Genomic DNA, 115,343 nt, shown 5'->3' on the forward strand with positions numbered 1-115,343 from the left:
AGATTCCGGCGTGGGCGCCAAGCTACATGGCGATCGTCGAGATCCAGGCTTACACGGCGGCCCACGCCGGCTCTCGACACCTACGCTGCCAGATTCCGATCAGATAAGGCTTGGCAGCCGCATCCATGCGGCTGACACCCCCGCCCAGCCCACCCACCCGGCCTCTGACAGTTTTCTGCGGCCGCCACCGCAGGAAGAAAAAAGAAGATCAAAAGCAACAGCAACAGCAACAGCCGCGTGCTGATGGTTGGGGTCGGATCCGTTTTCCGCAGGAAAACGGATCCGACCCCTTCTTGTTTTCCGATACACCTCATCCACGCATGGCGTGAAGAACCAACCGTCACCGGAAATCTGTCGGGGGTGGGGCGGTGTGGGTGGGCAGGACCGTTGGCGCCATGGATGGCGCCATCGAGCCCCCATGGATGGGTTCACGGCGTGTCCTGCCCACCCACACCGCCTCGCCCAGCCAGCAGTAACCCAGAGCCGCTTTGGCTTCTGCACTTGCACTTGCACTTGCTTGAAAAAAGCGGTGCAGCCGCAGGCTGCAAAACACCCTCAATCCTGATCGTGCGCGCGCGCGGCCTCGGCCTGCGTCTCCTCCTGTGCCGCCATCTCGCGTGCGATCCACGCATCGATCATGTGCCGCTGGCGCTGCGCCTGCCGCCGCTCACGCGTGTACTCCTGGTCGAGCACGCGGTACAGCGACACCATCACCAGCACCATCAGCAGCGCGAATGGCAACGCCGCAATCGTGATCATGCCCTGCAGTGCATCCAGGCCACCGGCCAGCAGCAAGGCCGCTGCGATCAACGCCACCGCAATGCCCCAGGCCAGCTTGCGCTTCAACGGAGGATCGCCTGCTTCGTCAGTGGACATGCTGGCCAGCACCAGTACCGCCGAGTCGGCCGAGGTCACGAAGAAGATCATCAGCAGTACCAGTGCGATGCACGACAGCAGCAGCGGCAGCGGCATGCTGTCGAACAGCGTGAACAGCACGGTCTCGTAGCCATTGCCCAGCGCCTGCACCAGGTCGGCATGGCCGAAGATCTGTGCCCACAGCGCGGTGCCGCCGAATACGGCGAACCAGAAGAAGCCCAGCAGCGTCGGCGCGAGCACTACGCCGATCACGAACTCGCGCACGCTGCGGCCGCGCGAGATGCGTGCGATGAACGACCCCACGAACGGTGCCCACGAGATCCACCAGGCCCAGTAGAAGATTGTCCAGTCCGCCACCCAGGTGCTGCCGGAGAACGGTGACATGCGCAGGCTCATCGTCACCAGCTGGTTGAGGTAGGAGCCCAGCGTGGTGGTGAAGGTATCGAAGATGAAGCCGGTCGGCCCCAGCACCAGCAGGATGGCGGCCAGCAGGGCAGCCAACGCCAGGTTGAAATTGGACAGCCACTTCACACCTCGCTCCACGCCACTGGCGGTGGACGCCATATACAGCACGAAGGCGACGGCAATGATGGTCATCTGCACTGCGACGGTAGCCTGCACGCCGAACACGCGCTCGATGCCGGCGGCGATCTGGATGGTGCCGAAGCCCAGCGTAGTCGCGACACCGATCGCGGTGGCGACCACTGCAGCGATGTTGACCACCCTACCGATCCAGCCGCGATGGTGGCGGCCGATGATCGGCTGCAGCATGTCGCTGACCAGGCCGCGGCCGTTGCGGTTGAACTGGAACCAGGCCATTGCCAGCCCGATCAGCGCATAGATGGCCCACGGGTGCAGGCCCCAGTGGAAGAATGCATAGCGCATCGAGGCGCGTGCCGCATCCAGGCTCTGCGGAGCAAGCCCTTCCGGTGGCTTGCTGAAGTGCGAAATGGGCTCGGCGGCGCCCCAGAACACCAGGCCGATGCCCATGCCGGCGGCGAACAGCATCGACATCCAGCTGGCTCGCGAGAACTCGGGCTCGGCGTCTTCGCCACCGATGCGCAGGTTGCCGAAGCGACCGAAAGCCAGGTACATCAGGAACACCAGGGCCAGGAATACCACCAGCAGGTACAGCCAGCCGACGCTGCGGATGACTTCTGCCAGCATCGACTGCACCACGGCATTGAAGGGGCCTGGTGCAATACCGGCAAGCAGCACCAGCAGCAGAACCAGTGCGATGGAAACGCGAAACACCATGAAGGAGCTTCTCCGATCAAGGGATTGAGGGGAGCGAGCAGAGCTTGCAGCGAAGGACCGGCGGCATGCAGCGCGAACCGGGCAGGGGCCGCGTCGGCGGCGAAGGACGCATCGGTCGCTGGAGGGCGACGGACGTGCACGTTACTGAACGCGACGTCATGGTTCTGTTAACGAACAGCGATCCGGATCAGATCCGCTTTCCACAGGAAAGCGGAACTGACCGCGGGGGCAACTCCCGGAGCGGGCGCTCTATGCTCTAATGCACGCCAAGAAGCGGGGGTACCGCGGCCATGTGGCCACGGTTGAGACAGTCCCTTGGAACCTGATCCGGCTCATACCGGCGTAGGGAAGCTTTGCAGTGCAGCCGTGCCCGGACACCGCCCAAGGACCGTCCGTGCGCGGTCGCAGTGCGCCGCCGCTTCGTCCCTGACCTTCCTGGACGATGCCCGATGAACGCACAGCTCTCCGCCCTGCAGCAACAGGCCCAGCAACTCTCCGAATCCGTGACCCGGCCCATTCCCGGCTCGCGCAAGATCCACGTACCCGGTTCGCGTCCGGATCTGCAGGTGCCGATGCGCGAGATCGCGTTGACCCGCACGCCGACGCTGTTCGGCGGCGAGGAGAATGCACCGGTCACGGTCTACGATACGTCGGGCCCGTACACCGATCCGGACGCGCGTATCGATCTGTCCGCGGGCCTGCCGGCGCTGCGTCGTGGCTGGGTGGAGGAGCGCGGCGATACCGAACAGCTCGACGGCCTGAGTTCGTCGTTTGGCCGCGATCGCGAGCACGACCCGAAGCTCGATGCTGTGCGCTTCCCCACACGCAGCCTGCCGCGCCGTGCACGTGCAGGCGCGAACGTCACCCAGATGCACTATGCGCGCCGCGGCATCATCACGCCGGAAATGGAATTCGTCGCCATCCGCGAAAACCAGCGGCTGGACGCGATCCGCGACGCCGGCCTGCTGCAGCAGCACCCGGGCGAGGCGTTCGGCGCCTCGATCCAGAAGATCATCACGCCGGAGTTCGTGCGCGATGAAATCGCCCGTGGCCGTGCGGTGCTGCCCAACAACATCAACCACCCGGAAAGCGAGCCGATGATCATCGGCCGCAACTTCCTGACCAAGATCAACGCCAACATCGGCAACAGCGCGGTGTCCTCGGGCATTGCCGAAGAGGTGGAGAAACTGGTGTGGGCGATCCGCTGGGGTGGTGACACCGTGATGGACCTGTCCACCGGCAAGCACATCCACGAAACCCGCGAGTGGATCATCCGCAATTCGCCGGTGGCGATCGGTACCGTGCCGATCTACCAGGCGCTGGAGAAGGTCGACGGCCGCGCCGAAGCGCTCACCTGGGAGATCTTCCGCGACACGCTGATCGAGCAGGCCGAGCAGGGCGTGGACTACTTCACCATCCACGCCGGCGTGCTGCTGCGCTACGTGCCGCTCACCGCCAAGCGCGTGACCGGGATCGTCAGCCGTGGTGGTTCGATCATGGCCAAGTGGTGCCTGGCGCACCACAGGGAGAATTTCCTCTACACGCACTTCGAAGACATCTGCGAGATCATGAAGGCCTATGACGTGACCTTCTCGCTGGGTGACGGCCTGCGCCCGGGCTGCATCGCCGATGCCAACGACGCGGCCCAGTTCGGTGAGCTGGAGACGCTGGGTGAGCTGACCAAGATCGCCTGGAAGCATGATGTGCAGACCATGATCGAAGGCCCCGGCCACGTGCCGATGCAGCTGATCAAGGAGAACATGGACAAGCAGCTGCGTGAATGCGGCGAAGCGCCGTTCTACACGCTGGGGCCGCTGACCACCGACATCGCGCCGGGCTACGACCACATCACCAGCGCGATCGGTGCGGCGATGATCGGTTGGTTCGGCACGGCGATGCTCTGCTACGTGACGCCGAAGGAACACCTCGGCCTGCCCAATCGCCAGGACGTGCGTGACGGCATCATGGCCTACCGCATCGCCGCGCATGCGGCCGACCTGGCCAAGGGCCATCCGGGCGCGCAGGTACGCGACAACGCACTGAGCAAGGCGCGCTTCGAGTTCCGCTGGGAAGACCAGTTCCACCTTGGCCTGGATCCGGAGAAGGCCAGGGAGTTCCATGACGAAACGCTGCCGAAGGATGCGCACAAGCTGTCGCACTTCTGCTCGATGTGCGGCCCGCACTTCTGTTCGATGAAGATCACCCAGGATGTGCGTGACTACGCCGAGGCCGGCATGAAGGAGAAGTCGGAGGAGTTCCGCGCCGCGGGTGCCGAGGTCTACCACCAGGGGTGATGCGCAGACGGTGGTGCCGGCCCGCGGCCGGCACTACCGCTCATCACGCCGCTCCCGGCTATCCTCCGCCCATCATCCCGGGGAAAGGACACCATGCCTGTTGCCATGACCACCCGTTGGCTGGCCATTGCCCGCCGGCATCCTTCGGCCTGGTTGCTGGGCGCGCAGCTGCTGGCGGTGCTGCTGTATCCCGCGCTGGATGACACCGCCGCCGGCCGCGCGGCACTGGGCATGTTCGGCATGGCGGTACTCGGCCTGGCGCTGTGGGTGGTCCAGCGCAGCCCGCTGGGCACCTGGCTGGCGCTGTTGCTGGCCATTCCCTCGGTGGTGTTCTCGTTGGCAGGTGCATTGCTCGAGCGCACCGCATTGCTGACCACCGCGCAGGTGCTGGAGAGCCTGCTGTACTTCTACACGGCTGGCGCCCTGATTGCCTACATGCTCCAGGACCACAAGGTCACCCGCGACGAACTGTTCGCAGCTGGCGCAACCTTCACCCTGCTGGCGTGGGCGTTCGCCTTCGCGTTCGCGGTGTGCCAGCAGTGGTATCCGGGCAGTTTCCAAGGCACCGGCGGGCAGGCGCAGCGCAGTTGGATGGAGCTGCTTTATCTCAGCTTCAGCTTGCTGTCTGGAGTCGGCTTGAGTGATGTCGTGCCGCTTCATCCACAGGCACGAGCACTGGTCATGCTGGAGCAGTTTTCCGGCGTGATGTACGTGGCTTTGGTGGTTTCGCGGCTGGTCGGATTGACCATGCTGCGGCGCATGTGAAAATGAACGCCAGATAAAAATTTCGCGCCCAAGAGGGCGCGAATGATGTCGCGAATTATGTGAATGCGTCGGCGAGAGAGAGCCTGATGTCGACCACGCGATAGGCGAGGTAACTTGCATAGGCTAGTATTCGCGCGCTCGATTGTTTTTGCGGTATGCGCCGATGCTTTGTGCGGAGTCTGGCTTTTCGCTGTTCCCAGGACGGGACCGTAACGAAGGCAAACACTGCCCGGGACCTGTCTCTACTGTGTAGCAGAAAATGAACAGCAGCGAAATACAGCCACCCGTGTCCGATCGGATACGGATAGGAGAGTGCATCGTCACTCTGTCCTCGCGCGAAGTCGAGGTCGTCGGTGCGCGTCGTCCGCGCCGGCTGACGCCGAAGGCGCTGGGCGTGCTGCGCGTGCTGCTGCGGCAGCCGGGCCGTGTGGTCACCCGCGACGAGTTGTTCGCCGAGGTGTGGCCGGACACGCTGCCGACCAACGATGTGCTGACCCAGGCCGTTACCCAGCTGCGCAAGGCGTTCAGCAACGACGACGACAGCGGCCAGGCCTACATCGAGACCATTGCCAAGACCGGCTATCGGCTTCTGGTACCGGTACAGGCGCTGGACGATGCGGAGCCGTCGGCTGCGGGCTTGCCTGACGACGAAGGTGTGGACGTGCAGCCCGCACTCGCCGCCGCTGCGGTGCTGCCCGCGCGCGCGCAGGAATCGCGCCGCCGCTGGCGCCATGTCCGCCGCCGCGTGCTGCTGGCGCTGGGCGTGTTGATGCTGGCCACGCTGCTGGTGATGACCACGCTGCTGCTGCGCCGCGCACCGGCCAGCAGTTCGCCGGTGGAGGCCGCCGTGGAGAACGGCACGCGGGTGATCGGCAGCCCCCAGCGTCCCTATCGGTTGATCACCGCAACCAGCGGCTTTGAAACCTATCCCACGCTGTCACCGGATGGTTCGCTGGTGGCCTATGAAGGCGCCAACGAAGATGGCAACGGCGGTGGTGCGATCAAGGTACAGACCTCCGGCAACGCGCCGGCGCGCCAGTTGCTGGCGCCGCCGGCCGGTGCCGTCGATCGATTCCCGAACTGGTCGCCGGATGGTCGCGAAATTGCCTTCGCACGGTTCTCCGCCGACGGTGGCTGCCAGGTGCTGATCGCCAGCGCAACCGGTGGCGCCCTGCGCCAGGCCACGCGCTGCGATGGCACCGAGCTGCTCAGCTTCGACTGGACGCCCGATGGTCGCGGCCTGGTGTTCGGCAGCATGGTCGGGCGCTACGCGCACCGTGGCATCCGCGTGCTGGACCTGGCCAGTGGTCAGTGGCGCGCGCTGGCGTACAGCGTCGACCAGGACGACTTCGACTACGCACCGCGCTACTCGCCCGATGGGCAATGGCTGGTGTTCGTGCGCAATCCGCAGCTGGGCGATCTGTGGCGGGTGCCGGCCGCGGGCGGTAAGCCCGAGCAGCTGACCAACGAGGCGGCAGAGCTGCGCGGATGGGCCTGGCTGGACGATGGCCGCACCATCGTGTTCGGTCGCCGCGTCGACAGCGAGGCGCGGCTCTATTATCTGGACGTCGAGCGGCACACGCTGCGCGATGCCGGCCTGGATGATGCGCAGTGGCCCGCCGTGTCGCGACGTGGCGGGATGCTGGCCTTCGTCCACCGGCGCGCGCAGTTCGGCGTGTTCAAGGTGCCGGTGCAGGGCAGCGGCGCGCCCGAACGCCTGTTTGCATCCAGTGGCCGCGATGGGCAGCCGATGGCAGCGCCGGATGGCCGCCAGCTGGTCTTCACCTCGGATCGCTCCGGCAGCTTCGCCCTGTGGTGGGCGGACATGCAGCGGCCGGATTCGCTGCGCCCCATTGAAGGGCTGCGGCCGGAAGCGCGGCAGGCACCGGACTGGTCGGCCGACAGCCGCCAGCTGCTCGTGGTCGGCCGCGACGCGCATGGGCGCACGGTGGTCTACGAGATCGCGCCACGCGATGAACGCCTGCAACCTTTGCCGGTCCCGGCCGAACAGCCGCTGCAGGCCCTGTATGGCGCGTCGCCGGAGCAGTTGTTTGTGGTCGAGCGCGATGCCGACCAGCGCACCCGGTTGAGTCTGTTCGACCGCAGCACCCAGCCCTGGCGCCGGTTGGCCAGCATCGAAGGGGTGTCGCAGGCGCGCTTCGACCGCAGCAGTGGCCGCGTGTTGTTCACCCGCCTGGCCGCAGGTGGCCTGTGGTCGGCCGACGCCGCGTTGTCGTCGGGCAGCGTGCAGCAGATCAGCGATGACCGGCCCAGCCGCTGGCGATACCGGGCCTGGACCGTGGCCGGCAACACTGGCGTCGGTTACCTCGGCACTTCGAGCACGTGTGGCACCACCTTCGTGCGCATCCTGCCCGGCCGCGCGGAGCCGGAACGCTGCCTGGATGCGGAACGGCTCAGCGCCGGCAACGGACTCAGCGCCAGCGCTGACGGGCGTGACCTGTTCGTGGCGATGGCGGTCAGCGATGGTGCCGACATCGGTGTGATGCGGTTGCCCGAACGCCCCCCCGCGCTGTTTCCGGCGTTCTCCAAGTTATTGTTTTTCAGTGGAAATGGGCCTTCGTAATTTCTTCGTCTGGATCTCGTCGCGAATTCGTGGCGATCTCGTCGGACTTTCCTGACGCGGTGCCGCCTGATTAGGCAAAACGGAGTCCTGTACTAGGCAAATCCGTGGTGCCCCCATGCGTCAACTCTCGCTGGCCGATCGCGGCCAAACCGTCTCCCTGGACCGGTCGCTCGACGATGTCACGCCGACCTGCCTGGGCGTGGCCCGGCTGGGCAGCCTGCAGACCGCCGGCTCCAGCTTCACTGTCTGGATGCAGGTGCGTGGCAGTTCGTGGGTGGAGGCCAAGGAAGGACGATTCCGCCTGCGCCAGGGCGAGTGGATCGCCTTCGAGAAGGAATCGCGGCCGTTGGTGCAGGCCGGTCGCAACGGGTTGTGCGTTGGCCTGAACCTGAACGTTGAAGCGCTTCGCGTGCTGACCGAGATGGCCGACTGTGGCCTGTATGCCGGTCGTGGCCGCATGAACCGCAGTGACGCCCGCGTTGCGCTGCGCTTGTGGCGCGATGCGCTGGCCAGCGGCCAGCCGGCCCAGGCCTTGCGTCCGCTGCTGCTGCACCTTGCTGGCCTGCAGCGTGGCCTGGCCGACAACGTGCAGCGCTGCCCAGGCCGCTCGCGCAGCCGCAAGCGCCAGGTGTTCGGCCGCATGCAGCGTGCGCGCCTCTATCTGGAAGGCAACAGCCACCGGGTGGTGCGCATCGGCGAACTGGCCGAACTGACCAACTTCTCCAGCTGGTACCTCTCCAAGACCTTCCAGAGCCTGTACGAGGAAAGCCCGCAGTCGCTTTCGGCACGACTGCGCCTCGAACGCGCCGCTGATCTGCTGCGCGACACCGACATGATGGTGGGCGAGGTCGCCGCCGCCAGCGGCTTCGACAACTGCTGCAGCTTCGCGCGTGCGTTCCGCGCCCGCTACGGCCAGTCCGCATCGCGCTTCAGGGAGAACGGCGGCTTGCTCCCGCCACAATCCGCAAAGTCTCCGGTTGGTTCGCGCAAATACAGCGCTGCAACGCAATCGTAACGTGCTGGGGTGTTTTAACACGCTGCTAACACGTACCTTGGAGAGATAGATGAACGTTCGTAATCCCGCAGTGCGGTTCGGCTTGCTGCCGGCCGGCATTGCGCTGGCGCTGGCGCCGGCCTTTGCTTCGGCTCAGGAAGCAAAGGGCACCACCGACCTGGACCGCATTTCGGTCACCGGCTCGCGCATCCGCGGCGCCTCGGTGGAGACCCAGCAGCCGATCCTGACGATGACCCGCGAATCCCTGGAAAAGCAGGGCTTCTCGAGCGTCGCCGACGTGCTGAACAACCTGACCTCGGCCGGTTCCCCGGCCATTTCGCGTTCGGAGTCGCTGGCTTCGGGCGAGAACGTGGGCGGCTACTACGTCGACATCCGCAACCTGGGCGCCGAGCGCACCCTGGTGCTGATGAACGGCAAGCGCCTGGGCGCTTCGACCTCGGGTCTGCAGGACCTGAGCCAGATCCCGATGTCGGCCGTTGAGCGCATCGAGATCCTGAAGGACGGCGCCTCGTCGATCTACGGTTCCGACGCCATTGCCGGCGTGGTCAACGTGATCACCCGCAAGAACTTCGACGGCGGCGAAGCCAATGTCTACGTCGGCCAGTACGGCAAGGGCGACGGCGACAGCGAAACCTATTCGATGACCCTCGGTGCCCGCGGTGAGCGCGGCAGCCTGACCCTGTCGGCCGAGTACTCGAAGCAGGATCCGGTGTGGGCCAAGGACCGCTGGTACAGCCGTGACGGCTCGCTGGGTCCGAACTCCACCTCGGCTGATTGGAGCCCGATCAGCCAGAACGGCAGCTGGTGCAACCCGAAGCTGTACGACTGCAGCAAGTCGAGCGCGGTGTGGCAGACCCTGAACCCGGGTGGCAATCCGAAGAACCCGAACGACTACCACGCGATCACCGAAGACGAGTTCGCCAACTCGAACGAGCAGATGACCCTGCTGACCGGTGTGAAGCGCAAGTCGGTCTACATCAACGGCACCTACGACTTCACCGATTCGATCAGCCTGAACACCGACGTGCTCTACAACGAGCGCCAGACGTTCCAGCAGATCGCCGGCTATCCGTACCAGTCCGCTTCCAAGTCGATCAACACCCCGCTGTCGGCAGACAGCGCCTTCAACCCGGTTGGCCAGGACGTCAGCTTCCGCCGCCGCCTGTGGGAAGTGCCGCGTACCACTGACAGCCAGCTGAAGACCCTGCGCTTCGCTCCGACCCTGACCGGCTTCTTCGAGCTGGGTGGCAAGACCTTCGACTGGGATGTCGGCGCGCTGTGGAACCGCAACGAGTCGATCAAGAGCAACCGCGGTGACATGAGCCTGATCGGCGCGCGTCAGGCGCTGGGCCCGTCGTTCATCGATGCCGGCGGCGTTGCCCGCTGCGGCACCGCCGCCAACCCGATCCTGGGCGATTGCCGTCCGTGGAACCCGCTGCTGCCGTACGGCGTTGAGGGTCAGGGCTCGCTGGCGAACCAGGAGCTGCAGGACTTCCTGTTCCCGACCTTCACCACCCGTGGCGTCACCAAGACCACCAGCTTCACCGCCAACCTGTCGGGCGCCATCGTGACCCTGCCGGCCGGCGACCTGGGCTTCGCCCTGGGTGTCGAGCACCGCAAGGAAGAAGGCAGCTACGTGCCGGACGCCTTCGCACAGTCGGGCCAGTCCACCGGCCTGGGCCAGAAGCCGACCCGCGGCCAGTACGATCTGAACGAGGTCTACCTCGAACTGAACGTGCCGCTGCTGGCCGACATGGCCTTCGCCAAGGAACTGACCCTGAACGTTGCCAGCCGTTATTCGGACTACAGCAACTTCGGTGGCACCACCAACAGCAAGTTCGGCCTGACCTGGCGTCCGCTGGATGAACTGCTGGTCCGCGGCACCTACGCCGAGGGCTTCCGCGCTCCGACCATCAGCGACCTGTACGGTGGCCTGAGCTCGAGCTTCGAGTCCTACATCGATCCGTGCGGCGTGAAGGCTCCGGGCAGCGTTGCAGGCAATGCCGCGTGCTCCGGCGCAGGCGTGCCGGCCAACTACGTGCAGCTGGGCCAGGCAGGCAAGGAATGTTCGACCCTGCCGTGCCAGTCGGGTGACCAGTTCATCTCGGGTGCCAATCCGAACCTGAAGCCGGAAACCTCCAAGAGCACCACCTTCGGCCTGGTGTGGAGCCCGCGTTGGGTGCAGGGCCTGGACGTGTCGCTGGATTGGTACAAGTACGAAATCAGCGACATGATCATCGCTGACAGCGTCGACCGCATCCTGCGTGACTGCTACGTGCTGGGTAACGCTTCGCGCTGCTCGAGCGTGACCCGTGCGGCTGACGGCCACGTCAGTGCGATCACCTACGGCACCGCCAACCTCGGCAAGATGGAAACCCAGGGCTACGATCTGGGCATCAAGTACCGCCTGCCGGAACTGGCCATTGGTCAGTTCAGCATCGACTGGCAGACCAGCTACACCGCCAAGTACGACGAGCAGCGCCAGAACAGCGCGGGCGACAACATCATGGTCGGCCGCGTCAGCGAGCCGGGCCTGTTCCGCGTGCGTTCGAACCTGGGCGTCAACTGGCAGTACGGCGATTTCGGTGTGAACTACACCGCGCGCTACTACTCGGGCATGAAGGAAAGCTGCATCTCGCTGGCTGACGGCTGGTGCGATGCTCCGAACCACATGGCCAACGGTGAGACCGATCCGCTGCGTCACACCGGTTCCAACACCTTCCACGACCTGCAGGTCAGCTGGAAGGCGCCGTGGGATGCGACCATCGCCCTGGGCGCGAACAATGTGTTCGACCACAAGGGTGCCCTGCAGTACTCGGCTCCGAACTCGGCGTTCGCCTACTACGGCGGCTTCGACGTGGGTCGCTTCCTGTACATGAAGTACACCCAGCGCTTCTGATTCATCGAAGTGCGGTAGCAACAGAAGGAGGGCGGACCGCAAGGTCCGCCCTTTTTCTTGTAGGGGAATTCCGGAAATTGTTGGAAGGTGAGCGCAGTCACGGTCCCGTCGTGTCGTAATCAACACAGTCAGGAGGTCCACTACCGGACGCTTGCATGTGGAGAGGGATATGAAGAACACGTTGCTGCGGCAGGCATCCGCCGCTGCATTGATCTACGCAACGCTGGTGGGCGCAGTGTTCGCGCAGGGCCTCGGGGTCTGCGGCGGTGGGCTCTACTGTGAGGAGTTCCGCCAGCAGTGCCTGGCCAGTGGCAAGTCACCGGTCATCTGCGAGTCGCAGTACCGTCGCTGCGTGCAGGACGCCTGCGGTACCGGCTGACATGGAAAGGGCGCACCTTGTGGGTGCGCCCTCTGTCATCCGGACATCATGCAACGCGCTCAGGCGTCGCTGGGCACCAGTCCCATCAGCGCATTGGCGTGTTCGCGCCATTGCGGCAGTTTGTTCAGCACGCCTGCGCGCTGCAGGTAGTCCTCGTCCACCGGATCGCCATTGACCAGCGCTAGGGCCACGTGCACCGCACCGGTCACCCAGAAGCTGCGGGTGTTGGCGCGCTGCGGCTGCAGGTGGAAGGCCACCGCTTCGATGATCGGCATCGGCAGGCCCCACAGGCCCAGCAGGTAGGCGCCGGCCTCGGCATGGCCAGGGCGGGTGTCGCCGGCCAGCGAGGGCTCGCTGCGCTCGTTGCGCACACCCGGCAGCAGCAGGCCGATGTCGGCCAGCAGCGCGGCAGTCGCTCCCAGTTCGGCACTGGATTCGGGCAGCAGGCGTGCGGCGAGCCGCGAGGCCAGCAGTGCGCGCTGTTGCAGCGAGTTGCGCTCGGCGGCCGACAGCGTCGGTGCGGAGAACACTTCGCTGGCCAGCACCAGGTCACGCAGCGTGGCCAGGCCCAGCCGGGTCACGGCGGTGCGCAGGTCGGCAATGGTGCGGCCCTGGCTGAAGAAGGCGGAGTTCGACAGTTGCAGCACCTTGGCGGCGATCGCCGGATCGGCGGCGACCAGCTTGGCGACATCGGCACTGTCGGCGTCGTCGTCATGTTCCAGGGCCTGGGTCAGGCTCAGGTACAGGTGCGGCGGCGAGGGCAGTTTCTCGATACGGCCGATGGCATCGCGCAGGCGCGGGCTGTCCAGCACTTCGCGCAGTTCTTCCAGGCTGGTCAGTGCCTCCAGCAGCACTTCCGGCGCCAGCGGCAGCGGCAGGAAGCGGTGGGCGACACCAATGAGGCGCGCCGGCGGCGGCCGGTTGCCATGCTGCGCATCGACCAGCGCGATGCGGATGGTCTCCGGGCGCAAGGTCCGGATCTGCCCCAGCAGCGTGGTGGCATTGAGATCCGGCAATTGCGGGCAGACGATCACCGCGTCCACGCCCTGCGTGGCCACCGCGGTCATCGCGGCCTGGCCATCGGTGGCGGTCAACGGCTGCCAGTCTTCCCCAAGATCGGCAATGAATTCGGTCAGCTCGGCCGGCAGGCTGGCTGCATCCCCAACAAGCAGAATACGCACGACACATTCCCCTGGCTGTCTCGACGATGGATGTCGATGACGTGTGAAGTGACGCAATTTACCTAATACGGCAGCAAGAGTGATGTGCCGTCGTCATGAAACGTGACCCGCATCGCTCCGGCAGGGTACCGCCGGAGCGATCCGGTTCAGGCTCAGGCCTTGCTGTCGAGATGGCGCTGGTGCGCCTCGATCAGGATCTGCTTGGCCTCAGCGGCGCCGCCCCAACCGTCCAGCTTGACCCACTTGCCCTTCTCCAGGTCCTTGTAGTGCTCGAAGAAGTGGCCGATGCGCTCCAGCCAGTGGCTCGAGACCTGGGCGATGTCTTCGACGTGGGCGTAGCCGCTGAAGATCTTCGAGACCGGCACGGCCAGGATCTTCTCGTCGCTGCCCGCCTCATCGCTCATCTTCAGCACGCCGACCGGACGGCAGCGCACGACCGAGCCCGGCACCAGCGGCAGCGGCAGCACCACCAGCACGTCGGCCGGATCGCCGTCGCCACACAGCGTGCTCGGCACGTAGCCGTAGTTGCACGGGTAGCGCATCGGGGTGGAGAGGATGCGGTCGACGAAGATCGCGCCGGTTTCCTTGTCCACTTCGTACTTCACCGGCTCCGAGTCCTTCGGGATCTCGATGATGACGTTGATTTCTTCCGGCGGGTTCTTGCCGGGCGAGACGAGTTCCAGACCCATGGTGTGCTCCAGGTGGGGGGGATATAGACGGATAGCTCACCATTTTATGCCTTTGCCGGGCGCTGTGCAGCGGGCGGGTGGCCGACCTGCCGACGCGGCAAGGCCTGACGGGGGGCGCCGCCCTTGGCCGATGGGCCAGGAGGGTCTGCCGGCGCAGGCTGGACGCTCATTCCCGAGGAGTTCCGCCGATGTCCTGGTATGCCCGATGCATGGGGGTCGTGCTGTTGCTGGCGTCCCTGCCTGTCTCCGCCCGCGGTCTGCACGTGGACCTGATCGATTACCCCCGGCCCGAGGCCAACTGGGAGCGCGCCTACGGGCTGCAGGCCGCCCTGGCAAGGGAGTTCGAACGGCTCTGTGCCGATACCTGGTGCGAAGGTGAGTACAGCAACTACCGGGTGATGGAGGTCCGCTGCGCGGTGCTGGCCCATCGCGGAACGGTGCAGCGCTGTGCCTGGGTGGTGGTGGCCAGCGAGCTGGCCGTGCAGGCCGATACCGGGGAGGTGCAGGTCGACAATGGCCGCTGGGTCTGTCCGTTGGAGTTGGGGCCAGGGGTACCTGTTGACGCCTTCCATGCTTCACTGGAAGCACCAGATGGCCTGGCGGCGAACCTGCCTGGACTTGACCATGGCCTGTTCGATGCGCTGCCGGACTGCCTCCGGAAGACCGGGAGGGCGGGGTGATGCGCGTCTTCCCGGCACGATGGCTGGTCTGCGCGCTGCTTATGGCAGCCAACGCCCAGGCGACCCCTCAATTTGTTGATGCCCGTGACTACCCGAATCCGGCAACCGGGCGCGAGCGCTTCCTGGCGGCCGAACGTCTGTTGGTGCGCGGCTTTGACGATATCTGTGGGGATACCTTCTGCGAAGGGCAGTATTACAACCTGCGGGCGATGCGCTTGCGTTGCTCAGTGCAGCGGGCCACCGGTGTTGTGACCCGTTGTGTCTGGACGTTCGCCGGGAGCTACACCTGGGTCCAGAAGACCGGGCAGATCGATGTTGACCAGGGACGCTATGCCTGCATGCTGCCACTGGCGGCGGGAACCCGCCTGGACGAGCTGCTGGCAGCGTGGGAGCGCGCCGGCCATGAAGCCCTGCATGCCACCCTGCCCGGAACCAGCACCCACGTTTACGAGGGGCTGACTGATTGCCTGTGACCATTTCGACAATGCAAACGTGACTGATTCGCATTTGAGGAGTAGCATGCGCGGCGCCTCCCGTCTGTCGTCCCGGCTCCGCGCATGTCCTCCAATGCTGCCTCCCTCACCGAACTGCTGATCCGCGAGCGGCCAGCGCTGCTGCGCCGGGTGCAACGGATACTGGGGGGCGACAACGGCGCCGAGGACGTGATCCAGGCGGTGTGGTTCAAGGCGCGTGGGGTCGATGACAGCCAGGCCATCGACAATCCGCGCGCCTATCTGTACCGGCTGGCCGCCAACCTGGCCACCGACCACGGCCGCGAGTCGACCCGGCGCAACCGCCTGTTGGCCGATCACTACCTTTGGGGGCCGGACGAGGTGATCTCCACCGAAGAGCAGGCCATGGCGCAGGACGAGCTGCAGCGGGTACTCGACGCGGCCGGCCATCTGCCGGAGCCGACCCGCACCATCTTCCGGCTCAACCGCCTTCAGGGCCTGACCCAGGCCGAGATCGCACGCCGCCTTGGGGTATCGGTGACCACGGTGGAGAATCACGTACGCACCGCGCTGCAGCGCCTGGCCTGGGCCCGCAGCGGCCGATGATCGCGCCGCCTTGGGGCTGGCCTTCGCGCAAACGTCTTGATCATTGGACCGTGGATGCGGTCCAGTTTCTCCGCCCCGCGCTTGAATGCGCCTGTCCGCCAGCCGATGAGCCCGCCGAACATGCTGCCTGCCGCCAATGACGATGCCCTGGCCGAGCAGGCCCGGGACTGGATCGCGTGGCTGGCCTCGGGCGATATCAGCGACGCGCGCATGCAGGCGTTCGAACACTGGCTGCAACAGCCGGGGCACCGCAGGGCCTTCGAACACGAGCGCGCGCTGTGGCGCAGCGTCGGGCCGCGAGCGCAGCCGGCCCGCGTGGCTGGTCGACGCCCGCGCCGACGGCGTTGGGCCATGGCTGCGGCGGCAATGCTGGCGATGCTGGTGGCATGGCCGGAGGCGTGGCTGCGCCTGCAGTCCGATCACCGCAGCACGCACCAGGTGCAGAACGTACTGCTGCCTGATGGCAGCCGTGCGGTGCTGGACGCCGACAGTGCGATTGCCGTGCACTTTGATGCGAACGCCCGCCAGGTCGAGCTGTTGCGCGGGCGTGCCTGGTTCGAGGTCAGTCCGGATGCGCAGCGACGTTTCAGCGTGCGCGCCGGCAATGGCGTGGTCGAGGACATCTCGACCGCCTTCACCGTGGCGCGGGGCCACGACCAGGTGGAAACCCAGGTCGGGCAGGGCAGGGTACGGATGGCCAGCCCGGTTGACGGTGGCTGGACCTACCTGCAGCAGGGCCAGCGCGCGGCCTACGGTGAACACAGTGGTGTGAGGCGATTGGGGGACGTTGCGGCCGACAGCGTCGGCGCCTGGCGTCAGGGCGAGCTGCTGTTGGAACAGGCCCGCGTCGCTGACGCGGTGCAATGGGTGGGGCGCTATCGCGCTGGCCCGACCTTCGTGCGTGGTGATCTATCGCAGCTGCCGGCGGTAAGCGCGGCGTTGCGCATCGACCGCCCGGAACAGGCGCTGGATGCGCTGGCCGCGACGGCTGGATTGCAGGTGACCCGGCTGCCGCTCGGCGTCGCCATCGTCCATCGGTAGATCCACGCCATTGCCCCGGTGCCGACCAACGGTCGGCACCCACCACTGCAACCAGCCACGCAACCGTCGGCACCCACCACTGCAACCGGGCGCGCAACCGTCGGCACCTGCTTCGACTGCAAATCCCCTTGGGGTTGCCACGCTTTCATCCGTCTTACTCCGCGAACGTACCCGCCGCCGCCACGTACGTCGCCGTGTCCGCCCGTGTTGCGGATGACGCCGCGTTCGCGGCACCGATTACCTGACAGGTTCCCCCATGTTCGACTTCCATCGCCCGGGCCGCGTGCTGCGCCGGTCCCGCCTGTGCATCGCGTTGCTCGCCGCCGGCCTGGCCAGTGCCGCGCCGTCCGTACTGGCGCAGAGCGCCAGCAGCGACCACGCGGCCGTGCTGCGCTTCGATATTCCGGCGCAACCGCTGGATGACGCGCTGCGCAGCTACATGCGCCAGTCCGGTGTGCAGGTGGTCTATCCCGCATCGCTGGCACGTGGCGTAACTTCTCGCGCGGTCGGCGGCAGCCTGTCGGCCAACGAGGCGCTGCAGCAGCTGCTGCAGGGCAGTGGCCTGGCAGTGCGCCGGGTCAGCGCCGATGCGGTCACCCTGGAAGCGGCAACGCCGTTGAAGGCCGACAGTGGTGTGATCGTCACCGACACGCTGAGTGTGGCCGGCGACCGCGTCGGGAGCGGCGCGACCAGTGATGAAGCACGCCTGCTCGACAGCTATCGCAGCGTGGGTTCGACCACCACGCTCAATCGCACGCATCTGGAGCGTTTCCGCGGCACCTCCAACGGCGACATCGTCAAGGGTGTGGCCGGTGTCACCGCCGGTGATCCGCGCGTGGGCAACGGCTTCGACGTCAACATCCGCGGTATCCAGGGCCAGGGCCGCGTGCCGGTGATCATCGACGGTGGCCAGTCCAGCATGGATACCTACCGTGGCTACGCCGGCCAGTCGCAGCGCACCTACCTCGACCCGGACCTGATCTCCAGCCTGACCATCACCAAGGGGCCGAGCCTGCAGGCCAACGCGTCCGGTGGCATCGGCGGCGTGGTCGAGATGGAGACTTTGAAGATCGGTGACGTGCTGCGCGAGGGCCGCGACGTCGGCGTGCGCGTGCGCGGCGGCCTGGCCAATGGCAGTGCCAACAGCCTGCCGTCCTACAGTGCGGCACCGCGCACCGATCGCAGCGCCACCGGCAGCCAGTTCTTCAACGTGGCCGCCGCAGGGCACTGGGACCGCTTCGATCTGGTCGCCGCTTACGCCTACCGTGACAACGGCAACTACTTCTCCGGCCGCCACGGCTACGACGACTTCCCGCAGGATCGGCGCACGCTGGCGCCGCTGAATCCGCCGCGCACCGAGGTTTTCAATACCTCTTCGCGCTCGAAGTCGGCGCTGCTCAAGGGTACCTGGCGCATCGACGACACGCAGACGCTGGAAGCCGGCTATCGCCGCTATGAAGGCACTGCCGGCGAGATCATGGCCTCGCAGATCATCCGCGTGGATCGTGACCGCATTCCACAGTGGGATCCGGGCCACGTCGACATGGACAGCTACAGCCTGCGCTACCGCTTCAATCCGGACAGCGAGCTGATCGACCTGCGCGTCAACGCCGCGTACACCGACACCGACAGCGTGATGTACAACAGCCTGACCGGCATCACCCCGTGGTACTTCGACCGCCGCACCGAGTGGTACGACGCGCCCAGCTTCAGTGGCGACCACGGCTACAAGGATGCCTACCGCAATCCGCTGCGACAGAAGCGCTTCGGCCTGGATGTCAGCAATACCTCGAAGTTCGACACCCGGGCCGGCGCGTTCACGCTGGACTACGGCCTGTCCTACAGCGACGAAGACATCGCGCCGGGCAGTTCGGGGCCGGTCATGCACGACGATCTGGTCAACAACCGTTTCCTGCGCAACGCCGAGCGCAAGGAATACAGCGCGGTGGCCTCGCTGAAGTGGCAGCCCGATGAGCACTGGGAGCTGCTGGCCGGTGGCCGCTGGAACCGCGTGGATGTGCATGACCGCAACCGCCTGGCCACGCCTGATGCCTATGAGGTGCAGGGCCAGTACCGCTACACCGAGCTGCTCAATGGCAATCCGGCGCTGCCGTCGTGGCGGGCCAAGCGCATCGCGCTGCTGAACTGGTACCCGGATGCCAACGGCAACTTCACCCGGGAATCGCTGCTGGCCTCGCCGTACAAGAAGGGCACGGTGGCCGACATCGGTGGCTGGAACTTCTACGACGCTGGCAAGGCGCAGGATCTGGAAGTGCCGGTCAGCTGGAACTGGTCGCAGCCGATCCGCCGCCGCGACAGCGCGTTCTCGCCGACCGCCAGCGTGGCCTATCGCTTCAGCGAAGACACCATGGTCTACGTGAAGTACGCCGAAGGCACCAAGCTGCCGAGCCTGTTCGAGACCACGCTGGGCCTGTTCACCGCCGCCAAACCGGTGGGCGAGCTTAAGCCGGAGCGCGCGCGCAGCTGGGAAATCGGCGCCAGCACCCTCCGCTACGACCTGTTCACTGCCGGCGACCGCGTGGCGCTGAAGCTGGCGTATTTCGATACCCGCATCGACGACCTGATCACCCGTGACTACCGCACGCTGTCGGCGGGCCTGATCCGCAACGTCGACCAGTTCAAGGTTTCGGGCATGGAGTTCCAGTCCAGCTATGACAGCGGCAAGGTATTTGCCGATCTGTCCGCGCACTACTACTTCAAGGCCAAGACCTGCGCGTCGGACATTGCCGCCGAACGCCGTGCCTATGGTGCTCAGCGGAAGAATGACGAGCTGGCCAACACGCCCGACTGCGTGGACGGCGGCTTCGAAGGCTCCTACACCAACACGCAGAACCCGCCGCGCTACATGGTCAACCTGACCCTGGGCTCGCGCCTGTTCGACGAGCGCCTGGCCTTCGGCACCCGCGTGGTCCACAACGCCGGCCCGATCAGCAAGCTGGACAAGGACTGGAACGTGGGCCTGTCGGCGATCCAGCAGTTGTACCGGCCGACCACGCTGGTCGACCTGTTCGCCAGCTGGAGCTTCAACGACCAGCTCTCGGTGGAAGCCGGCGTGGACAACCTGACCGATCGTTACTACCTGGACCCGCTGGCCCTGGGCGTGATGCCGGCACCGGGCCGCACCGCGCGACTGGCGTTGACCTGGAAGTACTGATCGGTCGCGCATGAGCGCTGGGGTCAGATCCCTTTCCTCCGGAAAGGGCTCTGACCCCACCAGCGGGGGATACCCCGCTTACAGCCCCGTCGCCGCCTTCACCGCGTCCTCGTGCAGCGACTCGTTCAGCTCATCCACCACGGTGGTCCATGCCGCATCGGCCTGCAGCGACTCGGACAGGAACTGGCGCTGCGCATCGTTCCAGTACGGTGCCTCGACCACTTCCACATCGGTGGCCAGCTGGTGCTCGCGGATGAAGCGGGCGATGCCCTCGGCGCTGGCGTCCAGGCCCAGCTGCAGGAACAGGTTGGTCATGCGCGGTTCGGTGGTGATCATCGTCGGTTCCTGCGGTAAGAAGGGATGCGCCATTATCGGCGCACATAGCCTTGGGGAAAGCCCCGTGGCGAACGTCTACAGCAGGACGACCCCCTTGGCATCCCCCATGAACGCACACATCGCCCCTGAAGACAGCCGCAGCCTGCGGCTCAAGGCCGCCACCCGCGACAGCCATGGCGCCCTGGACAAGCGCATCATGGCCGGTGACATCTTCGCTGACCGCAGCAACTTCGCCCGGTTCCTGCGCGTGCAGTATCGCTTCCATCGCAGCATCGATGCGCTGTATGCCAACCCTGCGCTGGACGCACTGCTGCCGGACCTGGGCGAGCGCCGCCGCCTGGCCCAGGTGGCGCGCGACCTGCAGGATCTGGAGCAGACGCTGCCCGGGGCCGACATCGCGGCGTTGCCGTCCGATCTGGAACTGCCCGCCGCGTTGGGGTGGCTGTATGTGGCCGAAGGGTCCAACCTGGGCGGCACCGTGCTGTACAAGATGGCCGCCAGGCTCGGCCTGGATCGTGATTTCGGCGCCCGCCACCTGGCCGCGCATCCGGATGGCGCGGCGCGCCACTGGCGCGAGTTCACCGCTGCGCTGGACGCGGTACCGCTGAGTGCCAGGCAGGAGCAGCAGGTGATCGATGCGGCCGACGCCGCGTTCCGCAGCGTGCACGGCCACGTCGAAGTGGAATTCGCCTGATGCCTGGTGCCCGCCTGCGGATGCAGCGCTGATGCGTTGGCTCTGGTTCGCGCTGGGATGGTTGATGGTCGGCCTCGGGGTGATCGGCGCGTTGCTGCCGGTGATGCCGACCACCATCTTCCTGATCGTCGCCGTGGGCTGCTTCGCACGCAGCTCGCCGAAGTTCGAGCGGCGCCTGCTGGCGCATCCGCGCTACGGCCCGTCACTGCGGCTGTGGCGTGAGCAGGGTGCGGTGTCGCGCAAGGGCAAGGCATTCGCCAGTGCCGGCATGGCCGTCGGTTTTGCGCTGTTCTGCTGGGGAGCGCACCCGTCGTGGCGCCTGCTGCTGGGCGTGGGCCTGTTCTTCGCGGTCAGCGCCGGCTACGTGCTCAGCCGACCCGCGCCGCGGCTGCAGCCCCATCCGGTCGTGGAAGTGGACGACGCCAATGATCCGCGTGCGACCCGCCGTCGCGCAGCGACCCCTGATGCTGATGGAAACCGAGACGATGCTGCCTGCTGACCTGGCCCCTGTGGCCGCCCCCGCATTGACCCCGTGGGGCATGTACCTGGCCGCCGACGTGGTGGTGAAGGCCGTGATGATCGCGCTGGCACTGGCGTCGCTGGCCACCTGGACCGTGCTGCTGGCCAAGGGCTGGGAGCTGGCGCGGCAGGCCCGGCAGCTGCGTGCGGCACGCGCGCTGTTGCTGCAGTCCGCACAGCTGCCGACGCAGAGCGAAGAAGCGACCCTGCAACAGGGCGCCGCACTGACGATGCTGGACGCTGCACGCACCGAACTGCGCCTGTCGCAGGAGCTGGACAGCCACGACGGCATCAAGGAGCGCGTCGCCTCGCGCCTGGAACGCATCGAGCTGGAAACCGCGCGCGTGCAGCGGCGCGGTATCGGCGCGCTCGCCAGCATCGGCGCGGTGGCGCCGTTCGTCGGCCTGTTCGGTACGGTGTGGGGGATCATGAACAGTTTCATCGGCATCGCCCACAGCAACACCACCAGCCTGGCGGTGGTTGCGCCCGGCATCGCCGAGGCCCTGTTGGCGACAGCGCTCGGCCTGGTCGCGGCGATTCCCGCGGTGCTGGTCTACAACCATTTCAGCCGCGTGCTGGCCGGCCTGCGGGGGCTGCTCGGCGATCTGTCGGCCGCCGTGCAGCAGCTGGTGTCGCGCGATCTTGATCGTGCCGTCCCGCGTGCCGCTGCGGCGCCGCTGCGCGCGGTGCACTGAGGCGCGACGATGGCGATCAGGACCGCGTCCGACCGCGACGATGCCCCCGAAGAAGCGCACGAGATCAATGTCACGCCCTTCATCGACGTGATGCTGGTGCTGTTGATCATCTTCATGGTGGCCGCACCGCTGGCGACCGTGTCGGTGCCGGTGCAGCTGCCGGCCAGCAGCGCCAGTGCCACGCCGCCCGAACAGGCGCCGGTGTATGTGACTGTGCAGGCCGATCTGTCGCTTCGCGTTGGCGAACAGGCCGTAGCGCGCGACGGGCTGGCGGCTGCATTGCAGGCGGCCACCCACAGTGACACCGCGCAGCGTATCTTCCTGCGCGCCGATACCCACGTGCCCTACGGCGAACTGATGGCCACGCTGGATGCATTGCGTGCGGCCGGTTACCTGAAGGTGGCACTGGTCGGCCTGGAGCAGCGCACGCAATGAGCGGACTGCGGCGCTGGGCGACCAGCCTGGCGATCGTACTGCTGGTGCACGCGCTGTTGATCGGCGCGGCCTGCTGGTGGGTGGCGCGCGCACCGGTGCAGGCTGCAACGGCTCCCCCGGCAGCGCTGACGCTGGAGCTGGCGCCGATGGCGCAGGCACCGCCGGCGCCGCCGCGCGAGGTCGCCACCGGGCCGCTGCAGCAGCAACAGCAGCGGCAGCAGGCGCCAGCGCCAGCCGTGCGTGAGCAACCCAAGGCACCCGTGCAGCCGCAGGGTGAGCTGCCTCCGCCAGAAGCGCCGGAACCAGCGCCCGCGCCGGACAGCGCCGATGCCAACGTCGCGCAGACCAGCGCACCGCCGCAGGTGGCCGCCGACGCTGCCGCACGCTACACCGCGCCGCAGACCACGGCGGGTGAGCGCAGTCGTGCCGAGGCGACCTGGGAAGGACGCCTGCTCGGGCACCTGCAGAAGCACCGGCGCTATCCACGCCAGGCCGAGCGGCTGCGCCAGCAGGGCGTGGTCTACGTGCGCTTTGCCGTGGCCCGGGATGGCGCGGTCTCGGGGTTGAAACTGGGCCGCAGCAGTGGCTTCGCGCTGCTCGACCAGGAGACGCTGGACACCGTGCAGCGGGCCAGCCCGCTGCCGGCGCCGCCGGCCGAAATGGCCGGCGACCCGGTGGAAGTGATGGTGCCGGTGTCGTTCTTCCTGCGTGGGCGGTGATTGACGGTGGGGTCGGATCCCTTTCCGCAGGAAAGGGCTCTGACCCCATCGAAGCCGTCATCCACGCATGGCGCGGATCTACAGCAGCGGCACCAGCAGCAGCGCCACGATGTTGATGATCTTGATCAGCGGATTGATCGCCGGGCCGGCGGTGTCCTTGTACGGGTCACCGACGGTATCGCCGGTCACCGCGGCCTTGTGCGCCTCGCTGCCCTTGCCGCCGAAGTGGCCGTCCTCGATGTACTTCTTGGCGTTGTCCCAGGCACCGCCGCCGGTGGTCATCGAAATGGCCACGAACAGGCCGGTCACGATGGTGCCGATCAGCAGGCCGCCCAGCGCGCGTGGCCCCAGCAGCAAGCCGACCACCACCGGCACCGCCACCGGCAGCAATGACGGCACGATCATTTCGCGGATCGCCGAGCGGGTCAGCATGTCCACCGCCTTGTCGTACTGGGGCTTGCCGGTGCCCTGCATGATGCCGGGGATCTCGCGGAACTGGCGGCGCACTTCCTCCACCACCGCACCGGCGGCGCGGCCGACCGCTTCCATCGCCATCGCACCGAACAGGTAGGGAATCAGGCCGCCGATCAGCAGGCCGATGATCACCGTGTGGTCGCTGAGATCGAAGCGGAACTCCTGGCCGGGATTGGCCGCCTGCAGGTTGTGGGTGTAGTCGGCGAACAGCACCAGTGCGGCCAGCGCCGCCGATCCGATCGCATAGCCCTTGGTCACTGCCTTGGTGGTGTTGCCCACTGCATCCAGCGGATCGGTGATGTCGCGGATCTCCGAGGGCAGCTCGGCCATTTCGGCGATGCCACCGGCGTTGTCGGTGATCGGGCCGTAGGCATCGAGGGCGACGATCATGCCGGCCATCGACAGCATCGCAGTAGCGGCGATGGCGATGCCGTACAGGCCGCCCAGCGCGAAGGCTCCCCAGATCGCCGCACACACCGCCACCACCGGCAGCGCGGTGGACTTCATCGAAATGCCTAGGCCGGCGATGATGTTGGTGCCATGGCCGGTGGTCGAGGCCTGCGCCACGTGCTGCACCGGCTTGTACTGGGTGCCGGTGTAGTACTCGGTGATCCACACGATCAGCCCGGTCAGCACCAACCCGATCAACGCGCAGCCATACAGCGCCATCGGCCCATGCACGTTGTCGGACATCAGCCCGGTGGTGATCGGATAGAACGCAATCGCCGCCAGCACGCCGGAGACGATCACGCCCTTGTACAGCGCACCCATGATCGAGCCGCCCGGCTTCACCTTGACGAACAGCGCACCGATGATCGAGGCGATGATCGATACGCCGCCCAGCACCAGCGGGTAGAGCACCGCGTTGGCGCCGGCCTCGGCCAGCATCAGGCTGCCCAGCAGCATGGTGGCGATCACGGTCACCGCGTAGGTCTCGAACAGGTCGGCGGCCATGCCGGCGCAGTCACCGACGTTGTCACCGACGTTGTCGGCGATCACCGCCGGGTTGCGCGGATCATCTTCGGGAATACCGGCTTCGACCTTGCCGACCAGGTCGGCGCCGACGTCGGCTCCTTTGGTGAAGATGCCGCCGCCCAACCGCGCGAAGATCGAGATCAGCGACGAACCGAACGCCAGCCCGACCAGCGCGTGCAGCGCCTGCTCCATCGGCAGGCCCATGCGCAGCAGCAGTGCGTAGTAGCCTGCCACGCCCAGCAGGCCCAGCCCGACCACCAGCATGCCGGTGATCGCGCCGCCGCGGAAGGCGACGTCCATCGCCGCGCTGATGCCCTGGCGCGCCGCCTCCGCGGTGCGCACGTTGGCGCGCACCGACACGTTCATGCCGATGTAGCCGGCGGCGCCGGACAGCACCGCACCGACCGCGAAACCAATCGCGGTGTACCAGCTGAGGAACACCCCGACCAGCACGAACAGCACCGCGCCGGCGATGCCGATGGTCAGGTACTGACGGTTGAGGTAGGCACGCGCACCTTCCTGGATCGCGGTGGCGATCGCAACCATGCGCTCATTGCCGGTGGGTTGGCGCAGGATCCAGCGCGCCGAGACGATTCCGAACAGGATCGCGAGAATGGCGCAGCCCAGCGCCAGTGACAGCCCGTGACGTTCCAGCATTAGACCCCTCCGCAGAATGGATGTAGGCATCCAGTGGCGATGAACGGCACCACGAGGGGGACGACGGGCTGCAGCCTGGAACCAACCCGTACCGACCTTGGTGGTCGTCCGACGTATGGCGGTGTTCAGCATTCCCTGGTGCCCGCAGTATGCGTGCCGCTCTTTGTAGAGTCGAGCCATGCTCGACTGGCCCGTGGGAGCCGCGCCGCATGACCCGTGGGCGCCCTGCCAATGAACGCGTCGACATGCGCGCGGACCCGCCGCCAGGCAAGGGCATGATTTGCGAGCCACCGGCCTTTGCACCCCGTTAAGCCAGCCTCTGCAAGCCTGCGCGGAGTCCCGATGGAGATCCCTCATGCGCCTGTCCCTGTTGATGCTCGCCGCCCTGGCCCCGGCCGTGCCGGCACTCGCTGCGGAAACCCCGGAGCTGCAGCGTGCCGTGGGCGCACCCCAGGCGGTGGGCGCGGTGCATACGCTGCGGCAGATTCCCGAGGCCTGCGCACGCCTGGAAGGTGCGTTCACCGGCGATGCCGCCGCCCCGTACCGCTTCTCCGCCGTGCGTACCAGCGAGCAGTGCCAGCCACGTGCGCGCTTCGTCGACTACACCAAGGCACAGCCGAGTGCCGACAAGGGCTGGAAGCTCAACGATGTGATCCGCGTGCCCAACGCGGCATGCCCGGCGCAGCAGGCGGTGGTGCGGGTGTGGCGCCTGCCGTCGAGCAACAAGGTCGAGCTGGATGGGCAGGGCCAGTCGCGCATCTATCTGGAAGAGGCCAAGAAGCAGGCGGCAGCCGGCCAGATTCCGCAGGTGACGATGTTCGCCGCGCAGCTGCAGATGGAAGGCAAGGCCTGCAATTGAGATGATGCGTGCGCTGCGCCCACGCAGTCGTCCACGGGTGGTAGTGCCGGCCGCTGGCCGGCATCCGGCTGATCTCACTCCGCCAGCGTCGCCCCGCGCGCCACCAGCAGCTCGCGCAACGCCCTGCGATGGCAATGCGCTTCGTCCTCGCAGTAGCAGCCCACGCTGAGGTCGCTGTGCTGCGACATCGCGGCCAGCAGGTCCAGCGCGTGCGCGGCATCGGGCGCTTTCATCTCGGCCTTGTAGTGGCGGAAGAACGCAGTCCAGTCGGCGGCGGTCTTCGCCTCATGGGCCTGTTTCACCAGCTCCGCGCTGGGTGACAGAGTCGGGAACCAGACGTCGTACCAGTCCCGTTTCGCGAATTCGCTGCGGGGCACGCCGCGCGGTGGTCGCCGCACGGTGCCGATGCGCAGGCCCTCACCGGGTTGGCGCGGGCTGCCGAGACGAACAACACGCAGTGCCATGATGACCTCCAGGCGGGGCGTCCATCATCCTGCGATGCACGTGCGCCAGGCGTGAACCGCTGGGGAAACGAAAAGGCCCGGGCGCCTGCGCACCCGGGCCTTTTCCCATGCCGGCAGCGGTCAGTTGCCGCGGCAGTCCTTCAGCCACAACACCCGACCGATCTGGTCGTAGCTGTCGACCACGCCGGTCAGCGTTACTTTCTCGCGCGGGCGCAGGGCCAGCGCATACGCGGCCTGGTTGGCTGCGAACGAGCAGGAAATGGCCACACGCTCAAAATCGATGCTGCCATCGCTGGGCAGGTCGAAGCTGGTGTTGTAGGTGCCGCCACTGCGCAGCACGGTGGTGATGCGACCGGTGATGGCGTAGGTCTTGCCCTTGTAGCGCGGCTCGACCGCGGCCGGGTTGTCCTTGTTCTGGTTGCGCAGCTGGAAGCCGAAGCGGTCGGCGGCAATGGTCACCACCGAGGCCTGCGGAGTGGCCTTGGCCGCCTGTTCGCCCGCCTTGCCTGGCTTGATCTGGTTGAGCAGCTTGCACATTTCTTCGCGCACGCCGTCGGCCGGGGCGATGGCGCCCTTGTTGACCTTCACCACCATGCCGACGGTGCCCTGGCCGCCTTCGGAGGTGGCACTGATGATCATCGGAATCGGCTTGTGGGCCATGGATTCCGGCTCTTCGATCAGCATCGAGCCGCCTTCCACGTCCTCGCTGAGGACGTCCATGTTGGCGTTCTTGGCGATCACCCGCATCTGGCCAATGGCGCTGGCCACGGTCAGGTCCGGATGGGTGACCGATGAAGTGAAGGTAGTGCCGACGAAGGGATTGCCCTTCTTCTGGAAGTTGCTTTCGCAGGTCGCAGCGAAGGCCGGCGCGGCAGCACCGCACAGCAGCGCGGCGATCAGGATCGGGTGCTTCATGGTTACAGTCCTTGTGGAATGGCAGCACGGGCCCGGGCCTTGAGGGCCGGGCAGCGTCGAATCTGGCTTGCAGCGGCCCCTTTGCCCCGGGCCGGAGCCCGATTGTGGGGCGCTTCGGCGGCCGCCGCAATGCGCCCTGTGCGCCGCACAGGACGCAGGCACACTTCAGCCCTCGAAGGCCGGCAGCTTCTGCTTCACCGCCACGTTCTTCAGTGTCACGTACTTCGGCAGGCCGTCGGTGCCATAGGGAAGCGGCGCTTCGCCCTTGATCAGCGGCGACAGGTAGGCGCGCGCCTTGGCGGTGATGCCGAAGCCATCGCGGCGGATGAAGCCGGCTGGCATCTTCTTCTCGTGGTTGGCGATCTTCGACAGCGGGGCCGCTTCGATCTTCCAGCGATAGGGCGCATCGCTGCTGCGCACGATCACCGGCATCACGCCGTTCTGGCCCTTCAGTGCCAGCTGCACGGCGGCCTTGCCGACCGCCTGTGCCTGCTCCCAGTCGGTCCTGCTGGCCAGGTGGCGGGCCGAGCGCTGCAGGTAGTCGGGCAGCGCCCAGTGCACCTTCAGGCCCAGCTGGTCCTTGACCCGTGCAGCAAGGTGCGCGGCCACGCCGCCCAGCTGCGAGTGACCGAACGAGTCCTTGCCGCCGCCTGCGTCGGCGACGAAGCGGCCATCTGCGGTCGCGATACCTTCCGACGCCACCACCACGCAGTAGCCGACGCGCTCGACCACGGCCTTCACCTTGGCCAGGAATGCGGCCTCGTCGTAGGCGCGCTCGGGCAGCAGGATGATGTGCGGTGCTTCGTCATCACCGTTGCCAGCCAGGCCGGCGGCCGCGGCCAGCCAGCCGGCGTGGCGGCCCATCGCCTCGTAAATGAAGACGCGGGTGGAGGTCTCGGCCATCGCCGCCACGTCCAGCGCCGCCTCGCGCACCGAGACGGCGGTGTACTTGGCCGCCGAGCCGAAGCCGGGGCAGGTGTCGGTCACCGCCAGATCGTTGTCGATGGTCTTGGGCACGCCAATGCAGGTCAGGTCGTAGCCGGAGGCCTTGGCCAGCTGCGAGACCTTCAGCGCGGTATCGGCCGAGTCGTTGCCGCCGTTGTAGAGGAACCAGCGCACGTCGTGCGCGCGCAGCACCTCCAGCAGGCGGTCGTAGCGGGCGCGGTCGGCGTCCAGCGATTTCAGCTTGACCCGGCACGAGCCGAAGGCACCGCCCGGGGTATGGGCCAGCGCGCGGATGGCCGCGGCACTCTCCTTGCTGGTGTCGATCAGCTCCTCGCGCAGGGCGCCGAGGATGCCGTTGCGGGCGGCCAGGACCTTGATGCCCTTGGCCCGCGCCTGCTCGATCACCGCCGCCGCCGTGGCGTTGATGACGGCGGTGACACCGCCGGACTGGGCATAAAGGAGAGTACCGTTGCGCACGCTTCTACCTGCTCGGGGGAGGGGACATTGCAGGGACATTACCCGGATGCGGTAAAGTGGCGCTATTGCGGTGCAGCGATACCGGACCGTCCGGGACGCGAACCTTCTTTGTTTTCAACACGTTGGAGTCAGGTCAAATGCGATTGGTTCTGTTGGGACCGCCCGGTTCGGGCAAGGGGACACAGGCGACGCGCCTGAAGGAAAAGCTGGGCATCGCCCACATTTCGACCGGTGACATGCTGCGCGCGGAAATCGCCGCCGGCACCGAGCTGGGCAAGCAGGCCAAGACGGTGATGGATGCCGGCAACCTGGTGTCGGACGACATCCTGCTGGGCATGCTGGAGTCGCGCCTGACCCAGGCTGATGTCGCCAAGGGCTTCATCCTCGATGGCTACCCGCGCAACGTGGCCCAGGCCAATGCGATGGACGGCCTGCTGGCCAAGATCGGCCAGCCGCTGGACGCCGTGGTGCAGCTGGACGTGGCCACCGAGCTGCTGGTGGATCGCATCGCCGGTCGTGCCAAGGAGCAGGGCCGCGCCGACGACAATCCGGAAGCGGTGCGCCAGCGCCTGCAGGTCTACAACGAGCAGACCGCCCCGGTGGTCGATTTCTACGCCGGCCGTGGCACCCTGGCCCGCGTCGATGGCGTCGGTGAGCTGGACGAGATCGAAGCCCGCATCCTGGCGGCAATCAAGGCCTGATCCGGCCGGGCCGGCGCGAATTGCCGGCTCCCCGGGCGCAAAAAAACACAGGCCTGGTCCGCGAGGATCAGGCCTGTGTCGTTTGACAGGCGCCAGCGAAGGGCTTGCTCAGGGCCCCGCAGCATGAGCTCCCTTGGGGATGGCCTCTTGGGGAGTAGGACCGGTTCGGGTACTGCGGCTGGCAGTTCGAATTGTGTCCGGGTTCACAGAACATCGCTATCGGGAATTCCCTGACAGCTGATTGGAGTTTTCTCACATCCCGTGTAGGGGTTGTCTTACCCGATAGCGGACATTGGCCCTATACAGCCGTCATCGGTCACAATCCTCGGTCATGAGCAGCGTACATATCCTTGCAATTGCCGGCACCTTCATGGGCGGCGTGGCCGCCCTGGCGCGGGAACTCGGGCATTCCGTCAGCGGCAGCGACCAGGCCATCTACCCGCCGATGTCGACCCAGCTCGAACAGCTGGGCATCACCCTGGACCAGGGCTACCGTGCCGACAGCGTGCCGGCCGGCACCGACGAGGTGGTGATCGGCAACGCGCTGTCGCGCGGCAATGCCGCCGTGGAAGCCGTGCTCGATGCCGGCCAGCGCTATATATCCGGTGCGCAGTGGCTGTCCGAGCAGGTGCTGCCGGGCCGCGACACGCTGGCCGTGGCCGGTACCCATGGCAAGACCACCACCACCACCACCATCCTCACCTGGCTGCTGGAAAGTGCAGGGCGCTCGCCCGGCTTCCTGATCGGCGGCGTCGCCGAGGATTTCGGAGTCTCCGCGCGCCTGGGCCAGGGCCGCGAGTTCGTGGTCGAAGCCGATGAGTACGACACGGCCTTCTTCGACAAGCGCAGCAAGTTCGTGCACTACCGGCCGCTGGTGGCCATCCTCAACAATCTTGAATACGACCACGCCGACATCTTCCCGGACGTGGCGGCGATCCAGCGCCAGTTCCACCACCTGGTGCGTACCGTGCCCGCACGTGGGCGGCTGATCGTCAACGGCGAGGATCAGCGCCTGGCCGAAGTGCTGGCGATGGGCTGCTGGACTCCGGTCGAGCGGTTTGGTTTCGATCCGTCGCTGGAGTGGCATGCCGAGCTGCTGGCCGCCGATGGCAGCGCGTTCCGCGTGCACCATCGTGGGCAGGCGCTGGGCGACGTGCAGTGGTCGCTGCTGGGCCGCCACAACGTGCTCAACGGGCTGGCCGCGCTGGCCGCTGCGCATGCAGTGGGCGTGGCGCCGGCCACGGTGATCCCGGCGCTGGCGCGCTTCCGCAGCGTCAAGCGCCGCATGGAAGTGATCGGCAGCCATGGCGGCATCACCGTCTACGACGATTTCGCCCATCACCCCACCGCGATCGCCACCACGCTGGAGGGCCTGCGTGCCAGGGTCGGCGATGCGCGCATCGTGGTTGCGATGGAACCGCGCAGCAACTCGATGCGGTTGGGCGCACATGCGCAGGCACTGGCACCGTCGCTGGCGCTGGCTGATGAAGTGGTGTTCCTGCATCGCCCGGAACTGGCCTGGGATGCCGCTGCGGTGATCGCTGCGGTACGTGGTGACGCCCACGCGGTGCCGGATACCGACGCATTGCTGGCGCAGCTGCAGTCCAGCGTGCGCAGTGGCGACCACGTGGTGTTCATGTCCAACGGTGGCTTCGACGGCGCCCCGCGCCGCTTCCTCGCCGCGTTGCAGGCCCGATGAGCGTCGACAGCCCGCTGCCGCTGTTTCCGCTGCACACCACGCTGGTGCCGGGTGCGGCGGTGGGCCTGCGTGTTTTCGAGCGCCGCTATCTGGACCTGGTCCGCGACAGCGGCCGCAGTGGTGAGGGGTTCGGTGTCTGCCTGATCCTCGATGGCGAGGAAGTCGGCGCACCGGCGACGCCGGCGGCCTACGGTGTGCAGGTGCGCATCGAAGACTTCGATGTCGGTGCCGATGGCGTGCTGCAGCTTCGCCTGCGCGGCACCCGCCGTTTCCATGTGGAGCGTACCCGCGTGCGCGACAACGGCCTGGTGGTGGCCGACGTGCGCTGGTGCGAGGAAGACCCGGACGACGAACTGCGACCACAGCACGCGCTGCTGGCCACGGTGCTGGGGCACATCATCGAACAGGCCGGCGAGGCTTATGCGCCGTCCAACCCGGCGTTGCTGGACCAGGCCAGCTGGGTCGGCTGGCGGCTGGCCGAGCTGTTGCCGCTGAGCGAGCAGCAGCGCCTGCAGCTGCTGCAGATGGACGACCCGCACCAGCGATTGCAGCAGTTGCTGGGCTGGATGCCGTAGCAGCCTGCCTTGGGTGGGTGTGCACCTTGGTGCACACGCTGGGGCATGCGTGGAATGCCATCCACGCACGGCGTGGATCTACTGTAGAGCCGAGCCTATGCTCGGCTTGATGGTTCCCGCGAAGAGCAGCCGAGCATGGGCTCGGCTCTACAGTGGGTGATCGCGCACCGGTGCCGGTCAGGGCGCCGTGGTCTTCAACCGCAGCACCGGCAACCCGGTTTCGCTTTGCACATCCTCGCGCTGCGGCAGGTCCTGCACGGCGTCCTTCACTGCGTTGAGCGCCGGGTCGACGCCACGCAGCGGGTGCCACATGCCGATCCACTCGAAATGACGCTCGTAGCGCAGGGTCTGCGCACTGCCCAGCCATAGCGGCGTATTGCCCGGTTGCAACTGCGCAGGGGCTGGCCACAGGCGCAGTACGTAGCGCTCATCGCGGTGTGTACCCGGGCGCACCATCAACAGCGCTTCCACGCGCGTGTCCAGCGTGGCTGGCAGCACCGGCAGTTCGTCGGCACCCGTGTTCTTGTCCAGCATCAGCAGCGCCTCCTGCCAGCCGGCCTGTTCCTGCCGCTTCCAGCCGCGTGCTTCCAGCTGCGCCTGCAGCGGGGCCAGCGGGCCCGCCACCTGCACGTCCAGCGGCCAGCGCTGGTCGTCGTCGAACTCGTTGCGGCGCGCCGGCAGTGTCGCCCAGTCGTGCTGCCACCAGGCCTGCATGTCCATCGCCTGCGCCGCCGGCAGGGTCGGCTCGAAGCGTTCCAGCTTCACCGGAATGTGGCGCGGCGCGTACCACATCGCCGCCACGGCGAAGACACCGTAGAACAGCCACGCCACCGGCTTCACCCAGAACGAGCGGTTGAAGCGGCGGCGGTAGGCGATGCCCAGCACCAGCAGCCAGAACGTACCGAACAGCATGCCGCCGATCACATCGCTCAGCCAGTGCGCGCCCAGGTACAGGCGCGAGAAGCCGATCAGGCTGACCACGATGCCCGACACCAGGTACGGCCAGACACGGGTGCGGCCAGGCATCTCGCGGGCGATCAGCACCGCGAAGAAGCCGAAGGTGATGGTGGCCATGGTCACCGACACCGACGGGAAGCCAAAGCCACTGCTGGCATCGACCGGTCGCACCACATCCACCGTTGCGCCGAGCAGCATGGTCAACGCCAGGCCGAAGGCAAGCGCGGCCAGCCAGTGCGCGGCTGCCATCCAGCGGCGGCGCCAGATCAGGTAGCCCATCGCTGCAGCGGTGGCCGGCAACAACACCTGCCAGGCGCCCAGCGATGCCAGCGCGGCCATCGGGTAATCGGCCAGCGGATTGCGCAGCGCCAGCATGGCCTGGTGCACCAGCAGGTCGATCGCCAGCGGCTCGCCATGGGCGACCACCACGGTCAGCAGCGCGAACCAGCCCCAGCCCAGCACCAGCAGCATCAGCGCCAGCATCGCCAGCGGCACCGACTCGCGGCGCTTCGGGTCCAGCACACCGACGGTGTAGCGGCCCAGCGTCGGGTGCCGGTTGGACCAGTCCAGCAGCCGCGCCAGCCAGTTGTCCATGCGCGCGGCCGACCAGCGGTAGCCGTACAGCACGATGGCCCAGACCAGGCCGAGGATCACTGCCAGCAGGCCGACCACCACCACCAGGCGCCCTGCGACGGCGGCCACCGCGTCGTAGGCCTCGCCGAGCACCCAGCCCGGTGCCAGGAACAGCACCGCCCACGAAATGCTGGCGATGCCACTGGCCTGCATGTAGCGGCTGGCCGGCATTTTCATCATGCCGGCGATGGCCGGCACGAACGGCCGGATCGCGCCCACGTAGCGTGCTACCAGGATGCTCTTGAAAGCATTGCGGCGGAACAGGTTTTCGCCGCGGTCGAGCAGCTGCGGGTAACGGCTGAAGGGCCACACGCCACGCAGGCGGTCACCCCAGCGGCGCCCGATCCAGTAACTGATGCCATCACCGGCGAATGCGCCCAGTGCGGCTGCCGCCACCGCATACGGCCCGGAGATCTGGCCCAGCCCGATGAACACGCCCACCGCGAACAGCAGCGGCAGGGCCGGCACGATGGCGCCGAGAATGATCACCGCATCGCAGAAGGCGATGAGGAAGATAACGGCACCCGCCAGCACGGGGTGAGCGGCAATCCACGCGAGGGTGGCGTCGATCCATGAAGAGTCCATTGCCCGATTATAGGGGCGTGAAGGTGACTGGTTCCCAGCCGCTTGGTGACCGTTTGCAACGGGCGCCATCGCCTAGAATGGGCACATGCCGCATTCGTCAGACACGCCCTCGCACGCCCTGAAGGCCGACAGCTTCGGTCGCATCCTCCTTGTGGAAGGGCCGGCCGGCTCCTTTGTACGCCGTGATCTGGGCGCCACACCACTGTGGTTGCGGCTGCCGGCCTGGTGGCTGGCCCGCCGTGAAGCACGCGCACTGCGCCACATCCACGGCATGGCCGATGTGCCGCAGCTGCTGGCGTGGGATGGACGTCATCTCGACCGCAGCTTCATGGCCGGCGACGCCATGTACCAGCGTCCGCCTCGCGGTGACCTGGCCTGGTTCCGCGCCGCGCGTCGCCTGCTGCAGCAGCTGCATCGCAATGGCGTGGCCCACAACGATCTGGCCAAGGAAGCCAACTGGCTGGTCACCGACGATGGCCGCCCGGCGCTGATCGACTTCCAGCTGGCGGTGATCGGCAACCCGCGCTCGCGCTGGATGCGCCTGCTGGCCCGTGAGGACCTGCGCCACCTGCTCAAGCACAAGCGCATGTACTGCCGCGAGTCGCTCACCCCGGTGGAAAAGCGGGTGCTCAAGCGCACCTCCTGGGTGCGCGAGCTGTGGTTCGCCACCGGCAAGCCGGTCTACCGCTTCGTCACCCGCCGCATCCTGCATTGGGAAGACAACGAGGGGCAGGGGCCGAAGCCGTGAGCCGTACGCAGGTGGTGACCGGCCCGCCGAGTGCAGGCAGCATCCTGCGCCCACAGCTGGCTGGCGCCGACTTCGTGCACGCCTGCCAGGCGACGACCCGTCGTGATGGGCGCTCGGCCTTGCAGGCCTATCGCGACATGGCGGCGACCATTCCCGGCTGGTTCGATGGGCTGATGGCACTGCGCAATCGCGGCATGCGCCTGCTCGGCATGAAGCACCTGGGCTCGTTGCGTGCGGTACAGGACATCGCGCAGCCGCGTCCGGGGCAACGGCTGGGCATCTTCACCCTGCAGTCGCTGGATGACGATGCCATCGTGCTGGAAGACGACGACCGCCACCTGCGTGTGCAGCTGGCCCTGCAGTGGCAGGGCGATGTGCTGGAAGTGGCGACGGTGGTCCATACGCACAACGCGTTCGGGCGCGTGTACATGCTGCCGGTTGCACCCGTGCATCGGCTGATCGTGCCGCATCTGCTGAGGAAGCAGGTGCAGGCGTACCGGTAGATCCACGCCATGCGTGGGTGCATTAAGCAATTCAATGGTCGCGTGCAAGTGCCAGATGATTGCCGTTGACGACCCCTTCCATCTGTTCGCAGCGCTCGCCTAGAATCAGGAACGAGAGAGTCGCATGGAAGCAACGTCGCGCCGTCCTGGCGCGGCTACGCATGCGGACGCGAGGGGAAAATTGTGAAGCGAGTTGCTGCTTGGCAGTGCCGTGTTGCTACGGCACTGACGCTGTGCGTGGTCGCAGGTTCGGTCTCGGCAGTCGAGCCCTACCAGGAATACCGCAAGCTCATTGAGTCCGCCCAGAACCTGACGGCGCTGAAGGATGATCTTTTCGGCGGGAGCGTCAGCCTCTACAACGGCAAGACTGAGTTTGCCGTCACCGACGTCAGCCTGCCAGGCAACAACGCCCTGCCGGTGCAGATGCGGCGCCGGTTCAGTGTCGAGATGGACCTGGTCGGGAGTGGCAGCTTCAACGCCAGTCTCGATGGTGTGGGCGGCTGGGAGGTCGACACGCCGTACATCACCGGCATGTTCCCCGGCGCGAGCGCCTGGCTGAACAATCGTTGCAGTGGCGACATGGTGCCTCAGTGGCCCATTTCCTTCCGGCTCAACGAAGTCTGGCAGGGCAACATGATCCATGTCCCGGGTGGTGGTGATCGCACCATGTTGGGGGCCTGGAACAACACGCCGATGCCGACAGACGGCGTTGCACGCAAGTGGAGCACCTCGCATCGCGATGCCATCGACTGTATTCCAATGAAGTCGGGTCTGGCTGGCGAGGGCTATCGGGTCAGGACCACCTCGGGCGAGTCGTACTTCTTCGATACCGCGTTCACGCGCTTTGGCGGCACGCTGGAGCGCTCGGGCGGCGAAGGAGACAGGACCAAGATCGCTCGCACGCGCATCTACCTCATGGCCAGCCGTGTAGAGGACCGGTCGGGCAACTGGGTACAGTACGAGTACAACGGCAACGGTCACCCGACCCGGATCTGGTCCAGCGATGGCCGCGAGATCACGCTGGCCTACAGCGGCACGCTTCTGGTGTCGGTGACTGCCGCGGGCCGTACCTGGAACTATGGCTACGGTCAGGTCGAAGGCCAGAACCGCCTCACCGCAGTTACCCAGCCCGATGGAAGCACTTGGTCCTACGCCTACTCCAGCGCGCTGCGCGCCTGGGAGAAGGTGAACTGGGACGGCAACAGCAACGAGACCTGTCAGGAGCAGCCGCCGGAGCGTGACGGTACGCTGGTCATGACCATCAAGCATCCGTCCGGTGCGATGGGTGAGTTCCAGTTTTCGAATGGTCGCCAGTACCGCAGTGGCGTCCATGCCAGCGAGTGCATCCGCCGGATCGCACAGTCGGCGTACTACTACGAAATCGTCACCCCGTTTTTCTACGACGTAGTCTCGCTGAGAGCCAAGAAGATCTGGGGACCGGGCCTGCCGAAGGTGCTGCAGTGGAGCTATGACTATGGCAGCGGCTACGAGCCGCTCTGGGGCGGCGTGGGCGGTGCAGCCATCTACCCCTGCACGACCTGCAAGAAGGAAAAGCAGGTCACGATCTCAAATCCCGACGGAACCCGCACGGCCTACCGCTATGGCTCGCAGTACGCGCTGAATGAAGGGCGGCTGCTGGGTAGCAGCGTCATTGACGCGGCCGGGAATGTGGTCAAGAGCAGCACCTCGGTCTACATGACCGAAGACGAAGTGAAATCACAGCCATTCGCCCCGCTTCACGGGATGATCTACAGTGGCGACGAGCCGAGCACAGCTCAGGTGCGCCCGGTCGTGGCCGAGGCCATCCAGCAGGATGGCGTGACCTACCAGACCAGCATATTGTTGTTCGATGATCTGGCTCGCCCGTTGCGTGTCAATAGCGCCAGTCCTTTGGGCAGCCGCACCGATGCCACTCAGTATGCGGACGACCGAAGCAGATGGATTCTGGGCGCGATCGCGAAGGTCACCAACGAGAATACCGGCGTGGTGGTCGAGCAGACGACGTTCGATGGCCTGATGCGGCCCACGGAAGTGCGTTCGTATGGGTTGTTGAAGCAGGTACTGGGCTACAACCCTGACGGAACCGTGGCCATGGTGGATGACGGTCGTGGCAATCGCACTACGCTTTCCGGCTGGAAGCGCGGCACGCCACAGCAGATCCAGTTTGCCGACGGCGCTGTGCAGTCGGCGGTGGTGGACGACAATGGCTGGGTCAGCAGCGTTACCGATGAGAACGGTGCAACCACCCAGTACGGCTATGACGCAATGGGACGCATGGCCACCATCGACTGGCCGGCGGGCGACAGTGTGGCTTGGGCACGTACGACACAGAGTTTCACCGCCATCAACGGCGACGAGTACGGTATCGGAGCGGGTCATTGGCGGCAGACCGTCGCAACCGGAAACGCGCGGCGCAACGTCTATTTCGATGCCTTCTGGCGTCCGCTGCTGACTGAGGAATATGACGAGTCCTCGCGTGGCGTGACCCAGCGCTACCAGAGGTTTGCCTACGACGAAGCGGGTCGGCAGGTGTTCGCCTCGCACCCTGGCGAGTCTGCTGTGCTGAGTACAGGTACATGGACCGGCTACGACGCGCTGGGGCGACAGACCTCGGTGTCCGTCGACAGCGAGGCCGGTCTGCTGACATCGCTGACCAGTTATCTGGCGGGTGGCGGCTTGAAAGTGGTCGACCCCAAGGGCAATACGACGCTGACCACTTTCCAGGCGTTCGGTGCGCCGTCGACGGAATCCCCGGTGTCGATCATTCACCCGGCGGGCGCGTTCACCGATATCGATCGCGACATCTTCGGCAAGCCGCGCTCGATCGTGCGCCGCAACCAGGACGGCAGCGCCCGGATTGCCCGCAATTATGTGTATGACGGTCATCAGCAGCTCTGCAAGAGTGTGGAGCCGGAGACCGGCGCAACGCTGATGGGTTACGACGCAGCGGGCAATCTTGCCTGGAGCGCAGCTGGCCTGGACCTTTCCAGCACCACGGCATGCGACGCTGATGCTGGACCGGTTGCGGCCCGCAGGATCGTTCGTGGCTACGATGCGCGCAATCGGCTGTCGACACTTGCGTTCCCGGATGGGAATGGCAACCAGGGCTGGACGTATACAAGGGACGGCAAGCCGGCCACGGTGACCACGGCAAACGATGCGGGGACGACGCAGGCGATCAACACCTATACCTACAACAAGCGTGGGTTGTTGACGGCCGAAACCTCCAGTGACAGTACCCTCGGCATCCAGTCGCTGGGATATGCCTACAACGCCAATGGCGCACTTTCAGGCCTGACCTATCCGAGTGGGCGCTTCGTTGACTATGCGCCCAACGCGCTGGGCCAGCCGACCAAGGCGGGAGGCTACGCCTCAGGGGTGACTTACTACGCCAATGGGGGCATGAAGCAATTCACCTATGGCAATGGCATCGTGCACACGATGGCGCAGAACCAGCGCCAGTTGCCTACCCGGGTGGTCGACAGTGCCGGAGCGCTGGACACGACCTATGAGTACGACGCCAATGGCAACGTCGCGCGTATCGTCGACAATCTGGACGGGCAGCGCACGCGCACCATGGCCTACGACGGACTGGATCGTCTGATTCAGGCCACCTCGCCTTCGTTTGGCGGAGATGGCGTGTACCGCTACACCTACGATGCTGTGGACAACCTGCGTTCGGCCGCGCTGACCGGTGTCAAGGATCACGTCTATTGGTACGACACCCATAACCGGCTTACCAACGTACAGAACAGTGGAGGCGCCACCACTCTGGGCTTGAGCTACGACGCACAGGGCAACCTCTCCAGCCGCAACGGCGTCGGCTACAGCTTCGACTTCGGCAATCGCCTGCGCAGTGTGGCCAGCGCGGAGCGATACCGATACGACGCACATGGCCGGCGCATCCTGTCGGCGGGCGCCAATGACGGTGCCACCATTCGATCGCTGTACGGCAACGACGGTGTGCTGCGCCGGCAGGAAAATGCCCGGGAGGGCCGCAATACCGAGTACATCCACCTCAATGGCAGCCTGGTGGCGCAGGCCATCCAGGTCGTCGCGCCGGTTGCGCCGGTCCTGACCGCGCCCGCGTTCAGCAACAACGGTGCCTATGCACTGCAGTGGACGGCGGTGTCTTACGCCAGCCGTTATGAACTGCGAGAGCAGGCAGCTGGCGGAGCTTGGGCCACGATCTACAACGGCGCCGAACGTAGCTGGAACACGTCCGCGAAGGCGGAAGGAACGTTTGGCTATGCTGTCCGCGCTTGCCAACAGGACAGCTGCAGTGGCTGGTCGGCGACGGCCAGTGTCGTGGTGCAGCGTCCTCCTGCGGCAAAGGCTGCTGTAAGCGCGCCCGCAACGGCATTCAATGGCAGCTACAGCATTACTTGGACGGAAGCGGCGGGCGCGGCAACCTATCGCCTGCAGGAGCAGGTGGGAGCGGGCGCCTGGCAGACGGTGCAGGAGAGCGCGGCGCGCAGTCTCGCGGTCTCCGGCAAGCCGGCCGGGACGTATGGGTACCGGGTCTTTGGCTGTAACCCAGCGGGCTGTGGTCCTGAATCAGATGTTGCCCGGACCCAGGTGATCTATCCGCCTGCAGCGGCACCTTCGCTCAACGTGCCGGGGCAGAGTCTCGATGGCAACTATACGATTGCGTGGAGCAGCGTCGACGGCGCATTGCGCTATGCACTGGAGGAGAGCTTCAACAATGGTGCATGGGCACAGGTTGCCTCACTGGCCAGCACCAGTCAGGCATTCGGTGGCAAGGGGACCGGCAACTATGCCTACCGCGTCCGGGCCGGCAACGATGCGGGGTGGGGCGTGTACTCGGCGACGAGTGTTGTTTCAGTGATCCGGCCACCGGCACCGCCCAGCCTGAGTGCGCCCGCAGGAACCTCGTCGGGCAGTGTCACGTTGAATTGGACGGGCGTTGCCATGGCGGCCAGCTACCTGCTGGATGAGAGTGTCAATGGCGGAACCTGGACGGCGGTCCAGAACGACGGTTCGACCCAGTCGCAGCGCAATGGTCTGGTGTTCGGCAACTACGCCTATCGCGTAAGGGCATGCAACATCTCTGGCTGCAGTGACTTCTCCAACACGGTGGTCGTCGCTTCCAATCCGCCCCCGGGTACGCCGCAGTTCATTCATTCCATCAAGTCGCAATGGAAGGAAGGGCGCGCCACCAAAATCTCCTGCGAGGTGAAGTGGACCAGCATGCCGGGTGCAACCAACTACGAGATGATGGCCTACGGCGGAAGGCTCGAGTATTCCGGTCCGGAGAGCTCAATCGAAGCTCAGGGCGCGGTCTACTGCGCGGAAGTACAGATTGTGCGCGCCTGCAATGCCAGCGGTTGTTCAGCCTGGTCCAACCCGTATCCGCAGAGCGTTGTGGATTACGGCGACCTGACCAACCCTCGGTGACCTGAAAATGAAGATCAAGAAAATTCTGGTTGGTGTCGCTGCTCTGTTGGGACTGTTGCTGGGCACAGTGAGTGTTTCGGCGCAGGAGATCGTCCAGTATGTGCATACCGACGCGCTGGGTTCCCCGGTTGCCATCTCTGATGCCAACGGCGCGATCGTCGAGCGCACCGTTTATGAGCCCTATGGTGCGACCGTAGGTGATGCGAAGGGGGATCGCCCGGGATTCACCGGGCATGTGTCGGACTCGGCGACGGGTCTGACGTACATGCAGCAGCGGTACTACGATCCGTTGGTCGGGATATTCCTATCGACAGATCCGGTCGACGTGGGCTTGGACAACGGAGCCCTATTTAATCGATACATGTATTCGGCACTGAACCCCTATACTTTCGTTGATCCAGATGGCCGCTGCACTGGCTCTAGAATCACGAATAGTGACGGTACTTGTAAGAGTACCGGTGGGAACACGACGGCCACTGGGCCGACATCATCTGACTCCGCGATTCCGAGGGCGCCATCCTCTGGCTCATCTCCGAGCGTGGCATCTGGCGGAGAATCAAACTCCAACTGGCAAGAGATAAAGTCGCGTCTTGGCTTGTCGGGAGATTTGACAAAGAATGGAAACATCTTTGACGTCGGTGCCCTTTTTCATGATATCGCGATACCCGCAATGTACTCGCGGGGCGGCGGAGGGCTGGCTTCTGTTCCTGCTGCAATTCCAATGCTTGCTCGATTCAATTTTGCGGCACGAGCAGAGCATGTATTTAGAAGCGCCGCAGGGCATGTGAATCCCACTACGGTTGCTTCACAAATGAGATTTGTTGGTCTTTTCCAGCGTGTCAGCTCAAACCCGGCGAACCTAAGGGTGGATGCGGTTGCCGCGCGGCTAATGACGCAAGATGCAGCCTCTGCCGGTGTCAGTACGTACACTCAGACGATGAGGGGAGGGGCGCAGGTTTGGGTTCATGTGCGGAATGGTGAGATAGTCAACGCAGGCGTTAATGCCGCCGGAAAGGTAAGATGATGATTGATTCTGATGAATTGACTGATGTGGCGAAAACTCTTGCCTGGTACAAGAGTAATTTCTTCGAGGGCTGTGAAGAGAGCTTTGTTGCGGATTTTATGGTTTTTTGTTGGCAGGCGGTTGATCCCGGTCGCGTTGCTTCGCTGGATTTAGATGATGAAACTGTAGATGCATGCGCCGACATGCTCTCTGAGTTGAAGCTCTTTGTTGATGAGAGATGCGGGGAATGGGGGGCGCCTGCTTTCTGGAGGCGCTATATCGATTGGGCGGACTACGCCGCAGATTTTCCGCTTGATGAGTGCAAGCGGTTTATGCGAGAGACTGTTGGTTATCTTGAGCCTTCATTTTTCGTATTTACGACCACCGGCGGCACTGAGATGAGGTCCGAGGCAATGACGATTTTTGCCGAATACTCGCAGTCCCGCAAGGCGCGGGCTGCCTATGTTCGATCGGTAATTGAAAGTCGGCTGACGACTGACTCCTTCTATCAGCGATCCCGTTGATTCTCTCTGTCGCGAGATGCGAGAAACTGCTGCTGCGGTCGTCGTTCGGCTTTGTGGTCAGGGCAAAGCCGATATGTATGCTTCGCGCGGTTGATGTCGCCGGGCATGGCCCGGTCCACAGAGCATCTCGGCGCTTAACGCTAACGCTTAATGCCTTACGGCGTCGCCGGCACCACCTGCTGGCCAATGAAGTTGCGCTTGGCGTCGAAGTCGTACGCGATCTGCAGCTGGCCCACATCCGGGCAGGCGTGGCAGTCGCGCAGCGGCGTGCGGTACAGCAGGCGGACGCCACCGTTCTCCAGCGGCGTGGCCCCGGCCGACTGCGCCGGTGCGAACGGCGTGGCCTGTGGGTGGTCCTTCAGCAGGGCCTGCACGGCGGGGTCGGCACGCAGGGTGTCGTCCAGCTGCACGGCATCCACATCGATGCGCTTGCCGGTGGCGTCGACCAGGCGGGTGCCCTCGTTGGTGTTGGCGCGGAACGGATACTCGACCGTCGCAATGCCCAGGCCTTCGTTCTCGTGCCAGGCCGTCACGTAGGCCAGCTCGCCCCCGGTGGACAGCTGTTCGGCGGCGGTGATCGCATCGGCGCTGGCGCCGCCGGCGCGCATCGCATCGCGCAGGCAATCACGCGTGGCGGCGTTCTCGCCCTGGCGGCAGGCGTTGAGGTCGCCATCCCACACCACGGCCTCGCTCCAGCGCAGCTTGCCGTCGGCGGCGGCCTTCTCCGCGCTGGGCGTGTCACCGGCAGGTGGCTCCTTGCCCGGTTCCGGCGAACGGCCCTGGCAGGCGGTCAGCAGGGCAAGCCCCAGGGCAGGCAGCAACAGGCGGGAACGGCGCATGGCGTGGACCTCGTGCGTTGTCTGGAGGCCCAAGTATCGTCAAGGCCGGGTGAACTCCACGTCGGCGCGGCATACTAGCGGCTCATTGCATACGCTGGAGTGTGGGACGTGGGCAGCCTGCAGGGCAAAACGCTTTTCATCACCGGTGCCTCGCGTGGCATCGGCCTGGCCATCGCACTGCGCGCTGCGCGCGACGGCGCCAACGTGGCCATCGCGGCCAAGTCGTCGGTGCCGAATCCGAAGCTGCCGGGCACCATCCATACCGCGGCCGAAGCGGTGACGGCGGCAGGCGGGCAGGGCCTGGCCCTGAAGTGCGACATCCGCGAGGAGGAGCAGGTACACGCCGCAGTTGCGGCCACGGTCGATACCTTCGGTGGCATCGACATCCTGGTCAACAATGCCAGCGCGATCTGGCTGCGTGGCACGCTGGATACGCCGATGAAGCGCTTCGACCTGATGCAGCAGGTCAATTCGCGCGGCAGCTTCCTGTGCGCGCAGGCCTGCCTGCCGTACCTGCTGCAGGCGCCGAACCCGCACATCCTCACTCTCGCGCCGCCGCCGAGCCTGGAACCGAAGTGGTGGGGCGCGCATACCGGCTACACGCTGGCGAAGATGGGCATGAGCTTCGTCACGCTCGGCCTGGCCGCGGAATTCGGCCCGCAGGGTGTGGCGGTGAACGCACTGTGGCCGCGCACGGTGATCGCCACCGATGCGATCAACATGATTCCGGGCGTCGATGCGGCCGGCTGCCGCACGCCGCAGATCATGGCCGATGCTGCGCACGCGGTGCTGGTGCGCGAGGCGGCGGGTTTCCACGGCCAGTTCCTGATCGACGATGACGTGCTGGCACAGGCGGGTATCACCGATCTGTCCGGCTATGCGGTGGATCCAGCGCGTCCGTTGTTGCCGGATCTGTTCCTGGAGTGATCGCGCGTCGCCGGCAGAGGCCGAGGGCTGCGACCTTCGGCCTGCTGCGCTAGAATGCGCGGCTGTAATCGTTTTCAACAAGGACGTGAACCCATGTCACGCACTCTTTCCGTCGCGGCGCTGGCCGCTTCGCTGTCGATTGTCCTGGCTGCCTGCGGCGGCAAGGCACCCGCAACCACTGGCGACGCCGGCCCTTCCAGCACGCCCGACGCCAGCGCGGCGCCGTCCGACGCACAGCAGCAGTTGACCGCCAAGCTCAACGCCTACATCGGCTGCTTCAACACGCTTGATTCGAAGACCCACGGCAGCATCGAGTCCTATACGCGCTGGATCAAGGACGTCGAGGCCGGCCCGAGCGGGCGCGAGACCCAGGTGTACGGTCCGTTCGAGATCAGCGATTACGACATGAAGCAGTGCGCTGGCCCCGTGACCGAGGCGATGGCTGCCAAGCCGGCGCTGGCTGAGCTCGATGCCGCTGCTGGCCATTACCAGCAGGCGCTGAAGGCACTGGTGCCGCTCAGCAAGGACGCGCACGACTATTACGATCGCCAGGACTACGAAGACGACCAGTTCGCCAAGGGAAAGCAGCTGCACGCGCCCTTGATGGCCGCCTTCAAGGAGTTCGTGACTGCCAGCGAAACGTTCAACGCCGAGCTGGAGCGCCAGAACGACGCCGCCCAGCGCGAGCAGCTCAAGGTATTGGAACAGGCCGAGGGACGCACGCGCGAGTACTACCGTCTGGCAATGATGCTGGAAGCCAAGGCCATCATGGATCTGATGAGTGAGGATGACTTCGATCAGGCCAAGGCGCGCGAGCGCCTGGATGCGTTCAACCGCATTTCCGACGAAGCGCATGCGAAGGTGGCTGATCAGGAGCCGGGCAAGCTGGACTGGAACAGCTTCGAGCGTGAAGCCGAGAACTTCCGTCGCGAAGGCAAGGAGCGGCTGCAGCGCGTCAGCGAGAAAAAGCCTTACAGCGATTTCGAACGACGCATGCTGGATTCGCCCTCGATGGCGCCGCGTGGCTCCGCCAACAAGCTGATGCAGGAATACAACTCGCTGGTTTTCCAGAGCAACCGCCAGTAGCGAAGCTCAACGTTATTTTTGTCGCGATCGAGCAGGATGATTGCGACATGACGCGCCCCACAGCCCCGAATGCCAGCACCTTCCCGAGGTGCTGGAGCGCGCGCCCGCGCCATGCATGAAGATGCCTGCAGTTTTCACTGGTGCAAGGAACTGATTTGAACGCATCCACACGCCTGATTCCCGTTCTCCTGCTTGGCGCGCTGGCCGGCTGCAACAACCCGGCGGGGCTGGCGGTCGCCGACCCCGGGCTGGGGAAGGTGAACGCCTACATCGAGTGTTACAACGGCGTCGAACAGCCCATCCGCGAGGGTTTCCAGACCTATACGGGCTGGATGAAGGATCCCGAGGCCGGCCCGACCGGCAAGGAAGCGCAGCCGCGTTCACCCGGCAAGCTGTTGTCGCACCGGGTCGACTATTGCGGCCAGCCGCTGACCGATGCGCTGGCAAAGACCCCTGCCACGCCGCTGGATGCACCAGCGCGACAGTACCAGCGGGCATTCCAGGCACTGAACACCCTGATCGAGCGTGCCGATGGGTACTTCACCCGCGAGGACTATCGTCGCGATGGTGGCGAAGGGATGCGCAGCCAGCATACCCCGCTGATGCAGGCCTATGCTGATTTCTTCAAGGCCAGCGAAGCGATGGATGCTGCGCTGGAAAAGAACGAGAACGATCGCCGCGCCGCCCAGCTGAAGCAGATCGAGGAAAGCGAAGGCCGCTCGCTGGCCTATTACCACCTGCGCCTTGTCGGCGATGGCAAGCAGCTGGCGATGGCGTTCCAGAGCGACGCACCGGACGTTGCGGTATTGCGCGGCCAGCTGGCCGACTATCAGGCGCTGGTGACGGAAATCCAGAACAGTGGTGTCGGCAAGGACGACCCGATGTGGGGTCATGTGCAGCGTTCGGCCGACAAGCTGGTGCGTACCGCCGGTCGCGGTGTCGAGCGTCTGGAGCAGGGCAAGCCGATCACCGCCGATGCGTTGGCCGCCGAGCGCAAGGCGTCGGGCAGCTGGCTCACCACCGATCCTGAGGGCGCGCAGTCGACGATCCTGGATGCCTACAACGACCTGGTGACCACCAGCAACCGCATGCGTTGAGGAGGATCCACGCATGGCGTGGAGCTACCGGGGGTAGTGCCGGGTCACGCCCGGCACGCACCCTGCGGGTTTGGTAGTGCCGGCCGCTGGCCGGCATGTGCCTCAATGGCTGAAAGCATCCGGTAGTTCACCCCCGCACTTGCGGCAATGCCGTGCATCCGGCTCGTGGCCTTCCAGCCCGCAGTGCGGGCAGCCACGCGCATCGCGGCGCGCGGCCAGCTCGGCTTCACGCATTGTGCTGGCCAGCTCCGCGGTGTAGATGCCGGTGGGCACGGCGATGATGCTGTAGCCGATCAGGATCAGCACCGACGTGACGAAGCGGCCAAGCACGGTCTGCGGCACGATGTCGCCGAAGCCGACCGTGGCCATGGTCACCACCGCCCAGTACATGCTGGCCGGGATGTTGGTGAAGCCGTGTTCGGGGCCCTCGATCACGTACATCAGCGCGCCGGCGATGATGGTGATGGTGATCACCGTGAACAGGAACACCAGCACCTTGCGCCTGCTGCGCCACAGCGACGTCATCAGCACGCCGCTTTCCTCGATGTAGCGGGTCAGCTTGAGGATGCGGAACACGCGCAGGATGCGCAACGCGCGTACCACCAGCAGGCTCTGCGCGCCAGGAATGAACATCGACAGGTAGGCGGGCAGGATCGACAGCAGGTCGATGATGCCCCAGATGCTCACCGCGTAACGCAGCGGACGCTTGACCACGGCCAGCCGCAGCAGGTACTCGGCGGTGAAGATGATCGTGAAGGCCCATTCCAGGATGTACAGGCCGGTGGACCATTCGGCATGCAGGTGCTGCACGCTGTCGATCATCACCACCAGGATGCTGGCGACGATCGCCACTACCAGGATCAGGTCGAAATTGCGCGAGGGCCGCGAGTCGTGGCGGTAGATGATGTCGAACCACCGGCGGCGCCAGCCGGTCTCGGTGGCGGGGTTCAGCTGGGGGGCAGAAAACGGTCGCATGGGCGCATTGTGCCGCAGGGGTTCCGGCGCGAGAATGGGGATTCCTGAACCCTGCCGACTGCCATGACCGCCGCTACCGATCCGCTGATCTCCCTTTCGCACTATTACCTGCCGGTCTACAAGCCCCGTCAGGTGGTACTGGAGCGAGGCCAGGGCGCCCGCGTGTGGGACAGCCAGGGCCGTGAGTTCATCGACCTGGCCGCCGGCATCGCCGTGTGCGGGCTGGGCCACAACGATCCGGACCTGGTGGCCGCACTGGTCGAGCAGGCCGGCAAGCTCTGGCACACCAGCAACGTGTTCTACAGCGCACCGCCGCTGCACCTGGCCGAGGAGCTGGTGAAGGCCAGCCGCTTCGCCGAGCGCGTGTTCCTGTGCAACTCCGGCGCCGAAGCCAACGAAGTGGCGATCAAGATGGTCCGCAAGTGGGCCTCCAGCCAGGGCCGCCCGGCCGACAAGCGGGTGATCATCACCTTCCGTGGCAGTTTCCACGGCCGCACCCTGGGCGCGGTGACCGCCACTGCCCAGCCGAAGTACCAGGAAGGCTACGAGCCGCTGCCCGGCGGCTTCCGCTACATCGATTTCAACGATGAAGTACAGCTGGAAACCGCGATGGCCGCCGGCGACGTGGCGGCGGTGATGCTGGAGCCGATCCAGGGCGAGGGCGGCGTGATGCCGGCCAAGTCCGGTTTCCTCAAGCGCGTGCGCGAACTGTGCGACCAGCACAACGCACTGCTGGTGCTGGACGAGATCCAGGCCGGCATGGGCCGCACCGGCACGCTGTTCGCGCACTGGCAGGACGACGTGGTGCCGGACATGGTTACCCTGGCCAAGGCACTCGGTGGCGGCTTCCCGATCGGCGCGATGCTGGCCGGCCCGAAGGTGGCCGAGACCATGCAGTTCGGCGCGCACGGCACCACCTTTGGTGGCAACCCGCTGGCTGCTGCGGTGGCCCGCGTGGCGCTGCGCAAGCTGGCCTCGGCGGAGATCGCCGCCAACGTCAGTCGCCAGTCCAAGGCGCTGCGCGATGGCTTCGCCCGCATCAACGACGAGTTCGGTGTGTTCAGCGACGTGCGTGGTCGTGGCCTGATGCTGGGCGCGGTGCTGAGCAATGACTTCGCCGGCCAGGCCGGTGCGATCCTCGACCACGCCGCCGAGCAGGGCCTACTGACCCTGCAGGCCGGCCCGGACGTGCTGCGCTTCGTGCCGTCGCTGAACATCACCGACGAAGAAGTGGCCGAAGGCCTGAAGCGCCTGCGCGCGGCGATTGCCGCGTTCATCGCCGCGCGCTGAGGCCATCATGCCGGGGTCGGACCCCTCTCCTGCGGAGAGGGCTCTGACCCCGTTGCTGAGGAATGCCCGTAGAGCCGAGCCCATGCTCGGTTCATCGCGATGCCAGGCCACAGCAGCCGAGCATGGGCTCGGCTCTACAGTAGTTCACGCAATCCGGTAGCGCTTCAACACCTTGCCCAATCCCCGGCCATCGCGCACGGTTTCCGCGTGCAGGCCGGCAGCGCGCGCGCCACGCACATTGGCGAACAGGTCATCGACGAACAGCGTGCGCGAAGGTGCCACGCCCAGCGCTTCCAGCGTGCGCAGAAACACCGCCGGCGCCGGTTTGCGCAGGCCGTAATCCGCACTGCAGAACACGCGCGCCTGCAGGGCAGGAAACAGTTCCGGCAGCAGGGTGGGCAATGCCTGCTGCATCAGCGCGCCGTTGTTGGTCAGCACCGCGATTGGCACTTGCAGGGCCTGCAATCGTTGCAACACGGCCGCCTGAGGATGGCTGGCGGCCCGTCGCGCCGCGGTCCATGCAGCCACATCGACAGTCGTGCCCAGAAGCTCTCCCAGCTGCGCCAGATAGGCCGGGCCATCCAGCGTGCCATTGTCATGCGCTGCTTCCAGACCGCTGTCGTACAGCGCGGCCTGTACGGCGTGCGTCGGAACCTGCAGTGTCCGGGCCAGATGCAGCACGCGTTGCCCGCGCTGGTACTGCACCAGCACGCCATCCACATCCAGCAGCAACAGGTCGATCCGCATCGGCTGAGCATGCCATTGCGAGGAGTGCGCGGGAAACCCTGGAGCTGGCATGCGACAGACGGTCGCAGACGGCGCCGCAGGGGGCTGCCTAGAATGGCGCTTGAATCCGCAGGAGATGCAATGATGAAGGCTTGGAGGGTGGCAGTGGGACTGGGTGCGCTGATGCTGGCGCCGTCGGCGATGGCGCGGGTGTGTGCGGTGAGCATCGACAGCACCGACCAGATGAGCTTCAGCAGCCGCGAGATCAAGGTTGCCGCTGATTGCACCGCCGTGGACCTGACCCTGCGCCATACCGGCAAGCTGGCGGTCACCGCGATGGGCCACAACTGGGTGCTGACCCGCAGCGCTGATTACCAGCCGGTGGCGATGGCGGGCATGCGCATGACCCTGGCTGACAGCTACCTGCCGAAGGCCGACAAGCGCGTGCTGGCGCACACCAAGGTGATCGGCGGCGGCGAGACCACGCGCGTGCGTTTCTCTACCCAGGGCCTGCAGAAAGGTGGCGACTACACCTTCTTCTGTTCGTTCCCCGGCCACTTCGCGATGATGAAGGGCAAGTTCCTCTTCGGTTAGAAAAAAAAGGGGACGGAGGGGATTAAGTCGTTTGTGCACAAACGACTTAATCCCCTCCGTCCCCTTTTTGCGATCAGCCCTTGGTGGCCTTGAACGCCACGCGTGCAGCGGCGAGGGTGGCCTCGATCACCGCATCGTCGTGCGCGCTGGACAGGAAACCGGCTTCGTACGCCGACGGCGCCAGGAACACGCCCTGGTCCAGCATCGCATGGAAGAAGCGGTTGAACGCCGGGATGTCACAGGCAGTGGCCTGCGCATAGGTCTCCACCTTCTCGCTGGTGAAGAACAGCCCGAACATCGCGCCCACGCGGGTGGTGGTCACGGCCACGCCAGCTTCGGCGGCGGCCGCTTCCAGGCCGGCACACAGGCGCGCGGTGCGCTCGGCCAGGTCGACGTGGAAGCCCGGCTGCTGGATCAGTTCCAGCATCGCCAGGCCGGCGGCCATCGCCACCGGGTTGCCGCTCAGCGTACCTGCCTGGTAGATCGGGCCGGCCGGGGCGATCTGCTGCATCAGCTCGCGGCGGCCACCGTAGGCCCCGACCGGCATGCCGCCGCCAATGATCTTGCCGAAGGTGGTCAGGTCCGGGGTGATGCCGTAGTGCGCCTGCGCACCGCCGAGGGCGACGCGGAAGCCGGTCATCACCTCGTCGAAGATCAGCAGTGCGCCATGCTTCGTGCACAGTTCGCGCAGGTGCTGCAGGTAGCCCTCGCGCGGCGGGATGCAGTTGGCGTTGCCGACCACCGGCTCGATGATCAGGCCGGCAATGTCGTCACCCTGCTGCGCGAACAGCGCAGTGGCCGCTTCGAAATCGTTGTAGGGCAGGGTCAGGGTCAGTTCGCTCAGCCCGGCCGGGACGCCCGGCGAGGTCGGCACGCCCAGGGTCAGCATGCCGCTGCCGGCCTTGACCAGGAACGAGTCGCCATGGCCGTGATAGCAGCCTTCGAACTTCACGATGCGGTTGCGGCCGGTCGCACCACGCGCCAGGCGGATCGCCGACAGCGTGGCCTCGGTGCCGGAGTTGACCATGCGCACCATCTCGCACGACGGCACCAGGCGGGTGATGGTCTCGGCCATGGTCACTTCGGCTGCGCACGGCGCGCCGAAGGACAGGCCGTTGTCGATCGCCTTCTTCACCGCCTGGCGCACGGCCGGGTGGTTGTGGCCGACGATCATCGGGCCCCAGGAACCGACGTAGTCGATGTAGCGGTTGCCGTCGACGTCGTACAGGTAGGCGCCGTCGGCGCGCTCGACGAAGAACGGTTCGCCACCGACCGATTTGAACGCGCGTACCGGCGAATTGACGCCGCCCGGCAGCAGTTGCTGGGCGCGGGAGAACAGGGCGTGGGACTGGTCGTGGTTCATGGGGCTTTCCTGGGCGTTACGCGAACTGGGCGAGGTAGGCGCGCTGGGTCGCGACCGGGTCTTCGGCGGCGAACACGCTGCTGACCACGGCGACCAGATCGGCGCCGGCGTCGATGATGGGACCGACATTGTCCGGCGTCAGGCCGCCGATCGCCACCCGCGGCACGCCCAGTGCGGCGCTTTGCCGCAGCAGGTCGGTATGCGCGCGGCTGCTGGTGACCTTGGTCGTGGTCGGGAAGAACGCGCCGAAGGCCACGTAGCTGGCGCCGGCGGCCACGGCCTTCTCTGCATTGGCCAGCTGGTCGTAGCAGGAGGCGCCGATGATGGCCTCGGCACCGAGCAGGGCGCGTGCGCTGGGGATGTCACCGTCGGTGCCGCCCAGGTGCACCCCCGCCGCGCCAACGGCTTTGGCCAGCGCCGGGTCGTCGTTGACGATCAGCGGCACGCCGTGTTCCGCGCACAGCGCCTGCAGGGCGGTGGCCTGCTCCCGCCGCAGCGCGTCACTGGCGGTCTTGTTGCGGTACTGCAGCCAGGTGGTGCCAGCGGCCAGCAGCGGCGCGGTACGGGCCAGCAGGCGTGCGGTATCGGGCTCGTCCGGGGTGATCAGGTAGACGCCGCGGGGCGCCGGGGAAGCAGAAGTCATCGATGGCTACCGGTGAGTGGACCGCAATGGGACAATGGCGGCCCGTGAATCCAGCCCTGATTATCCGATGAGCGATGCCACCCCCACCACCTTGCGCACCTGGATGTGCGTGGTCTGCGGCTTCCTGTACAACGAAGCGGACGGCCTGCCGGAGGAGGGCATCGCGCCGGGGACGCGCTGGGAGGACATTCCGGAGACCTGGACCTGCCCGGACTGCGGGGTCACCAAGGCCGATTTCGAGATGGTCGAGGTCGATTGATGAGGGTAGGTGTGGACTGTTGGTCCACACCCCGGCACCCTCAATGCAGCCGCGGCATCGGTCCGCCGAGGTCGATCAGCTTCTCGCGCAGCCACTGCGCATCACTGGCTTCCGGGTTGCGCTTCAGGTACTGCCCCAGATCGTGGCGGGCACCGGCCAGGTACTCCAGTTGCAGGTAGGCCAGGCCGCGGTCACGCAGCGCATCGTCCTGCTCCGGGGCGAGCTTCAGCAGGCGGTCGGCACTGCGCGCGGCGCGGTCCCATTCGCCGGCCTCGGCATACACGCCGTGCAGGTTGCGCAGCATGCGCATCAGGATCGCGCGCGCCGGCGCCGGGTCCAGAATCTGCGCCAGCACCTGGTCGTCGGGCATCTGCCCGCCCAGGTGTGACTTGGCGCGTTCGCGCAGTTCGTCCACGTCCAGCGGGCGACCACCATTGAACGGGTCCATCACCAGCACGCCGTCGTCCACCGGCAGGCGCACCAGGAAGTGGCCGGGGAAGGACACGCCGTCGAGCGGAATGCCCAGCCGCCGCGCGACTTCCATCTGCACCAGCGCCAGCGAGATCGGGTTGCCCAGCCGGCGCTCGAATACCTGGTTGAGGTAGCTGTTGCGCGGGTCGTAATACTCGTCGTGGTCGCCGCTGTAGCCCAGCTCGTCGAACAGGTGGCGGTTGATCGCCGCCATCTTCAATGGACTGTTGTCGATGCTCTCCACTTCCGAGCGGAGGTGGTCGACATGGCTCTGGATCAGCGCATCGTAGGTCGACGGCTGCAGATCGGGGTATTCATCGCGCGCGATCAGCAGCGCGGTCGGCAACAGTGGCAGCGCCTCGTCTTCGAGGTCGGCCAGTGCATCCCAGTCGGGGAGTGTGATCCGGTCCTGCATGGCCACAGACTGGCGTCATTCGCAGGCCGTTTCAAGCGGTGCCGCGTGAAAAATGCAGGGGTCAGATCCCTTTCGCGTGCGAAAGGGATCTGACCCCTGCAGGGTTGCCGGCCAGCGGCCGGCACTACTGCGGGTGCCGGGCGCAGCCCGGCCGTACCTTACTTTTCGATGCCCGGGCCGAATTTCAGCTCCGTGCCGTCCTTCAACTGCAGCTTCTCGGCCTGGCCGGCGTTGAGTTCCAGCACGTAGCGCGCCGGGCCACCGCTGGGGTAGGGCGGGCACATGTCGCCGGCCGAGCACGGCGGTACGTCGCGCTGCTGGCTGACCAGCCTGCGCTGGCTGTCGAAGTACAGGATGTCCAGCGCGATCCTGGTGTTCTTCATCCAGTACGCCTGCATTTCTTCGCGGTCGTGGATGAACAGCATGCCGTGGTCGGCCGCCATCTGGTCGCGGAACATTAGCCCGCGCGCGCGGGTTTCATCGTTGGTGGCCAGCTCCACCTGGTAGCGGGCGCCATCCAGCTCGACCCAATGGCGGGCCGCGTCGGTGGCACAGCCGGCCAGGGCCAGCAGCGGAAGCATCAGCAGCGAACGCAACAGCGACATGGTCAGGATCCTTCGGAAGGGTCAGAGCACGACCGGCGGCTCGCCGCCGACGATCACCACGTCGGCGCGGCGGCGCGCGAACAGGCCCACGCAGACCACGCCCGGCAGTTGGTTGAGCTCGCGCTCCAGCTTTTCCGGATCGGTGATCTGCAGGTTGTGGATGTCCAGGATCTGGTTGCCATTGTCGGTGACCACGCCTTCGCGCCAGGTCGGCTGGCCGCCGGTCATGTCGCGGATCTGCCGGGCGACCAGGCTGCGCGCCATCGGGATCACTTCCACCGGCAGCGGGAACCTGCCCAGCACCGGCACCTGCTTGCTCGGGTCGACGATGCAGATGAAGCGCTCGCTGGCCTCGGCGATGATCTTCTCGCGGGTCAGTGCGGCGCCGCCGCCCTTGATCAGGCACTTGTTCGGATCGCACTCATCGGCGCCGTCCACGTACAGCGACAGGTTGCCGCTGTGGTTCAGCTCGATCACTTCGATGCCGTGCTGCTTCAGGCGCGCGGTGCTCTGCTCGGAGCTGGACACGGCGCCCTTGATGCGGTGCTGGATGCGGGCCAGGGCATCGATGAAATAGGCCACGGTGGAACCGGTGCCGACACCGACGATCATGCCGTCTTCGACGTATTCGATGGCTTTCTCGGCGGCCAGGCGCTTGGCTTCGGACATGGGAGAACTCTCAGGCAGGGAATCAGGATTTCTTTTCCAGCGACAGCAGCAGCTTCCACTGCGCGGCGGTCACCGGGAACACCGACAGGCGGTTGCCCTTGGCAACCAGCGGGAAGCCTTCGCCCAGTTCCTCGGCGTGCAGCTTGATCTCGTCCAGCGCGATCACCTGCTTCAGCTTGCGGTCGAAGGCCACGTCCACCAGCATCCAGCGCGGGTTCTCGCGCGTGCTCTTGGGGTCGTAGTAGTCGGATTTTGGATCGAACTGGGTGTCGTCCGGATAGGCGGTGCTGGCCACCGTGGCCAGGCCGACGATGCCCGGCACCTTGGTATTGGAGTGGTAGAACAGGATGCCGTCGCCCACCTGCATGCCATCGCGCATGAAGTTGCGCGCCTGGTAGTTGCGCACCCCGTTCCAGGGTTCGACCTTGACCTTGGCCAGGTCATCGATGGAGAAGGCGTCCGGTTCGGACTTCATCAGCCAGTAGCGCTTGCGGGCGGTCATGCGTTCACGGGGGCAGCGGAGGGGAACAGGGTGCCGTCTTCGGTGCAGATCGCATCCACCGGCACGTCCCACGACGCCACCGGCAAGGACTCGACCTGCTGCACCGCGAACGCAGCACCGACCAGCCAGGGCGGCGCCGGCCGGTCATGGCGGAAGGCGAAGCTGCGATCATACCAGCCGCCCCCCATGCCCAGCCGCCGGCACTGTCCGTCGAAGCCCACCAGCGGGGCCACCACCAGCGCCATCTGCGCCGGTTCCAGCGTATCGTCCAGCGCTACGTCCGGTTCGGGAATGCCGTAGCGGTTGCTGGTCAGCGCCTGTCCCGGCCGCCACGGCGCGAAGCGCAGCACGTCGCCGGCCAGCACCGGCAGGCAGTAGGTGAGCCCTTCGGGCAGTTGCAGCTGCCAGCGGTGCAGGGCGATTTCGCCATCCAGCGCCCAGTAGCCGGCCACGGTGCCTTCGCGTGGGGCGAACGGCAGGGCGAGCAGGGCATCGGCAAGGGATTCGGCGGCAGCAATGCGCTCACCGGCGGAAAGGTCGCGGCGGCGTTGCCGCAGGTCGTGGCGCAGGGCCTGGCGCGGGTCGGTCATGGCAGCGTGCGGCAAGGATCAGCCGCCATTGTGCCGGAAAGAACAAGGGCGACGCCCGAAGACGCCGCCCTTGCTGGAATATTGCATTCTCCGCAATGTCGATGCATGCGAAACGACCTTGAACCCGGGGGCTCAAGTGGGAACGCTGGAGAACCATCGGGCTTCCCGCTACAAGGCGGACCTGCACTCCCGGCGCTGTCGCGCTCCCGGTGTCGTTCTTAAGGGACAAGGCGAATGTTTGCACATGCCGTCGAGTACCGCAGAGAACGCGTGGCCATTATAGCCAGCGTGCAGGATCTGGATAGGCCGTTCGTCGGCAACAGTCCGTGCCAATTCAGATATGCGAAAAGGGGACGGAGGGGATTAAGACGTTTCCGGCACGGATGGGGCGAATGCGCCTTAATCCCCTCCGTCCCCTTTTTCTAGGGGGTGCCGTCGATCGCGCGGTCGAGGCGCCTGTTCAGGTCGGCCAGCGTCTGCTGCAGGGCCACGGCCTGGCGGGCGTTCTCGTCGCGCAGCAGCTGCAGTTCGTGGGCCAGGTTCAGTGCGGCCAGCACGGCGACGCGGTCGACGGCGGCCATGCGGTTGCTGCCGCGGATTTCGCGCATGCGCGCATCGAGCAGGCGCGCGGCGGCCATCAGGCTGTCGCGTTCATCGCCGCCGACACCCACCGTGTATTCACGATCGAGGATGCGGACACTGACCGGTTCGGCGCTCATGTGTGCTGCTCCAGGGATTTGAGCCGGCTGATCATTGCTTCCACCCGCGAGCGTGCCTGCTCGTTCTTGGCCAGCAGCGTGGAACGCTCGGCCACCAGCTGTTCCTGCTGGTGGCGCAGGCTGCGGTTCTCCTCGGCCAGGCGCTGGTTGCGTTCGAGCAACGCTTCCACGCGGGCGGCGAAGTCCTGCAGCTGGGCAAGGGGATCGGCGGGTTCCATGCGGGCACGATAGGCAAGCCGGGCAAGGGCGGTCAAGCGTTGTCGCAGCAAGGCCTGGCGGCCGCAGAGAGGACGCCGCCGGGTTGCTACACTACGGGGTCTCACGGGCGCGCGCGTGCGCGCCCCGGGTTTCCTTCTCCGAACGAGCCGCACGATGACCGAACTTCCCTCCGTCGACGACGTTACCCGCGCCAGCCAGGAACTGGGCCTGGGCGCTACCGCTGCCGAGCTGCACGGTGCGCTGTGTGGCTGGCTGGCCGCCGGTGGCGCCCCCGGCAACGACTGGCCGGCACGGGTGCTGGCCGACGACAACCTGCCGCCGGTGGCCGCCGACAGCGTGCTGGGGCAGCTGCTGCAGGCGACCATCAAGCAGCTGGAAGACCGCGACTTCGCCTTCGAACTGCTGCTGACAGACGGCGACGACGTGTCCGCGCAGGCCGATGCCATGTTCAGCTGGACCCGCTCGTTCCTGGGTGGTTTCGGCCTGGGCAGCGGCGGCCGCCGCCCGACCTTGTCCGAAGAGGGTGAAGAAGCGCTGACCGACATGGCCAGCCTGGCACGCGCCTCCAGCGAGGATTTCGAAGCGGGTGGCGATGATGACGACGAAGCCCTGTCGGAGATCGAGGAGTTCATCCGCGTGGCGGTACTGCTGCTGCACGGTGACGTGGTGCTGGCCTCGCGCCATCGGCAGCGCCTGAACTGATGGACATCAAGCAGCGCACCGGCATCGCGGCCGGCGAATACAAGCGTCGGCGCCGCCAGCTGATGGACATGGCCGGCGAGGACGCGATCCTGGTGCTGCCGGCCGCGGCCGAGAAGGTGCGCAGCCTCGATACCCATTACCCGTTCCGCCAGGACTCGGACTTCCAGTACCTGAGCGGTTTCCCGGAGCCGGAGGCGGTATTGGTGCTGATCCCGGGCCGGCGCCACGGCGAGGCCATCCTGTTCTGCCGCGAACGTGATGCCGAGCGCGAAGCCTGGGACGGCAGCCGTGCCGGCCAGGAAGGCGCGGTGGCGCAGTACGGCATGGACGATGCGTACCCGATCGATGATCTGGACGACATCCTGCCGGGCCTGTTGGAAGGCCGTTCGCGCGTCTACTACCACTTCGGTCGCGACGCCGATTTCGACCTGAAGCTGATCGGCTGGGTCAACCGCGTGCGTTCGCAGGTGCGCCACGGCGCGCAGCCGCCGCATGAATTCCTTGAACTGGGTCATCTGCTGTACGAGCAGCGCCTGTTCAAGTCCGGCGCGGAAGTGGCGCTGATGCACCACGCTGCGCAGATCAGCGTGCGTGCACATCTGGCGGCGATGAAGGCTGCCAGGGCCGGCATCCACGAATACGAGCTGCAGGCCGAGCTGGAACGCGTGTTCCGCGCCAGCGATGCGGTGCCGGCGTATTGCAGCATCGTCGGTGCGGGCCGCAACGGTTGCATCCTGCATTACCGGGACAACAACGCGCGTTCGCGCGACGGCGAGCTGGTGCTGATCGACGCCGGTGCCGAGTACCGTGGCTACGCCAGCGACATCACCCGCACGTTTCCGGTGAATGGCCGCTTCAGCGCCGAGCAGCGTGCACTGCACGACCTGGTCGGCGATGCGCAGGCCGCCGCGCTGGCCCAGGCCAGGCCGGGCGTGCCGTACGAGGCCGGTCACCTGGCCGCGGTGCAGACCCTGACCGAGGGCCTGCTGCGGCTGGGCCTGCTGAAGGGGACGCTGGAAAAGAACCTGTCCGAAGGCCTGTACCAGCGTTTCTACCGGCACAAGACCGGGCACTGGATCGGGCTGGACGTGCACGATGTGGGCGATTACCGCCTGGCGGGCGATTCGCGGCTGCTGGAGCCGGGCATGGCATTCACCATCGAGCCGGGGCTGTACATCGGCGTGGACGATACGACGGTGGAACCGCGCTGGCGCGGCATCGGCATCCGTACCGAGGATGATGTGCTGATCACCGACGACGGTCATCGCGTGCTGACCGAAGGTCTGGCGCGCAGCGCCGACGAGATTGAAGCGGTGATGGCGGGGTAAGGGGTGTTCTGCAGGGCTTGCAGCCCTGCACCCGCAGAGGCAACAGCAAGAGCAACAGCAACAGCAACAGCAACAGCGCGCATTCCGTGGGATGGCGGGGCACTGTGGGTGTGCGGGGACGCCGTGAACCCATCCATGGGGGCTTGGTCGCGGCATCCATGCCGCTCACACCCCGCAAACCCACAGTACCCCGCCTTCGACAGGTTCACGCGGCTGTTGGCAACCGCGGTTATTGGCACGCGCGGCTGTGGGTAGGTGTCGACCTTGGTCGACACGGAGCGAGCGCAGCGAGCGACCCGCTTCTGCTTTTCTTTCTTCTTTTTCCGTGGTTGGACGCAGCAGGAAACTGTCAAAGGACGGGCGGGGTGGGTTTGCAGGACCGTTGGCGCCATGGATGGCGCCATCGAGCCCCCATGGATGGGTTTACGGCGTGTCCTGCAAACCCACCCCGCCCGGCCAAGCGCGGCCTTTGATATCAGCGCCCAACCACGAGGGGCTCAGCCGTTGGCCGCCGCAAACGCCGGCCGCGTCAGGTTGTCCGCCTCGCCCTCGGTGCACAGCACTTCGTCTTCAATGCGGATGCCACCATACGGACGGAAGAAATCCACGCGGTCCCAGTTGATCGCATCACCATGGCCGGCGTCCTTCACTTCGTTCAACAGCATGTCGATGAAGTACAGGCCCGGTTCAATGGTCACCACCGTGCCCGGTTCCAGTACGCGGGTCAGGCGCAGGTACGGGTGGCCCGCCGGGCGCTCGATGCGGCCGCCCTCGTCGCTGGCCGCGAAACCGGCCACGTCGTGCACCTGCAGGCCGATCAGGTGGCCGATGCCGTGCGGGAAGAACGCGGCGCTGACGCCGGTCTCCAGCGCGGTCTGCGGCGAGACCTTGATCACGCCGAAGTCCTTCAGCACGCCCATCAGCGAAAGATGTGCGTCCACGTGCAGCTGCCTGTAGTCGAAGCCCGGGCGCACCGCTGCGCACATCTGCTGCTGGGCGGCGTCGACGGCAGCAATCATCGCAGCGAATTCGTCGTGGCCCTGCGCGGCGTAGGTACGGGTGATGTCGCTGGCGTAGCCGTGCGCGCTGGCGCCTGCATCGATCAGGAAGCTGCGCAGCGGCTGCGGCGCCTTGCGGCCCAGCTCGGTGTAATGCAGCACGGCGGCATGTTCATTGAGCGCCACGATGTTGCCGTAGGGCAGCTCGTTGGCATCCTGGCCCACTGCCTGGCAGTACGCCATGTGGATGCTGAATTCGTCGGCGCCGTTGCGGAACGCGGCTTCGGCGGCGCGGTGGCCGCGCACGCCCAGCACCTGCGCCTGGCGCATCAGCGCGATCTCATACGGCGTCTTGCTGCCGCGGTACCATTCCAGGTAGTTCACCACCGGTGCCGGGTTGTTCGGCACGTAGCTGCCCAGCGCGCTCTGCGGCTCGCCGAGGATCGCGCAGCGCGACGGGTCGGCCGGCAGCAGGGCCAGCGCCTCTTCGGGCTTGCGGATGATGTGGATGTCGAAGTGCTCCACCCACCAGCCACTCGGTGCGTCCGGTACCACGTGCCAGTAATCAAAGGGCTGGTGGAAAATCACCGCCGGGCGCTTGCCCGGGGTGAACACGATCCAGCTGTTGGGCACCCGGGTCAGCGGCAGCCAGGCCTTGAACTGCGGATTGACCGCGTACGGGTAGTCGCGATCGTCGAACACCTGGTAGTGCAGGGTGCCGCTGGGCACGACCAGATGGTCGAAGCCGCCGCGGGCCAACGCCTGTTCGGCACGTCGGCACAGCACGGCCAGGTGGTCGGGGTACAGGGCGCCGGGGTCTTGCTGGATCATTGCGGTGGCTCGACACGGAAAACGGCCCTAGATTCTGCCGCATACCGGGAAAAACCGCTGTGCTGGAACCGGCACTCAGGCCGTCGAAACCGGTGCCTCGTCGCTGTCTTCGCCTATCCACCGGCGCAGCAGCTGCCGATGTTCGCGTGACAGGGTGAGGAAGCGGAAGCCGGTCCAGCTCTGGCCGGGCACATGCGCCGGCTCGCTCCACAGCAGGTGCACGCCCACGTCAATGGCCTCGTGGCGGCCGTCACCGATCGGCAACGGGAAGCGGAACTGGTACAGCGCGTCCTCGCGCAGCGGGGTGCTGGCCAGCATCAACATGCCAGTCTCGGAGACATTGCCGAGCCGGCCCACCACGCATTCGCGCATCTGGTCGGTGACCGGTACCAGGTCCGAGACCTGGCGACGCGGCGCGCGGCGGGTGTCCTGCGGCGGTTGCACGTTCAAACGGACGCCTCCCTGTAACGGCCGCCGGCCAGCGCACGCAGCGCACCGAGGCTGGCCTGCCATGCGCGATCGACCAGCCGCCCTTTGTCTTCGGTGACCAGCTGCGCGCGTCCGGCGCTGAGCTGCCGGGCCAGCGTATCAAGGTCGGTATCGGCGATCTTCTGCCCGCGCGGATTGACGAACAGGGCGTGGCCGGTCAGCAGGCTGTACCAGGACAGGCGCTGGCGGCGCAGGGTGCCGTCACCGTTGTCGATGTCGAACCAGCTGCCAAAGGGCAGGGTCACGAGCTGCTGGTAGGCCGCCTCTTCGGCGCTGCTGCGCGGCGTGCGCGGGGCGTCGGCGCTGCCGCTGGCAGCATGTTCGCCCAGTCGTGCACGTGCCTTCAGGCGCGCACTGAGCTCGGTGCGCGAGGTGCTTTCATCCTCGCCTCCTGGCGTGGCCAGGCGGCGCGCAACGGCGGCGGCTTCCTCGGCGTGATAGCCGACCTGCACGAGCGCCGATTCCACCTCGTTGGCCAGCACTGCATCGGTGCCACCGTTGGCATCGACGGCCTGCGCGGTCACCGCGGCGATGCGCTCGGTCTGTAGCAGGCGTTCCTGCCACTGCGGCGAATCTTCGCCATGGCGCAGGCGGGTGAGGGTGAGTGCATCGGCCCAGGCCTGGCGCAGCAGGGTCTGCACGAAGCGCGGCGGCGCCTGCGTGTCGCAGCACTGGTCGATCTGCGCATTGGCCTGGCGACGCGCCAGTTCCAGCCGTTCCTTGCCACGCGCGGCCTCGACGTGGCGGCGCTCGGCCAGTTCAGCACGATGGGCCGCCGCGCGCTGATGCTGCTGCACGTCCTCGTTGGCGGTGGCGAAGGCCTCGGGCGAGCGTGCATCCTGGCCGAGCAGACCCTGCACGCTCTGCGCCATGCGCTGCAGCAGCTGGGGATCCACATCATCGTCGCCCAGCCAGTTGGCGCCGACTTCGGCAATCTGGTTGAGCAGTTCGCGTGCAGGGTGTTCATCGCGCACGAAGAAGCCGGGGTCGGCCATCGCCGCACGCGCCAGTGGTACCTGCAGGCGCGCCAGCAGGGCGGCCGGCACCGGGTCGGGGCGCTGCTGTTGCTGCACCTGCTGCATCAGCAGGCGCAGCAGGTCGAGGTTGTCGCGGTCGTGGCTGCCCAGCTGGGCCTGCGCGCCGTGCTCGCTGCGCAGCTGGGCGACCACCGCAGCCTGCAGGTCGGCGACGCCGGTGGCCGCGCTGGACTGGGCCTGCAGTCGCGCGAGGACCGCATCGACGGCCGCACTGGGCACGGCAGCGGTGTCCGCAGGAGGGGCAGTGGCATGGCGGGCCTGCTGCAGCAATTCATGCAGCGCACTGCCGGTGGACGTGGTCACGCCAGCGGTGGCTGCGCCCGGCGTACCCGCGTCGTTGAATGCGTCCTGCACCAGGTTCGACCAGGAACCGGCCGGAGCGGAGCCGTTCCAGCCGGTCAACGGCGCGGCGGAACGCTTGGCAGGCTGGGTTGTGCGGCCGCCGCCCACCGACTGGGTGATGATCCGCCGGGTGCTCGACGAGCGTGCCAGGTACGGGGTGTAGACCAGGCCCGGCAGCACGCCATGCTGGGCCAGCAGCGCATTGGCGCGGTCCAGCACATCGCCCAGGCGTTCCAGCACCTGCCGTTCGAAGCTGCGGTACAGCGCAAGCTGCACCTCCACGCCAAGGGCGTCCTGTTCGGCGATCCGGCGCACCATCGCGCACAGGGCCTGCGGTGCCAGTGGCAGGGTGTCGGCCTCGAACGCCGGCGCCGCCGCGAGCACGCCCAGGCGCTGTCCCAGCAGGTTCAACGTATTGGTTGAACGCAGGGTCTCGCGCCGGATCATTTCGGTCAGCAGCAGGTCGCGATCCACCTCGTGCTCATCGACCAGCGACAGGCCGAGCGCGCCCGGTAGCGGCGGCGGCGAAGCAGGGGCCGCAGCGACGGTGGACGGCTCGCGCAGGCCCGCCAGCGCTTCGGCCACGGCATCGAGCATGCGGTCGGCGAAATGGCCGGCGAAGGCGTGCAGCTGGCCACGCTGGGCCATCAGGTCCGCCTGCTGCATCGGATTGCGTGCACGGTCGGCGTCGTGCAGCAGCGTCTGCTCCAGCGCTTCGACGGTCAGGATCAGGGGCGCGGCCAGCGTTTGCCGGCACAGGCCGATCAACGCACCCAGCAGTTCACGCACCCGCGATGGCAGGTCGCTGGCGGCCAGGCGTGCTTTGTCGGCAGAGGTGATGGAAAAGACAGCTGACATCGGCGAGCGGTACCCGGATTCCCGCGGATCGATCCTGTGAATCTACCGTGTCGGCCGCAGTCGGCGCTACTTTAGGCTGAACGTGTCTCACGTTCATCGGGCAGGGCCGACGGATGAACGGTAGTGCCTGCCGCTGGCCGGCAGCGCTGTCTTTACCAGAGTGCCGGCCAGCGGCCGGCACTACCCGGTATGGCGGAAGGCTTATTCCTCCAGGAACAGGCTCACCACATCGTTGGTGAACCGGCGGCCCAGCTCGGTCGGTTGCACATGACCCTCCGCCACCTCCAGCCAGCCGCGCTGGACGGCCTCGGCCAACGGAGCGTCCAGCACGCCGCGCGGCAGCCCGGTGCGCGACTCGAAATCGCGAAGGCCGAACCCTTCGTGCAGGCGCAGCAGGTTGAGCATGTACTCGAACGGCAGGCGCTCGGCTGCGATCACATCGTCACCCCCGAAAGAGGCCGGCGTGCCAGCGCTGTCCAGGTAGGCCTGCGGATGCTTCAGCTTCCAGCGGCGCAGCACGTGTTCTTCGGCGCCCGAGCTGATCTTGCCGTGCGCACCGGCACCGATGCCCAGGTAATCGCCGAAACGCCAGTAGTTCAGGTTGTGCGCGCTTTGCCGGCCGGGGCGCGCATAGGCGCTGACCTCGTACTGGCCGAAACCAGCCTGTGCCAGCAATGCCTGGCAGTGTTCCTGCATGTCCCAGGCGTTGTCTTCATCGGGAATGCCCTGCGGCGGCCGCGCGAAGAACACCGTGTTCGGTTCCAGGGTCAGCTGGTAGTGCGAGATGTGCGCCGGTTGCAGTGCAAATGCACGCTCCAGGTCGGCCTCGGCGCCGGCCAGGGTCTGTTCCGGCAGCGCATACATCAGGTCGATGTTGAAATTGTCGTAGCCCGCGTCCTGCGCCATCTTCACCGCGCGCTCGGCTTCGCCACTGTCGTGGATGCGGCCCAGGCGCTTGAGCATGGCGTCGTCGAAACTCTGGATGCCGAAGCTGAGGCGGTTCACGCCGGCCGCGCGGTAGCGGTCGAAACGGCCATGCTCGGCGGTGCCCGGGTTGGTTTCCAAGGTGATTTCGGCGTTGGGGGCAAAGCGCAGGCGCGCGCTGGCCTGCTGCAGGAAGCGGTCGATCGCTTCCGGCGGGAACAGGCTGGGCGTGCCGCCACCGAAGAACACGCTGTGCACCACCCGGCCCCAGACCAGCGGCAGGTCCTGGTCCAGGTCGCGCAGCAGTGCATCGATGTAGGCCTCGAACGGCAACTCGCCCTTGGCCTGGTGCGAATTGAAATCGCAGTACGGGCATTTGCGCACGCACCACGGCAGGTGCACGTACAGCGACAGCGGTGGCGGCACCAGCCGCGGTGCGCTGTCGTGGTCAGCGGAGCAGGCTTCGCCGGGCAGGTGGTTGCAGTGGTCGTGGGCGTGCGGCATGGGCTTCATCGGTAGTGCCGGCCGTTGGCCGGCTTCCCTGGTTCGATCAGGTCGGGCGTCAGTACAGCGTCGCCAGCTGTTGCTTGAGCTGCTGCAGGGCAACGGCACGGTGGCTGATGGCGTTCTTCAGCGCCGGCTCCATTTCCGCGGCGGTCAGGCCGTGGGTGGTGTCCAGGAACACCGGGTTGTAGCCGAAACCATTCGTGCCACGCAGCTCACGGATGATCTGCCCTTCCCAGCGGCCTTCGCAGATCAGCGGCTGCGGGTCGGTGGCGTGGCGCAGCAGCACGATCACCGCATAGAAGCGGGCACTGCGCTGGCCATCGGGAACACCGGCCATCGCGTCCAGCAGCTTGGCGTTGTTGGCAGCGGCGTTGGTCGGGTGGCCGGCATAGCGCGCGCTGTACAGGCCCGGTGCACCACCCAGGGCATCGACGATCAGGCCGGAATCATCGGCCAGCGCCGGCAGGCCGGTCGCTTCGCAGGCGGCGCGTGCCTTCAGCAGCGCGTTCTCGACGAAGGTCAGGCCGGTCTCTTCCACGTCGCCCAGGCCCAGCTCGGCGGCCGAGGTGATCTGCAGCGGCAGGTCGGCGAGGATCTCCTGCATCTCCACCAGCTTGCCGGCATTGTGGCTGGCCAATACCAGTTTCTTCATTGACGGGGCTCCAACAGGTCCCAGGTGTTGCCATACAGGTCGCGGAATACCGCGACCGTTGCATAGGGTTCTTCGCGCGGTGCTTCCAGGAACTCGACGCCGGCGGCCAGCATCGCCGCGTGGTCGCGGTGGAAGTCGTCGGTGTTGAGGAAGAAGGCAACGCGGCCACCGGTCTGGTTGCCGATGCGGCTGCGCTGTTCCTCGTCGCTGGCACGGGCCAGCAGCAGGGCGGCGGCGCTGCCGTCGGTCGGGCCGACCACCACCCAGCGCTTGTGCCCCTGGTCGATGTCTTCGAGCAATGCGAAGCCGAGCTTGTCGGTGTACCAGGCAATGGCTTCGTCATAGTCGGCAACCACCAGGGTGGTCAGGGCGATGCGCCGGTTCATGCCGACAGCGCCGCCTGCTGCGCGGCCAGCAGCTCGGCCACGCCCTTCTCGGCCAGGCCCAGCAGCGCGTCCAGTTCATCGCGACGGAAGGCGTGGCCTTCGGCGGTGCCCTGCAGCTCGATGAAGCCGCCACCGTCGTTCATCACCACGTTCATGTCAGTGTCGCAGTCGCTGTCTTCGGCGTAGTCCAGGTCCAGCACCGGGGTGCCGCGGTACACGCCCACCGACACTGCTGCAACTGCGCCCAGGACCGGGTTGCGCTTGATGTCGCCACGCTTCATCAGCACGTTCACCGCATCGACCAGGGCCACATAGGCGCCGGTGATGGCGGCGGTGCGGGTGCCACCGTCGGCCTGCAGCACGTCGCAGTCGAGGGTGATGGTGCGTTCGCCCAGCGCATTGCGGTCCACGCAGGCACGCAGGCTGCGGCCGATCAGGCGCTGGATCTCCAGCGTGCGACCGCCCTGCTTGCCACGGGCCGCTTCGCGGTCGCTGCGGGTATGGGTGGCGCGCGGCAGCATGCCGTACTCGGCGGTGACCCAGCCTTCGCCCTTGCCGCGCAGGAAGCCCGGCACGCGGTTCTCGACGCTGGCGGTGCACAGCACGCGGGTTTCGCCGAAGCACACCAGCACCGAACCTTCGGCGTGGCGGGTGAAGCCGCGTTGGATGACGACCGGGCGGAGCTGGTCGGGCTGGCGGCCGCTGGGGCGGGAGTCGGACATGGTACGGGTTCCGTAATGGCGAGGGAGTACGCCGCCACGCCCGCGGCCTTCACGGGGCGGGCAAGGGGGCTCTGGTGAGGGCGCTAGGTTACCATTCCCCCTTTGCACGCACCGGACACATTCCATGATTCGAAGCATGACCGCCTATGCCGGCGGCGAGCGGGTCACCCCGTGGGGCACGCTGGGCTGCGAGCTGCGCTCGGTCAACCACCGCTTCCTGGAGGTCGGCACCCGTCTGCCCGAGGAACTGCGGGCGCTCGAACCGCAGCTGCGCGAGCGTATCGCCGCGCGCCTGAGCCGCGGCAAGCTGGATCTGGTGATGCGCCTGCGCGCGCCGGAGGCGGCTGCCAACCTGCAGGTGGACGAGGCCCTGCTGGGCCAGCTGGGCCGCCTGGCCCACCGCCTGACCTCCGATTTCCCGAACCTGCAGGTCAGCTTCACCGATCTGCTGCAGCTGCCGGGCGTGACCCGCGGCGAGGCCACGGATGCCGCCGCCCTGCAGGTCGAGGCGCTGGCCCTGCTGGACCAGGTGCTGGACGGCTTCGTCGAAGCGCGTGAGCGCGAAGGCGGCAAGCTGGCTGCGGCCATCAGCGAACGCGTGGACGGCATCGAACGCATCGCCACCGAAGTGCGCACCTTGATTCCGGCCATTCGCGACGGCCAGCGCGCCAAGCTGGCCGCCCGTCTGGCTGACCTGCCGCACCCGGTCGACCCGGGCCGTGCGGAGCAGGAGCTGGTCCTGTGGCTGCAGAAGCTGGACGTGGATGAAGAGCTGGACCGGCTCGGCAGCCATATCGTCGAGATCCGCCGCGTGCTCAAGCAGCGCGAGCCGGTCGGCCGCCGCCTGGACTTCCTGCTGCAGGAGTTCAACCGCGAAGCCAATACGCTGGGCTCGAAGTCGGTGGACAGCCGCACGTCCAATGCCGCGGTGGAGCTGAAGGTGCTGATCGACCAGATCCGCGAGCAGGTGCAGAACATCGAATGATGTTGCATCCAGCGATACAGCAGGGGCGCCTTCGGGCGCCCTTGTCGTTCCAGCGCATCAGCGCACGCTGACGCCCGGCGCTCCTTCACCCAATCGCCCGACCACGGCGGCTTGGCCGAACCCTGCGTCGTGGAAGCAGGCCAGCACCGCATTCACTGCCTCCGGGGTGCAGGACACCAACAGCCCGCCACTCGTCTGCGGATCGGTCAGCAGTGGCTGCCAGTGGCCGGCCAAGCGCTCGGCGAAGCGCACTTCGGCGCCGTACGAGGCCCAGTTGCGGGCGGAGGCGCCGGTCACGCAGCCGCGCTGCAGCAGCTCCAGCGCCTGCGGCAGCAGCGGCACCTGTGCACTGTCCACTTCGGCAGCGACGCCGCTGGCGCGGCACACTTCCAGCAGGTGGCCGAGCAGGCCGAAGCCGGTGACGTCGGTCATCGCGTGCACGCCGTCCAGCGCGGCCAGCGGCACGCCCACGCTGTTCAGGCGGGTGGTCGACGCGATCATCTGCCGGTAGCCCTCTGCATCCAGCACTTCTTTCTTCAGCGCCGACGAGTACACGCCCACGCCCAACGGCTTGCCCAGCACCAGCACATCGCCGGCGCGGGCATCGGCATTGCGCTTGAGCCGTTGCGGGTCGAGCACGCCGATCGCGGCCAGGCCGTAGATCGGTTCCACCGAGTCAATGCTGTGACCGCCGGCCACCACGATGCCGGCATCGGCGCAGGCGCGTTCGCCACCTTGCAGGATGCCGCGGATGGTGTCCTGCGGCAGGGTGTTGATCGGCATGCCGACGATGGCCAGCGCGAACAGCGGCCGCGCGCCCATCGCGTACAGGTCCGACAGCGCGTTGGTGGCGGCAACGCGGCCGAAGTCGAACGGGTCGTCGACAATGGGCATGAAGAAATCGGTGGTGGCCACGATTGCCTGCCGGTCATCGAGGCGGTACACCGCGGCGTCGTCGCTGGTCTCGCGGCCAACCAGCAATTCGGCCGGTGCGGGAAGTGCTGGAACGCCGCGCAGCAGTTCGCTCAGCACGCCCGGCGCGATCTTGCAGCCGCAGCCGCCGCCATGCGCGAGAGAGGTCAGTCGTCGCGTGGCATCGGCCGTGGATGGAGCGGGTGACTGCGCGTGCGTGGCCATGCCGACATCTCCTGCGGAAACACGAATGGCGGAAGGCAGCAGGAGTCGAACCTACCAGGGAACGATCGACGCCCCCTACTGGGTTTGAAGCCCAGCCGCATGCCCGGATGCGCATGCCTTCCGAAAGTACGGCGGTACCGGTGGGCTCAGTCGCGGGCTGCGTTCCACTGCAGGTCGCCGCGCGGCCGATGCTGGTCACCGACGCGTCGAGTGTAGCCAACGCGATTGAAGAACTCCAAGATCTGGATGCTGCGTTTGCGGCCCAGGCCGATGGCATCGCGGAAGGCCGCCGCATCCACCGCGCCGCTGGCCTGTGACAGCTGCGCGACCATCGCGGCGAGTTCCGCAATGCGCGCGGGTGCATAGAACAGGTCCGGCACCACCTGGAACAGTTCGCCACGTGCGGCGGCGCGGCGCAGGACGGCGCGGACATCGTCTTCGGTCAGTCCGAAGTCGGCGGCCAGAGTACGCACCCACGGCGGATCGAAGCCACCGGCGTGCAGTTGCGGCAGCACGCGTCCCAGCAGCAGGCGCTCGCGTTCCGGTGGCGCATGGTCATGGCCGGGCAGGCGCCACCAGGCGCCCACGCGTTGCACGCTGCCGTCGTCCAGCAGGTCCTGCAGCAGCGCATTCCAGAGCCCCGTCGCAAGCGCGGGCAGGGTGCTGCGTTGCAGGCGCCCGCTGTCGACACCGGGTTCGTCCGGGCGTCGCTCATGCCAGCTACGCAGCGATGTGATCACCTGCTCGTGCAGCACCTGCCAGTGCGAGGCAAGGATGACCACCGTGTCCTCGCGGGTGATGATGCGCTGTGCGTCTGCAGGAAGATCGATCCGGTCGGCCGCGCGCCGGCAGTAGCGTTGCAGCGCGGCCATGGCAATGCCGAAGGGCGCCTGCTGCAACAGCGGGCCGATTCCCGCACCTGTGGCCAGCTGCTCCAGTGCGCCCAGCCAGGCGAGCCGTGCCGGGCTGCGCCGGCGCCGCTGTGGCGGGTCCGGGTCGAGCACGACGCCACCGCCCAGCGTGTGGGTCGCGGCGGAATCGCGGGCGATGAAGCGTTCACCACACATCGCACAGACCGGTGCATCGAACACCAGCTGCACCAACTGCCCATCACCTTGGTCACGGTCCTCCAGCAGCACCACATGGGCCTGCCGGTGCATCGTGCCCCAGTGGATGTGCAGGGGTGCCCAGTCACGCAGTGGTGCTGCCCGTGCGGACAGGCGCAGGCGCACATCGACGCGGGTGGTGGCCAGCAGCGCGCGCGGGTCGGCAATCCAGTCGCCACGATGAATCTCGTCGCGGGCGATGGCGGCCAGGTTCAACGCGCAGCGCTGTCCGGCCATGGCGTGGTCACTGGCCTGGTTCTGCGCGTGGATGCTGCGTATGCGCACATCGGTGGCGGCGGGCATCAGTTGCAGGTGCTCGCCCACCGTGACGCCGCCGCCATGTACCGCGCCGGTCACCAATGTGCCGTGGCCGGCCAGCGAGAACACGCGGTCCACCGGCATGCGGAACAGCTCGCTGCGCAGCGCGGCCTGGCGCGCGTTGGCCTCGCCGGCGGCCCATGCGTGCAGGTGGGCGCGCAAGGCGTTGATGCCTGCGTCATCGGGGGACGTGCTGTTGCAGGCGAACACGGGGGAACCCTGCAGCGGCGTTCCGGCCAGCAAAGCGGCAATCTCGATCTCGACCCGGGCGATGCGCGCGGCGTCCACGCGGTCGATCTTGGTCAGCGCCACCGCGCCGCGATCCACGCCCAGCAGCTGCAGGATCGCCAGATGCTCGCGGGTCTGCGGCATCACGCCGTCGTCGGCGGCGACGACCAGCAGGGCGACATCGATACCGGTGGCGCCGGCCACCATCGTGTGGACGAAGCGCTCATGACCCGGCACATCGACGAAACCCAGCATCGCGGCGGGGCCTGTGCCGTTCGCGCTTTCCACCGGGACATAGGCATAGCCCAGTTCAATGGAGATGCCGCGCGTGCGTTCTTCCTGCAGGCGATCGGTTTCGATGCCGGTCAGTGCCCGCACCAGGCGCGTCTTGCCATGGTCGATATGCCCGGCGGTGCCGACGATCATGGTTGCAGCGTGCTCCATTGGGCGAGGAAGTCCGCTTCGTCGGCCGGTTCCAGGCAACGCAGGTCCAGCCACAATGCGTCCTCGCCGATGCGGCCCAGCACCGGTCGCGGCAGCTGGCGCAGGCGCTTGGCCAGGCGGTCCAGGCCGCCACGTTGCGCAGTGGTGATGCGCAGGCCGGCACTGCCGAGCTGCGCCTGTGGCTGCGCACCACTGCCGATCTGGCTGTGCATCCGTGCCTGTTCAAGCATGTAGCCGGTCGGCAGCGCCGAGCGCAGCGGCGGCAGCAGGCGCTGGGCCTGCGCATCCATGTCCTGCTGCGTGCGCGAGAACGTACGCAGTGTCGGCAGCCGTTGCGCCAGCAGCTCCGGCTCGCGGTACAGCGCCAGTACCGCCTCCAGCGCGGCCAGGCCCATCTTGTCCATGCGCAGCGCACGCTTGAGCGGGTTGCGGTTGATCCGCGCGATCAGGTCGGCGCGGCCGGCGATGATGCCGGCCTGCGGCCCACCCAGCAGCTTGTCGCCACTGAACGAGACCAGGTCGGCACCGGCCGCCAGTGTTTCCTGCACGGTCGGCTCGTGTGGCAGGCCGAAGGCCGCCAGGTCGCACAGGCTGCCGCTGCCCAGGTCCACCACCAACGGCAGGCCATGGTCGTGCGCGATCGCTGCCATCGCCGCGGTGTCGACCTTGGCGGTGAAGCCGGTGATCGCGTAGTTGCTGGCGTGCACCTCCATCAGCAGTGCGGTGCGCGCGCCGATGGCATGGGCGAAGTCGGCCGGGTGGGTGCGGTTGGTGGTGCCCACTTCCAGCAGCCGCGCGCCGGCACTGCGCATCACATCGGGAATGCGGAAGGCACCGCCGATTTCCACCAGTTCGCCGCGCGACACCACCACCTCGCGGCGGTTGGCCAGGCTGTTGAGCAGCAGCAGGACCGCCGCCGCATTGTTGTTGACCACGGTGGCGGCTTCGGCGCCGGTCAGCTCGCAGACCAGCGCCTGCACCCGTGCATCGCGGTCGCCGCGGCGGCCGCGGGTGATGTCGAATTCCAGGTCAACCGGTGCGGCCATCGCGCGGGTGACGGCCTGCACCGCGGACTCGGGCAGCAGGGCGCGACCCAGGTTGGTATGCAGCACGGTTCCGGTCAGGTTGAACATCGGCTGCAGGTTCAGCCGTGCATCGGCGATGAGTGCGGCATCGAGCGCCGCGACCAGTGCCGGGCCTTCAATGGCCTGATGCAACTGCTCGGCCGAGAGCTGCGTGGCACTGATGCGCTCACGCAGCGCCTGCAGATGTACGCGCAGCAACTGGGTGATGCGGCTGCGGCCGTGGCCCTCGATCAGTGTTGCCAAGGCAGGCAGGCGCAGCAACCGGTCCAGCGAGGGCAGCGCGGAAGCCGATGCCGGGGTGGGGGGCGTGGCTGTCATCGCCTCACTCGCCGTCGGATTGCCACAGCAGCGGATTCTGGCTGGCGCGTGCATAGCCTTCCTCGCCCAGCAGCAGGTCCAGCGCCAGCGTGCCAAGGTCATCAGCCACCGGTTCCAGCGACGGATCTTTTTCCAGATACAGGATCTTGCGGTAGCTGTGGCAGTGGTCGCAGGTTTCTGCACGTACCGCGCTCTCGCGCACCGCCTGGCCGGTATCGCCGTCGGCATCAGCCAGGGCGCGATAGGCGATGTCCTTGCCAGCGGCGCCACACTGGCTGCACTGCACGCGCACGTAGTGCCACTGGCAGGCGCACAACGAGCACGACAGGTAGCGGTAGGAGGCATAGGGCGGGCGGGCCTGCACCATGCTGGTCACCGGCAGGGTGCCGCACAGCGGGCACAGCCCTGGCGCATCGGCCAGCGGCTTCAGGTCGCTGGGGCGGAAGCTGGCCGCCAGTACTGCCCAATACACCTGCAACGCATTCATCACCAGCAGCGCAGCGACCGCGTCGACCGGGGGCGCGTCAGCGCGTTCCAGCACGGCGTGGGCCTGCGCATCCAGCCAGGTGTCGTCGGCGGCGGCGACGCGCAGCAATTCCTGCCGTGTTTCCGCCGGTAGCCCCGCTTCGTCGGCGCAGTGCCGGCACAGCGTGCGCAGCCAGTCGCGCCAGCGCCCGTCCAGATGAAGTGTGTTGGCGGGCCGCAACGGCATGCCGGCACTGGCGGCCGCGCTGGACTGCTGCGCGCGCGCGTGGTCCTGCAGCGCCTCGCGTTGCTGGGGTGTCAATTCCTCCAGCAGCGCCTGCTGTGCATCGGCCAATGCCGCCAGCAGCTGCAGGTAACCGCCGATGGCGCTGTGCGCGGCCAGGCTGCGCAGGCGCGCCGCGCGTGTGGCGAACAGCGACCCGGTATCAGGCAGGATGATGCGCGGCACGTCGCGCGAGGCGAGCGTCTCGATCTCACCGGGTTCAAGGATGCGTTGCGCCATGCAGGGCCAGCCAGAAGAACCAGCCTCCATCCTCGCCGTTGTCAGCGCTGGCGTCCAGCGCACTGTAGGCCATTTGAAATGGTCGGGGTCAGATCCGTTTTCCACAGGAAAACGGATCTGACCCCATCGGTTGTTGCCGTGTTCATCGTGTCGACCAAGGTCGACACCTACCAAAAGCACCGGGGAACTGTCGAAGGCGCCTCTGCAGGTGCAGGGCCGCAGGCCCTGCCGTTACCCCTCTTCCCGACGTCCGCGCAGGATGTCCCGGAACCATTGCCGGTGATGCTTGTACGCCCACCCATAGGTCACCTTGCCCTGGGTCATCGCCCGCACCGAGCCCTTGATCCAGAGCGCCGCATAGATGTGCACCACGATCGCGCACACCAGCACCCAACCGAACAACGCATGGGCCAGCACCGAGAAGCGGATCAGCCCGATCGGGAAGAGATGGCTGAAGTATTGCCGCCAGATCACGAAGCCGGTCAGCAGCAGTGCCGACAGGCAACCAATGATCGCCCAGAACAGGAGCTTCTGGCCGGCATTGAAGCGGCCCACCGGCGGCAGCTTCTCATCCTCGTTGCGCAGCACATCGCGCATGCCGCGCACCCATGCGCGATCGTCGGCCGTCGGCAGATTGTCGCGCCACATGCGGAACGCCAGAAACGCAAAGCCGACCACCATGGCCAGCCCGATGAACGGATGCAGGATGCGCGTCCACGGGCCGCCACCGAACAGCTGGGTCAGCGGAAACAGCGCGGGATGGAACAGTGCCAGCCCGGACAGCGCCGTCAGCACGAAGCAGATCGCCACGATCCAGTGATTGATGCGGGTCGGCGCGCGGTAGCGGATGATCTGCCGCGGGTGCGGGGCGTACTTCATGGCCGCTGCTCCTCTTCGATCCTCTTCGCCTCGTGTTCGGCTTCCTCTTCTTCCTCGTCATTGACCGTGTTGCGGCCGATGCCGATGTAATGCAGGAAGCCGGCGAAGGCGGTGGCGGCGATCGCCAGCACGCCCAGCGGCTTGGCCACGCCCTTCCAGACTTCCACCATCGGGCTGATCCGCGGGTCCTTGGGCAGGTCGGCATACAGCTCCGGCTTGTCCACATGCTGCAGCACGTACATCACGTGGGTGCCACCCACGCCCTGCGGGTCGTACAGGCCGGCGTTCCCGTAGCCGCGCGATTTCAGGTCATCCACGCGGCCGGCCGCGTGCTCGGTCATCGCCTGCTTGCTGCCGAAGGTGATCGCCCCGGTCGGGCAGGTCTTCACGCAGGCCGGTTCCTGGCCCACCGCCACCCGGTCCGAACACAGTGTGCACTTGTAGGCCTTGTGGTCCTTCTTGGAAATGCGCGGCACGTCGAACGGGCAACCGGTCACGCAGTAGCCGCAGCCGATGCAGTTCTCTTCCTGGAAGTCGACGATGCCGTTGGCGTACTGGATGATCGCGCCCGGCGACGGGCAGGCCTTCAGGCAGCCCGGGTCGCTGCAGTGCATGCAGCCCTCCTTGCGGATCAGCCACTCCAGCTTGCCCTTCTCGTCCTCGTACTCGCGGAACTTCATCACCGTCCACGACTGGTCGCTCAGGTCGGGCGGGTTGTCATAGCTGCCAACGCAGCTGCCGACCTCGTCGCGCAGGTCGTTCCATTCCATGCAGGCGACCTGGCAGGCCTTGCAGCCGATGCATTTGCTCACATCGATCAGCTTGGCGACCTGGCCGGTGTGCGCACCGCGCGCTTCCGGCGAGGGCGTGGTGGTGGCCGAGCGGCGGATGATGTCCAGCGATTGCAGTGACATGGCGTGTCTCCTACACCTTCTCGACCTTGACCAGGATGCACTTCGATTCGGGCGTCTGCGAGTTGCCGTCACCGATGGCGTTGGTCAGCGTATTGGCGATGTATCCGGGCTTGGCCGCACCGAGGAAGCCCCAGTGGATCGGCACGCCCACCTGGTGCACGGTCCGGCCATCGATCTGCAGGGCCTTGATGCGCTTGGTCACCATCGCCACCGCTTCGATGTGGCCACGCTTGGAACTGACCCGCACGCGGCTGCCGTTGCTGATGCCCAGCTCGTCGGCCAAGGCCGCGCCGATCTCGACGAACTGCTCGGGCTGGATGATGGCGTTCAACTTGCCGTGCTTGGTCCAGAAGTGGAAGTGCTCGGTCAGGCGGTAGGTGGTGGCCACATGCGGGAACTCGTCCGGCGAACCGATCTGTGCGCGATCGCTGGCGAATACGCGGGCGGCCGGGTTGTTCAGCGTCAGTGCCTGGCCGGGGCTGAGCGGATTGCTGCGCAGTGGCGTGTCGAATGGCTCGTAGTGCTCCGGGAACGGCCCTTCGGCCATGCCGGCCTTGGCGAAGAAGCGGGCGATGCCTTCCGGGTTCATGATGAACGGGCCCATCCCGCCGGCGGGATCTTCGTCGGCCTTGAAGTCCGGTACGTCCACGCTGCCCCAGTTCTTGCCGTTCCAGGCCAGCAGCGTGCGGCGCGGGTCGAACGGCTGGCCGGCCACGTCGCACGACGCGCGGTTGTACATCACGCGGCGATTGGCCGGCCACGCCCAGGCCCAGCCCAGCGTGTTGCCGATGCCGGTGGGGTCGCTGTTGTCACGCCGCGCCATCATGTTGCCGGTCGGGCCCCAGGCACCGATGTAGATCCAGCAGCCCGACGCGGTGCTGCCATCGTCGCGCAGGTCGCCGAATGCGGCCAGCTGCTCGCCGGCCTTGCGCACCAGCCTGGTCGGATCCTTCGGATCGAACACGTCGGCCAGCGCCTTGCCGTTGTATTCCATCGCCAGCTCTTCCGGCGTCGGCAGCTCCGGGTTGGAATACTTCCAGGCCAGGTCGCGCACCGGCTCCCACCACGCACCGCCGTCCTTCTCGTACATCGCCTTGATGCGATGGAACAGCTCGGACATGATCTCGATGTCGCTGCGCGCTTCACCCGGCGGATTGGCGCCCTTCCAGTGCCACTGCAGCCAGCGCGAGGAGTTCACCACCGCGCCGTTCTCCTCGGCGAAGGACGTGGTGGGCAGGCGGAATACTTCGGTCTGGATCGTGCTCGGGTCGACGTCGTTCAACGCGCCGTGGTTCTGCCAGAAGGCGATGGTCTCGGTTTCCAGCGGGTCCATGCTGACCATGAACTTCAGCTTGGAGAACGCGCTGATCAGCTTGCCCTTGTTAGGCGCCGAGGCCAGCGGGTTGAAACCCTGGCAGATGTAGCCGTGGATCTTGCCCTCGTTCATCAGCTCGTACGCCTGCAGCATGTCGTACGGCTTGTCGAGCTTGGGCAGGTAATCGAAGCACCAGTTGTTGTCGGCGGTGGCGGCATCGCCCCACCACGATTTCATCAGGCTGACGTGGAACTTCGGATAGTTCTGCCAGAACGACATCTGGTTGGCGCGCAGCGGCTTCTGCGTGCGCTTGGCGATGTAGGCGTCGTAGTCCTGCTCGTCCTGCCTCGGCAGCGTCAGGTAGCCGGGCAGCAGGTCGGACATCAGGCCGATGTCGGTCAGGCCCTGGATGTTGGAATGCCCGCGCAGCGCGTTCATGCCGCCACCGGCCACGCCGATGTTGCCCAGCAGCAGCTGCACCATGGTGCCGGCACGCACGTTCTGTGCGCCGATCGAGTGCTGCGTCCATCCCAGCGCGTACAGGATGGTCATCGCCTTGTCCTTGCCGGCGGTGGACGCGATCATGTCCCAGATCTGGCGGATGCTGTCGGCCGGCGTGCCGCAGATGCGCTCGACCATCTCCACGGTGTAGCGCGCGTAGTGTTGTTTCAGCAGGTTGTAGACGCAGCGCGGGTCCTTCAGCGTCGGGTCGCTGCGTACGTAGCCGTCGTCACCGTAGGCGTAGTCCCAGCTGGAACGGTCGTAGCTGCGCTTCTCTTCGTTGTAACCCGAATACAGGCCGTCCTTGAAGGCGAATTCGTCCTTCACCAGGAACGGCATGTCGGTGTAGTTCAGCACGTACTCGTGCTGGATGCGGTCCTCGGTCAGCAGGTAGTTGATCAGGCCGCCCAGGAACACGATATCGGTACCGGTGCGGATCGGTGCGTACACGTCGGCCACCGCGGCCGAGCGGTTGAAGCGCGGATCGACCACGATCAGCCGGGCCTTGTTGTGTGCCTTGGCCTCGGTCACCCATTTGAATCCGCACGGGTGTGCCTCGGCGGCATTGCCACCCATGATCAGGATCAGGTCGGCATTCTTGATGTCGACCCAGTGGTTCGTCATCGCACCACGGCCTAGCGTCGGGGCAAGACCTGCCACCGTCGGGCCGTGTCAGACACGTGCCTGGTTGTCGAATGCCAGCATGCCAAGGGAGCGGACGACCTTGTGGGTCAGCACCGCGGTTTCATTGCTGGTGGCCGAGGCCGCCAGCATGCCGGTGGTCAGCCAGCGGTTGACCGTCTGCCCGGCTTCGTTCTTCTGCACGAAGTTGGCATCGCGGTCTTCCTTCATCAGCCGCGCGATGCGGTCCAGCGCATCGTCCCAGCTCAGCCGCTTCCACTCGTTGGAGCCCGGTGCCCGGTACTCGGGGTAGAGCAGGCGCGACTTGCTGTGGATGATGTCGGCCAGGCCGGCGCCCTTCGGGCACAGCGTGCCGCGGTTGACCGGATGGTCCGGGTCACCCTCGATATGGAAGATGCTCGGCTCGGCGTTCTTGGCGCCGTCGCCGAGGCTGTACATCAGGATGCCGCAGGCCACCGAACAGTAGGTACAGGTGTTGCGGGTCTCGGTCGCGCGGGTCAGCTTGTACTGCCTGACCTCCGCGAGCGCGATGCCGGGCGCGAAGCCCATCAATGCCAGGCTGGAGCCGACCAGGGTTGTCCCGGTCACTTTCAGGAACTGGCGGCGGCTCATCGATGGCATGCCGTTCTCCTGGGATGGCGGGGAGGCACGGGCCTCCGGGCTGTCGTTGGGTACGGCCCGGTTATAGCACAGGCCCCCGCACGCCCATGTGGCACAAGGCCCGGCGCCGGCGGGGCGGGCGCGCAACGGGGCCGCTCTGGTAAAGTTGCGTGCCCGCCCCCCGGGGAAGCGTCTGCCGGGCCTGGTTCCAGGATGTTCCGCGCAGCCCCCGCCGTCCTGGCGCGATCCTCCGCGCCGGATCTGGAACACCGAGGAAAAATTTTGCGAAATCAACCAGTTGGGTTCCGCGCATGAGCGCCCCGTCGAAGCCGTCGGACGCCGTTGCGCGCGGCACGCTGTACATCGTTGCCGCCCCGTCCGGCGCCGGCAAGAGCAGCATCGTCAATGCCACCCTGGCGCGTGACCCGCAGATCGCGCTGTCGATCTCCTTCACCTCGCGCGCGATGCGCCCGGGGGAAGTGAACGGCCAGCACTACCATTTCGTCTCTGCGGAAAGGTTCGAGGAAATGATCGCCGCCGGCGACTTCTTCGAGCATGCGTGGGTGCACGGCGACTGGAAGGGCACGGCCCGGCAGTCGGTGGAGCCGCAGCTGGCCGCCGGCCAGGACGTGCTGCTGGAAATCGACTGGCAGGGCGCGCAGCAGGTGCGCCAGCTGGTGCCGGGCACGGTCACCGTGTTCATCCTGCCGCCGTCCAGGCAGGCCCTGCAGGATCGCATGCGCAAGCGCGGCCAGGACAGCGAGGCGGTCATCGCCCAGCGCCTGGGCGCGGCGCGCGATGAAATGCTGCACTTCAACGAGTTCGACTACGTCATCGTCAACGAGGTGTTCGACACCGCCGTGGACGAGTTGTGCGCCATCTTCACCGCCAGCCGCCTGCGCCGGGAGGCCCAGAAGGTCCGCCACGCCGGCCTGATCCAGGCCCTGCTGACTCCCGATCCGGGCGCAACTGACTGATTCCAAAAGAATCGGGTAGGGGTTGGCTTGATTTTGTCCAGCTCCTGCCAGTACACTCCGTCCCCTTTCCCTCATTCGACTGAGCGGCCGACCGGTCGCCGGGAGCCCGTATGGCCCGCATCACCGTAGAAGATTGCCTGGAAGTCGTTAACAACCGTTTCGAACTGGTCATGATGGCATCCAAGCGTGCCCGCCAGCTCGCCAACGGCGTGCAGGCCACGCTGGACAACAGCGAGACCGAGGACAAGCCGACCGTGCTGGCGCTGCGCGAAATCGCCGCCCGCAAGATCGACAACGCGCTGATCGACGAAGTCGAGAAGGCCGAGCGTGAGCGCGCCGAGCGCGAAGCGCTGGAGTGGGCTGCCGCCGAAGTGGTCGCTGACGAAGACATGTCCAAGAACGACGATTGATCGCATCGATCAACGTAATCGTTGGATACACCGAACAGCCCGCCCCGTGCGGGCTGTTTCGCATTCAGGATTTGCCGTAAACGTCGCGCTGGAATAGGCTGCGGGCATGAACCCAGGCCCCACTGCCAAGGTCGCCGCAGCCCCCACTGCCGCCGTACCCGACTACGTCCTCCAGCTTGAACGCGCCGCCCATTACCTGCCGCCGGAACAGCTGCCGCTGTTGCGCCGTGCCTGGGAAGTCGGAGCCTCCGCGCACGCTGGGCAGACGCGCAAGTCGGGTGAGCCCTATATCACCCACCCGGTGGCGGTGGCCCAGGTGCTGGCCGAGCTCGGCCTGGACGTGGAAGCGCTGATCGCCGCGATCCTGCACGACACCATCGAAGACACGCCGCTGACCCGCGAGGCGCTGGCCGCCGAGTTCGGCGAAGCCGTGGCCGAACTGGTCGACGGCGTCACCAAGCTGGACAAGCTGAAGTTCCGCGACCGCCAGGAGGCGGCCGCCGAGAGCTTCCGCAAGATGCTGCTGGCGATGTCGCGCGACCTGCGCGTGATCATGATCAAGCTGGCCGACCGCCTGCACAACATGCGCACGCTGGGTGCGCAGAGCCGCGAAGCGCGCGGCCGCATCGCCCGCGAGACGCTGGAGATCTACGCGCCCATCGCCCAGCGCCTGGGCATGAGCCTGGTCAAGAGCGAGCTGCAGAACCTTGGTTTCAAGGCGCTGTACCCGTGGCGCCACGCCATCATCGAGAAGCACATCCGCAGCCAGCCGGTGGTGCGTCGCGAGGCGATGGCGCAGGTGGAAGTGCAGCTGTCGCAGCGCCTGGCCAAGGAGGGGATCGAGCATCGGCTGATCAGCCGCATCAAGACCCCGTGGAGCATCTACAACAAGATGCGCGACGAGAACAAATCCTTCGACCAGGTGATGGATGTGTTCGGCTTCCGCCTGGTCGTGCGCAGCGTGCCCAGCTGCTACCACGCGCTGGGTTCGGTGCATGCCACCTTCAAGCCGCTGGATGGCCGTTTCCGCGACTTCATCGCCATTCCCAAGGCCAACGGTTACCAGTCGCTGCACACGGTGCTGTTCGGGCCGTATGGCTCGCCGATCGAAGTGCAGATCCGTACCGAGGAAATGGACCTGATCGCCGAACGCGGCGTGGCCGCGCACTGGACCTACAAGTTCGGCGGCGATTCGCCCAACAGCGCACAGAGCCGTGCCCACGCGTGGATCGTCGAGCTGATCGACTCGCAGCGTGCCGCCGGTTCCTCGCTGGAGTTCCTGGACAACGTCAAGGTCGACCTGTTCCCGGACGAGGTCTACCTGTTCACCCCGAAGGGCAAGATCCTGGCCCTGCCGCGCAATTCCACCGCGCTCGATTTCGCCTACGCCGTGCATACCGACGTCGGCAACATGGCGGTGGCCTCGCGCGTGGACAAGAAGCTGGTGCCGTTGCGCACCAAGCTGGTGTCGGGGCAGTCGGTGGAGATCATCACCGCACGCTCGGCCACGCCGAAACCGCAGTGGCTGGAATTCGTGGTTACCAGCAAGGCGCGCACCGCCATCCGCCACCAGCTCAAGCAGCTGGAGCACGAGGATGCCGTGCAGCTGGGCCACCGCATGCTCGACCGTGCGCTGGAAGCGATGGATTCGTCGCTGGAGCGGCTGCCGAAGGGGCGCCTGGATGCGTTCCTGGCCGAACACCGCTTCCCGCGCCTGGAAGCCCTGCTGGCCGAGGTCGCACTGGGCAACTGGATGCCGACCCAGGCCGCGCAGGCGCTGATGGCCTACGCCGAACTGCGTGGCGGCCCGCATTCGCGCCACCACTCGCAGGAAAAGATCCTGATCAACGGCAGCGAGCGTGGCGTGGTCACCTTCGCCGGCTGCTGCCAGCCGATTCCCGGCGACGAGATCATGGGCTACCACACCGCCGGCAAGGGCATCGTGGTGCACCGCATGGACTGCCCGAACCTGGCCGAGCTGCGCAAGTCGCCCGAGCGCTGGGTGCCGATCGGCTGGGACACCACCGTCTCCGGTGACTACGACACCTCGCTGGTGGTGGAAGTGGAGAACGGCACCGGCGTGCTGGCACAGCTGGCCGCTGCCATCGCGCAGAGCCACTCCAACATCGAGCGCGTGGACTACCTGGATCGCGATTTCAACGCCGCCGTGCTGGCGTTCAACATCCAGGTGCGCGACCGCAACCACCTGGCCGAAGTGATGCGCCGCCTGCGCCGCCTGTCGGTCGTGCAGTCGGTACGCCGCCAGTAGGTCCACGCCATGCGTGGATGACGTTCCGCGCACACGACATACGGGGTCGGATCCGTTTCCCGCCGGGAAACGGATCCGACCCCCAGCCGATGCCGCGCCCACCCGGTACAATCACCGCTCTGTTTTCCCCCAAAGCACCGGAGCGACCCATGTCCCGCCAGATCATCAACACCGAAAAGGCCCCCGCCGCCATCGGCCCGTACTCGCAGGCCGTGCGCGCCGGCAACACCGTGTACTTCTCCGGCCAGATCCCGCTTGACCCGGCCACCGGCGACATCGTCGGCGCTGGCGACGTCGAAGCGCAGGCCCGTCGCGCCTTCGACAACCTCAAGGCCGTGGCCGAAGCCGCCGGCGGCTCGCTGGACAAGGTCGTGCGTCTGGGCCTGTACCTGACCGACCTGGGCGAGTTCGCCAAGGTCAACGCGGTCATGCAGGACTACTTCCAGGCCCCGTACCCGGCCCGTTCCACCATCGAAGTCTCCGGCCTGCCGAAGGGCGCCAGCTTCGAGGTCGATGCGGTGATGGTCATCGACTGACCGCCACGTGGCACGCAAGGCGGCGGTCACTCCGGTCCTGTCACCGTCCGGCGAAGCATCCCTGGCGATGCTCGCCGGCGTCGGTCCGGCCGTGGCCGCCAAACTGCAGGCGCGTGGCCTGGCCACCCTGCAGGATCTCTGGCTTCACCTGCCCCTGCGCTATGAAGACCGGACCCGGCTGACCCGCATCGAAGACCTGCGCAACGGCGTGCCGGCCCAGGTGGAAGGGCGGGTGGTCGCGGTGGAGCGCGTCATGCGCTACCGGCCGATGCTGAAAGTGGCGGTGGAGGACGAAGGGCAGGGCACCCTGGTGCTGCGATTCTTCCATTTCCGCCAGCAGCAGGTCGGCCAGTTCGCGGTCGGCAACCGGCTGCGCTGCTTCGGCACGCCCAAGCCCGGCCACCTCGGCCTGGAAATCGTCCATCCCAGCTACCAGGTGCTGGGCCGCAACGATGATCCCGAACTCGGCGACCGCCTCGACCCGGTGTATCCCACCGTCGAAGGCGTGGGCCCGATGACGATGCGCAAGCTGATCGGCCAGGCCCTGGATCGCCTGCCCGAGGAAAGCACGCTGGAACTGCTGCCCAGCGGTTGGCTCGATGGCCTGGGCCTGCCGTCGCTGCGCAGCGCGCTGCTGACCGTGCACCGGCCACCGCCGGATGCCGACCTCGCCGCGCTGGCCGCCGGCACCCACCCGGCGCAGCGCCGCCTGGCGATGGAAGAACTGCTGGCCCACCACCTCAGCCTGCGTCGCCAGCGCATTGCCTTGCAGGCACACCATGCGCCGCCGCTGGCTGGTCCTGGCAAGCTGGCCAAGGCGCTGCTGAAGCAGCTGCCGTTCGCGCTCACCGGCGCGCAGGCGCGCGTGTTCAAGCAGATCCGTGAAGACCTCGCGCGCCCCAGCCCGATGCTGCGGCTGGTGCAGGGCGACGTCGGTTCCGGCAAGACCGTGGTGGCCGCACTGGCGGCGATGCTGGCGGTGGAGCAGGGCAAGCAGGTCGCATTGGCAGCGCCCACCGAACTGCTGGCCGAACAGCATCTCAACAACCTGCGCGGCTGGCTGGAGCCGCTCGGTGTGCGTATCGCCTGGCTGGCCGGCAAGGTCACCGGCAAGGCGCGCGCCAAGGTGATGGCGCAGGTCGCCAGCGGCGAAGCGCAGGTGGTGGTCGGTACCCACGCGCTGATGCAGGAGGCGGTGGTGTTCCAGGATCTGGCCTTGGCCATCGTCGACGAACAGCACCGCTTCGGCGTGCACCAGCGCTTGGCGCTGCGCGACAAGGGCGCGGGTGGCAACAGCGTGCCGCACCAGCTGGTGATGACCGCCACGCCGATTCCGCGCACGCTGGCGATGTCCGAGTACGCGGACCTGGATGTGTCGGCCATCGATGAACTGCCACCGGGACGCACGCCGGTGCAGACCGTCGCCCTCAACAATGACCGCCGCCCGGAGCTGATCGAGCGCATCGCGCTGGCCTGCCAGGAAGGGCGGCAGGTGTACTGGGTGTGCACGCTCATCGAGGAAAGCGAAGAACTGGATGCCACCCCGGCGCAGGCCACCTACGAATCGCTGCAGGCACTGCTGCCCGGCGTTCGCGTGGGGCTGGTGCACGGACGCCTGAAAGCCGCCGAAAAGCTGGCGACGATGGTGGCGTTCAAGACTGGCGAGATCGACCTGCTGGTCGCGACCACGGTCATCGAAGTGGGCGTGGACGTACCCAATGCTTCGTTGATGGTGATCGAGAACGCCGAACGCCTCGGCCTGGCCCAGCTGCACCAGCTGCGCGGCCGCGTGGGGCGTGGTTCGGCGGTATCGCGCTGCGTGCTGCTGTACCAGGCTCCGCTTTCGCAGATGGCGCGCGAGCGTCTGCAGACCATGCGCGAAACCAACGATGGTTTCGTCATCGCCGAGAAGGATCTGGAACTGCGCGGCCCCGGCGAACTGCTGGGCACCCGCCAGACCGGCCTGGCCGGTTTCCGCATTGCAGACCTGGCCCGCGATGCCGGCCTGCTGCCCGGCGTGCATGACCTGGCCGAGCGGCTGCTGGCCCAGCAGCCCGCGTTGGCCGATCGCGTGGTGCAGCGCTGGATCGGCACCGCCGTGCGCTACGCCTCGGCGTAAGTGGCGGGGTCAGGCCCCTTTGCACAGCAAAGGGCTCTGACCCCATCCCCGGGACGCTCATCCACGCACGGCGTGGATCCACTGTAGAGCCGAGCCTACGCTCGGTTGCTGTGCGCGTTGCGCGCGGGAGTCGAGCATGGCTCGACTCTACAGAGAGCTCTTCCCTGCCATCCGCGGGAAACCCGTTTTCGGCGTTGCTGTTGAAGTTGTCGGCCAGCGGCCGGCACTACCGCGGGTGCAGGTCGCAGCCCTGCCGCCCCCCATACTTGCAACGGTCATCATCCCGGTCCACACTTCGTTGCCGATCTGAAGACGGCAACGATGACCCACAAGATCCCCCTGTTGATCGACACCGACCCCGGTGTGGACGACGCCCTGGCCCTGCTGATGGCCTTTGCCGATGAACGGCATGACGTGGTCGCCCTGACCATCGCCGCCGGCAATGTCGGCCTGCAGTACACCGTCCGCAACGCCCTCAAGCTCTGCGACATCGTCGGCCGCACCGACGTGCCGGTGTTTGCCGGCAGCCCGGATCCGCTGCTGCATCCTTCCGTAGACGCTGCCCACGTGCATGGCCGTGATGGCTATGGCGACGTGGATCTGCCGCCGCCGAGCCGCCAGGCCGAAGCCGAGCACGCTGCGCTGGCCATCCTGCGCCTGTCGCACGCGCATGCCGGCGAACTGATGCTGGTGATGCTTGGCCCGCTGACCAACCTCGCGCTGGCACTGAAGCTGGACCCGACCCTGCCCCAGCGCATCAAGCGCATCGTGGTGATGGGCGGCGCGGTCACCTGCCACGGCAACATCACCCCGGCGGCCGAATTCAACATCGCCTTCGATCCGGAAGCGGCGCATGTGGTGTTCACCTCGTTCAAGCACCTGCTGGTGTCGGACTGGGAGGCCACCGTCGCCCACGGCCTGCCGCTGGAAGAAGCCGAGAAGTGGCTGCAGGCCGACTCCGATCGTGCCCGCTTCTACGAGCTGATCTCGCGCAAGACCCGTGGCCTGTCCGAAGACAGCAAGGGTGGCCGCTGGTACACCGCCGACGCGGTTGCCATGGCCTGGGCACTGAACCCGGAAGGGCAGCTGCGGGTCGAGTCGCGTCCGCTGAACGTGGAGCTGAATGGCACGTTCAGCCGCGGCGCCACCATCGTCGACTGGAACCGCCAGACCGGCCAGCCGGACAACTGCGATCTGCTGATGGCCTACGACCAGCAGCGTTTCGAGGCCCTGGTACGCCAGGCCCTGGGCGCGAACTGAAGCCGATTGACCGGCACCGGTTGCCCCGGGCGGCAACCGGTGCTTATAATGCCGCTCTTGACCACCAGCCCATTTACGGTGTGAGCCCATGAAGGCCGATATCCATCCGAACTACCGCGACGTCGTCTTCCATGACGTCACCTCCGATTTCAAGATCCTGACCCGCTCGACCATGGCGACGAAGGAAACCATCAAGTGGGAAGACGGCAACGACTACCCGCTGGTGAAGGTTGAAATTTCCTCGGCTTCGCACCCGTTCTACACGGGCAAGCACAAGGTCATCGACACCTCGGGCCGTATCGACAAGTTCCAGAAGCGCTACGCGCGCTGATCTGTCGATCCAGCTTCGAACCGACGGCCGCGCTCTGCGCGGCCGTTTGTTTTTCCCCAACGCCTACCCAACGGGCGTTTGGATGGACAGAACACTGCGTTCGTGTGACAACGCTTTTGCCGATCCGGGCCGCTTGCTGGCCGGGTTCTGGCCGCCTGCCGTCTACGACTTCTGTCTAGCGCCGGGCAAATGCTGCTGTGCGATAATGGCATGATCCCCGGCACAGGCCGAGGACGTCATTCACGTGCCTGACCAATGCGCTTGGGCAGGCGCCTTCCCATGAAGGAGCGCACACAGTGTCCGATCTTGATCAGGTCACGCTCAACGCCGGCGATAAGTCCGTCGTTCTGCCCGTCATCAAACCCACCCTTGGCAACGACTGCGTCGACATCGCGAAGCTGACCAAGGAAACGGGGTTCTTCACCTACGATTCCGGCTTCACCGCGACGGCCAGCTGCAAGTCCGCCATCACTTACATCGACGGCGACAAGGGCGTGCTGCTGTATCGCGGCTACCCGATCGAGCAGCTGTCGGAAAAGTCGAGCTACGTCGAAGTGGCCTACCTGCTGATCAACGGCGAGCGCCCGAGCGCCGAGCAGCTGAAGGCCTTCACCGATGAGCTGACTGCCGAAGCCAATGTCGACGACTCGATCAACACCCTGATCGGCAGCTTCGCCAAGGACGCCCACCCGATGGCCATCCTGGCTGCTGCGATCGCGCAGCTGTCGGCCATCTACCACGACGCGCTGGACCTGTCCGACGCCGAACAGCGCCGCCAGGCCGCCGTGCGCCTGATCGCCAAGGTGCCGACCCTGTCGGCGCTGATCTACCGCCATGGCAAGGGCCTGCCGGCCAACAAGCCGGACACCTCGCTGGACTATGTCAGTCGCTTCCTGAAGCAGACCTTCGAGTCGGCTGACGGCCAGTACGATCTGAACCCGGATGTGGTCAAGGCGTTGGACCTGCTGTTCATCCTGCACGCCGACCACGAGCAGAACGCCTCGACCTCGACCGTGCGCCTGGTCGGTTCGACCGGTGCCAACCCGTACGCGTCGGTCGCCGCTGGCGTCACCGCGCTGTGGGGTCCGGCCCACGGCGGTGCCAACGAAGCCGTGCTGAAGATGCTGGAAGAGATCGGCAGCGCCGACAACGTCGAGTCCGCCGTGGTCAAGGCCAAGGACAAGACCTCCGGCTTCCGCCTGATGGGCTTCGGCCACCGCGTCTACAAGAACTTCGACCCGCGCGCCAAGGTCATCGGCGAGATGACCAGCAAGGTGCTCAAGCAGCTGGGCGTGCAGGATCCGCTGCTGGACGTGGCCGTGAAGCTGGAACAGGCCGCGCTGCAGGACGAGTACTTCGTCGCGCGCAAGCTGTACCCGAACGTCGATTTCTACAGCGGCATCATCTACAAGGCGCTGCAGATCCCGACCGAAATGTTCACCGTCATGTTCGCCCTGGGCCGTACCTCCGGCTGGGTCTCGCATTGGCTGGAACAGCAGGTCGATCCGGAAATGAAGATCGGCCGTCCGCGCCAGGTCTACACCGGCAGCGATGTGCGCGACTACCAGGGCTGATCGCCCCGCGTAGGTTGTGCCGAGAACGCCCCGCATGCGCGGGGCGTTTTTTTTTCCGCCGCCCTGGTGGGTGCCAACCAAGGTTGGCACGCTTTCGACACTCGCGAAAAACCATCCACGCATGGCGTGGATCCACTTGTTCCCGCCCTTGGTTGGCACGCTCCCCCATCCACGCGTGGCATGGAGTTACCGCGTTCCCGCCTTTGGTAGGTGCCAACCTTGGTTGGCACGCTCTTCAACGCGACAAGACCGCGTGATTCAGGGGTCTCACCAGCTTCACAAGCGCTCGCGCAGCCTCAGGACGCCAGCTGCATCCGCAGCACCTGAAATGGAGCGTCCATCCCGATGAGTACCCGATTCGACCCACCCGAGCGCGGCCCGCTCGGCGCTGACGTCGCCGCTGTCGTCACTGCCCCCATCGTTCCTCCCGCCAGCGAAAGCGCGGTGTCGTGGGGAGCCATCTTCGCTGGCGCCGCCGCCGCCGCTGCGCTCTCTCTCATCCTGCTGATCCTCGGCGTGGGCCTGGGGTTGTCGTCGGTGTCGCCCTGGTCGTTCGAAGGCGTCAGCAAGGAAACCTTCGGCTGGTCCAGCATCGCCTGGCTCACCTTCACCGCGCTGGCCGCTTCCGGCCTGGGTGGCTATCTGGCGGGTCGCCTGCGTACCAAGTGGACGCAGATCCACGGCGACGAAACCTACTTCCGCGACACCGCGCACGGCTTCGTGTCGTGGGCGGTGGCCACGCTGCTGACCGCGGGCCTGCTGACGTCGGCCATCGGTGGCGTGCTGGGTGCGGGCGCAAAGGTGGCCGGCGCCACTGCCGGTGCCGCTGCGTCCACCGTCGGCGTGGCTGCAGCCGGTGCCAGCGGCGCTGTGGCGGCTGCACCGGAAGGCGACCTCGACTATTGGGTGGATGCGCTGTTCCGCAGCACGACCCACGCAGGGCCGGCCGATCCCGCAGCGCCGCCGCCGGGCGCACCGATGGACCCGGATGCCGCGCCACCGCCGGCAGCGGGCGCCGGTCCGCGCGACGCGCGCATGGCCCCACCGCCGCGACCGGCGCCGGGCAACGGTCCGATCGGCGATCGCCGCGAAGTGCGTGCCGAAGTGAACCGCATCATCGTCAACAGCCTGCAGGGGGAAGGCCTGGATCCGGCCGATACCCAGTATCTGTCACAGCTGATCGCGCGCGATACCGGGATGAGCCCGGCTGAAGCGCAGGCCCGCGTGACCGATGTGCAGACGCGCATGCGTGCAGCGCTGGAGAAGGCCAGGAATACCGCCAAGCAGGCTGCCGACGATGCGCGGAAGGCGACCGCCTACGCCGCATTGTGGCTCTTCATCACCCTGCTGATCGGCGCGTTCTTCGCCAGCCTCAGCGCCACCTGGGGCGGCCGCCGCCGCGACCTGTAATCCACCCTTCCATGCAAGGAGACCTGCCATGAAGATGATTCTGCTCTGGTTGCTGGGCGTGCCGATTCCGCTGCTGATCCTGTACGCGATCTTCTTCTGATCGCGCACCACCGCGCCGTGTCATCGGGCCGCCGAAAGGCGGCCTGATGCCATCCCGCAGATCCACGCCACGCGTGGATGCCCCACAGTAGAGTCGAGCCATGCCCGACTCTACAAACGCAATGCAATGAGGTTTATTGCATTCAAACAGTGAGGGAAATTGCATAACCCTCAAACATAGAGCGCCTTCAAAAATTCTCCTTAACGTTCAACGTTTTAGGAATGCTTGAATGGCCTGCATGGCAATGGATTTCTAACATTCTCTCCGTCGCCCGCACCCATCCCCGCGGGCGGCGCTTCCCTCCCTTTTCTCCTTGGGGAGGGGAGCTTTCAAATTCCCCCTTGTCCGAGAGAGACAATCATGCACGCCATTATCAAGAAGGCCGCGCTCGCTGCAGCGCTGGCCACTGCTTCGCTGTCCGCGCACGCTGTTGAAACCAGGATCTCCGTCTACGCCGACGTCGACCCGACCCTGGCGCTGCTGCGCGATGACGGCACCCCGCTGCCGGACCTGGTCACGCTGACCCACGATCCGCTGCGCGGCCTGATTCCGGACACCCAGCGCGTCCGCATCCACTCCAACGATGAAACCGCCGATATCGAGGCCCGTATCGACGGTCCATTCGTGCTGGCCAACGAGACCGGCGCCGTCACCGTGCCGATGACCATCAGCCTCAACAACCGCGCACTGGGTACCACTGCCATCGAGTACAAGGCGGCTGATCTGTTCACCGGCGCCGGCTCCACTCCGGGCGCCTCGATTTCGATGCCGTTGACCATTGCCCAGACCACGCCGGCGCCGATTGCCACCAAGGGCCGCTACGCCGGCATCGTCAGCGTCGTGTTGAACCAGAAGGCCACCACGCCGTAATCCCCGCGCGCCGGTCCGCACGCCGGGCCGGCCGCTTCTACAGCGGTACCCCCATGATTCGACACGCCCCCGCCGTCACTCGGCTGGCGGTCGCGCTCGCCCTGGCAATGGTTGCTCCCTTGGTGGCGGCCCGCGGCGTGCCCGCCGGTTTCGAGGATCTGGTCGATGGCCAGACCGAACAACTCGACATCCAGCTGTTCGGCCGCTCGGCCGGGCTGTCGCCGGTGCGCGTGACCCTGGAGCACGTGCAGCTGGAAGATCCTGCGCGCGTGCTGCAGGCGCTGGCCCTGCCTGCCGAAGCACAGGCCGCGTTGCTACCGGCGCTGTCGCAACCGTTGCCGCGCAACAGCCACCTGGCCTGCCGCTTTGGTGGCGCCACGGCGGGGTGCGGCTATCTGGACCCGCCCGAAGAGCCCACCGCGGCGCGCGCGCTGTACGACGAAGGCGAGGGCGCCGTGCGCCTGTTCGTGGCGCGGCAGTGGATTCCCGGCGAGCCGGCAGCGGAGCGTTACCACAAGGTCACGGCCAATGCCGAGAACGCCTTCCTGCACCAGCAGACGCTCAACGTCAGCGGCGGCCGCGACCATCAGGCGCTGTCCGCGCGCGGCGTAGGCACGCTGGGCCTGTTCGACCGCGGTCATCTGTCCGCCGAGTGGTACTACACCCAGCAGCGCTACCGCAGCCGAAGTGACGACGACTTCCAGTTCGACAACGTCTATTACCGCCATGACCTGGGCCAGGCGCATTACCTGCAGCTCGGGCGCATGGATCGCCGCAACCTGTCCAGCCCGCAGGGTGGCACCTTCAGTTTCAGCATGCTGCCGCTGGACCGTTTCCAGGGCGCGCGCGTGGGTACCACCCAGGCCTATGTGGACACCGATGCCGCCGTGCAGGCCACGCCGCTGACGGTGCTGCTGGCGCGCGACGCTCGCGTCGATGTGTTCGATGGCGAGCGGCTGCTGCAGACCTTCTACCTGCAGGCCGGCATCAACCAGATCGACACCCGCAATTTCCCGTTCGGCAACTACCTGGTGCGCATGCGCATCTACGAGGACGGTGTGCTGGTGCGCACCGAGGAGGCGCCGTTCGACAAGGGCGGCGACTGGACCAACAGCCAGTGGCAGTGGTTCGTGCAGGGCGGCCGCCGCAACGAGCGACGCAGCGATCGTTTCGACGGTGAGTCGGTTGCGGTGGCGGGCGTACGTGTGCCGTTGGGCCGCGATGCCGCCATGACTGCCGGCGCTGCCAACCTCGGCGGCCACAGCTACGGCGAGCTGCGCCTGGACCTGCGCCGCGTGCTGGCCACCCAGGAAATGCGCGCCTCGCTCAGCGGCATGCGTGGAAGCGATGGCAGCAATGGTCAGCAGCACCAGCTGTCATACCGGCGCAAGGCGTCGTGGAATCTTTACCAGCAGCGCATGCGCGGCAAGGCCTGTCAGTTCGAGGCCGATGCACGCGACCAGCTGGGCTGCACCAACTCACTCAGCGGCTCGGTATCGCTGCCGCTGACCGGCGGCAACGTCTACGTGGGCTACACCCGGCGCCAGACCTGGCGCACCGGCTGGCATCGGCCTGAATTCGAGCAGGACCCGTTGTTCGGGCTAGATCCCTTGCTGCCGCCCGGTCCGCTGGAGCCGCGCCGCGAGCCCGTGCTCAGCCGGACCTGGCAGGCCAGCTTCAGCCGCAGCCACCGCTGGCAGGACTTCAGCGTGTCCACGCGCGTGGGGCTATGGCAGCAGCGCAGCACCGACAGCGTGCGCGGCAGCAACGAGCGTGACCGTGGCATCTACTTCAACCTCAGCCTGACCCGCCTGCAGCGTAACCATGACAGCAGCGGCCAGCGCCGCTACGCGGTGGACGTGCGCCAGCCGCAGCATCAGCGCCCGGCCATCGACTACAGCGTGGGCCAGAGCCTGCGCCAGGACCGGGACACGCACTATCGGGAGCTGAACGCCGAACTGCGCGCCAACAACAACGATCGCTACAGCGCGTCACTGAGTGGCCAGCTGCAGAACGGCATCGGCAACACCACCGCCAGCATCGCGCACTATCAGCAGCGGGGGCGTGGCGAGACCGGCTACAGCGGCAGCCACAGCTCCGGCTTCGCACTGGGCCGTCGTGGTTTCTACTGGAGCGGTGCCAACGGCGCCGAGGCCGGCTTGGCCGTGCAGGTGGACGGTTTCGACGATGCCGACCTGCATGGCGTGGCCGCGGAATTGCAGGTGGGTGGGCTGCGCCGACAGCGTCTGCAGATCGGCGAGCGCCGGCTGCTGCCGCTGCAGGCCTATCAGTCGCAGCGCGCCGAAGTGCAGGATGCCAGCACGCTGGACAGCATCGCCGCGATCCGCGTGACCGGCGTGGGCGGTGCACGGCCGATGTTCCTCACGCCCGGCAAGCTGATGCGCATGCCGGTGCCGATCGAAGTGACCTACACCTTCATTGGCAATGCCAAGGACCTTGCGGGGTCGCCGCTGGGCGGCGCCCGCATCCTCAACGCGCCGGTGCCCGGCACCAGCGCCAACGGCAGCTTCGTTGCCGATTTCCCGCGCCGCGAAACAACGCTGTACCTGCTGCAGGACGACCGCCTGCTGCACTGCCCGTTGCAGGTGCGCGAGCGCCGCCAGGTGGTGCTGCTGGTCGGCGCCGTGCACTGCGAGCCGCTGGCCGTGGCCCAGCTGCCCCCCGAGATCCGCCAGCAGGCCCGCGTGACCCGCCTGCTGCAGGAACGCGCGTTGATTGCCGCCACGCCCCAGACCGCTGCTGCAGGAGGTACGCCATGAGCCGGCGTTGGATGTGTGTGTTGATGCTGGTGTGTGCGCTGGTGCTGGTGCTGGTGATGCCACGGGCGTGGGCGCAGTGGCCGCCGGAGACGCATCCGACGGACCAGAGCCGGGACATCGTGATGAGTTGGGATCGCTCGACGGTGCCGGGTGATGTGGTGCTGTGGAAGCCACGGACGGTGCTGGGGTTCAGTCACGACCTGGCGTTCAAGTATGGGCAGATCCATGTGGTTTGTGGGTCTGCTTCTGATAGTGAGTTCGGGCGGTGCCCGACGGAGAGTGAGCTGAACTCGTTGGGGGGAACAACAGAGATAACGCTGCGTCTCGTTGAACTGAGGACTGGTCTGCGTACGGAGATTCGTGCAGTAGGAAGCCTGCAGCGAGTTATGTCGGGTCCTCGCTGCAGTTTAGATTACTGGGACGATCGGAAGCGCCTTCTAAATAGCGCATTTTGGTTCACCTGTGGCATGGGAAGCGGGGCAGATCAGCCGCTCGGAACCGGCGTCGAGATTATCCTGCCTCAACGCGAAATTTCGCGACTCGTCGCAGGCCATTGGAAGGCCACGATGCGCCTGAACATCAAGGCCGATCCTGCTGCAGCACCGGTCGCCACAGCCACCTTCAACTTCGATTTCACGGTCACCGACTACGACGCGATCTCGATCTACTTTCCCGGCTTCGACGGCATTGCCCCACTGGTCAACATGGACCTGCGCTACGACCCCATCCGCAAGGTAGTCGGCGGATACAAGGAAGTGGACATGTGCCTGTACGACGGCGTGGGCTCGCAGAGCGAGTTCCTCGGCGTCACCGTGCGGGATAGCGGGCCGCGACCACCACCGGGGCGGGACTTCGCGGTCTGGCACGGGGACGGCGGCAGCGATGACACCCAGCGCCTCGACTACCAGGTCAGCCTGAAATACGGCGGCAACCGTCTGGCGATGAAGAACGGCGAAGAACAGCTGCTACGCGGTATCGACAGCGCGCAGTTGCGGCTGGTGATGCTGCCGGGCATCAGCCAACCCGTGTACTGCGTGCCCACGCCGCTGGTGCTGGAAACGCCGCCTACGCCCATCGCCAGCAAGCGGCCCGGTCTCTACGACGGCGAGTTGACGGTAGAGCTGCGCGTGCCGACCGCCAAACCCTGATCCCCACGGAGCCTCATCATGAAGAAGCTGCTGTTCTGTCTGTTGCCGTTGAGCGCGCTGCTGGCGCCGCCGGTACATGCCAACCTCTCGATCCATCCGATGCGCGCGGCCGTCGATGGCAAACGCGGTACGCAGATCCGCGTCTATTCGCACTCCACGCAGCCACAGTACGTACAGGCACGCCTGTTGCACATTTCGAATCCCGCCCAGGCTGGCGAGGAAGAGGTGGAAATGGAGGCGGCCGATGCTGCGGTCGCCATCACCCCCGGGAAGTTCGCACTCAGTGGCGGAGGCAATCGCCTGATCCGGGTGATTCCGCTACGCAGCGTTGAGAAGGAAGTGGCCTACCGCGTCTACTTCGAGGGTGTCAGGGGACCGGACGGGACCCTGCTTGAGGGTGATGAGCAGGCGGCGCAGGCCAACGTCGGCGTCAGCCTGGTCTGGGGTGCGCTGGTGAACGTGCTGCCCGCCAATGGCAGCGTGGATCTGCAACTGCAGGGCGACACCCTGCGCAACGTGGGGACCCTGCGGGTCGGCATCACAGGGCTGGCCGAGTGCACCGGCAGTGGTGCCTGCACGACCCACGACTTTGCCAAAAGCCTGTACCCGGATGCGGAGCTGAAGCTGCCGTTCCAGCCTCAACCGGGCAATACCGTGCAGCTGCATTACCGCCTGTCCAAGGACGGCTACCGCGAGCACGTAACCACCCTGGCGCCAAGCGCCTGATCGTTCCTGGCCCCGCGCTGTTCGCGGGGCCTCATTTTCGATGTCCTGTTAAGGGAGAGAGTATGAATCGCATCTATCGTCGTATCTGGAGTACCGCCAAGCAGTGCTGGGTGGTTGGCAGTGAGTTGAGTGCGTTGCGTGGGAAACCGCACGGTGGCGGAGCACGCTTGTCGGGAAACTGCGCTGTACTGGCTGCTTGTTTCTTCTTCCTGCCGCTGGCGCAGGCGATGGAGCCTGCGCACTGCGAGTCCGAGCAGACCGAGTGCGCCCCGGATGCTTCTGCGACGAACACGGTGCGCATGAATTCGTTGCTCAAGGCAACAGATGACCTTTCCCGTGCCGGTCTCCTGGCCGTAGGTGAGACGATCTGGGGTGACGGCATCAAGCGCAACGGCGATCACAACACTGCCTTTGGCTACCGCGCCGAGGTGACCGGCGGCTACAACACTGCGGTGGGCTCGAACGCACGCGCGCATGGTCTGGGCTCAACCGCGCTGGGCAACAACTCCTGGGGCAGCGGCGTCAACAGCGTAGCGGTGGGAAGTGGCGCGCAGGTCACCACCAATGGCGGCGTGGGTGCCATTGCCATTGGCGCAGACGCTCGTGCTGGAACGAGTGGCGTCTCCGGTGCTGTATCCATCGGCCATCAGGCGGTGGCTCGATACGATGGGGTGGCGCTGGGGTACCGTGCCAATGCCTTGGCCTATAACTCGGTTGCCTTGGGAAACGGTTCCACAGCCTATGAGGACAATATCGTATCGGTCGGGAGTTCGAGCAACAAACGGAGAATCGTCAACGTTGCCCGCGGCAGTACGTCCTATGGGAGCACCGATGCCGTAACGGGCGGGCAACTGTACGAAACAAACCAGACTGTCAGCGCCATTGGAAGCGTGGCTGGCACCGCAAATTCGAACGCCAACACCGCGCTGAGCACCGCCAATACCGCCAAGTCGACTGCGGACAACGCCCTGCTCAGAGCCAATGCCCTGACTGGGCTGCTCAATCAGACGTCTGCGTCCGGCAACGTCCGCCTCGGCGCAAGCAACAGCGGCACCGTACTGGATGTGCGCAACAGCGCAAACGCCAGCCGTAAGATCACGGGCGTGGCAGACGCCACGCTGAGTACGACCAGCGCGGAGGCTGTGTCTGGCAAGCAGCTGAATGCCACCAACACCAATGTAGCGGCCGCACGGTCCGTCGCCGACTCCGCCAAGACCAATGCCGACAGCGCGCTGGCAAAAGCCAATGTGATTTCCGGCCTTCTGAGCCAGACGTCTGCCTCGGGGAACGTCCGCCTCGGCGCAAGCAACAGTGGCACCGTACTGGATGTACGCAACAGCGCAAACGCCAGCCGTAAGATCACGGGCGTCGCAGACGCCACGCTAAGTACGACCAGCGCGGAGGCTGTGTCTGGCAAGCAGCTGAATGCCACCAACACCAATGTAGCGGCCGTACGGTCCGTCGCCGACTCCGCCAAGACCAATGCCGACAGCGCGCTGGCAAAAGCCAATGTGATCTCCGGCCTTCTGAGCCAGACGTCTGCCTCGGGGAACGTCCGCCTCGGCGCAAGCAACAGTGGCACCGTACTGGATGTACGCAACAGCGCAAACGCCAGCCGTAAGATCACGGGCGTCGCAGACGCCACGCTGAGTACGACCAGCACGGAGGCTGTGTCTGGCAAGCAGCTGAATGCCACCAACACCAATGTAACGGCCGCACGGTCCGTCGCCGACTCCGCCAAGACCAATGCCGACAGCGCGCTGGCAAAAGCCAATGTGCTTTCTGGCCTTCTGAGCCAGACGTCTGCTTCGGGAAATGTCCGTATAGGTGCAAGTAACAGCGGCACCGTACTGGACGTCCGCAACAGCGCCAGCGCCAATCGCACGATCACGGGCGTGGCGGATGCCACGCTGAGCACGACCAGCACCGATGCTGTGTCAGGCAAGCAGTTGAATGCCACCAATACCAAGCTGGCAGATGCACAGCGCGTCGCAGACGCGGCAGCCGCGCGCCTGAACGCATCCGCCCCGGCTATCGGGCTGGCGGCAGAGGCGGAGGGGAGCGGAAGCACCGCCAGCGTAGCGATGGGGCGCTCGGCGAAGGCCTACAACACCAACAGCATCGCAGTTGGTGCAGATGCTCGGGCCAGTGTCGACGCCAACGGTGACAAGAGCGCTGCCACCGGTGCAGTCGCTCTCGGTGCTGCAACGCGTAGTGGCAACGGCGCGGTGGCGGCAGGCCTGCGTGCTTCGGCGGTGGGCGATCGCGCCGTGGCCGTAGGCAATGATGCGACGGCCGCGGCGACCCATGCCGCCGCGCTGGGCTACAAGGCAGATGCGAGCGGCAATCAGGCCGTCGCCATTGGCCGGGAGGCCGCCGCATCGGGCTTGTATTCGACGGCGCTTGGCAATCTTGCAAAGGCGGGTGCCGAAAGTGCCATTGCGTTGGGCGACCGCGCCCTGGCATCGCACACGGGAAGTGTCGCCCTGGGCAACGGTTCCCAGACCAACGGTATCAATCAGGTCTCGGTCGGCAGCTCCAGTATCAAGCGCAAGATCGTCAACCTTGCGGATGGCGCTGTCAGCAGCAGCAGTACCGAGGCCATTACGGGCAAGCAGTTGAATGAAACCAACGGCCGGGTGACGACTGCGCAGAATGCCGCGAATGGCGCGGAGGCCACTGCCAATGCCGCACAGGTTGATGCCACCAAGGCCCTGGCTGAAGCCACCGTTCTGGGTGGGCTGGTCGGGCAGGTCTCGCCCACGGAGGCTGTCCGCCTGGGTGAGAAGAACAGCGGCACCGTGCTGGATATGCGCAACAGCGCGAATGTGAACCGTAAGCTGACCGGCGTGGCCGATGGTGCGATCAGTGCCAGCAGCTACCAAGCCGTGAATGGCAGGCAGCTCAATGCCACCAATGAGAAGGTGGTTGCTGTGGAAGGCATGGCCGCCTCTGCGGCTGCGGACGCGACCCTTGCAAAGGCGGATGTGGCCAAGGCGCTGGCCGAAACAGCGGTTTTGGGCGGGCTGGTGGCGCAGGCCTCCGTCTCTGGCGATGTTCGTTTGGGAGAGAAAAATAGCGGTACGACCCTGAATGTGCGTAACAGCGCCAATGCCAACCGGAAGATCAGTGGTGTGGCGGATGGATTGCTGAGCGCGAGCAGTGCTGAGGCGGTGTCCGGGAAACAACTGTATTCAACGAATTTGCGCGTCTCAGATCTTGAGGATGTCGCGCAGTTTGTGAGTATCGGATCAGCTCCCTTCAGTGAGCGTGCCGAAGCAGGTCTGGCAGGCGTTGCAGTGGGAAATTCAGCAAAGACGGGACTGGAGGGAGGAACTGCGGTAGGGACATTTGCGGAGGCCATGGGAAAGAACTCGACCGCAATTGGTAGAGCGGTGACTGTCTCTGTGGATTCCGAGAATGGATTCGCGATGGGGGTCGGGGCACAGGTCGGTGGAGACGCGGGCGGTGCGAACGAGGGTGTCGCGATTGGTGCTGGCGCAAGAGTTGGAAGCGGGGCTCACGGCTCGCTGGCACTTGGAGCTAGCTCTCTAGCAGATGAAGAAGGAGTTGCGTCATTTGGCGGCGTTGGCATCCAGCGCCGTCTCGTAAACGTCGCACGCGGCACCGCTGACCACAACGCCACCACTGTCTCCCAGCTCAAGGACTCCCTCGCCACCCTCGGCGGCGGCGCGAGTATGGACGCCAGCGGTAGCATCATCGCCCCGAGCTATGCAGTGCAGGGCGGAACGCAGAGCAGCGTCGAGGACGCGCTGATGGCGCTCGATGGCGCTGTTATCACCGCAGGCCGTCGCGCGGGCAAGGTGGAAGGCCAGCTGAGTTCTATCTTCCAAGATTCACCGTCGGCCCGCGCCGACGGCATGAACCAGATCGCGCTTAATGGCGTGAATGGCATGGTGCTGACCAACCTGGCTGACGGACGTGTGGCGCCAGGAAGCGGTGATGCCGTAACCGGCAATCAGTTGTACGCCGCAGAGCAGAAGATCTCGCAAAATCGGAATGATCTGGAGGCGATGCGCAAGGAGCGGGAGGTGGGCGAGCAGGCAATGCGTGGATTGGATGCGAGCGGTCCAATCGACTTTGGCGGTGCGCGATTGACTGGTGTGGCCGAGGCGACACTGTCGGCTGATAGCTCGGATGTTGTGCGTGGCAGTCAGCTCTATGAGACCAACAGCCGTGTTTCGGCCATGGAAGGCATCAGCCAGTACGTCAGTGTGGGTACGGCTCCTGAGCATGGCAGTGCTCAGGCTGGTCCGGTTGGTCTCGCCATTGGAAACTTGGCAAAGACGGGCATTGAGGGTGGCACTGCAATTGGAACTTTCGCCGAGGCAATGGGCAAAAACTCAATTGCCATCGGACGGGCGTCCACTGTCTTCCAAGGCTCAGATTCCAGCTTTGCCGTCGGAACTGGAGCTGAGGTTGGTAGGGGCGGCGAGCCCGGTGCAATCGGAGCCATTGCGTTTGGTGCTGGTTCCAGAGTCGATTCCGGGGCCCATGGTTCTATCGCGCTCGGAAGCGGCTCTTATGCAGCCGAGGCGGGGGTTGTGTCGTTTGGTAGTGTTGGTACGAAGCGCCGCCTCGTAAACATCGCCAACGGCACCGCCAACCACAACGCTGCCACCGTCGGCCAGCTGCGCGGTGCACTCTCCGCCCTCGGCGGCGAAGTCGATGCCAATGGCAACATCGTCGGCCCCAGCTTCAACGTGCAGGGCCAGTCCCAATCCACGCTCAATGGTGCATTGGAAGCGCTCGACGGCGCAGTCGTCAGCACCACCTCGCGGGTGAACCAGGTCGAATCCCAGCTCCGCTCCATGTTCCAGGAAAGCCCCTCGGTACGCGCAGACGGTACCGCCCAGCTCACCCTGGCCGGCGCCAACGGCATGGTCATCTCCAACGTGGCCAATGGCCTGATCGCGGCTGGCAGCCGCGATGCGGTCAACGGTGGCCAGCTGCACTCGATGCAGCAGCAGCTCAACGGCCGCATGGATGGGCTGGAGCAGCGCATCGACGATCAGCCGCAGGCCCGCGTCATGGCGGCGGCATCCACACCTTCGCCGTCCACCGAAGAGATCGCGCCGACACCGGAAACCAGCGGTTCTCCGCAGATTGCCTCAACCGGTGAAAGTGACAAGCCGACGCCGCAGCCGAAGCAGAAGCAGGACGACACGCCCAAGCCGCAGGTCGATACCGCTGAGCTGGAAAAGATGCTGGCCCGGGCCAACGAGTACACCGATGGTGCGATCAGCACCTTCGAGCGCCGCCTGGACAAGATGGACAAGCGCTTCAACCGCATGGCGGCAATGAGCAGCGCACAGAGTGCGATGGCGATGAACACCGCTGGCCTGGCCACCTACAACCGCCTGGGTGCGGGCGTGGGCTACAGCCAAGGTGAGTCTGCGATGGCGGTGGGCTACCAGCGTGTGCTGAACGAGAAGGGTTCGGCCACCTTCAGCCTCAATGGTGCGTTCACCAACAGCGGTGAGCGCAGCATGGGCGTCGGCCTGGGCATCGGCTGGTAAGCCGTGCAGCCCCGGCGTGGTGCGCGTAATGAACCCCGCCGCGCCGGGGTCCTTGCCGAGGAGATGGCAATGTATCGATGGGTAAGCCGATTCATCAGCTACCGCACGTTCTATCTGTGGCGGGCGCGTTTTTACTACTACACCCGCAATCTGGATCGCTGGGTGCAGTTCACCTTGTTGTGCCTGGTGGGCATGGTGCTGGTGCTCTGGTACCACTGGCGGGTGGCGAGCGTGCCGCCACCGCGCGTGCATCCGGAGGCCGCCGCGCTGCGCGTGGAGAACATCACCCAGGAAGCGATCCACCGCATCGTGCTGGTGCGCCATGGCGGCCCGACACCGGGCGAGCCGTTCACCACGCCGGAAGACGTCCGCGCGGGAACGCTGCGCACCCTGCGGGTGCGACAACTGCTGGACAGTGAGAGGGTGTGGCAGCTGAAAGCCCACATGCTGGCCGACATGGCGGCATACATCGAAGCCACGGGCAGCTGCTTCCCCTTCCCATGCTGGCAGGTGAGCCACCGGCTGGAGCTCATGCGTGCGGCGGAGGCGGAGAACGCGGCCATCAACCGGGGGCTGGAGCCGGTGCTGGAGGTGCCGTTGGACAGGATGCCCAACCTCAACGGCGGTGAGCGCGCGCGGATCCAGACGGCGTGGTCGGACCCGTTCGGCGATGTTTACAACCAGACCTGGTTGCTGGGCGATCTGCAGAACATGCACGCGCGGATGATGATGGCGTACCCGCAGCGGGTGGGAGCACCGTGGCTGATGCGCCTGCTTGGCGATGAGCCGGAGGAGCAGCACCATGATGTCTGGTAGGTCAGCGCGCCTTCTGTAGGGCCGAGCCATGCTCGGCTGCTCTTGGGCCAGGTGTCCGGATGCCTGATGCATCGTGCGGACCAACGGTCCGCACCCACCAGAAGAAGTAAGCAGGCAGCGCGCCTTCTGTAGAGCCGAGCCATGCTCGGCTGCTCTTGGGCCAGGTGTCCGGATGCCTGATGCACAGTGCGGACCAACGGTCCGCACCCACCAGAAGAAGGAAGCAGGCAGCGCGCCTTCTGTAGCGCCGAGCCATGCTCGGCTGCTCTTGGGCCAAGTGTCCGGATGCCTGATGCACAGTGCGGACCAACGGTCCGCACCCCAAGTCCGGAACCACCCAAGGCCGGCGCAACCGTCACCCCCCGATATACGCGGTGATCTCCGCCTGGGCCAGCAGCTGCCGCAACTGTGCGACAGACGCGCGTCGCATCGGCTTCTCATCCACCGGCGACAAGGGCGCCTGGCGCAGGGCGTCATACGGCAGCACGGCCAGGTCGAAGGTCAGCTCTTCGGCGCTGAACACCCACACCGGCACGTCCAGGCTCCGTTCGCGGTCCATCCGCAGTCGGCGCGTCCGCGACTCGGCGGGAATGCCGTGCTCGTCCAGGAAGCGGTGCACGGCTTCCGGGTCGTCGCTGTGCAGGTGCAGCTGTACGGGGCTGTTGGCGTCGGCGGTGCCCTCCAGCACCGGGCCGGCCAGGCGCGGTGCGAAGCCGTGCAGGAACTCCAGCGCGCGCATCGCGGCTTCGCGGCGGCGCTGCAGTTCGTTGCCGTGCTGGGGGCCGGAGAACAGCCGCTGGTACTCGCGCAGGGCGTCTTCGATCTCGGTGTTGCGGGGCAGGGAGGCATCGTCGTGGATGCCGAGCCGGCTGGCGGCCTTCAACTTGGCCTGATGGTAGTCGCGGATGCCGCCTTCGGCCATCAGGCGGGCGGCTTCGTGGGCGAGGCGATGGCGCCGCTCGCGGGTCTGGCTGGCAGCATGCTGACGGGCGCGATGCATGCGATGACTCCTGTTGCGACCTGGCTACAGACTAGCGCAAGGATGTGACATCCGCGTGGGTATTTCATGGAGGCGAGCAAGCGGGTGTCGTTGATCCTGTAGAGCCGAGCCCATGCTCGGCTGCTCTACCGCAGGCGCCCGGAGCCGAGCATGGGCTCGGCTCTACAGCCGCATGGGTGCCAACTCACCGTTGGCACCCACCAGAACCTTCCTCAGAAGATATCGAACGCGGCGGCGTCGGCCTGCGGCGTATTGAGGTTCAGGTCGTAGTCGGTCAGGCGGTCCATGTCTTCCACCTTCACCCACTCGGTCGCGCCGTTGAGGGTGGCCTGGACCATGCCGCTGGGCGGGTCGTTCTGCGCGATCGGGGTGTCCTTCAGCGCGGTGCGCATGTAGTCGATCCAGATCGGCAGGGCGGCCTTGCCACCGTATTCGCGGTAACCCAGCGAACGGAAGTCGTCGCGGCCCACCCACACGGTGGTCACGTACGGGCCACCGAAGCCGGAGAACCAGGCGTCGCGGTGGTCGTTGGTGGAGCCGGTCTTGCCGCCCACGTCCTCGCGGCCGAGCACCTTGGCCTGGACGCCGGTACCGCGCTGGACCACGTCGCGCATCATCGATACCAGCTGGTAGGCGGTGCGGGCGTCGATCGCGCGCGGGGCAGTGCGGGCATCCGGGTTGGCCGGTGCCGCCGGGGTTTCGACCTTGGCTTCGGCCTTGGCGGCGGCCGGGTCCACCTTCGGGGCCGGAGCGCCGAAGTTGAAGCCGTCCACCACCTGGTTGACCGGCTGGTCACTGCTGCCGGCGCAGTCGCGGCAGGCCAGCGCCGGGTTTTCCTTGAACACCAGGTTGCCGTCGCGGTCATTGACCTGGTCGATCAGCCAGGTGTCCACGCGCGAGCCGCCGTTGGCGAACACGGCGTAGCCGCGCGCCACCGACAGCGGGGTCAGCGAGGCGGTGCCCAGCGACATCGACAGGTTCGGCGGCAGCTCCGATTCGGCAAAGCCAAACTCGCTGATGTACTTGCGTGCGTAGTCCACGCCCATGCCATCGAGCAGGCGCACCGACACCAGGTTGCGTGACTGCACCAGCGCTTCGCGCAGACGCATCGGGCCGCGGAAGCCGCCGCCGTCGTTCTGCGGGGCCCAGGTCTTGCCGCGGCGATCGCGGAACACGACCGGGGCGTCGAGCACGATCGAGGCCGGGTTGTAGCCCTTGTCGAAGGCAGCTGCGTAGACGAACGGCTTGAAGCTCGAACCCGGCTGGCGGCGGGCCTGGGTGGCGCGGTTGAACTTGTTGCCGGAGAAGCTGAAGCCACCCACCAGCGCCTTCAGCGCGCCGCTGTGGGCATCCAGCGAGACCAGCGCGGACTGGCCGCGGGGGATCTGGTCCAGCAGCCACTCGCCCTCCTTGGCCCCGGCGCGCACGCGCACGATGTCGCCGCGCTGCACCAGCTTGCCCGGGGTCTTGTTGGTCCACTTGGCGGCGCCGGCCGGCAGCACGATCTCGCTGCGGTTGGCCAGCACCACGGTGGCGCTGCCGTCGGCGCCGGTGCTGGCGACGATCGCCGGCAGCAGGCCGGCCTGGCCGTACATGCCGCGTAGGTGCTCGGCCAGGGCGGCGGCGTCTTCGCCGGCACCCACCTGCACCTGTTTCTCCACGCCGTGCCAGCCGTGGCGGTGGTCGTACAGCAGCAGGCCGTCGCGCACCGACTGGTTCGCGGCGGTCTGCAGGGTGGAGTCGATGGTGGTGGTGACGTGATAGCCCTTGTTGACCACGTCGCCGCCGAAGCGGGCGATCATCTCCTGGCGTACCAGCTCGGCCACGTACGGAGCATCGACCTGCACCGGCGGCTCATGCGCGGTGGCGTGCATCGGCACGGCCTTGGCCGCGTCGGCCTCGGCCTGGCTGACGAATTTCAGGTCGGCCATGCGCTGCAGCACGTAGTTGTCGCGGCGCTGGCGGGCACGCTCCGGGTTGGAGATCGGGTTGCCCGACGAGGGGAACTTGGGGATGCCGGCCAGCGAGGCCATCTCATCCAGGTCCAGCTCGTTCAGTTTCTTGCCGTAATAGAACTCGGCGGCAGCGGCCACGCCGTAGGCGCGGTTGCCGAAGAAACTCTTGTTCAGGTACAGCTCGAAGATCTCGTCCTTGCTCAGCTCGGACTCGATCTTGCGCGCCAGCAGGATCTCGGCCAGCTTGCGGGTGTAGCTGTACTCGGAGCTGAGGAAGAACTGGCGGGCCACCTGCTGGGTGATGGTGGAGCCACCCGGCACGCGCTTGTCGCTGGTGGTGGCCAGCAGCCAGACCGCCCGGCCGATGCCCATGTAGTCCACGCCGCCGTGCTCGTAGAAGCGGGCGTCCTCGGTCGCCAGGAAGGCCTGCTTCAGCTTCTCCGGCACGTCCTTCATGGTGATCGGGGTCCGCCGGGTCTCGCCGAACACCGCCATCAGCTTGCCATCGGCAGCATAGACGTACATCGGCTCCTGCATTTCCACGTCGCGCAGGGTCTGCACGTCGGGAAGCTTGGAGGAAACGGCGTAGTACAGACCGCCCACGGCGGCCGCGCCGATCAGCGCCAGGACCAGGACAATCAAGAAGATCCAGCGCAGCCAGCGGCGGAGTCGAGTCATCGGGTTCAGATTCCGATTGCGAATTTCGTGGTCGCAGAGTATAGATTACGCAAGGTGCCGGCTGGGGTCGGCACCGGGGAGCGCAAGGGGAACAGTCAGGGGCTGCATGGTGAATCCGTGAAGGAATTCACAGCAGGGCCGTTGCCATTTGCTAAGAATACGTTATTAATGCTTGGGCGCAGGTCTTGCGTCCAAGTGCCCGTCGGCAGGGGAGAAACCGTGGGGCTCATCCCAAAAAGTCAGTCGCCGCTCGTAGGCGTCGACATCAGTTCGACTGCGGTAAAGCTTTTGCAGCTGTCCCGCAGCGGCAATCGTTTCCGCGTGGAACATTACGCTGTGGAACCTCTGCCGCCCAATGCGGTGGTGGAGAAAAACATCGTTGAAGTGGAGGCCGTGGGTGAGGCCATCCGTCGGGCGATGAACCGTTCAGGCAGCAAGGCCAAATTGGCCGCTGCCGCCGTCGCGGGGTCGGCAGTGATCACCAAGGTGATCCCGATGCCGGCCGATCTCGACGAAAACGACATGGAAGCCCAGATCGAGCTGGAAGCGGTCAACTACATTCCGTATCCGATCGAGGAAGTGAACCTGGACTTCGAGGTGATCGGGTCGATCCCGAACAACCCGGAGATGGTCCAGGTGCTGCTGGCCGCGTCGCGTTCGGAGAATGTCGAGCTGCGCCAGTCCGCGCTGGAACTCGGTGGCCTGCAGGCCAAGGTGATGGACGTGGAGGCCTTCGCGGTCGAGAACGCCTACGCCCTGGTCGCCAGCGAGCTGCCGGTATCCATCGACGGCGTGGTCGCGCTGGTCGATATCGGCGCCACCATGACCACCCTCAATGTCCTGCGCGGCGGCCGCAGCCTCTACAGCCGCGAGCAGGTGTTCGGTGGCAAGCAGCTGACCGATGAGATCATGCGCCGCTACGGGCTGAGCTACGAGGAAGCCGGGCTGGCCAAGCGCCAGGGCGGCCTGCCGGAAAGCTACGAGATGGAAGTGCTGGAGCCGTTCAAGGAAGCCACGGTCCAGCAGATCAGCCGCCTGCTGCAGTTCTTCTACGCAGGCAGCGAATTCAACCGCGTCGATCACATCGTGCTGGCCGGCGGCTGCGCCGTGCTCGGTGGCCTGCCGGAGATGGTCGAGGAACAGCTGGGCGTGCCGACCGTGGTCGCCAACCCGCTGGCGCAGATGACCCTGGGGCCGAAGGTGAACGCGCATGCGTTGGCCCAGGATGCCCCCGCGCTGATGATCGCGACCGGTCTGGCGCTGAGGAGCTTTGACTGATGGCACGCATCAATCTATTGCCCTGGCGCGCCGAGCGGCGCAAGCAACGCCAGCGCGAGTTCTACGCAATGCTGGGCATGGCCGCCGTCGGTGGCCTGCTGCTGTCGCTGATGATCTGGTTCTACTACGACCGTCAGGTGAGCGGCCAGATGGACCGCAATGCTTATCTGGAAGCCGAGATCGAGAAGGTCAAGGAACAGAACAAGGAGATCGACCGCCTCGACGCGCAGAAGGAACGCCTGCTGGCGCGCAAGAAGGTGATCGAGGAGCTGCAGGCCAAGCGCTCGCAGATGGTCCACCTGTTCGACGCGCTGGTGCGCACCATCCCCGACGGCGTGGTGCTGACCGCGCTGAAGCAGGAAGGGGATGTACTGACGCTGGAAGGCCGCACCCAGTCCAACGCCCGCGTTTCGGCCTACATGCGCAACCTGGAGACCTCCGGCTGGATGACCAACCCGGAGCTGTCGATCATCGAAGCGCGTGACCCGGAGAAGGACAAGGACGGCAAGGCCGGCCCGCTGGCCGACATCAAGGCGCTGCCCTACGTGTTCGTGGTCAAGGTGAAACTGCCGGCACAGAGCGAAGAGGTGTCGGCGACGCCGGGCCTGAACGCCGATGGCTCGGTGGCGACGGCTGCGCCGGCACCGGTGGCACCGTTGGCCGCAGGTCCGGATGCCGCGACGCCTGCGGCCCCGGCAGCGGGCCAGCCGGCAGCAGCTCCCGCCGCACCGGCCACTGCACCGGCCACGCCGGCCAAGCCGAACCAACCGGCCGCTCCGGCCGCCGCGCCGGCCCCGGCACCTGCCCCGAAGCCTGAGGGCAGCCGCCTGGCGCAGCCGCCGCAGACCTTCAATGCGCTGCTGCAGGGGGACCGCGCATGAGCCAGAAGATCGACATCAAGAACCTGGATTTCAACGACATCGGCAACTGGCCGCAGAAGGCCAAGATCGTCTTCTGCTCGTTGCTGGCGCTGGTCATCATGTTCGTGGCGTGGATGCTGCTGATCAGCGGCAAGTGCGAAGAACTGGCCGGCCTGGAATCGAAGGAAGTCGAGCTGCGCACCGAGTTCACCAAGCAGCAGGAACGCGCGGTGAACCTGGGGCCGCTGAAGCAGCAGCTGGCGCAGATGGAGCAGGTGCTGCAGCAGATGCTGCGGCAGCTGCCGAGCAAGACCGAAATGCCCGACCTGATCATCGACATCTCGCAGACCGCGCTGTCCAGCGGCCTGACCAACGAGCTGTTCGAGCCGGAGCAGGAGCAGATCAAGGAGTTCTACGCCGAGAAGCCGATCAAGCTGCGCATGGTGGGCAGTTACCACCAGTTCGGCGCGTTCGTCAGTGGCGTGGCCTCGCTGCCGCGGGTGGTGATCCTGACCATGCATGACATCAACCTCAAGCCCAAGGAAAAGACCGGCGGCAACGTCCGCAGCGGTGCACTGGAACTGTCCGGTACGGTCAAGACCTACCGCTACCTGGACGAGACCGAGGTGCAGGCGCAGCAGGCGTCCGACGCTGGCAAGGAGGGCAAGAAGTGATGCGCGCGCAGACCGTACGTGGTGCGATGGTGCTGGCTGTGCTGCTGCTGGCTGGTTGCGGCCGTGGCGTGACCAGCACGCCCGGCGACGCACCGAACCTTGAGAAGTGGGTGGAAGGCGAGCGCGCGCGACCGGCGCAACCGCTGGAGCCGCTGCCGGTGATGCAGCAGTTCGAGACCTTTGAATACTCCGCGCAGGGCATGCGCGATCCGTTCACCGATGCCTGGACCAATCCGCAGCAGGGGAACGGCGGATTGCGACCGGACCCGAACCGGCGCAAGGAGCCGCTGGAAGGCTTCCCGCTGGATGCGCTGGACATGGTCGGCACCATCGGTACCGGCGCAGGTACCGTGGCGCTGGTGATGGGGCCGGACAAGGTCACCTACCGGGTTCGCCCGGGCGGTTACCTGGGGCAGAGCGACGGGCGGGTCACGGCGGTCTTCGAAGACCGCGTGGAGCTGATCGAACTGGTGCCGGATGGCGCGGGTGGCTGGCTGGAACGGCTGGCAACGCTCTCGCTTGAAGATCAATGATCGTTTACTGGGGATAGCACGATGACCTTTCACCAAGCCAAGGGGCTGCGTCCCATCCGGCGCTCTACCTTGAACCGTGTCAGCGCGCTGGGAGTCGCGCTGATGCTGGCCTGCGCTCCGGCGCTGGCTGCCGCACCGGCGGAAAAGCCGGTGGGCGCCACCGTGGCACCGGCCGCCGCGCCGGCGGGCCTGTCGGTGGCCAAGATCGATTTCAAGCGTGGCGATGACGGCGCCGGGCGCCTGATCGTGCAGTTCGACGGGCAGGGCGCGATCCCTGACCTGCGCACGCAGGGCAACAGCGTGGTGGTCGACGTCGGCAATGCCCGGCTGCCGGCCAACCTGCAGAAGCCGATGAACGTCACCGACTTCGCCACGCCGGTACAGCGCATCGACGCCAAGCCGTCGGGCGCCGGCACCCAGCTGGTGCTGAGCACCGGTGGCGCGGTGGAGTCGCTGGCCTACCAGAGCGGCAACGAATACGTGGTCGAGATCAGCCCGCGCCAGGCCCAGGCCGCCGTGGGTGCGGTCACCGCCGGCAGCGTCACCCAGGCGGCCAAGGCCGTCGGCCAGCGCGGCTTCACCGGCAAGCCGGTGACCTTCAACTTCCAGGACGTGCCGGTGCGCACCGTGCTGCAGTTGATCGCCGAGGAGTCCAACCTGAACGTGGTGGCGTCCGACTCGGTGCAGGGCAACGTGACCCTGCGCCTGGTCAATGTGCCGTGGGACCAGGCGCTGGACATCGTCCTGCGCGCCAAGGGCCTGGACAAGCGTCGCGACGGCAGCGTGATCTGGGTGGCGCCGCAGGCCGAACTGGCCAAGTTCGAGCAGGAAAAGGAAGACGCGCGCATCGCCATCGAGAACCGCGAAGACCTGCAGACCGACTACATCCAGATCAACTACCACAGCGCCACGCAGATCTTCAAAGCGCTGACCGAGGCCAAGGGCATCGGCGGCGGCGGTGGTGGTGGCAGTGGTGGTGGTTCGGGCAACTCCTCGCAGGAAGACAGTGGCTTCCTGTCCTCGCGTGGTCGCATCGTGGCCGACGAGCGTACCAACACGCTGATGATCAGCGACATCCCGAAGAAGATCGCGCGCATGCGCGAGCTGATCAACGTGATCGACCGCCCGGTCGACCAGGTGCTGATCGAAAGCCGCATCGTCATCGCCACCGACACCTTCGCCCGCGAGCTGGGCGCGAAGTTCGGTGTCAGCGGCAGCCGCGACAATGTCTATTTCAGCGGCAATCTCGAGGCCAACCGCTTGACCCGGGAATCGCAGGTCAAGTCCGCGCAGGACAACGCCAAGGCCGAGCGTGACTGGATCGCCGGTGGCCGGGTGGGCCCGGCTCCTGTCCCGGTGGGCTCGACCATCACCCGTGGCCTGAACTGGAACCTGCCGGTGGCTGCCGCCAGCAACCCGGGTTCGCTGGCACTGTCCATCCTCAATGCCGGTTACCTGCTGGACGTGGAGCTGTCGGCCATGCAGCAGGAGTCGCGAGGCGAGGTGATCTCCAACCCGCGCGTGGTCACCACCAACCAGCGCGAAGCGATGATCAAGCAGGGCAAGGAAATCGGCTACGTCACCATCAGCGGTGGTGGCGCTGGCGGCGTCGCGACCCCGAACGTCCAGTTCAAGGAAGTGGTGCTGGAGCTGAAGGTCACCCCGACCATCACCAACGACAACCGCGTGTTCCTCAACATGCAGGTGAAGAAGGACGAAGTCGACCAGCTGATCCAGCTGGAGGGCTACGGCACCGTGCCGTCGATCAACCGTCGCGAAGTCAACACCGCGGTGCTGGTCGAGGATGGGCAGACCGTGGTGATCGGTGGCGTCTACGAGTTCACCGATCGCAACAGCATCAGCAAGGTGCCGTTCCTGGGCGACGTGCCGTTCCTGGGCAACCTGTTCAAGAAGCGCGGCCGCAACAAGGACAAGGCCGAGCTGCTCGTGTTCGTCACCCCGAAGGTGCTGCGCGTGGCCAAGCAGAACTGAGCCGTCGCACCGGAGTCTTCGAAGAAGGGCCGCCCCGTGCGGCCCTTCTTCGTTTGGGCTGGCGGCATGCACGAAACAGATCCATGCCCAGCGTGGACGGCTGTTCAGCGGTTCTTGATGCCAATCGCAGGGCACCCTGCGATGATGTCGGGAACCCGTGCCGTCCTGCGCCGGTCAAAGGCCCCCATGAACCTGCCACCGCCGATGCCCGAAACCGTCTCGCCGCCGCCCGCGCCGGCCACCTCCCGCCTGCATGCGGCGTTCACCCAGCTGCGCGACGCGCTGTCGGCCGAGATCGTCGGCCAGGCGGCACTGGTCGAACGCCTGCTGATTGCATTGTTGGCCGACGGCCATCTGCTGGTGGAGGGCGCGCCGGGCCTGGCCAAGACCACGGCGATCCGTGCACTGGCCTCGCGCCTGGAAGCAGACTTTGCCCGCGTGCAGTTCACCCCCGACCTGCTGCCGGCCGACCTCACCGGCACCGAGATCTGGCGCCCGCAGGAGGGCCGCTTCGAGTTCGTGCCCGGCCCGATCTTCCACCCGATCCTGCTGGCCGACGAGATCAACCGGGCACCGGCCAAGGTGCAGTCGGCGCTGCTGGAGGCCATGGGCGAGCGCCAGGTCACGGTTGGCCGCCATACCTATGCGCTGCCGCCGCTGTTCCTGGTGATGGCCACGCAGAACCCGATCGAGCAGGAGGGCACCTTCCCGCTGCCGGAAGCGCAGCTGGACCGTTTCCTGATGCATGTGCGCATCGGTTACCCGGACCAGGCCGCCGAATCGGAAATCCTGCGGCTGGCCCGTGAGCGTGCCCGTGGTGCATTGGGCGAGGCTGCGCCGGCGCCGGACAAGATGCCGATGCAGGACGTGTTCGACGCCCGCCGCGAAGTGCTGGACCTGCACATGGCACCGGCACTGGAGCGCTACCTGATCGAACTGGTGCTGGCCTCGCGCGATCCCGCGCGCTACGACGCCGGCCTCGGCCGCCGCATCGCCTGGGGGGCAAGCCCGCGCGGTTCCATCGCACTGGAGCGCTGTGCCCGTGCGCGGGCGTGGCTGGCCGGCCGTGACTTCGTCACGCCCGACGACGTGCGTGCAGTCGCCGCCGACGTGCTGCGCCATCGCGTGCTGCCCAGCTATGAAGCCACCGCCGAGGGCTGGGACGGCGAGCGCCTGGTGCAGGAGCTGCTGGCCCGGGTGCCGGCACCCTGAGCCTGCGCATGACCGATCCATCCCTGGAACAGGCACCGTCCGCGCTCGAAGGTGACGGGCTGCGCCCGCAGCTGGCCGAACTGGTCGCGCTACGGCGGCTGGCACAGCGTCCGCCGCCGCCGCGCCGTGGCCGCACCGGCAACGCGGGCCAGGCACCGTCCCAACTGCGCGGCCGCGGCATGGAATACGCCGAGTCGCGCGAATATGTAGCTGGCGACGACGCGCGCCACATCGATTGGCGCGTGACTGCGCGCACCGGCCGCGCCCATACCAAATTGTTCCAGGCCGAGCGCGAGCGGGTCAGCCTGATCGTGGCCGATACGTCGCCGGCGCTGTACTTCGGCACGCGCGTGCGCTTCAAATCGGTACAGGCCGCCCGTGCCGGTGCGGTTGCCGCGTGGTCGGCGCAGCGCCGCGGCGACCGCGTGGGTGCGCTGCGCGGCAGTGACCGCGAAGCGCCGATTGCCCCTGCGGGCGGGCCACGCGGCGTGCTGCGCGTGCTCGACGCGCTGACCCGCTGGTATGCACAGCCGCCGGTCGACGATCTGGGCCTGGCGCGTGCACTGGATCATGCCGGTCGCGTGCTGCGCCCGGGGGCACGCATGCTGGTGCTGGCCGATCCGCAGCAGGCCATCCGCATTCCGCCCGCGCGCTGGAGCGCGCTGGCCCAGCATCACGATCTCAGCCTGGTGCTGCTGGTTGATCCGCTGGAACTGCATCCCCCCTCGGCGGCGCTGCAGTTCCAGACCGCACAGCAGCGCATCGGCCTCGACCTGCGCCGCAGTGAAGTGCAGGCGCATTGGCAGGCACACTTCGTCGAACCGCTGCAGGAACTGCGGCGCCAGCTCGGCGCACGCCGTGTCGATGTGCAGGTGCTGTCCACGGATGCGCCCAGCGACGCGTGGCTGGCGCCATCACCGACCGAGGTGCCGGCGTGAGCGCCGCGCTGCCGCTGCGCGATGTGCAGTTGCCACCGGCACCTTCATGGTGGCCGCCTGCCCCCGGTTACCTGATGGTCGGCGCGGCGGTTGTGCTGGTGCTGTTGGTGATCGCCGTGCTGATGTGGCGGCGTCGCCGTCGCCGCCAGCGTTGGTTGCAGCTGTTCGATAGCGAACTGGCAGCCACCACCGACGCTGCGGCCGAACTGGCGGCCATTGCCGGATTGCTGCGCCGTGCCGCACGCCGTGCAAAGCCGGGCAGTGAATCGCTGCGCGATGATGCCTGGTGGCAGCGTGTAGACCCGCAGGGCACGTTGCCCGATGCGCGTCGCAGCCTGCTGGCCGAAGGCGCGTATCGCCCACGCGTCGACAGCAGCGACGTGGCGGCCGTGCGCAGTTGGGCCCGCGAGCGCTATCTGGCGATGCTGCTGGAGCGCCGCCGATGAACCTCTGGACGACCTATTGGCCATGGCCGGACCTGCAGCTGGCATGGCCACTGGCATTGCTCGCGCTGCCGTTGCCGTTGCTGATGCGCTGGTGGAAGCGCCGTGCAGAACCGGGCGCCGCGCTGCGTGTGCCCTACGCCGCCGCCGAGCTCGAAGCGCTGTCCGGTGGGGGCCACGTCGACGTGTCGTGGCTGCGCACGCTGCTGCTATGGCTGGGCTGGTGCGCGCTGTGCATCGCGCTGGCACGGCCGCAGCAGCTGGGCGAAGCCATCACGCCGCCGCAGCAGGGCCGGCAGATGATGCTGGCGATGGACGTGTCCGGCAGCATGGGGGAGGGTGACATGGTGCTGGGAGCCCAGGCGGTTGATCGCCTCACCGCGGCCAAGGCCGTGCTGGCCGACTTCCTGGATCGTCGTGCCGGCGACCGCGTCGGCCTGCTGATTTTCGGTGATCGCGCCTACACGCTTACGCCGCTTACCGCAGACCTGGCCAGCGTGCGCGATCAGCTGCGCGACAGCGTGGTCGGCCTGGCCGGGCGCGAGACCGCCATCGGTGATGCCATCGGCCTGGCGGTGAAGCGCCTGCGCAGCCAGCCGGAGGGACAGCGCGTGCTGATCCTGTTGACCGATGGTGTCAGCAACGCCGGTGTGCTGGAGCCGCTGCGCGCCGCGGAAGTCGCGCGCGCCGAAGGCGTGCGCATCCACACGGTTGCATTCGGCGGCGATGGCAGCATGCGCCTGTTTGGTATCCCGATTTCCACCGACCAGGATCCGGTCGATGAGGCCACCCTGAAGAAGATCGCCAGCATGACCGGTGGCCAGTTCTTCCGCGCGCGTGACACCGCGCAGCTGGCCGGGATCTACGCGGAGCTCGATCGCCTGGAGCCGGTCGCCGCGAAGGGGCCGAGCCTGCGTCCGCGCGAAGAACGCTATGCCTGGCCGTTGGGGCTGGCGTTGCTGCTGGGCGTGCTGGCCTGGCTGTGGCCGGAGCGTCGCCGATGATCGCGTTTGCTTCGAATCTCCCCGATTGGAGCGCATTGCACTTCCTGCGACCGGAGTGGTTGTGGGCGCTGCTGGCGTTGCCCCTGATCCTCGCGCTCGCGGTGTACCGGCAGCGACGCAGTGATGCGTGGCGGCAGGCGGTGGACGCACACCTGTTGCCACATCTGCTGGCCGCGGGCGCGAAGCGGCGAGTGCGCCTGCCATGGGCGCTGCTGCTGGGCTGGACACTGGCATCGCTGGCCATGGCCGGGCCGAGCTGGCGCCAGCAGGCACAACCGATGTTCCAGGCCAGCGCACCGCTGCTGGTGGTGCTGGACCTGTCCAGCCGGATCACGGCAACCGATCTTCCGCCGTCGCGCCTGCTGCAGGCGCGGGCGAAAGTGGGCGAGCTGCTGCGCGCGCGCCAGGGCGGGCAGGTGGGGCTGGTGGTGTATGCCGATGATGCCTACACCGTGGCGCCGCTGACCGACGACGGCAGCAATGTTGCGTTGTATCTGGATGCGCTGTCGCCGGACGTGATGCCGCGTGATGGCCAGCGTGCCGACCGCGGCATCGACTGGGCGACACGCTTGATGCGGCAGATCGGCGCGTTGCAGGGGCAGATCCTGCTGGTCAGCGATCAGGCGGACAGCGAAGCTGCACTGGCGGCGGCGCAGGCACGCAGCCTGGGCCTGCAGGTGTCGGTGCTGGGCCTGGGCACGCCTGCCGGTGCGGCGTACCGCGATAGCAATGGGCAGATCCGCCAGGCCGCGCTGGATGAGGGCAGCCTGCGTGCAGTCGCCACTGCCGGTGGCGGCCGCTATGCGCGCATCTCTGCCGATGACAGCGATCTGCGTGCGCTCGGTGTACTCGACGCGCGCGACGGCACGGCGGCGCAGCGGCCGGGCGAAGGCAAGCAGTGGCGTGACGAAGGCTTCTGGTTGCTGCCGCCGGTGATGCTGCTGGCATTGCTGGCCTTCCGCCGTCGCGCGGTGCTGGCCGCGGTGCTCGCGGTGGGTCTGCTGCCATGGATGAATGACGCGCAGGCGCAGGCCCCTGCGACGCCTGTCTCGCAGCCGGCGCAGGGCACGCTGTGGAAGCGCAGCGACCAGCTGCAGCATCAACGCCTGGCCGAGGGGGTTCAGGCCTACCGCAAGGGCGACTTCGCCACTGCACGCAGACAGTTCGAAGGCATCGACAGCGATGCCGGTTGGTACAACCTGGCCAACACGCTTGCACGCGAAGGCAACTACGACGAAGCGATCGCCGCCTACGACCGCGCACTGGCGCTGCATCCGGGCATGGCCGATGCAGTGGCCAACCGCGCCGTGGTCGATGCCGCACGCAAGCGCAGGCCATCCGGGGGCGGCCAAGGCCAGGATCAACAGAAGCCACCGCAGAACGGGCAGCAGAAACAACCGCAGGGCCCGCAGGGCCAACAGAACCCACAGGGACAGCCGAAGCAGGGCCAGCAGCAACCCGGCCAGGGCCAGCCGCCGTCGGGCCAGCAGGGCCAGCCCAAGGCGGGTGACAACAACGCGCAGTCGGAGCCTCAGCCTGGCGAACGTGGCCGCGATGGCCAGCAGGCACCACCGCAGGTGGAAGATGCCAAGGCGCAGGCGCAGGCCGATGAACAGCAGCGCCAGCGCATGCAGCAGGCGATGCAGCAGGCACGCGAGGGTGAGGCCGGCAAGGGGGGCAAGCCAGTGCCGGGTGGTGAGGGCCGCACGCCGCGCCAGCGCGAGGAGCAACAGGCGGTGGAGGCATGGATGCGGCGTGTGCCGGATGATCCGGGCGCATTGCTGCGGGCCAAGTTCCAGCTGGAAAACGAACGCAGGAAGAGGGAAGGGCGATGACGCGGTCGATCAACATGCACGGGCACTGGCCTCGACAGGTACTGGCGGCGCTGCTGTTGTGGCTGCCGCTGCTGGCCTGGGCGCAGCCGCGCGCGTGGCTGGACCGCGACCGCATCGCGATGGGCGACACGGTCACGCTCAATGTCGAGAGCGACCAGGGCGCCCCTGACTTCACGCCATTGCGCACCGACTTCGACCTGAGCGGGCAGACCAGCAGCCGCCAGGTGGAATGGAGCAATGGCAGCATGCAGCAGCGCAACCTGTATGGCGTGGCGCTGACACCACGACGTAGTGGTGCGCTGGTGGTACCGGGCCTGCAGGTGGGCAGTGTGCGCACCGCACCGCTGACGCTGCAGGTCGATGCGGCCGCCGTGGCGGGGCCCGACAGCAATGCGATGGCCTTCATCGAAACCGTTGTCGATGACGATACGCCGTATGTGCAGCAGA

Annotated in this window: 97 protein-coding genes, 1 tRNA gene, 1 other RNA gene and 1 riboswitch (1 of these 100 running past the window's edge); of the genes, 60 read left to right on the forward strand and 39 right to left on the reverse strand. The window is 66.6% G+C overall.

Features of this window, described 5'->3' with window-relative positions; translation table 11 throughout:
• Positions 1-555: 555 nt before the first annotated feature.
• The gene (locus tag AC5P8F_RS11905; RefSeq protein ID WP_111202772.1) at positions 556-2,133 is read right to left on the reverse strand and encodes a BCCT family transporter; all 1,578 of its coding nucleotides are present in this window, start codon (positions 2,131-2,133) and stop codon (positions 556-558) included.
• A 265-nt stretch (positions 2,134-2,398) separates the two neighbouring features.
• Positions 2,399-2,500, forward strand: a riboswitch (TPP riboswitch).
• A gap of 82 nt (positions 2,501-2,582) precedes the next feature.
• Here AC5P8F_RS11905 and thiC point away from each other — a divergent pair.
• The 6 genes from thiC (at position 2,583) to AC5P8F_RS11935 (ending at position 12,069) form a co-directional block, all read left to right on the forward strand.
• The gene (thiC, locus tag AC5P8F_RS11910; RefSeq protein WP_032955989.1) at positions 2,583-4,427 is read left to right on the forward strand and encodes a phosphomethylpyrimidine synthase ThiC; all 1,845 of its coding nucleotides are present in this window, start codon (positions 2,583-2,585) and stop codon (positions 4,425-4,427) included.
• A 93-nt stretch (positions 4,428-4,520) separates the two neighbouring features.
• The gene (locus AC5P8F_RS11915) at positions 4,521-5,192 is read left to right on the forward strand and encodes an ion channel (RefSeq protein WP_014648329.1); all 672 of its coding nucleotides are present in this window, start codon (positions 4,521-4,523) and stop codon (positions 5,190-5,192) included.
• A gap of 259 nt (positions 5,193-5,451) precedes the next feature.
• A complete protein-coding gene (locus AC5P8F_RS11920) occupies positions 5,452-7,776 on the forward strand; it encodes a winged helix-turn-helix domain-containing protein (protein WP_046432401.1) in 2,325 nt (774 codons plus the stop codon).
• A 115-nt stretch (positions 7,777-7,891) separates the two neighbouring features.
• Positions 7,892-8,791 (forward strand): helix-turn-helix transcriptional regulator, encoded by a 900-nt coding sequence (locus tag AC5P8F_RS11925; RefSeq protein WP_032955994.1) that lies wholly within the window; start codon positions 7,892-7,894, stop codon positions 8,789-8,791.
• A 49-nt stretch (positions 8,792-8,840) separates the two neighbouring features.
• Entirely contained in the window at positions 8,841-11,690 is a 2,850-nt protein-coding gene (locus AC5P8F_RS11930; RefSeq protein ID WP_014648326.1) for a TonB-dependent receptor plug domain-containing protein, read from the forward strand.
• A 169-nt stretch (positions 11,691-11,859) separates the two neighbouring features.
• Positions 11,860-12,069: a hypothetical protein gene (locus tag AC5P8F_RS11935; RefSeq protein WP_495228237.1), complete on the forward strand. Its 210-nt coding sequence runs from the start codon at positions 11,860-11,862 to the stop codon at positions 12,067-12,069.
• Between the two features lie 59 nt (positions 12,070-12,128).
• Here the strand turns inward: AC5P8F_RS11935 and AC5P8F_RS11940 are convergent, their stop codons facing one another.
• Both AC5P8F_RS11940 and ppa read right to left on the reverse strand, forming a co-directional pair.
• Entirely contained in the window at positions 12,129-13,250 is a 1,122-nt protein-coding gene (locus AC5P8F_RS11940; protein ID WP_014038392.1) for an HDOD domain-containing protein, read from the reverse strand.
• Between the two features lie 152 nt (positions 13,251-13,402).
• Entirely contained in the window at positions 13,403-13,939 is a 537-nt protein-coding gene (ppa, locus tag AC5P8F_RS11945) for an inorganic diphosphatase (protein WP_005410935.1), read from the reverse strand.
• 209 nt (positions 13,940-14,148) lie between these two features.
• Between ppa and AC5P8F_RS11950 the strand changes: the two genes are divergently transcribed.
• The 5 genes from AC5P8F_RS11950 to AC5P8F_RS11970 all read left to right on the forward strand — a co-directional run bounded on the left by AC5P8F_RS11950 (position 14,149) and on the right by AC5P8F_RS11970 (position 19,893).
• Positions 14,149-14,619 carry a hypothetical protein gene (locus AC5P8F_RS11950; protein WP_495228238.1) on the forward strand — a complete coding sequence of 157 codons (471 nt, stop codon included), beginning with the start codon at positions 14,149-14,151 and terminating at the stop codon, positions 14,617-14,619.
• Positions 14,619-15,092 carry a hypothetical protein gene (locus AC5P8F_RS11955; RefSeq protein ID WP_197606361.1) on the forward strand — a complete coding sequence of 158 codons (474 nt, stop codon included), beginning with the start codon at positions 14,619-14,621 and terminating at the stop codon, positions 15,090-15,092. The genes AC5P8F_RS11950 and AC5P8F_RS11955 overlap by 1 nt, the downstream gene beginning before the upstream one ends.
• Positions 15,093-15,176: 84 nt before the next feature.
• Positions 15,177-15,677, forward strand: a complete 501-nt coding sequence (locus AC5P8F_RS11960) for an RNA polymerase sigma factor (RefSeq protein WP_014038389.1) — start codon at positions 15,177-15,179, stop codon at positions 15,675-15,677.
• A gap of 105 nt (positions 15,678-15,782) precedes the next feature.
• A complete protein-coding gene (locus tag AC5P8F_RS11965; RefSeq protein WP_049408701.1) occupies positions 15,783-16,718 on the forward strand; it encodes a FecR family protein in 936 nt (311 codons plus the stop codon).
• Positions 16,719-16,974: 256 nt separating this feature from the next.
• Complete coding sequence (locus AC5P8F_RS11970; RefSeq protein ID WP_495228240.1) at positions 16,975-19,893, forward strand: TonB-dependent receptor; 2,919 nt, start codon at positions 16,975-16,977, stop codon at positions 19,891-19,893.
• A 78-nt stretch (positions 19,894-19,971) separates the two neighbouring features.
• Here the strand turns inward: AC5P8F_RS11970 and AC5P8F_RS11975 are convergent, their stop codons facing one another.
• Positions 19,972-20,229: a DUF2789 domain-containing protein gene (locus tag AC5P8F_RS11975; RefSeq protein ID WP_006390068.1), complete on the reverse strand. Its 258-nt coding sequence runs from the start codon at positions 20,227-20,229 to the stop codon at positions 19,972-19,974.
• Positions 20,230-20,335: 106 nt separating this feature from the next.
• Between AC5P8F_RS11975 and AC5P8F_RS11980 the strand changes: the two genes are divergently transcribed.
• Genes AC5P8F_RS11980 through AC5P8F_RS12000 form a run of 5 tightly spaced genes read left to right on the forward strand, consistent with a single transcriptional unit; the run spans position 20,336 to position 23,291 of the window.
• Positions 20,336-20,923, forward strand: a complete 588-nt coding sequence (locus AC5P8F_RS11980; protein WP_075076023.1) for a biliverdin-producing heme oxygenase — start codon at positions 20,336-20,338, stop codon at positions 20,921-20,923.
• Positions 20,924-20,954: 31 nt separating this feature from the next.
• Positions 20,955-21,422 (forward strand): YbaN family protein, encoded by a 468-nt coding sequence (locus AC5P8F_RS11985; RefSeq protein WP_495228241.1) that lies wholly within the window; start codon positions 20,955-20,957, stop codon positions 21,420-21,422.
• The gene (exbB, locus tag AC5P8F_RS11990; RefSeq protein WP_014648318.1) at positions 21,409-22,137 is read left to right on the forward strand and encodes a tonB-system energizer ExbB; all 729 of its coding nucleotides are present in this window, start codon (positions 21,409-21,411) and stop codon (positions 22,135-22,137) included. The genes AC5P8F_RS11985 and exbB overlap by 14 nt, the downstream gene beginning before the upstream one ends.
• Before the next feature lie 9 nt (positions 22,138-22,146).
• A complete protein-coding gene (gene exbD / locus AC5P8F_RS11995; RefSeq protein ID WP_053495202.1) occupies positions 22,147-22,572 on the forward strand; it encodes a TonB system transport protein ExbD in 426 nt (141 codons plus the stop codon).
• The gene (locus tag AC5P8F_RS12000) at positions 22,569-23,291 is read left to right on the forward strand and encodes an energy transducer TonB (protein WP_126411337.1); all 723 of its coding nucleotides are present in this window, start codon (positions 22,569-22,571) and stop codon (positions 23,289-23,291) included. The genes exbD and AC5P8F_RS12000 overlap by 4 nt, the downstream gene beginning before the upstream one ends.
• Positions 23,292-23,369: 78 nt before the next feature.
• Here the strand turns inward: AC5P8F_RS12000 and AC5P8F_RS12005 are convergent, their stop codons facing one another.
• Positions 23,370-25,397, reverse strand: a complete 2,028-nt coding sequence (locus AC5P8F_RS12005; protein WP_495228242.1) for a sodium-translocating pyrophosphatase — start codon at positions 25,395-25,397, stop codon at positions 23,370-23,372.
• A 355-nt stretch (positions 25,398-25,752) separates the two neighbouring features.
• Here AC5P8F_RS12005 and AC5P8F_RS12010 point away from each other — a divergent pair, with 355 nt between their 5' ends.
• Entirely contained in the window at positions 25,753-26,256 is a 504-nt protein-coding gene (locus AC5P8F_RS12010) for a hypothetical protein (protein WP_014648314.1), read from the forward strand.
• 74 nt (positions 26,257-26,330) lie between these two features.
• On the opposite strand, the gene AC5P8F_RS12015 is transcribed toward AC5P8F_RS12010, so the two are convergent.
• From AC5P8F_RS12015 to AC5P8F_RS12025, 3 genes are all read right to left on the reverse strand, one after another.
• Positions 26,331-26,720: a DUF488 domain-containing protein gene (locus AC5P8F_RS12015; protein WP_014648313.1), complete on the reverse strand. Its 390-nt coding sequence runs from the start codon at positions 26,718-26,720 to the stop codon at positions 26,331-26,333.
• 120 nt (positions 26,721-26,840) lie between these two features.
• A complete protein-coding gene (locus tag AC5P8F_RS12020; protein ID WP_046432358.1) occupies positions 26,841-27,635 on the reverse strand; it encodes a hypothetical protein in 795 nt (264 codons plus the stop codon).
• Between the two features lie 165 nt (positions 27,636-27,800).
• Entirely contained in the window at positions 27,801-29,057 is a 1,257-nt protein-coding gene (locus AC5P8F_RS12025) for a 6-phosphofructokinase (protein ID WP_014648312.1), read from the reverse strand.
• Positions 29,058-29,194: 137 nt separating this feature from the next.
• Here AC5P8F_RS12025 and AC5P8F_RS12030 point away from each other — a divergent pair, with 137 nt between their 5' ends.
• From AC5P8F_RS12030 to AC5P8F_RS12040, 3 genes are all read left to right on the forward strand, one after another.
• Positions 29,195-29,758 (forward strand): adenylate kinase, encoded by a 564-nt coding sequence (locus AC5P8F_RS12030; RefSeq protein WP_032956019.1) that lies wholly within the window; start codon positions 29,195-29,197, stop codon positions 29,756-29,758.
• Between the two features lie 331 nt (positions 29,759-30,089).
• On the forward strand, positions 30,090-31,457 hold the full coding sequence (gene mpl / locus AC5P8F_RS12035; RefSeq protein WP_495228244.1) for a UDP-N-acetylmuramate:L-alanyl-gamma-D-glutamyl-meso-diaminopimelate ligase: 1,368 nt from the start codon (positions 30,090-30,092) through the stop codon (positions 31,455-31,457).
• Complete coding sequence (locus AC5P8F_RS12040) at positions 31,454-32,032, forward strand: LON peptidase substrate-binding domain-containing protein (protein ID WP_032956024.1); 579 nt, start codon at positions 31,454-31,456, stop codon at positions 32,030-32,032. Before mpl ends, AC5P8F_RS12040 begins: the two co-directional genes overlap by 4 nt.
• Before the next feature lie 177 nt (positions 32,033-32,209).
• Here AC5P8F_RS12040 and AC5P8F_RS12045 read toward each other — a convergent pair whose 3' ends face one another.
• A complete protein-coding gene (locus tag AC5P8F_RS12045; RefSeq protein ID WP_495228246.1) occupies positions 32,210-34,207 on the reverse strand; it encodes a bifunctional DedA family/phosphatase PAP2 family protein in 1,998 nt (665 codons plus the stop codon).
• A gap of 85 nt (positions 34,208-34,292) precedes the next feature.
• Here AC5P8F_RS12045 and AC5P8F_RS12050 point away from each other — a divergent pair, with 85 nt between their 5' ends.
• The 5 genes from AC5P8F_RS12050 to AC5P8F_RS12070 all read left to right on the forward strand — a co-directional run bounded on the left by AC5P8F_RS12050 (position 34,293) and on the right by AC5P8F_RS12070 (position 42,403).
• Positions 34,293-34,955, forward strand: a complete 663-nt coding sequence (locus tag AC5P8F_RS12050) for a serine/threonine-protein kinase (protein WP_014648307.1) — start codon at positions 34,293-34,295, stop codon at positions 34,953-34,955.
• Positions 34,952-35,458 (forward strand): DUF2867 domain-containing protein, encoded by a 507-nt coding sequence (locus tag AC5P8F_RS12055; RefSeq protein ID WP_041863783.1) that lies wholly within the window; start codon positions 34,952-34,954, stop codon positions 35,456-35,458. Before AC5P8F_RS12050 ends, AC5P8F_RS12055 begins: the two co-directional genes overlap by 4 nt.
• 237 nt (positions 35,459-35,695) lie before the next feature.
• Positions 35,696-40,876: an RHS repeat protein gene (locus AC5P8F_RS12060; RefSeq protein ID WP_495228248.1), complete on the forward strand. Its 5,181-nt coding sequence runs from the start codon at positions 35,696-35,698 to the stop codon at positions 40,874-40,876.
• Positions 40,877-40,883: 7 nt separating this feature from the next.
• Complete coding sequence (locus tag AC5P8F_RS12065) at positions 40,884-41,900, forward strand: RHS repeat-associated core domain-containing protein (protein WP_495228249.1); 1,017 nt, start codon at positions 40,884-40,886, stop codon at positions 41,898-41,900.
• Entirely contained in the window at positions 41,897-42,403 is a 507-nt protein-coding gene (locus tag AC5P8F_RS12070) for a hypothetical protein (protein ID WP_041863781.1), read from the forward strand. The genes AC5P8F_RS12065 and AC5P8F_RS12070 overlap by 4 nt, the downstream gene beginning before the upstream one ends.
• Positions 42,404-42,558: 155 nt before the next feature.
• Here the strand turns inward: AC5P8F_RS12070 and AC5P8F_RS12075 are convergent, their stop codons facing one another.
• Positions 42,559-43,242 (reverse strand): hypothetical protein, encoded by a 684-nt coding sequence (locus tag AC5P8F_RS12075; protein ID WP_032956036.1) that lies wholly within the window; start codon positions 43,240-43,242, stop codon positions 42,559-42,561.
• Between the two features lie 108 nt (positions 43,243-43,350).
• Between AC5P8F_RS12075 and AC5P8F_RS12080 the strand changes: the two genes are divergently transcribed.
• From AC5P8F_RS12080 to AC5P8F_RS12090, 3 genes are all read left to right on the forward strand, one after another.
• Entirely contained in the window at positions 43,351-44,169 is an 819-nt protein-coding gene (locus tag AC5P8F_RS12080; protein ID WP_495228251.1) for an SDR family oxidoreductase, read from the forward strand.
• Between the two features lie 93 nt (positions 44,170-44,262).
• Positions 44,263-45,255: a YiiG family protein gene (locus AC5P8F_RS12085; RefSeq protein WP_495228253.1), complete on the forward strand. Its 993-nt coding sequence runs from the start codon at positions 44,263-44,265 to the stop codon at positions 45,253-45,255.
• A gap of 155 nt (positions 45,256-45,410) precedes the next feature.
• Positions 45,411-46,352, forward strand: coding sequence for a YiiG family protein (locus tag AC5P8F_RS12090; RefSeq protein ID WP_262093075.1), 942 nt, complete (start codon positions 45,411-45,413; stop codon positions 46,350-46,352).
• Between the two features lie 102 nt (positions 46,353-46,454).
• Here AC5P8F_RS12090 and AC5P8F_RS12095 read toward each other — a convergent pair whose 3' ends face one another.
• Positions 46,455-47,327 carry an ion transporter gene (locus AC5P8F_RS12095; RefSeq protein ID WP_014648300.1) on the reverse strand — a complete coding sequence of 291 codons (873 nt, stop codon included), beginning with the start codon at positions 47,325-47,327 and terminating at the stop codon, positions 46,455-46,457.
• 63 nt (positions 47,328-47,390) lie between these two features.
• On the opposite strand from AC5P8F_RS12095, the gene AC5P8F_RS12100 reads away from it, so the two are divergent.
• Positions 47,391-48,617: an acetylornithine transaminase gene (locus AC5P8F_RS12100; RefSeq protein WP_495228255.1), complete on the forward strand. Its 1,227-nt coding sequence runs from the start codon at positions 47,391-47,393 to the stop codon at positions 48,615-48,617.
• 144 nt (positions 48,618-48,761) lie between these two features.
• On the opposite strand, the gene AC5P8F_RS12105 is transcribed toward AC5P8F_RS12100, so the two are convergent.
• The gene (locus AC5P8F_RS12105) at positions 48,762-49,364 is read right to left on the reverse strand and encodes an HAD-IA family hydrolase (RefSeq protein WP_495228257.1); all 603 of its coding nucleotides are present in this window, start codon (positions 49,362-49,364) and stop codon (positions 48,762-48,764) included.
• Positions 49,365-49,487: 123 nt separating this feature from the next.
• On the opposite strand from AC5P8F_RS12105, the gene azu reads away from it, so the two are divergent.
• Entirely contained in the window at positions 49,488-49,937 is a 450-nt protein-coding gene (gene azu / locus AC5P8F_RS12110) for an azurin (protein ID WP_032956045.1), read from the forward strand.
• A gap of 73 nt (positions 49,938-50,010) precedes the next feature.
• Here the strand turns inward: azu and hemL are convergent, their stop codons facing one another.
• Together hemL and thiE are read right to left on the reverse strand one after the other, a co-directional pair.
• A complete protein-coding gene (hemL, locus tag AC5P8F_RS12115; protein ID WP_346601639.1) occupies positions 50,011-51,300 on the reverse strand; it encodes a glutamate-1-semialdehyde 2,1-aminomutase in 1,290 nt (429 codons plus the stop codon).
• A 16-nt stretch (positions 51,301-51,316) separates the two neighbouring features.
• Complete coding sequence (gene thiE / locus AC5P8F_RS12120; RefSeq protein WP_346601638.1) at positions 51,317-51,943, reverse strand: thiamine phosphate synthase; 627 nt, start codon at positions 51,941-51,943, stop codon at positions 51,317-51,319.
• A 34-nt stretch (positions 51,944-51,977) separates the two neighbouring features.
• Here thiE and AC5P8F_RS12125 point away from each other — a divergent pair, with 34 nt between their 5' ends.
• Positions 51,978-52,202: a rubredoxin gene (locus AC5P8F_RS12125; RefSeq protein ID WP_346601637.1), complete on the forward strand. Its 225-nt coding sequence runs from the start codon at positions 51,978-51,980 to the stop codon at positions 52,200-52,202.
• Positions 52,203-52,242: 40 nt separating this feature from the next.
• Here AC5P8F_RS12125 and AC5P8F_RS12130 read toward each other — a convergent pair whose 3' ends face one another.
• The 8 genes from AC5P8F_RS12130 to AC5P8F_RS12165 all read right to left on the reverse strand — a co-directional run bounded on the left by AC5P8F_RS12130 (position 52,243) and on the right by AC5P8F_RS12165 (position 56,391).
• Positions 52,243-53,088 carry a SirB1 family protein gene (locus tag AC5P8F_RS12130; RefSeq protein ID WP_024957828.1) on the reverse strand — a complete coding sequence of 282 codons (846 nt, stop codon included), beginning with the start codon at positions 53,086-53,088 and terminating at the stop codon, positions 52,243-52,245.
• A gap of 158 nt (positions 53,089-53,246) precedes the next feature.
• On the reverse strand, positions 53,247-53,693 hold the full coding sequence (locus tag AC5P8F_RS12135) for a DUF192 domain-containing protein (RefSeq protein ID WP_014648292.1): 447 nt from the start codon (positions 53,691-53,693) through the stop codon (positions 53,247-53,249).
• A 21-nt stretch (positions 53,694-53,714) separates the two neighbouring features.
• Positions 53,715-54,362, reverse strand: coding sequence for a ribose-5-phosphate isomerase RpiA (gene rpiA / locus AC5P8F_RS12140; protein ID WP_014648291.1), 648 nt, complete (start codon positions 54,360-54,362; stop codon positions 53,715-53,717).
• A gap of 22 nt (positions 54,363-54,384) precedes the next feature.
• Complete coding sequence (locus AC5P8F_RS12145; protein WP_014648290.1) at positions 54,385-54,864, reverse strand: EVE domain-containing protein; 480 nt, start codon at positions 54,862-54,864, stop codon at positions 54,385-54,387.
• Positions 54,861-55,454, reverse strand: coding sequence for a 5-formyltetrahydrofolate cyclo-ligase (locus tag AC5P8F_RS12150; RefSeq protein WP_134809239.1), 594 nt, complete (start codon positions 55,452-55,454; stop codon positions 54,861-54,863). The genes AC5P8F_RS12145 and AC5P8F_RS12150 overlap by 4 nt, the downstream gene beginning before the upstream one ends.
• An 83-nt stretch (positions 55,455-55,537) precedes the next feature.
• Positions 55,538-55,723: non-coding RNA, 6S RNA (gene ssrS / locus AC5P8F_RS12155), on the reverse strand.
• 153 nt (positions 55,724-55,876) lie between these two features.
• Positions 55,877-56,173, reverse strand: a complete 297-nt coding sequence (locus AC5P8F_RS12160; RefSeq protein WP_005410899.1) for a cell division protein ZapA — start codon at positions 56,171-56,173, stop codon at positions 55,877-55,879.
• Positions 56,170-56,391 carry a TIGR02449 family protein gene (locus AC5P8F_RS12165; protein WP_005410898.1) on the reverse strand — a complete coding sequence of 74 codons (222 nt, stop codon included), beginning with the start codon at positions 56,389-56,391 and terminating at the stop codon, positions 56,170-56,172. Before AC5P8F_RS12165 ends, AC5P8F_RS12160 begins: the two co-directional genes overlap by 4 nt.
• Positions 56,392-56,545: 154 nt before the next feature.
• On the opposite strand from AC5P8F_RS12165, the gene AC5P8F_RS12170 reads away from it, so the two are divergent.
• Both AC5P8F_RS12170 and AC5P8F_RS12175 read left to right on the forward strand, forming a co-directional pair.
• Positions 56,546-57,094, forward strand: a complete 549-nt coding sequence (locus tag AC5P8F_RS12170) for a YecA/YgfB family protein (RefSeq protein WP_014648288.1) — start codon at positions 56,546-56,548, stop codon at positions 57,092-57,094.
• Positions 57,095-57,099: 5 nt separating this feature from the next.
• Complete coding sequence (locus AC5P8F_RS12175; protein ID WP_495228313.1) at positions 57,100-58,422, forward strand: aminopeptidase P N-terminal domain-containing protein; 1,323 nt, start codon at positions 57,100-57,102, stop codon at positions 58,420-58,422.
• 497 nt (positions 58,423-58,919) lie between these two features.
• Here AC5P8F_RS12175 and pepQ read toward each other — a convergent pair whose 3' ends face one another.
• From pepQ to rph, 7 genes are all read right to left on the reverse strand, one after another.
• Positions 58,920-60,251, reverse strand: a complete 1,332-nt coding sequence (gene pepQ / locus AC5P8F_RS12180; RefSeq protein WP_495228259.1) for a Xaa-Pro dipeptidase — start codon at positions 60,249-60,251, stop codon at positions 58,920-58,922.
• A 75-nt stretch (positions 60,252-60,326) separates the two neighbouring features.
• Positions 60,327-60,701 (reverse strand): PilZ domain-containing protein, encoded by a 375-nt coding sequence (locus tag AC5P8F_RS12185; protein ID WP_111206028.1) that lies wholly within the window; start codon positions 60,699-60,701, stop codon positions 60,327-60,329.
• Entirely contained in the window at positions 60,698-62,977 is a 2,280-nt protein-coding gene (locus AC5P8F_RS12190; RefSeq protein ID WP_126411322.1) for a DUF1631 family protein, read from the reverse strand. The genes AC5P8F_RS12185 and AC5P8F_RS12190 overlap by 4 nt, the downstream gene beginning before the upstream one ends.
• Before the next feature lie 201 nt (positions 62,978-63,178).
• On the reverse strand, positions 63,179-64,405 hold the full coding sequence (gene hemW / locus AC5P8F_RS12195) for a radical SAM family heme chaperone HemW (RefSeq protein ID WP_014648283.1): 1,227 nt from the start codon (positions 64,403-64,405) through the stop codon (positions 63,179-63,181).
• 58 nt (positions 64,406-64,463) lie between these two features.
• The gene (rdgB, locus tag AC5P8F_RS12200) at positions 64,464-65,060 is read right to left on the reverse strand and encodes an RdgB/HAM1 family non-canonical purine NTP pyrophosphatase (RefSeq protein ID WP_032956061.1); all 597 of its coding nucleotides are present in this window, start codon (positions 65,058-65,060) and stop codon (positions 64,464-64,466) included.
• Complete coding sequence (locus AC5P8F_RS12205; protein WP_126411321.1) at positions 65,057-65,446, reverse strand: VOC family protein; 390 nt, start codon at positions 65,444-65,446, stop codon at positions 65,057-65,059. Before AC5P8F_RS12205 ends, rdgB begins: the two co-directional genes overlap by 4 nt.
• Complete coding sequence (gene rph, locus AC5P8F_RS12210; RefSeq protein ID WP_014648280.1) at positions 65,443-66,168, reverse strand: ribonuclease PH; 726 nt, start codon at positions 66,166-66,168, stop codon at positions 65,443-65,445. Before rph ends, AC5P8F_RS12205 begins: the two co-directional genes overlap by 4 nt.
• A 124-nt stretch (positions 66,169-66,292) precedes the next feature.
• On the opposite strand from rph, the gene AC5P8F_RS12215 reads away from it, so the two are divergent.
• On the forward strand, positions 66,293-67,153 hold the full coding sequence (locus tag AC5P8F_RS12215; protein ID WP_005410888.1) for a YicC/YloC family endoribonuclease: 861 nt from the start codon (positions 66,293-66,295) through the stop codon (positions 67,151-67,153).
• A 57-nt stretch (positions 67,154-67,210) separates the two neighbouring features.
• Here the strand turns inward: AC5P8F_RS12215 and selD are convergent, their stop codons facing one another.
• The 8 genes from selD to fdnG all read right to left on the reverse strand — a co-directional run bounded on the left by selD (position 67,211) and on the right by fdnG (position 77,649).
• Positions 67,211-68,290, reverse strand: a complete 1,080-nt coding sequence (gene selD, locus AC5P8F_RS12220) for a selenide, water dikinase SelD (RefSeq protein ID WP_241887081.1) — start codon at positions 68,288-68,290, stop codon at positions 67,211-67,213.
• A gap of 26 nt (positions 68,291-68,316) precedes the next feature.
• A tRNA-Sec gene (locus AC5P8F_RS12225) sits at positions 68,317-68,412 on the reverse strand.
• Between the two features lie 24 nt (positions 68,413-68,436).
• Positions 68,437-70,368, reverse strand: coding sequence for a selenocysteine-specific translation elongation factor (gene selB / locus AC5P8F_RS12230; protein WP_495228261.1), 1,932 nt, complete (start codon positions 70,366-70,368; stop codon positions 68,437-68,439).
• Positions 70,365-71,789, reverse strand: a complete 1,425-nt coding sequence (gene selA / locus AC5P8F_RS12235; RefSeq protein ID WP_495228262.1) for an L-seryl-tRNA(Sec) selenium transferase — start codon at positions 71,787-71,789, stop codon at positions 70,365-70,367. Before selA ends, selB begins: the two co-directional genes overlap by 4 nt.
• A 4-nt stretch (positions 71,790-71,793) precedes the next feature.
• Positions 71,794-72,777, reverse strand: coding sequence for a formate dehydrogenase accessory protein FdhE (gene fdhE / locus AC5P8F_RS12240; protein ID WP_032956068.1), 984 nt, complete (start codon positions 72,775-72,777; stop codon positions 71,794-71,796).
• Between the two features lie 231 nt (positions 72,778-73,008).
• A complete protein-coding gene (locus AC5P8F_RS12245; RefSeq protein ID WP_495228264.1) occupies positions 73,009-73,656 on the reverse strand; it encodes a formate dehydrogenase subunit gamma in 648 nt (215 codons plus the stop codon).
• Positions 73,653-74,570: a formate dehydrogenase subunit beta gene (gene fdxH, locus AC5P8F_RS12250; protein WP_346601716.1), complete on the reverse strand. Its 918-nt coding sequence runs from the start codon at positions 74,568-74,570 to the stop codon at positions 73,653-73,655. The genes AC5P8F_RS12245 and fdxH overlap by 4 nt, the downstream gene beginning before the upstream one ends.
• Before the next feature lie 10 nt (positions 74,571-74,580).
• Positions 74,581-77,649, reverse strand: coding sequence for a formate dehydrogenase-N subunit alpha (gene fdnG / locus AC5P8F_RS12255; RefSeq protein WP_152906956.1), 3,069 nt, complete (start codon positions 77,647-77,649; stop codon positions 74,581-74,583).
• Between the two features lie 290 nt (positions 77,650-77,939).
• Here fdnG and gmk point away from each other — a divergent pair, with 290 nt between their 5' ends.
• From gmk to AC5P8F_RS12330, 15 genes are all read left to right on the forward strand, one after another.
• Positions 77,940-78,605: a guanylate kinase gene (gene gmk, locus AC5P8F_RS12260; protein WP_014648271.1), complete on the forward strand. Its 666-nt coding sequence runs from the start codon at positions 77,940-77,942 to the stop codon at positions 78,603-78,605.
• Positions 78,606-78,715: 110 nt separating this feature from the next.
• Positions 78,716-79,015: a DNA-directed RNA polymerase subunit omega gene (rpoZ, locus tag AC5P8F_RS12265; protein WP_005410877.1), complete on the forward strand. Its 300-nt coding sequence runs from the start codon at positions 78,716-78,718 to the stop codon at positions 79,013-79,015.
• Between the two features lie 106 nt (positions 79,016-79,121).
• On the forward strand, positions 79,122-81,284 hold the full coding sequence (locus AC5P8F_RS12270) for a RelA/SpoT family protein (protein ID WP_005418955.1): 2,163 nt from the start codon (positions 79,122-79,124) through the stop codon (positions 81,282-81,284).
• 149 nt (positions 81,285-81,433) lie between these two features.
• Complete coding sequence (locus tag AC5P8F_RS12275; protein ID WP_005418954.1) at positions 81,434-81,820, forward strand: RidA family protein; 387 nt, start codon at positions 81,434-81,436, stop codon at positions 81,818-81,820.
• Positions 81,821-81,827: 7 nt separating this feature from the next.
• Positions 81,828-83,939 carry an ATP-dependent DNA helicase RecG gene (gene recG / locus AC5P8F_RS12280; RefSeq protein ID WP_049440470.1) on the forward strand — a complete coding sequence of 704 codons (2,112 nt, stop codon included), beginning with the start codon at positions 81,828-81,830 and terminating at the stop codon, positions 83,937-83,939.
• A gap of 321 nt (positions 83,940-84,260) precedes the next feature.
• A complete protein-coding gene (locus AC5P8F_RS12285; RefSeq protein ID WP_180835297.1) occupies positions 84,261-85,199 on the forward strand; it encodes a nucleoside hydrolase in 939 nt (312 codons plus the stop codon).
• 88 nt (positions 85,200-85,287) lie between these two features.
• Positions 85,288-85,530: a type B 50S ribosomal protein L31 gene (locus AC5P8F_RS12290; protein WP_010484049.1), complete on the forward strand. Its 243-nt coding sequence runs from the start codon at positions 85,288-85,290 to the stop codon at positions 85,528-85,530.
• Positions 85,531-85,826: 296 nt separating this feature from the next.
• Positions 85,827-87,104 carry a citrate synthase gene (locus AC5P8F_RS12295; protein ID WP_014648268.1) on the forward strand — a complete coding sequence of 426 codons (1,278 nt, stop codon included), beginning with the start codon at positions 85,827-85,829 and terminating at the stop codon, positions 87,102-87,104.
• A gap of 345 nt (positions 87,105-87,449) precedes the next feature.
• Positions 87,450-88,514, forward strand: a complete 1,065-nt coding sequence (locus tag AC5P8F_RS12300) for a membrane protein (protein WP_046432315.1) — start codon at positions 87,450-87,452, stop codon at positions 88,512-88,514.
• A gap of 460 nt (positions 88,515-88,974) precedes the next feature.
• On the forward strand, positions 88,975-89,484 hold the full coding sequence (locus AC5P8F_RS12305; RefSeq protein ID WP_227864377.1) for a CS1 type fimbrial major subunit: 510 nt from the start codon (positions 88,975-88,977) through the stop codon (positions 89,482-89,484).
• A gap of 53 nt (positions 89,485-89,537) precedes the next feature.
• Entirely contained in the window at positions 89,538-92,264 is a 2,727-nt protein-coding gene (locus AC5P8F_RS12310) for a TcfC E-set like domain-containing protein (RefSeq protein ID WP_495228267.1), read from the forward strand.
• A complete protein-coding gene (locus tag AC5P8F_RS12315; RefSeq protein WP_288496526.1) occupies positions 92,261-93,412 on the forward strand; it encodes a CblD like pilus biogenesis initiator family protein in 1,152 nt (383 codons plus the stop codon). The genes AC5P8F_RS12310 and AC5P8F_RS12315 overlap by 4 nt, the downstream gene beginning before the upstream one ends.
• Before the next feature lie 18 nt (positions 93,413-93,430).
• A complete protein-coding gene (locus tag AC5P8F_RS12320; RefSeq protein WP_346601731.1) occupies positions 93,431-94,138 on the forward strand; it encodes a pilus assembly protein in 708 nt (235 codons plus the stop codon).
• 62 nt (positions 94,139-94,200) lie between these two features.
• Positions 94,201-99,678 (forward strand): ESPR-type extended signal peptide-containing protein, encoded by a 5,478-nt coding sequence (locus AC5P8F_RS12325; protein WP_495228269.1) that lies wholly within the window; start codon positions 94,201-94,203, stop codon positions 99,676-99,678.
• Between the two features lie 69 nt (positions 99,679-99,747).
• Positions 99,748-100,494: a membrane protein gene (locus AC5P8F_RS12330; RefSeq protein ID WP_014648263.1), complete on the forward strand. Its 747-nt coding sequence runs from the start codon at positions 99,748-99,750 to the stop codon at positions 100,492-100,494.
• A 355-nt stretch (positions 100,495-100,849) separates the two neighbouring features.
• Here the strand turns inward: AC5P8F_RS12330 and AC5P8F_RS12335 are convergent, their stop codons facing one another.
• Together AC5P8F_RS12335 and AC5P8F_RS12340 are read right to left on the reverse strand one after the other, a co-directional pair.
• Complete coding sequence (locus AC5P8F_RS12335; protein WP_262224770.1) at positions 100,850-101,494, reverse strand: hypothetical protein; 645 nt, start codon at positions 101,492-101,494, stop codon at positions 100,850-100,852.
• A 212-nt stretch (positions 101,495-101,706) separates the two neighbouring features.
• Positions 101,707-104,127: a penicillin-binding protein 1A gene (locus AC5P8F_RS12340; RefSeq protein ID WP_046432301.1), complete on the reverse strand. Its 2,421-nt coding sequence runs from the start codon at positions 104,125-104,127 to the stop codon at positions 101,707-101,709.
• A gap of 219 nt (positions 104,128-104,346) precedes the next feature.
• On the opposite strand from AC5P8F_RS12340, the gene AC5P8F_RS12345 reads away from it, so the two are divergent.
• From AC5P8F_RS12345 to AC5P8F_RS12395, 11 genes are all read left to right on the forward strand, one after another.
• Positions 104,347-105,405: a pilus assembly protein PilM gene (locus AC5P8F_RS12345; protein WP_014038321.1), complete on the forward strand. Its 1,059-nt coding sequence runs from the start codon at positions 104,347-104,349 to the stop codon at positions 105,403-105,405.
• Positions 105,405-106,286 (forward strand): PilN domain-containing protein, encoded by an 882-nt coding sequence (locus tag AC5P8F_RS12350; protein WP_329768532.1) that lies wholly within the window; start codon positions 105,405-105,407, stop codon positions 106,284-106,286. Before AC5P8F_RS12345 ends, AC5P8F_RS12350 begins: the two co-directional genes overlap by 1 nt.
• Entirely contained in the window at positions 106,283-106,939 is a 657-nt protein-coding gene (locus tag AC5P8F_RS12355) for a type IV pilus inner membrane component PilO (protein WP_495228271.1), read from the forward strand. The genes AC5P8F_RS12350 and AC5P8F_RS12355 overlap by 4 nt, the downstream gene beginning before the upstream one ends.
• Positions 106,939-107,472, forward strand: a complete 534-nt coding sequence (locus AC5P8F_RS12360) for a pilus assembly protein PilP (RefSeq protein WP_495228272.1) — start codon at positions 106,939-106,941, stop codon at positions 107,470-107,472. Before AC5P8F_RS12355 ends, AC5P8F_RS12360 begins: the two co-directional genes overlap by 1 nt.
• Before the next feature lie 21 nt (positions 107,473-107,493).
• Positions 107,494-109,464, forward strand: coding sequence for a type IV pilus secretin PilQ (locus AC5P8F_RS12365; RefSeq protein ID WP_032962161.1), 1,971 nt, complete (start codon positions 107,494-107,496; stop codon positions 109,462-109,464).
• A 186-nt stretch (positions 109,465-109,650) separates the two neighbouring features.
• Positions 109,651-110,676, forward strand: coding sequence for an AAA family ATPase (locus AC5P8F_RS12370; RefSeq protein WP_014648255.1), 1,026 nt, complete (start codon positions 109,651-109,653; stop codon positions 110,674-110,676).
• A gap of 8 nt (positions 110,677-110,684) precedes the next feature.
• Complete coding sequence (locus AC5P8F_RS12375; RefSeq protein WP_046432294.1) at positions 110,685-111,614, forward strand: DUF58 domain-containing protein; 930 nt, start codon at positions 110,685-110,687, stop codon at positions 111,612-111,614.
• On the forward strand, positions 111,611-112,060 hold the full coding sequence (locus AC5P8F_RS12380; protein ID WP_014648253.1) for a DUF4381 family protein: 450 nt from the start codon (positions 111,611-111,613) through the stop codon (positions 112,058-112,060). The genes AC5P8F_RS12375 and AC5P8F_RS12380 overlap by 4 nt, the downstream gene beginning before the upstream one ends.
• Complete coding sequence (locus AC5P8F_RS12385) at positions 112,057-113,061, forward strand: vWA domain-containing protein (RefSeq protein ID WP_197621441.1); 1,005 nt, start codon at positions 112,057-112,059, stop codon at positions 113,059-113,061. The genes AC5P8F_RS12380 and AC5P8F_RS12385 overlap by 4 nt, the downstream gene beginning before the upstream one ends.
• On the forward strand, positions 113,058-114,896 hold the full coding sequence (locus AC5P8F_RS12390; RefSeq protein WP_495220198.1) for a VWA domain-containing protein: 1,839 nt from the start codon (positions 113,058-113,060) through the stop codon (positions 114,894-114,896). Before AC5P8F_RS12385 ends, AC5P8F_RS12390 begins: the two co-directional genes overlap by 4 nt.
• Positions 114,893-115,343: the start of a BatD family protein gene (locus AC5P8F_RS12395; RefSeq protein WP_495228274.1), read on the forward strand. 1,265 nt of this gene lie beyond the right edge of the window; the window shows 451 of its 1,716 coding nt (coding positions 1-451); it begins with the start codon at positions 114,893-114,895; the stop codon falls past the right edge of the window. The genes AC5P8F_RS12390 and AC5P8F_RS12395 overlap by 4 nt, the downstream gene beginning before the upstream one ends.

It is taken from the genome of Stenotrophomonas sp. YJH_SMC_69, from assembly GCF_059370495.1.

Excerpts from the sequence above, each read along its gene's own strand:
- rpiA (WP_014648291.1), bottom strand. The coding sequence starts at position 54,362 with ATGTCCGAAGCCAAGCGCCTGGCCGCCGAGAAAGCCATCGAATACGTC.
- AC5P8F_RS12065 (WP_495228249.1), top strand. The coding sequence starts at position 40,884 with ATGAAGATCAAGAAAATTCTGGTTGGTGTCGCTGCTCTGTTGGGACTG.
- AC5P8F_RS12000 (WP_126411337.1), top strand. The coding sequence starts at position 22,569 with ATGAGCGGACTGCGGCGCTGGGCGACCAGCCTGGCGATCGTACTGCTG.
- AC5P8F_RS12100 (WP_495228255.1), top strand. The coding sequence starts at position 47,391 with ATGACCGCCGCTACCGATCCGCTGATCTCCCTTTCGCACTATTACCTG.
- AC5P8F_RS11975 (WP_006390068.1), bottom strand. The coding sequence starts at position 20,229 with ATGATCACCACCGAACCGCGCATGACCAACCTGTTCCTGCAGCTGGGC.
- AC5P8F_RS12325 (WP_495228269.1), top strand. The coding sequence starts at position 94,201 with ATGAATCGCATCTATCGTCGTATCTGGAGTACCGCCAAGCAGTGCTGG.
- AC5P8F_RS11925 (WP_032955994.1), top strand. The coding sequence starts at position 7,892 with ATGCGTCAACTCTCGCTGGCCGATCGCGGCCAAACCGTCTCCCTGGAC.
- AC5P8F_RS12095 (WP_014648300.1), bottom strand. The coding sequence starts at position 47,327 with ATGCGACCGTTTTCTGCCCCCCAGCTGAACCCCGCCACCGAGACCGGC.
- AC5P8F_RS11980 (WP_075076023.1), top strand. The coding sequence starts at position 20,336 with ATGAACGCACACATCGCCCCTGAAGACAGCCGCAGCCTGCGGCTCAAG.
- AC5P8F_RS12245 (WP_495228264.1), bottom strand. The coding sequence starts at position 73,656 with ATGAAGTACGCCCCGCACCCGCGGCAGATCATCCGCTACCGCGCGCCG.
- AC5P8F_RS12160 (WP_005410899.1), bottom strand. The coding sequence starts at position 56,173 with ATGAGCGCCGAACCGGTCAGTGTCCGCATCCTCGATCGTGAATACACG.
- AC5P8F_RS12285 (WP_180835297.1), top strand. The coding sequence starts at position 84,261 with ATGACCCACAAGATCCCCCTGTTGATCGACACCGACCCCGGTGTGGAC.
- AC5P8F_RS12340 (WP_046432301.1), bottom strand. The coding sequence starts at position 104,127 with ATGACTCGACTCCGCCGCTGGCTGCGCTGGATCTTCTTGATTGTCCTG.
- AC5P8F_RS12170 (WP_014648288.1), top strand. The coding sequence starts at position 56,546 with ATGACCGAACTTCCCTCCGTCGACGACGTTACCCGCGCCAGCCAGGAA.
- AC5P8F_RS12085 (WP_495228253.1), top strand. The coding sequence starts at position 44,263 with ATGTCACGCACTCTTTCCGTCGCGGCGCTGGCCGCTTCGCTGTCGATT.
- AC5P8F_RS12385 (WP_197621441.1), top strand. The coding sequence starts at position 112,057 with ATGAACCTCTGGACGACCTATTGGCCATGGCCGGACCTGCAGCTGGCA.
- AC5P8F_RS12020 (WP_046432358.1), bottom strand. The coding sequence starts at position 27,635 with ATGAAGCACCCGATCCTGATCGCCGCGCTGCTGTGCGGTGCTGCCGCG.
- AC5P8F_RS12375 (WP_046432294.1), top strand. The coding sequence starts at position 110,685 with ATGACCGATCCATCCCTGGAACAGGCACCGTCCGCGCTCGAAGGTGAC.
- AC5P8F_RS12145 (WP_014648290.1), bottom strand. The coding sequence starts at position 54,864 with ATGACCGCCCGCAAGCGCTACTGGCTGATGAAGTCCGAACCGGACGCC.
- AC5P8F_RS12045 (WP_495228246.1), bottom strand. The coding sequence starts at position 34,207 with ATGGACTCTTCATGGATCGACGCCACCCTCGCGTGGATTGCCGCTCAC.
- AC5P8F_RS11970 (WP_495228240.1), top strand. The coding sequence starts at position 16,975 with ATGTTCGACTTCCATCGCCCGGGCCGCGTGCTGCGCCGGTCCCGCCTG.
- AC5P8F_RS12305 (WP_227864377.1), top strand. The coding sequence starts at position 88,975 with ATGCACGCCATTATCAAGAAGGCCGCGCTCGCTGCAGCGCTGGCCACT.
- selB (WP_495228261.1), bottom strand. The coding sequence starts at position 70,368 with ATGATCGTCGGCACCGCCGGGCATATCGACCATGGCAAGACGCGCCTG.
- AC5P8F_RS12150 (WP_134809239.1), bottom strand. The coding sequence starts at position 55,454 with ATGACCGACCCGCGCCAGGCCCTGCGCCACGACCTGCGGCAACGCCGC.
- AC5P8F_RS12335 (WP_262224770.1), bottom strand. The coding sequence starts at position 101,494 with ATGCATCGCGCCCGTCAGCATGCTGCCAGCCAGACCCGCGAGCGGCGC.
- AC5P8F_RS12390 (WP_495220198.1), top strand. The coding sequence starts at position 113,058 with ATGATCGCGTTTGCTTCGAATCTCCCCGATTGGAGCGCATTGCACTTC.
- thiC (WP_032955989.1), top strand. The coding sequence starts at position 2,583 with ATGAACGCACAGCTCTCCGCCCTGCAGCAACAGGCCCAGCAACTCTCC.
- AC5P8F_RS12270 (WP_005418955.1), top strand. The coding sequence starts at position 79,122 with ATGAACCCAGGCCCCACTGCCAAGGTCGCCGCAGCCCCCACTGCCGCC.
- exbD (WP_053495202.1), top strand. The coding sequence starts at position 22,147 with ATGGCGATCAGGACCGCGTCCGACCGCGACGATGCCCCCGAAGAAGCG.
- exbB (WP_014648318.1), top strand. The coding sequence starts at position 21,409 with ATGCTGCCTGCTGACCTGGCCCCTGTGGCCGCCCCCGCATTGACCCCG.
- AC5P8F_RS11950 (WP_495228238.1), top strand. The coding sequence starts at position 14,149 with ATGGGGGTCGTGCTGTTGCTGGCGTCCCTGCCTGTCTCCGCCCGCGGT.
- AC5P8F_RS11955 (WP_197606361.1), top strand. The coding sequence starts at position 14,619 with ATGCGCGTCTTCCCGGCACGATGGCTGGTCTGCGCGCTGCTTATGGCA.
- AC5P8F_RS11985 (WP_495228241.1), top strand. The coding sequence starts at position 20,955 with ATGCGTTGGCTCTGGTTCGCGCTGGGATGGTTGATGGTCGGCCTCGGG.
- AC5P8F_RS12135 (WP_014648292.1), bottom strand. The coding sequence starts at position 53,693 with ATGTCGCTGTTGCGTTCGCTGCTGATGCTTCCGCTGCTGGCCCTGGCC.
- AC5P8F_RS12130 (WP_024957828.1), bottom strand. The coding sequence starts at position 53,088 with ATGCAGGACCGGATCACACTCCCCGACTGGGATGCACTGGCCGACCTC.
- AC5P8F_RS11935 (WP_495228237.1), top strand. The coding sequence starts at position 11,860 with ATGAAGAACACGTTGCTGCGGCAGGCATCCGCCGCTGCATTGATCTAC.
- AC5P8F_RS12310 (WP_495228267.1), top strand. The coding sequence starts at position 89,538 with ATGATTCGACACGCCCCCGCCGTCACTCGGCTGGCGGTCGCGCTCGCC.
- AC5P8F_RS12030 (WP_032956019.1), top strand. The coding sequence starts at position 29,195 with ATGCGATTGGTTCTGTTGGGACCGCCCGGTTCGGGCAAGGGGACACAG.
- gmk (WP_014648271.1), top strand. The coding sequence starts at position 77,940 with ATGAGCGCCCCGTCGAAGCCGTCGGACGCCGTTGCGCGCGGCACGCTG.
- AC5P8F_RS12165 (WP_005410898.1), bottom strand. The coding sequence starts at position 56,391 with ATGGAACCCGCCGATCCCCTTGCCCAGCTGCAGGACTTCGCCGCCCGC.
- ppa (WP_005410935.1), bottom strand. The coding sequence starts at position 13,939 with ATGGGTCTGGAACTCGTCTCGCCCGGCAAGAACCCGCCGGAAGAAATC.
- AC5P8F_RS12315 (WP_288496526.1), top strand. The coding sequence starts at position 92,261 with ATGAGCCGGCGTTGGATGTGTGTGTTGATGCTGGTGTGTGCGCTGGTG.
- AC5P8F_RS12370 (WP_014648255.1), top strand. The coding sequence starts at position 109,651 with ATGAACCTGCCACCGCCGATGCCCGAAACCGTCTCGCCGCCGCCCGCG.
- selA (WP_495228262.1), bottom strand. The coding sequence starts at position 71,789 with ATGACAGCCACGCCCCCCACCCCGGCATCGGCTTCCGCGCTGCCCTCG.
- AC5P8F_RS12330 (WP_014648263.1), top strand. The coding sequence starts at position 99,748 with ATGTATCGATGGGTAAGCCGATTCATCAGCTACCGCACGTTCTATCTG.
- mpl (WP_495228244.1), top strand. The coding sequence starts at position 30,090 with ATGAGCAGCGTACATATCCTTGCAATTGCCGGCACCTTCATGGGCGGC.
- AC5P8F_RS12005 (WP_495228242.1), bottom strand. The coding sequence starts at position 25,397 with ATGCTGGAACGTCACGGGCTGTCACTGGCGCTGGGCTGCGCCATTCTC.
- azu (WP_032956045.1), top strand. The coding sequence starts at position 49,488 with ATGAAGGCTTGGAGGGTGGCAGTGGGACTGGGTGCGCTGATGCTGGCG.
- AC5P8F_RS12190 (WP_126411322.1), bottom strand. The coding sequence starts at position 62,977 with ATGTCAGCTGTCTTTTCCATCACCTCTGCCGACAAAGCACGCCTGGCC.
- AC5P8F_RS12015 (WP_014648313.1), bottom strand. The coding sequence starts at position 26,720 with ATGGCACTGCGTGTTGTTCGTCTCGGCAGCCCGCGCCAACCCGGTGAG.
- AC5P8F_RS12075 (WP_032956036.1), bottom strand. The coding sequence starts at position 43,242 with ATGCGCCGTTCCCGCCTGTTGCTGCCTGCCCTGGGGCTTGCCCTGCTG.
- AC5P8F_RS12275 (WP_005418954.1), top strand. The coding sequence starts at position 81,434 with ATGTCCCGCCAGATCATCAACACCGAAAAGGCCCCCGCCGCCATCGGC.
- AC5P8F_RS11930 (WP_014648326.1), top strand. The coding sequence starts at position 8,841 with ATGAACGTTCGTAATCCCGCAGTGCGGTTCGGCTTGCTGCCGGCCGGC.
- AC5P8F_RS12350 (WP_329768532.1), top strand. The coding sequence starts at position 105,405 with ATGGCACGCATCAATCTATTGCCCTGGCGCGCCGAGCGGCGCAAGCAA.
- pepQ (WP_495228259.1), bottom strand. The coding sequence starts at position 60,251 with ATGATCCAGCAAGACCCCGGCGCCCTGTACCCCGACCACCTGGCCGTG.
- AC5P8F_RS12050 (WP_014648307.1), top strand. The coding sequence starts at position 34,293 with ATGCCGCATTCGTCAGACACGCCCTCGCACGCCCTGAAGGCCGACAGC.
- AC5P8F_RS12205 (WP_126411321.1), bottom strand. The coding sequence starts at position 65,446 with ATGAACCGGCGCATCGCCCTGACCACCCTGGTGGTTGCCGACTATGAC.
- AC5P8F_RS11960 (WP_014038389.1), top strand. The coding sequence starts at position 15,177 with ATGTCCTCCAATGCTGCCTCCCTCACCGAACTGCTGATCCGCGAGCGG.
- thiE (WP_346601638.1), bottom strand. The coding sequence starts at position 51,943 with ATGACTTCTGCTTCCCCGGCGCCCCGCGGCGTCTACCTGATCACCCCG.
- selD (WP_241887081.1), bottom strand. The coding sequence starts at position 68,290 with ATGGCCACGCACGCGCAGTCACCCGCTCCATCCACGGCCGATGCCACG.
- AC5P8F_RS12300 (WP_046432315.1), top strand. The coding sequence starts at position 87,450 with ATGAGTACCCGATTCGACCCACCCGAGCGCGGCCCGCTCGGCGCTGAC.
- AC5P8F_RS12320 (WP_346601731.1), top strand. The coding sequence starts at position 93,431 with ATGAAGAAGCTGCTGTTCTGTCTGTTGCCGTTGAGCGCGCTGCTGGCG.
- rph (WP_014648280.1), bottom strand. The coding sequence starts at position 66,168 with ATGTCCGACTCCCGCCCCAGCGGCCGCCAGCCCGACCAGCTCCGCCCG.
- AC5P8F_RS11905 (WP_111202772.1), bottom strand. The coding sequence starts at position 2,133 with ATGGTGTTTCGCGTTTCCATCGCACTGGTTCTGCTGCTGGTGCTGCTT.
- hemL (WP_346601639.1), bottom strand. The coding sequence starts at position 51,300 with ATGAACCACGACCAGTCCCACGCCCTGTTCTCCCGCGCCCAGCAACTG.
- AC5P8F_RS12070 (WP_041863781.1), top strand. The coding sequence starts at position 41,897 with ATGATGATTGATTCTGATGAATTGACTGATGTGGCGAAAACTCTTGCC.
- AC5P8F_RS11920 (WP_046432401.1), top strand. The coding sequence starts at position 5,452 with ATGAACAGCAGCGAAATACAGCCACCCGTGTCCGATCGGATACGGATA.
- rpoZ (WP_005410877.1), top strand. The coding sequence starts at position 78,716 with ATGGCCCGCATCACCGTAGAAGATTGCCTGGAAGTCGTTAACAACCGT.
- fdhE (WP_032956068.1), bottom strand. The coding sequence starts at position 72,777 with ATGGCGCAACGCATCCTTGAACCCGGTGAGATCGAGACGCTCGCCTCG.
- AC5P8F_RS12010 (WP_014648314.1), top strand. The coding sequence starts at position 25,753 with ATGCGCCTGTCCCTGTTGATGCTCGCCGCCCTGGCCCCGGCCGTGCCG.
- AC5P8F_RS12040 (WP_032956024.1), top strand. The coding sequence starts at position 31,454 with ATGAGCGTCGACAGCCCGCTGCCGCTGTTTCCGCTGCACACCACGCTG.
- fdxH (WP_346601716.1), bottom strand. The coding sequence starts at position 74,570 with ATGTCACTGCAATCGCTGGACATCATCCGCCGCTCGGCCACCACCACG.
- AC5P8F_RS12125 (WP_346601637.1), top strand. The coding sequence starts at position 51,978 with ATGGCGGCCCGTGAATCCAGCCCTGATTATCCGATGAGCGATGCCACC.
- AC5P8F_RS11915 (WP_014648329.1), top strand. The coding sequence starts at position 4,521 with ATGCCTGTTGCCATGACCACCCGTTGGCTGGCCATTGCCCGCCGGCAT.
- AC5P8F_RS12360 (WP_495228272.1), top strand. The coding sequence starts at position 106,939 with ATGCGCGCGCAGACCGTACGTGGTGCGATGGTGCTGGCTGTGCTGCTG.
- AC5P8F_RS12365 (WP_032962161.1), top strand. The coding sequence starts at position 107,494 with ATGACCTTTCACCAAGCCAAGGGGCTGCGTCCCATCCGGCGCTCTACC.
- AC5P8F_RS12105 (WP_495228257.1), bottom strand. The coding sequence starts at position 49,364 with ATGCGGATCGACCTGTTGCTGCTGGATGTGGATGGCGTGCTGGTGCAG.
- AC5P8F_RS12215 (WP_005410888.1), top strand. The coding sequence starts at position 66,293 with ATGATTCGAAGCATGACCGCCTATGCCGGCGGCGAGCGGGTCACCCCG.
- rdgB (WP_032956061.1), bottom strand. The coding sequence starts at position 65,060 with ATGAAGAAACTGGTATTGGCCAGCCACAATGCCGGCAAGCTGGTGGAG.
- AC5P8F_RS11965 (WP_049408701.1), top strand. The coding sequence starts at position 15,783 with ATGAGCCCGCCGAACATGCTGCCTGCCGCCAATGACGATGCCCTGGCC.
- hemW (WP_014648283.1), bottom strand. The coding sequence starts at position 64,405 with ATGCCGCACGCCCACGACCACTGCAACCACCTGCCCGGCGAAGCCTGC.
- AC5P8F_RS12290 (WP_010484049.1), top strand. The coding sequence starts at position 85,288 with ATGAAGGCCGATATCCATCCGAACTACCGCGACGTCGTCTTCCATGAC.
- AC5P8F_RS12355 (WP_495228271.1), top strand. The coding sequence starts at position 106,283 with ATGAGCCAGAAGATCGACATCAAGAACCTGGATTTCAACGACATCGGC.